Here is a 111,794-nt window from a genome sequence, read left to right on the forward strand (position 1 = left end):
CTGGTGCTGAGCCACGACGAAACCCAGGCACGCCTGCAGGTGATCGACCAGGGCGTGGGCTTGAGCCACGACAACCTGGAGCATATCTTCGACCTGTTCAGCCAGGCGGCGCCGCAAGTGGCCAGCCATGGCCGTGAGGGCCTCGGCATCGGCCTGTCACTGGTGCGCCAGCTGACCGAAGCCCATGGCGGCAGTGTCGAAGCCAGCTCGGCAGGGCTCGGCAAAGGCTGCACCTTTACCGTACGCCTGCCGTTGTGCGACCCCGGTGTGCAATTGCGCTCAGACGTTGCAGAACCGGTCAGCGAGGGACGGCTGCAAGGCACGACGATCTTGCTGGTCGACGACTCACCCGAAGTGCTGGAGGTCATGCAGACGCTGCTGGAGATGGAAAGCGCCGAGGTCGCGGCGTACAGCGATCCGTTGACGGCGCTGGAGGCTGCAGCCAATGGCGACTATGACGTCATCATTTCGGACATCGGCATGCCAGGCATGGACGGTCACGCACTGATCAAGGCCCTGCGCGGCCTTGCCCACCTGCGTCATACGCCCGCGATCGCCCTCACCGGCTACGGAGCCAGTGCCGACCAGTACAAATCACGCCAGTCGGGCTTTGATCGTCACCTGAACAAGCCAGTGGGCTATGACGAGCTGGTCGAGACCATCGAGGCGCTGAGCGGCTCGGTGCCCTGCTGAACCGTTAGCCAGTCAAACAGAACGTTCATTGCGCGCCTGCGGACAAACCCTTATGAACCAGGGAATTGCCGCAGGAGGCCGCATGAAGCCAGTCAAACACCGCGCCACCATCATTTGCCGGCATGGCAAGCAAACGCAGAAATGGCTCTGGGTGAGAAAACCCAAGGCACCGTGGACCTTGCCCGGCGGCAAGATCGAGCCGGGAGAGACGCCGGTGCAGGCGGCCGAGCGGGAATTACGCGAAGAGACTGGCTTGCAGGCCGATACCTTGACCTTGCTCATGCGCTTTGAAGCCGGTGAGCGTGTGCACTATGTGTTCGAGGCCGACTTTGCCCACGCCCCGAAACCGACAGCCGACCATGAAATCGCCGACTGTCGCTTTCAGCACCTGGACCGGATGTCGGCCCTTAACACCGAGATTAAAGCGGTGATTCGCTCTCTGCTGGCGTGCGACCGCACGGTCGCCGCGTCGGTACGCTGAGCATGCCCGGTTTCAGGCATGCACACTCCACTGGCAGACCTCGCTCGCCATCGGCATTTCGTCGATGGCGTGGATCATGCCGCTCTCCAGCGCTTCCCTGGGGCCAAGGATGCGCGGGTAGGCCATGAGGTAGCGCGGCACATCCAACACTTCGCTGCTGCCCTCCGTACGCTCGGCGACGATCTGCGCATACAGGCGCAGGTCGTAATCCAGGCTCATGGCGTACTCGGCCATGCGTGAATGATCCACCGAGCCATGCAGCGTCCAGTGAAACGGGTGGAACAGGAACTTGCTGTAGCTGCACGCCGTGCGGTGTTCGCCCGCCAGAAACAGGATATTGCCCATGGACTCGACGGTGCCGAGGTTGTGGGTGTGTACCCTGATCGGCAAGGCGCGCAGGTAGTTGTACAGGGTAAAGCCGTAGCTGCACTCGCCGCCCATGGTGGCGATGTTCAGCTGCAGCACGTCTGCACCCTGCTGCATCGCCCGCGAGCAGGTGTTGATCAGGTTGCCGCAGGTGGATGAGTTGATCGGTCCGGTAAAGTGAATGATATGTCTGGCCATGCTTGCCTCCGCTTGTGGCAGGTCATTCCTTGGGTCTCTGCCCTTCGTCGTCGCGCTCCGCCATCTGTTGGTAGTGCTTGCGCAAGGCATGCAGTTCGGCCGGGTCCATGTGTTCCAGGTCGAGCAATGCCATGTGCGCCTTCTGGGTGGTGCGCAGCAATTCGTCGATCTTGATATGGAGTTCGTCATTGTCGCGGTTCTGGGTGTTCTGGATCAGGAACACCATCAGGAAGGTGATGATGGTGGTCGAGGTATTGATCACCAGTTGCCAGGTGTCGTTGAAGTGGAATAGCGGCCCGGTGATGCCCCACACCAGAATCATCAGGAAAGCGATGCCAAACGTCAGCGGCCGACCGGTCCAGTTGGCCAGCCCCTGACAGAAACGGTCGAATTTCATACCGACGGACTCCTGTGCTGTATAGCTGCTATGCGGTGGAATCGCTCAGGCCGGCAAAGTTCAACCCAGGGCGCCCGGCTTGCCTTCGATCACCTGCGCTGAACCCTTGCCGCGCTGCCCCTGTCGCACATTCAAGTGTCATGCAAAGGAGCAGGCTATGAGGACAACAGCGTGAGCGATATCCGCATCGGTATTTCCGGATGGCGCTACGGCCCCTGGCGCAAGGACTTCTACCCCAAGGGCCTGCGCCAGGACAGCGAGCTGGCGTTTGCTTCGCGGGCCGTGAACAGCATCGAGATCAATGGCTCGTTCTACAGCCTGCAAACCCCTGAACGCTATGTGAACTGGCGTGACGAAACACCAGAGGACTTCGTTTTTTCGGTCAAGGGCCCGCGCTATATCACCCATGTGCGGCGGCTAAAGGAAGTTGAAGAGGCTATCGCCAATTTCTACGCCTCCGGCCCACTGCTGCTGGGGGACAAACTGGGGCCGTTCCTGTGGCAATTCCCGCCCAACATGAAGTTCGACGAAGCACGGTTCAGCCATTTCTTCGAGTTGCTGCCCAAGGATCGCAAGGCTGCTCGTGCCTGTGCGCAAGGCTGTGCCGAGCGTCTGAAGGATAACGGTGGCACCGCGATCAAGGGCAATGCGCGGTTGCGCCACGCCGTGGAAATCCGCCATGAGAGCTTTCTCTGCGAGGGCTTCATCAAACTGCTGCGCAAGCACCGCGTTGCCCTGGTCGTGGCGGACAGTGCGGGCAAGTGGCCCTATGTCGAAGATGTGACCGCCGATTTCGTCTATATGCGCCTGCACGGCGACGTCGAGCTCTACAGCAGTGGTTACACGGCGCGTGCCCTGAAACGCTGGAAGCAGCGCATCCAGGCCTGGGCCGCAGGGGGCCAGGTGGAAGATGCGCAGCTGGTCGTGGCCAAGGCGCCGCCAAAACGGGCGTCGCGCGATGTCTACTGCTACTTCGACAACGATCAGAAAGTGCATGCGCCCTACGATGCACGGCGCCTGCTGGAAAAGCTCAAGCTCGATTACCACCTGCTCACCGAGCCGGGCGTGGAGCCGGAGGTGCCGTTGTGAACAAGACCCTGCCCTCGCCGCGCTGCATCATCGACAAGGTCACCGCCGTGCACCGGCTGAACGTGCTGACCATCAACGTGCACAAGGGCTTCACCTTGTTCAACCGGCGCTTCATCCTCCCCGAGTTGCGCGAAGCCGTGCGCGCCACCGAGGCCGACCTGGTGTTTCTCCAGGAAGTCCATGGCAGCCATCAGCAGCACGCCATGCGCCACCCGGCATGGCCAGAGACGCCGCAGTATGAATTTCTCGCCGACAGCATGTGGCCGCAATTCGCCTACGGCCGCAACGCGGTGTACCCCGACGGTGACCATGGCAACGCCCTGCTGTCGAAATTCCCCATCATTCACCATGAGAACCTCGACGTGTCGATCCAGGGCAACGAGCAGCGCGGCCTGCTGCATTGCCGCCTGGAGGTACCGGGGCATGAGCAAGTGCACGCGATCTGTGTGCACCTGGGGCTGCGCGAAGCGCACCGGCAAAGCCAGGTGCAGCTGCTGCTGCAACTGCTGGACCGGCTGCCGGCACAAGCGCCGGTGATCATCGCCGGCGACTTCAATGACTGGCGGCTCAAGGCCGACGCGGTGCTCTCCCGGCGCCTGGTGGAGGCGTTTGGCGAACACTTCGGCAGCCCTGCCCGCAGCTTCCCGGCGCGCCTGCCGTTACTGCGCCTGGACCGCATCTACCTGCGCAATGCCATGCCGACCAAGGCTCAGGTGCTGTCCATGTATCCCTGGTCGCATCTGTCCGACCATGCACCACTGGCTGCGGAGATCAACCTGTGAACAGACCTTGGGTCGATGGCAACCGTATCGAACTGCTGATCAATGGCGAGCAGTATTACCCCCGTGTATTCGAGGCAATGGCCCAGGCACAGGAAGAGATCCTGCTGGAAACCTTCATCATCTTCGACGACAAGGTCGGCCAGCAATTGCAGGGCGTGCTGATCGATGCCGCCCGGCGCGGCGTACGGGTAGAGGTGGCGGTGGACGGCTACGGCACCGCCGACCTGCCCGACAGCTTCGTGGCAGCGCTGACCGATGCCGGTGTCAGCTTCCATGCCTTCGACCCGCAACCGAGGGTCGCCGGCATGCGCACCAACCTGTTCCGGCGCCTGCACCGCAAGATCGTGGTGATCGATGGTGAGCGGGCTTTTATCGGCGGGATCAACTACAGCGCTGACCACCTGGGCGATTTCGGCCCCATGGCCAAGCAGGACTACGCCGTGGAGGTGACCGGGCCGGTGGTGGCGCAGGTGCATGCCGCCAGCCGCAGGCTGATGGCTCCGGTGCTGGAGCCGCCCAGCGAGGTACGGCCGCAGACGGCACCGACAGGCGCGAGCAAGGCGGTGCTGGTGGAACGTGACAACCGTCTGCGCCGCACCGATATCGAAGCCCATTACCTGCAAGCCCTGCGCTCGGCGCGCCAGCGGGTGGTGGTGGCCAATGCCTATTTCTTCCCGGGCTACCGCCTGATGCGAGAGCTGCGCAACGCCGCCCGCCGCGGGGTCGAGGTCACCTTGATCCTACAGGGCCAGCCCGACATGCGCTGGGTACGCGCCTTGTCGCGCCTGCTCTACAACTACCTGCTGCGCGACGGCGTACGCATCCGCGAATACTGCCAGCGACCACTGCACGGCAAAGTGGCGCTGGTCGACAACGAGTGGGCCACGGTCGGCTCGAGCAACCTCGACCCCTTGAGCCTGTCGTTCAACCTCGAGGCCAACCTGTTCATCCGCGACCCGGCATTCAACCAGCAATTGTACGAGCACCTGCAGGCACTGGCAGACGAGCAATGCAAGCCGGTGACGCTGGAGCGCATGATCCGTGGCTACTGGTGGCGTGCACCGTTGATCTTCGTGTGTTTCCACGTTATCCGGCATTTTCCGCGGATCGCTGGCTGGTTCCCCGCCCACCGCCAGCGCCTGCGTTCGCTGCAGCCGGACGTCGAGGCCCAGGGCGATCTGCATGAGGGCAACACCTGATGGCGCAAAAAACCTGGCAAATCTGGGGCAAGCGTTTGTTTACCGTGGCGTTCCTGATCCTGATACCGGTGCTGCTGTACGTGCTTGCGCGCAACCTTGACTGGAACGAGGTGCGCCAGTCACTGCTGGCCTACAAGCCGGGCACGCTGGCCATCGGCCTGGCCCTGGCGCTGTGCAGTTACCTGATCTTCGCCAGCTACGACCTGCTGGCCCGGGCCTATACCGGCCACTCGTTGCCCGCCCGGCAGGTGCTGCCGATAGCCTTCGTGTGCTATGCCTTCAACCTCAACTTCACCACCTGGGTAGGCGGCGTGGCCCTGCGTTACCGCCTGTACAGCCGCCTTGGGCTTGATACGCCCACCATCACCCGCATCCTCACCCTGGGCCTGCTGACCAACTGGATGGGCTACATGCTGCTGGCCGGCAGCTTGTTCGCTCTGGGCCTGGTCAAGCTGCCGGCCAACTGGGCGGTCGGGGCTGGCGGCCTGCGGTTGATCGGCGTGCTGTTGTTGGCGATCGCGATCGGCTACCTGCTGGCCTGCGGCCTGGCGAAAAAGCGCACCTGGCGCTGGCGTGAGCATGAAGTCACCCTGCCCTCGCTGCGTCTTGCCCTGTGCCAGGTTGCGTTGGGCGCCAGCAACTGGGCGATGATGGCCTTGCTGATTTTCTGGCTGCTGCCTGGCGAGGCGTTCTACCCATCGATCCTCGGCATCCTGCTGATCAGCTGCGTGGCCGGGGTGGTCGCCCACATTCCCGCCGGCCTTGGAGTGCTCGAAACGGTGTTCCTTGCGCTGCTGCACGGGCAACTTGGCCAAGGCACGCTGGTGGCGGCGCTGCTGGGCTATCGGACGTTGTATTACCTGATACCGCTGGTGGCTGCCGTACTCACTTACCTGATCCTGGAAAAGCGCGCCAAGGCCATGCGCCAGCGCGACAAACCGGCCTAGACGGCCTGGGAGGTAATCATGCGCGTTCCTGCAATGATGCTGATGCTTGTCAGCCTGGCCAGCGGCGAAGTCTTCGCAGAGTCTTGCGATGTGCTGACCCGCTCATCCAGCGAGGCGGTGAAGCCCGTCGAGCAGCGTACCTGCTACAGCTTCAGCAACATGCCCGCCGAAGCCATCAACTGGTCGTGCAGCAACGAGAGCAAGGACATGCTCAGCACGGAAAAACACAAGGTGGCGCGTTGTGCCGATGGCAGTGTGGGCAGCTGCATCGCGCCGTTGACCCAGGAAACCCTGGCCAATCCCAAGGCAGCCGGGCAGGACCAGCCTTCATCGAGGCCGGCCCTGTCCAAGGATGCCAGGGTGATCACCTACTATTACGACACCCCGAGCCTTGGCCAGGCCCGGGCCGATTGCGAGCGTAACGAAGGCATCTGGCAAACCCATTGATGACCCGCCTGTCAGGGTGAGATCGGGTCGCTGGCCGGAAAGGTCTCATCCAGGGCATTGTCGACATTGCTCTCCTTCGGCTGCTCCATATCGCCGCATTTGCAATCGGCCATCCGGCAGGGTTCGCCATTGCGGTGGCCGCTGGCACAGGCTTCGCAGCAATAGGCTTTACCGCCCTGCTGCACGGCGTTGGCGTCGACAGTGCAACTGCAATGATTGCAGGCACAACGTTGCTCGTTCATGGTTTTGTCCCCTGTTCATCGTCTATGACGTCGTCTGTCCACGGCTCGCCGTCCAACGGCGCGGAGCGCGCCAGCTCCGCTTCATCGAGGCCGATGCCACCGCCGATCTCCTCGGCATCCACATGACGCAGGGTTTTGTCCGCGGGCCCGCTGCCGTCACCCGGTTCATGGGGGTCGCGGGCACCGGTTTCGTCCAGCAGCGTGTCAGGGCTCAGGTCGTCATAGGTGACATTGTCTTCGTGCAAGCTGTCGCTCAACGCTTCCCCTCCGCTCATGCCACTTTCGGCAACCCGCCTGGGGGGAAACTCCTGGTCGACTTCCTGTGCAGGCCGCTCGTCACCTACCCGGCCCACGCGATCATCGTTGCGGTCACTGAAGTCCAGCTCATGGACACTGCCCATGCGGTCTTCCGTGTCATCGATCTCTGTCGGGGTGTATGGCTTGGGGTCATCTGGTCCGGACATATCGGCTCTCCTTCTGTGGCTTACCTGCGGTCGACTGCGCCAAGCTGCGGATGATTCAGAGTTTTTTTGAACTACCGGGCGACTGGCCATCTCCCAACCTACAGACAGCGGATGATTGCGGAGCCCGCCATGGCCAAACCTCTCGAAGAATACGAGCGCAAGCGCGATTTCAACGCCACGCCCGAGCCCAGCGGCAAGGGAGGCCGAGGCAAACGCGCTCACGCACTGCAGTTCTGCATACAAAAGCATGATGCCAGCCACCTGCACTACGACTTCCGCCTGGAACTGGACGGCACGCTGAAAAGCTGGGCAATACCCAAAGGCCCTTCGCTCGATCCAAAGGTGCGGCGCCTGGCGGTGCACGTGGAGGATCACCCACTGGACTACGCCGACTTCGAGGGGCATATCCCGGAGGGGCACTACGGTGCCGGCGATGTGATCGTCTGGGACCGTGGGGTGTGGGAGCCTGAAGGCGACCCTCGGCAGGCCTATGCCAAAGGCAAGCTGCGCTTTCGCTTGCAGGGTGAAAAGCTGGCGGGCGTATGGAATCTCTTTCGCACCCACCTAGCGGGCAAGAAAGAGCAATGGATGCTGGTCAAGTCCCACGATGGCGAGGCCCGCAGCGAAGACGACTACAGCATCGTCGAGGCGCAACCGGACAGCGTCATCAGCGATCGCACCTTGCATCCGCGTGCTGCGCCGGCAAAGCCAGCCAAAAAGTCCACAGGCAGCGCGGTCAAGGCGGCACTGCCCGATCGCTTGCAACCCCAGCTGGCAACCCTGGTCGACTCGCCGCCAGCAGGTGACTGGCACTATGAAGTGAAATTCGACGGTTATCGCATACTTGCCCGTATCGACGGCGACGATGTCCGCCTGTTCACTCGCAATGGCCACGACTGGACGGCCAAGATGCCTGGGCAAGTAGCGGCCCTGCGGGCATTGGGGGTGGATCGCGCCTGGCTCGATGGCGAGATGGTGGTCAACGACGAAAATGGCAAGGCCGACTTCCAGGCCCTGCAGAACGCCTTCGATACCGAGCGTGATGAACAGATCTGCTACTACGTTTTCGACCTGCCGTATCTAGGCGATCAGGACCTGCGCAAGGTGCCCTTGCAGGAACGGCGTGAGGCCTTGCGCCGCTTGCTCGAGCACAGTGAATCGGAGCTGCTCAGGTACTCGCGGGATTTCGACCAGCCTGTCGACTCGTTGCTCGACAGTGCTTGCCGGCTGGAACTCGAAGGCCTCATCGGCAAGCGCGCCGACAGCCCCTATGTCGGCCGGCGCAGTGCCGACTGGGTCAAGCTCAAGTGCAAGCAACGCCAGGAGTTCGTGATCGTCGGCTACACCGACCCCAAGGGCAGCCGCACCGGCTTCGGCGCCTTGTTGCTGGCGCTGCATGACGACGACAGCGGCGAGCTGCGTTACGCCGGCAAGGTCGGTACAGGCTTCAGCGCCACCACCCTGGAAAGCATCCTTGCCCGGCTCAAACCGCTGGAAATCGACAAGCCTGCCCTGCCCAAGCCGCCTACAGGGGCCGAGGCGCGCAGCGTACATTGGCTGAAGCCTCAGTTGCTGGCTGAAGTTGCCTATGCCCAGATGACCCGCGACGGCGTGGTGCGCCATTCGGTGTTCCACGGGCTGCGGGACGACAAGCCAGCCACCGATATCGACCTGGAGCGCGCCATGCCTGGCAAGAGCGTAGCCAAACGCAAGCAAGCCGAGCTGCCGGACGACCTCGGTGAGCTGCGCCTGACCCACCCTGACCGCGTCATCGACCCCACGATCGGTGCCACCAAACGCCAGGTCGCCGAATACTATGCGGCGGTCAGCCAATGGATCCTGCCGCAGCTCAAAGGCCGCCCGGTCGCCCTGGTGCGCGCCCCCGATGGCCTGGGTGGCGAGCTGTTCTTCCAGAAAAACGCCGGCCAGTTGCACATCCCGAAGGTGGTCAGCTACGACAAGGCCGAGGCCGGCCAGGCGGCGATGGTCATCAACCGCCCCGACACGTTGCTCGGCGCCGTGCAGATGAACATGCTGGAACTGCATACCTGGAATGGTACCGACAAGGACTTCGACAAACCTGACCGCTTCGTGCTCGACCTGGACCCCGACCCGGCGCTGCCGTGGAAAGCCATGCTCGAGGCCACGCAACTGACGCTCACTTTGCTTGACGAGCTCGGGCTCAAGGTCTTTCTGAAAACCAGCGGTGGCAAGGGCATGCACCTGGTCGTGCCGCTGACACGCCGTGCCGGCTGGGATGACGTGAAGGATTTCAGCCACGCCATCGTCAATTACCTGGCCAAGTTGTTCCCCGACCGCTTGAGCGCCGTATCAGGGCCAAAGAACCGGGTCGGCAAGATCTTCATCGACTACCTGCGCAACGGCAAGGGTGCCACGACCGTCTGCGCCTACTCGTTGCGGGCGCGGGAGGGGCTGCCGGTTTCGGTACCGATCTGGCGAGAGGAACTGGGCCAACTCAAGGGCGCCAACCAATGGCATATCGGCAACCTGCGCGAACGCCTGGCCGAGGTGGACGACCCATGGGCCGAGATGGGCAAGACCCGTCAAACCATTACCGCAGGCATGCGCAAGAAAATGGGGCTGGCATGAGCATCATCCAGGATTTCGACCTGAACAACCTCGACCGCCTGCTACGCGACTTTTGCGAGCGACCACAACCACTTAACCTCGACACGCAGCTGCCACAACTGATCCAGGCGTTACGCGCCGATCAGCTGGACCTGTTGCCATTGCCGGGCCAGGGCAGCACCTTGCGGCGCTGGCAGACCCTGGCGCGGGTGGCGGGCTGTGACCTGGCCCTGGCCAAGTTGTATGAAGGGCATACGGACGCGATGGCGATATTGGCCGAATGCGGGGCCACCCACCTTGTCGCCGACGGCATATGGGGCGTCTGGGCAGCAGAACCGCCCGACGCCCGTGCGCAGATTGTGGCGCGTGACGGTGACAGCGTGCGGTTGGCCGGCCGCAAGGCCTGGTGTTCAGGTGCACTGCAGATCGACCGGGCGTTGATTACCGCCTGGGCCGAGGATGACCAACCGCAACTGGTTGCCATCGAACTGTCGCAACCCAGCCAGGGGCTTAACATCGAGAGTTGGCAGGCGGTGGGCATGGGCACCACGGCCAGCATTGAAGTGACCTTCGACAACTCCCCTGGCACTGCCATCGGCCGCCCCGGGCAATACCTGTCGCGTCCGGGATTCTGGCATGGCGGCGCCGGTATTGCCGCCTGTTGGTACGGTGCAGCGGAAGCCCTGGCGGATTATCTGCGCGCCTACTGTCGCAACCCGCACCCCGACGTCCATGCCCAGGCTCACCTCGGCGCGGTCGATGCCGCCTTGTATGGCGCCCGCGCCGCATTGCGCGAATGTGCGCACTGGATTGATCAGCACCCCGACGCGGATGCCAGTTTCGAGGTACGCCGCACCCGCGCCCAGGTGGAGCAGGCGGTCGACCACGTCATCAACCACGTCGGCCGGGCACTGGGTGCAAGCCCATTTTGCCGCAACAGTCATTTCGCCCGCCTCAGTGCCGACCTGCCGGTCTATCTGCGCCAGAGCCATGCCGAACGGGACCTGGCCGCGCTGGGCCAGCAGGTCGCGCAGGTGCCGGCAGGAGCGTGGCAACTATGAGTGAAGACCTGATCCAGGCCAGTAGCGGTACGCCGTGGTCTGCCTGGCAACACGCGGCCCACCTGGCCCGGGCCACCTGGATGACCCCGCAGCAGCTTTGCCCGCCTGGGCGCCGGCTGGTACTGGTCGCGCCGCACCCGGATGATGAGATCCTGATGGCAGGCGGCCTGCTTACCCACTTTCGCGGCCGTGAGGCTGATCTGCTGATCATTTCCGCAACCGATGGCGAAGGCAGCCACCCTGGCTCGGCGCAGTGGACCGAGCACCGCCTGCGCCGCCAACGGCCACTTGAGAGTCGGCAGGCCTTGGTTCAGCTTGACCTGGATCCCAACCGCCTGGAGTGGCGCAGGCTCAACCTCAAGGATGGCGGCCTGCCCCGTGAAGAAGCGTTTCTCACCAACCACCTTTCCCAGTGCCTGCGCCCCGACGACCTGTTGATGGCGACCTGGCGCGGCGATGGCCATTGTGACCACGAAGCGGTTGGCCGGGCAGCAGCCCAGGCCGCGCTGGCGCGCAATGCGCAGCTGATCGAAGTGCCGGTCTGGGCCTGGCATTGGGCGCAGCCGGATGACCCCCGCCTGCCCTGGCCGCGGGCCCACCGGGTGCAACTCACTGAAGCCAGCCTGGCACGCAAACGCAAGGCGCTCGCCGCCCATGTCAGCCAGCTGGTAGCAGACGGCCCGCAGCCTGCGGTGCTGCCTGCGCACCTGCAGGAGTGCCTGCTGCAACCTTTCGAACTGGTGTTCCTGTAAACGGAGTAGTCATGAGCCTCGATGCGCAGTATTTCGCCGATTTGTATGCCGCTACCGAAGATCCCTGGGCATTTCGCACCCGTTGGTATGAAAAGCGCAAACGCGAGCTGGTGATGGCCAGCCTGCCGCGCCAATGCTATCAACGGGTGTTCGAGCCTGCCTGCGCCAATGGCGAACTGAGTGCGCTGCTGGCTGAGCGCTGTGCCGATCTGCTGTGCCAGGACCTCGACCCCACCGCTGTGCAGCTGGCCCGTCAACGCCTGGCCGAGGTGCCCAATGCCTCGGTCGAACAAGCCAGGCTACCAGGTGACTGGCCTGGAGGGCGCTTCGACCTGATCGTGCTGAGCGAGGTCGGGTACTACCTGGACCCCACCGATTGGCTGCAGGTGATCGAGCAATCGGTCGCCAGCCTGAGCTATGACGGCGGCCTGCTGGCCTGCCACTGGAAGCATCCGATCGCCGGTTGCCCGCAGGATGGTCGGGAAGTGCACCAGTTGCTGGCCAAGCACTTGCCGCTGTTTTCGGTTTATCGCCATGAAGAGGCCGACTTCATGCTTGAGTACTGGTCATGCCAGCCCAGCGTGGTCGACCTGGACGAGACCTGCCCATGATCGGCGTGGTGATCCCCGCACATAACGAAGCGCGGCGCTTGGGGCGATGCCTGACCGCGATGGCGGCCGCCGTTGCCTTGGCCGAACAGGCTGGCCATAGGGTACGGGTGCTCGTGGTACTGGACCGCTGTGTCGATGCCAGCGCCCGGGTGACCGCCCGCTATGGTGTGGATACGCTGGAGGTCGAGGCAGGCAGTGTCGGCATGGCACGCCGCCTGGGGGCCCGCTGGATGCTCGAACGCGGCGCCAGCTGGCTGGCCTGTACCGACGCCGACAGCCAGGTGCCGGCGCACTGGCTGCTGTCGCAGTTAGCGTGTACGGCCGAAGTGGTGTGCGGCACGGTGCACATTGCCCGCTGGCAGCCCTGGCAACGTGCGGCACTGCGTAAGTTGTACCTCAGCCGCTATGAGGCTCGGGAGGGCCATCGGCACATCCATGGCGCCAACCTGGGCGTGTGTGCCCGCGCCTATGAGCGGGTTGGCGGCTTTCAGCCGCTGCCGGCACATGAAGATGTGCAGTTGGTGCGCGACCTGGAGGCTGACGGCGCACAGATCGTCTGGACAGCCAGGCACAGCGTGGCCACCAGTAGCCGCATCGACAGCCGCGCCCGGGAAGGTTTCGGGGACTATCTGGCGAGTCTGTAGCTGCCTGTCCCGACCTGTTTGACAGGCCGGGGCAGCATTCAGGAAGCCTTGCGCGGGCGCTTGGCGGGTTTCTTCTCGGAGGTTGCCTTCTTCGTTGCCTTGCCGCCCAGGCTGCGCTTGAGCAGCTCGGTGAGGTCGATGATGTCGGCCCCTTTCTCGGCGGCCCCACCCTCGCCCTTCTCGACCACGGCGATCTTGCCCTTGCTGGCCTTCTCTTCAACGAGGTCCATGATGGTCTGGCGAAAGGCGTCGTGATAGTCGTCGGGAGTCCAGGGCCCGCTCATGTCCTCCACCAGCCGCTTGGCCATGTCCAGCTCACGCTTGTCCAGCTTGCTGTCGGTCACACTCTTGTCCAGCTCCAGCGTTTCCAGCCCGCGCACCTCCTCGGGCCAGCGCAGGGTGATCATCACCAGCGCTTCGTCAAGCGGGCGCAGCAGTGCCAGGTGCTGACGCGTGTGCAGCACGACCGTGGCCAATGCGACCTTGCCGGTACTTTCCAGCGTCTCGCGCAACAGCGCATACACCTTGCCGCCACGCTTGTCCGGGCTGAGGTAGTAAGGGGTATCGAAGTGCTGGAGCGGAATCTCGCTGGCTTCGACGAACGAGAAGATGTCGATGGTCTGGGTGGCTTCCGGGCGCGCCTTGCGGATCTCATCTTCGCTGATCACCACATAACGGCCTTTTTCGTATTCCACACCCTTGACGATGTTTTCCTTGTCGATGTCCTTGCCGGTCACCTTGTTCACCCGTTTATAGCCCACCGGTTCCATGCTGCGTTTGTCGAGCCAGTCGAAATCGACTCGCTCGGTACGCACGGCAGTGTTGAGCGAAACGGGGATGTGCACCAAGCCGAAGCTGATTGCGCCTTTCCAGATAGCCCTGGCCATGAGCGCCTCCTACGGTTGGCCGGGCTGGCAGTAGCGCAGCGTGCCGCAGCGCTCGCAGCAATGGCACTGCAACCCGGAAACTTCAACCTCTGGCATGGCGCGCCAATGGCAACCACGCAGCAAACAGATAAAGCTCATCCGTCACCTCCCTGCCCACAATGCCGGGCCCTTTCATCAACTGACTGCGGGGGGCTCGGAAGGTTTATTCCAGTTGCGCCTCAGTGCGACTGGCTGAACAGCACGCGTTTCAAGGCTTCGGCCGCCAGATGAACCTGCACCGCCCAATCGCCGGCAGCATCGCTGCCCGCGTCATCGGATATGTATTTCAGGCAGAGCAGCTCGATGCCCTCATCCCGTGCGATCCGGGCCAGCACATAGGCCTCCATGTCGACCACGTCGTAGGGCGCTTCGCCATGGCCAGTTTCAAAGCTGTCACCGCTGCCGCACACACCCAATGGCACGCCAGGCTGGACCAGACCATGCTCGAGCACGACCGGCAGCTGCGACAGCGGCGTTTCATAGCGGGCGAAGCCGAGCGGTGTCACGTCCATGTCGCGCTGTACGAAGCGGTTGCAACACACCACTTCGCCCTTGCCGTAGCGTTGGCTGCCCGCCGACCCAAGGTTGACGATCAGGCGCGGGCGACGGCGCTGCAGTGACCGGGTCAGCGTGATTGCTGCGTTGACCTTGCCGATACCGGTGAACAGCACGTTGCACCCGGCGAAAGCGCTGCCCGCCTCGTCTTCCATAGCGAAAACAAACAGGATGTCGTCGAGAGGGATGTCGTGCAGCATGCGGGGCGTGGTCATGGAGTGGGTCCGGGTGGCTGGCGAAATGCGCAGCCATTGTCAGCCAAACCCGACGGATTGCAAGCCGATGATTTCAGGCAGCGCTGCTGGCCGCTGTGCATGACCCTTGCTGCAGCACCAGGTCGATCACCTGGCGCTGCGCCTGGGCAGGGTTCAAGCCGTTGTCACGGGCTTGGCGCAGGCAGGCCAACTGCCTGTCGGCACTGTTGCCATCGCGCAGGATCTGCCGGGCATGCATGAAGGCCCGTTCGGCGTCCACGGTGTCGATCGGGAACTGGCTTTCGAGCTGAGCCAGCCAGCCCTCGGCCGTGACCGGCTGTTGCTCGTCGATACCAATGAATTCGGCATGCCTGCCGTGACGCAGGGCCCGCCAGTAGTTTTCCTGAGCAACCCAACGAAGCTCCCGCACGACCGGGCCACAGGGGTGGCGATACGACAGAGTATGTTCCACAAGGTGACGGAACAACGCGGCGATGCACAACGCGTCTTCGATGTTGGGGCAGGCATCGCAAATACGCAGTTCCACGGTCGGAAAGCGTCGTGAGGGCCTGATCGCCCACCAGAAGTCGCCATCGGCAGCCATCGACCCGGTACGTTGCAACAACGCCCGATAGCGCTCGTAGGCCGCCCAGTCGGCCAGCGGCTCGGGCAGCCCCATGTGCGGCCACTCGCCGCAGATCACCCGCCGATAACTCATGTAGCCGGTCTCCTGCCCCTGCCACAGCGGTGACGACGCGCTCAATGCCAGAAACAGTGGCAACCAGCCCACCACGCGGTTGATCAATTGCATCCGGTCGCAGCCGCCGGGCACACCTACGTGGACATGCAGGCCATTGACCAGCGACCTGCGTGCGACATGGCGGTAATCGTCGAACACCTGCCGGTAATGCGCCGAGGACCTGGGCTTGTGCTTCAGCCACGGCGCATTGGGATGGCTGGCAGCGCCATACAGGCCAATGCCCTCTACGGCCAGGGTTTGCTGCAGACGTTGACGGCTCAGGGTAAAGAACTCGCGGGCCTCCCCTGTTGAGGCGAGCACAGGTGAAACCACCTCCACCTGGCTGCGAAACATCTCTTCGGCGAAGTGCTTGCCCAACACCTCGCGGCAGCGCCGGGCGACGGTCAAGGGCGGCGTCACCGGCACCCGGCCACTGGCAAGATCCACCAGCAGGTATTCTTCTTCGATACCGAACGTACAAGGCAGCGTCATGGCGTTACCCATTGCGTGTAACGGTCAGGGCGACTGCGGCAATACGCTCGACCCGCTCATAACCCGCTTCGTCCAGTTGCTCGCCGAACACGTCGGGGTCGACTTCCCGATAGCTCCACGACCATTGCGGGCCGGCCAGGCGCAAGCGCACGGCCTCAAGCAGTGCATCTCGGCCTTCGATGATGGCCACCCCGGTGTACAACAACAACGAGCCGTGGGCGCTGAGGCGTTCACACGCCTGCTCGACGATGCGCAGTGACAGTTCTGCGCCCAGTGATCCACCGCCGTGGCGATAGGTCCGTTGCCCGGCATCGAGCATGTAAGGAGGGTTCGCGACGATCAGGTCGAAGGTGCCGGTAATGCCATCGAGCAAGTCACTCGGTTCCACCGACAGATTGCTCACCCCGGCCAAGGCAGCGTTGATGGCGGTGTAGCGCAGGGCCAAGGGGTTGATGTCGACCGCGCTGACCTGGGCATGCTGCGCCGCCCGGGCAATGAGCAAGGCGCCCACACCGCTGCCGCAGCCGATGTCCACGGCATGCTGTACGCGCGTATGGCGACGCTGCAGGTGGTCATGGATGACCTGGGCGAAGCGGTAGCTGTCGGGGCCAAAGAACACCGCATCGCTGGCCTCGGTCGGGTAAGCGGAATGCACCAGCAACAACTCGTCGAGGCTGGCGAAGCGCACTTTGCTGCGCAGCAAACCCTCTGCCTCGGTGAGTAGCTGCGCTTGCTGCAGTTGCTGCAATTCATCAGCTGACAGCAAAGACGGCGCAAAGGGGCGGCTCCAGCCAAACACGTCACGCAAGGTCATCGCGCGCTCGGCACCTGCCCGCGCGTTGTTGCGCCCATGGGTGGCAGGCGTCACGCAGGTAAAGCGATAACCGTCGGCACGCAAGCGCCTGCCCAGTTGCAGCAGCGCCTCATCGGCGCGAGCTTGTTGAGGTTCCAGCATCATCAATGGGGCTCCTCCTGAGCGAGACCTGTGGCTTGCAGATAAGCCCGGGTGGCCAGCAGGCCGTCCGGGGACGCATGGCGATTGCCCAGCATGCGTTCGATCAGTGCGGGGATGTCCTGATCGGCGGGTAATGGATCTGGTGCTGCGTCCATGTCCAACTGTGGCTCCCAACTGCCGGGCTGCACACGGCGCAGCGGGGCTTGCCAGTCAGCCGCTATCCAGTCATGCCAAAGCTGCTTTTCGTAAACCGTGAATACGCCGTACATCGGGGCCGACGGCCCTTCGATCACCTTCCACCAACGGCTTTGGCTGGGGTCTTCGCCGCGCCTGATCCATCCTTGCTCGCACATGGCGTCAACAAACGCAGGCATCGCGCCCGGCTCGGCCAGCCACTGGTTGATGGTGCGCTTCTGCAAGCGGCAGCGGTCGGCATGCATGAAGCGCCCGTACAGGCTTTTTTGCTCCAGCGCAGCCATCAGCTGCGCGTGCAGGTCGAAACTGGCAATCAGGCTGGGGGTGTCGATGCCCAGCTCATTGAGGCGATAGCCTCGACGCACACGCGCATAGAATTGTGCTTCTTCACCTGCGGGGCAAAGTTGCTGCACAGCTTGTATCGACTTCTGCGCATGACCGCTGGCCGCGTTGTCGATGGTCACATGCAGCTGGAAGTAATGGCCATCGATGCCCAGTTCCGCCAGTTCATAGGTGGTGATCAGCAGGTGCAGCGGCGGCTGTTCATAACCGAGGTTGTAGCCGATCACCTCGGGCAGGAAGCGCTCACTGTGTTGCCCCAAGGCAAGCTGCAACGCACCTTGCAGATAGCGGTCATCAGGCAGCAGCAGCGGATGCGAACCGAGGCGGCTCAACAGGCGCTGATAGATCAGCACGTGATTGCAGCGCGGGTCGCCATTGCCCAGCTCTTCCAGATAGGTGTGGATCAAGCCGTGATAGCGCGGGTCCGCCCAGTGCTGCAAGGTGCCCTGCAGCCAGGCGCCGTCCACGGCCTTGGTCGGCGCCACCTGCTGCAGAAACCACATCGCCTGTGAACGATTGCTGAAATAGCGCCGCGGCGCGCCACGCTGCCGTTCGGCAAGATAGGCCGAGTAATCGCTGGCCACCTGGGCGGCATGCTGCGCACTCCACTCAGCCAACTGGCCCGGGGAGTCCGGCAGGTCGTCTGGCAATTGCTCGGCGCGTGCGAGCTGCTTTTCAAGCCAAGGGGCGGCGCTATCATCAAACCCTTCCAGCATGGTCTGGTAACGCTTAAGCAGGCAGTCCGTCGTCGGGGCTGCGGCGGCAGCGGCAAGGTTGCGGGTCATTACCGTCATGCCATGCTCCTTATGCAATCATTGGCTTTTGTCATCTCGCGGCATAGGCTCTGGATCCGGTGCAGGTTGCGGCGCGGGTTTTTCGTCATGCTGCTGCATCTGCACCGACGCCTTGCTCGAGTCGTTGTCCTTGCCAGGATGGTTGTTGTCGCGGTCGAAACAGCCGCCGAGCAGCGTGAGGCTGCCAAGCAAGACGATCAGGGGCTTCAGGTGCATAGGACCTCCCAGTGCGGTCAATCGCGGTGCCAGGTTGCCCTGGCACCGCGTTCCCTTCGTTACGAACGGCCGCCCTTGCGGCTCGACTCGCTACTGCTGCTGCGCCCGCCGCCAGAGCTCTGGCCGCCTTTGCGCCCTGCTTCGGATGCTTTTTCGCGGTCGTTGGCGAAGTTGCCTGGGTTCTTGTTGCCACCCTGGCTGCCGGTGCGGCTGTTCTCTTTACTGGCCATGGTCACTCACCTCTTGTGGCTTCGAAGGTGCACGGCGCTGCGCCGTACATAAGGTGGGAGTTCGGCCATAACGGGGGATTCGTTTTATTGCGAAGGGTTCGGACCGGTGGCGTTAAATAAGCGGCGACGGATTATTTGGCGCGCCAGCGGATTCTGCCTGGCGCTGCCGCCTTCCCAGCCAGGCGCCGGTGAACGCCCAGCCCACCGCCAGCGCAGTGCCGATCAGCATCGCCAGCTGCGGGTGATCAGCCAGCAGGTCCAGGCCACGTTTGAGCCAGCCACTCAGGGCATCGCCACCGCGATAGACCACGGTGTCGAGAAAATTCTTCGCCTTGTATTTGTCTTCGGCCGGCAACACCGTGAACAACATCTCGCGGCCCGGCCGCACCAGCGCATATTCACCTGCCCGGCGCACCACCATCACTACCACGAACACGGCAAATACCGGCGCCAGGGCCAGCCATACGAAGCCGGCAGCCATCACCAGGGGTACCGCCACCAGCAACACCCCTACCCCCAAGCGCCTGGCCAGGCGGCCGGTGAGAAACACCTGTGTGAGGACCGCCAGCGCTTGCACCACCGTGTCGATCAGGCCGAACACCTGGGTCTGGCGGGTACGATCGGTGAAGGTTTCGCTGATGATGCGAGCCTGTTCGAAGTACAAGAACGTGCTGACGCTGGCGAGCAGCGTGACGAACAAGGCGATTGCCAGCAAATAAGGCGAACGCAACACGGCCGTCGCGCCAGCAAAGGGATTGCCGCCCAACGGGCGCGATGAGGGCTGTTCATCCGCCACGGGAAACGGGTTGTGATCACGCCAGCGTTGCAATACGAGGCAGGCGAATACGCTGCCCAACAGCAACAGCGCGGCCAGAAGCACTAACCCGGCGTGCCCCAGCGGCGCCACCAGCAGGGTGCCCAGGATCGGCCCGCTCAGGCCTCCCAGGCTGGCCCCGGCGGCCAGCAGGCCGAACAAGCGCTTGCCTTGCTCTGTGGAAAACAGGTCGGTAAGCACGCTCCAGGCCAGCGAAATGCTCAGCAGGTTGAACACGGACAGCCATATATAGAACGCCCGGGCATTCCACACATCCTCTGGATTCACTGCAAACAGCACAGCGAACAGCAACAGGTTGCTGGCGAAGAAACCATAGGTCCAGGGCAGGATATGCCGGCGACGTACCTTCGAGGCCAGCCAGCCGAACAACGGCAGGCAGGCCAGGGTGGCAACGAACGTTCCGGTGAACAGCCATTGCAGGTTGTCGACACCACCCGCCACACCCATGGTTTCGCGCACCGGGCGCAGCATGAAATAGCCGGTGAACAGCAGGTAGAACAACAACAGCCCAGCGATGACTGCCGGGCCCTCGCCTGGCTGGATACTCAGCCCCTCGTCCAGGCGCTTGCGCCAGTTGCCCATGGCCTCAGGCGAACTGCTTGATCAGCGCTTGCTGCTGCGCCTGGCTGAGCAGAGGCTCATGCCCTGCCTTGAGCTGGTCAAGCTGGCGTTCAGGACGCCCGGTCGCGGGGATGACCGTGGTCACGGCCGGATGGCTGATGGCGAACTTGAGAAACAGCTGCGCCCAGCTGCCGATTCCGGCCTCGGCCGCCCATGCCGGCAAGGCCTGGTCCTTGACCCTGGCAAACAGCCGGCCGTCGTCGAAGGCACGGTTGACCAGCACGGCGACGCCCTTGTCCTGGCACATCGGCAACAGTTCGCGCGCGGCGTGCGGGGCATTCACCGAATAGTTGATCTGGATGAAGTCCAGCGGCTCGCTGCGGACGATGCGCGCCACGTCTTCGTGGCCGCTGTTCAGGTAATGGGTGATACCGACGTAACGGGTCTTGCCCTGCTGCTTGAGCACGCGTGCGTAGGGCAGTTGCTCCTTCCAGTCTCGCAGGTTGTGAATCTGCAACAGGTCGACCGTGTCGGTACGCAGGCTCTTGAGCGTGCCGGCCCATTGCGCTTGCGCTTCGGCCTGGCTGTCGGCGGCGATCTTGGTGGCGATGAAGCACTGCTTGTGCCAGCCACCCTCCTCCAGCAACTGGCCGAGAATGCGGTCGGCGCCGCCATAATTGGGCGAGGTGTCGATGACCTTGCCGCCACCGTCGAAGAACGCCTTGAGCACCGCCTTGAGCTGCTGGTACCCGGCAGAGCCGGCTTCGACTTCAAAGCTGCCAGAGGTACCAGCACCAATCACCGGCAAGGCCTCACCGGTGGACGGGACCTTGCGCGTCAGCAATCCGCCAGCGCCGGCGGCCTGCAGCCAGGGGCTGGCGGCAACCAGCGCCAAAGCCGCACTGGCGCGTAGGACATCGCGACGCTTGTACATGGCAAAGCTCCCGTCATGAGTCGGAAACTTCCAAGGCTAGCCGCTCTATCCGGCGCCAGCCGGTGATTCTGTATCTGGATGTTTTATGGTCACGCCTGCAGCAGCGCGCTCAGGTCCAGACCCGCCTTAGTCATGGGTGGGCACCAGTAGTAGCCGCCGGTCAGCGGCCGGCTGAAGCGGTACAGGCCGTCGATGATGCCGTCTTCCAGGCCGCTCATGCGCCGCAGTTGCACTTCGAAGGCATCGAAGCTACGGCCCAGGGCGACGAACGCCAGGCCTGCGCCGCGGCTGTCGGCCCAGGCGACCGAGCGGCGCACCATGAAGGCCTCTGGCGCGAAGCTTTCCTGGGCGGTGCGCTTGACGTGGGCCGACTCCGGCGCGTCATCGAGTTCTTCGTTGTCGCTCAGGCGCCGGCCGATGATGTTGTCCTGGTCGGCCTGGGGCAGTGACTTGAAATACGCCAGGTCATGCTTCCACAGCTGGAAGGCGGCGAAGCTGGAACCGGCCAGCCCCGGCTGCTCGCCGGCCAGAATGGCGGCGTCCACGGCATCCAGGTCCAACGGGTTCTCGGTGCCGTCCTGGTAACCGGTCAGGTCGTGGCCACCGTGGTGCAAAAAGCCGTCGACGCTGTCCGCCAGGTGCAGTGCCGGGGCCAGCGCCTGTTCCAGCGCCTGGGCCTGGAGCAGCAAATCCCCCCGCTCGTTGCCCCGCAGCCACAGCCACAAGGCGTGTTGGGTGCTGGGGTTCTCCACTGCGGCATCCAGCTGCGGGAAGGCGCGCAGGCCAGGTACGTCACGCCCCAAGGCTTTCACCAGCGGCGCACCGACACCGAGGATCAGGTTCTGGCCATCCACCTGTGGCAATAATGCATCCAGTACGGCAGGCAACGCCTCGGGCGACTGCAGGGCAAAGAACAGGTGGCGGGCGTGGGCCGGCACAGGGGTGGCAAGCAGACCTTGCTGGAACGGCATGACAGGCTAATCCTCGGCAAAAAGCGGAATGCTACTGCGCCGCAGCGCCTATCGCAACGCGGCATGCAGCGGCTGTGCGGCAAGGTTCACCGGCAATCCGGTAACAAACGGTTACCAAGTACTGGCGCATTGCGATTAGCCAACCCGCAAGGCCGGCCTAGACTGCCTGCATCCTTTGCCCGAGTGCCTGGCCATGACCGCCTCTCCCTTGCTGACTGCATTCCTCCCTCTGGCGCTGGGCATCATCATGCTCGGCCTGGGCCTGTCACTGACGCTGGCCGATTTCGCCCGCGTGGTGAAATACCCGAAACCGGTGGTGGTCGGCCTGTGTTGCCAGATCCTGCTGTTGCCGCTGGTGTGCTTCCTGATCGCCAACGGCTTTGGCCTGGAGCCGGCGCTGGCGGTCGGCCTGATGCTGCTGGCGGCCTCCCCGGGTGGCACCACTGCCAACTTGTTCAGCCACTTGGCCCACGGCGACGTAGCGCTGAATATCACCCTGACAGCGGTCAATTCGCTGATCGCGATCCTGACCATGCCACTGCTGGTGAACCTGTCGCTGGGGTGGTTCATGGCATCGGACCAAGCGATCCCGCTGCAATTTGCCAAGGTCATGCAGGTGTTTGCCATTGTCCTGCTGCCGGTGGCCCTGGGTATGCTGATTCGCCGTTGGGCGCCGCGCTTTGCCGCAGGCATGGAAAAACCGATGAAACTGGTGGCCGCGCTGTTCTTGGCATTCACCATCGTGCTGGCGCTGGCCAAGGACTGGCAGACCGTTGTCGCCTATGCCCCGGTGGTGGGCCTGGCGGCCCTGCTGTTCAACCTGATCAGCCTGACGCTTGGCTACTGGGTACCACGGCTGCTGAGCATACCCAAGCGTCAGGCGATTGCCATCGGCATGGAAATCGGCATCCACAACGGCACCTTGGCCATCGCCCTGGCACTGAGCCCATCGTTGCTGAACAACGCCACCATGGCCGTACCAGCCGCGCTCTACAGCCTGATCATGTTCTTTACCGCAGCCGGGTTTGGCTGGTGGGTCAGCCGCGGTCGCGTGGCACCCGCGCCTGCAACTGGCGCTTGAGCACCCTCAATGGCGGCGCATAGAAAAAACCGAACGAAACGCTGCCCGTGCGCCCCTTGACGGCATGGTGCAACTGATGGGCGCGGTGCAGCCGCTTGAGGTAGCGGTTGACCGGCCGTGGCTTGCGCGGCCAGTGGCGGTGAAAGAAGCCATCATGGGCCAGCACGTACAGCACCCCATACCCGGCCACGCCAGCGCCCACCCACTGCAACGGCGCATGGCCGGCCTTGCCCAGGGCGATCAGCGCCGTGGCAATAAGGCCCAGCGCCACCAGGTACAGGTCGTTGGTTTCCAGCATGCCCAGTTGCGGCTCGTGGTGCGAACGGTGCAGCCACCAGCCCCAGCCATGCATGATGTACTTGTGGGCCAGCGTGCCGACACCTTCCATGGCCACCAGGGTGCCGAGCAGCACGGTGAGATTGAACAGCATGTAACGGTCCGGGGTATGGCGAAAAATGGCGCTAAGGGTACCGATTACCCAGGTTTATTTCCATGCAGGCGTGACCGGCTGCAAGGCATTTGCGCATGAATCCGTTGTCATGTTTTTGCGCTTGACCCTGTGCCGGTGGCGGCGTAAGGTCCGCGACGCAATTTCGCATCCTTGAACAGGAGTCCTGCTTTGGACAGTAGCCCCAGTCGCTTGCGACAGGCCCACACGGCGAGCTAGTCCGGCAGCTTCCTGCCACTGTCTCGCCATTGGCCAGGCGGTGGAATTCTCCAGCCTTTGAAGGCTTTCCCCCTCTTCCCTTTCGTGGTCCTGCGCATTTTCTGGTTATTCAACCGTGCGGGCGTGTGCCCGTGGAAGAGGTTTGCTATGGATTGGAAAGTCTTTCTGCTGCGCGTCAGCATTGCCCTGCTGCTCGGCGCCCTGATCGGTGCCGAACGCCAACTGCGCCAACGCCTGACCGGGCTGCGTACCAACGCGCTGGTCAGCACCGGTGCCTGCCTGTTCGTGCTGATGACCCAGGCGGTGCCGGGCATGGCCCCCAACGATGCCTCGCGGGTGGCCGCCTACGTGGTATCGGGCATCGGGTTTCTCGGTGGCGGCGTCATCATGCGCGACGGTTTCAACGTGCGAGGCTTGAACACCGCCGCCACACTCTGGTGCACCGCCGCGGTCGGTGTGTTGTGCAGCCTCGGGCTGTTGCTTGAAGCAACGCTGGGCAGCCTGATGGTGCTGTGTGCCAACATCCTGCTGCGCGATATCGCCCAGCGTCTGGACCGCCAGGAGGTGCTGCCAGCCAACGAGGTCGAACAACGTTTCGAGGTGCGCATCGTCTGTCGCGCTGAAGACGAGATCCAGGTGCGTAGCCTGATGCTGCACAGCCTGGGCGACCCACAGTTGCGCCTGCAATCGCTGCACAGTGAAGACCTGGCCGACCCAGCCCGCCTGGAAGTGCGTGCCGAACTGCTCGGCAACCCGCAGGCCCCGGCACAGCTGGAGCGGCTGGTGGGCCGGGTGAGCCTGGAAAAAGGCGTAAGCTCGGTGCGCTGGCAGTTGCAGCCACAGGCGCTGGCGACGGACTAGGGTGACGCTCCTTCTTTTCCTGGCGCTCCTTGGCTTGACGGAGGAACATTGAACAATGCATATACGCCCCGCCCTGCCCGCGGACATCGCCCAGCTGATTGCAGTCGAGCAATCAGCCGCACAAGCATTCTTGCGGCTGCCCGAACTGGCCTGGTTGGCAAGTGCCCAGGGACTGGACGAACTGGCGCACAAGGCCTTCATTAACGATCATGGCAGCCTGCTGGCCGAGGATGACCAAGGGCAGGTCCTGGGCTTTGTGTGCCTGAGCCTGGAAGGTCAGGCGCTGCATGTTCACGAGCTTTCGGTACGGTTGCAGTCGCAGGGGCAAGGTATCGGCAGGCTGTTGCTCGACCAGGCATGTGCGGTGGCGCGGCATCGGGGTGCCTCGGCGCTGACCTTGACCACCTTTGCGCACGTGGCCTGGAATGGACCCTTCTATGCGAGGTACGGGTTCGAAGTGCTCGATGAGCAGCACCTCGGGGCAAGGTTGCAGGGCATTCTGGCAACAGAGCGCGCGCAGGGTTTGTCCGGACGGTGTGCAATGCGCCTGGCGCTGCACTGAGCCGTCATTCGGAACGCTCTGCCAACGCGGCTGCCACCGTATAACCATCGCGCCCCTGCCGTTTGGCCTGATACAACGCCGCGTCAGCCGCCGCCATCAGGTTTTCCGGTGTGCTGGCATCGCGTGCCGGATGGCCAACCGCAATCCCGGCACTGGCCGATACCACCCCCAAGGGGCTGCCGGCGTGGGGGATCGCGTGGCGGCGCAACAACTGCATGACCTCATCGACGACCAGCTCGGCGCCTGCTGCATCGGTGTCGGGCAGCAACATGGTGAATTCCTCCCCGCCATAGCGCACCGCCAAGTCCGCCGGGCGCTTCAACGCTTGCTGCAACAATTCGGCAAAGCGCCGCAAGCATTGGTCGCCGGCGGGGTGACCATAGCGGTCGTTGTACAGTTTGAAGTAATCCAGGTCGAGCATTACCAGCGCTACCGGGTAACCCTGGCGGTGAGCCCGCTTGAGCTCGGCCTCGAACACCGCATCCAGCCGCCGGCGATTGCCGAGCCCGGTCAGGCTGTCGGTAAGGGCCAGTGACTTGAGGGTCTGGTGCGCCTGGTGCAGCGCCCGTTCGATGGCAATACGCTCGCGCAGCTGGCCCAGCACCACCCAGCCGAACGCCACCAGGCCGATCAGCAATAGAAGCAGTACCGCAACCGACTTGATCACATCGTACCGCCAGGGCGCGATGATCGATTCCCGGGACAAGCCCGCCTCTACCACCAGCGGGTAGCTCGACAGCGCCCGGTACGCATAGAGCCGCGGGGTGCCGTCAATCACTGCCACTGCTTCGGCCAGGCCTTCGTTGGCATAGGGCAGGTAATTGCGGAACACTTCACTGTTGGCCAAGCTGCGCCCCACCACCTGCTCCACGAACGGCCGCCGAACCAGGATGGTGCCATCGCGCTTGGCCAGCACCAGCGCGCCTCGTTCATCGATCTTGAAATCACCGTAGTAGCGCACGAACCAGTCCACCTTGATGGTACCGAGCAATACCCCGGCGAAGCTGCCGTCAGGGTTATCCAACCGGCGCGAGATGGGAATGACCAGGTCGCCCGTGGTCCGGCTGCGCACAACCGAGCCGATCTGCACGCTGCGATCGGCATGCAGGCGGTGGTAAATGAAGTAGTCGCGGTCGCCATTGTTCGCCTTGGGCGGTATCGCAGCGCGATCAGTCACCACCCAGCTACCGTCCGGAGCAAACACGAACAGGCCATGCAGCTGCGGCATGATCGCCATTTGCTGGGCCAGTAACGCATGCAGCCGAGGGCGGTCCAGGTTGGCGAAACCGTCGCCTTCGATGCGCTCGGCCAGTGCAGCGGTGATCGCATCCACCTGGCGAATGGCATCCTCGGCATGCTGACTGGTCGCCCTGGCGAGGTTGGTGACCATGTTCTCGGCATTGCTGAACGCGTGACGATAGTCGCGCCAGGTACGCCAGCCCTCGACCAGCACGAATGCCAGCATCATCACGGCCATGAACGACAGCACCAGGCGGAACAACGCCAAGGCGCGCCCCTCGCCGCTGGCTGTGATCAGCCCGTCCTCGTCCTGCTTTCTGGCCGCCCCCATGGAAGTCCTTGTCCTCAAGCGTATGCCCGTTATGACTATAGTTCAGCGCCCAGGTGCCTTTCGATGGTCGACCGGCGCCGAAAAAAACGAAACCTTTGCCAGTCGCCGCTGCTCAACCGTACGCGACACTGAAGTCGCGCCAACGGTTATGAGGAGTCAGGCATGAGCAATCTGTTCATCAAACGCGCTGGGCTTTCGCTGGTACTGGGCATGGCATCGCTGCAGGCACTGGCCGCCACTTCCGACGACTTTGTCGAGGCCGCCACCGAATCCGGCATCGCCGAGGTGGTCACCGGGAACCTGGCCCTGGAAAAAAGCCAGAACGCTGAAATCAAGAAGTTTGCCCAGCAGATGGTCACCGACCACACCGCGGCTAACCAGAAGCTCGGCGACATCGCCCGCAAGCTGGACATCAGCGTGCCGGACGAAGCGGCGCTGACCGATAAAGTGAAGAAGATGATCCTCGAATGGCGCGACGAGTCGTTCGACAAGTCCTATGTCAACAACCAGGTCGACGCCCACGAAAAAGCCGTGGAGCTGTTCAAGAAGGAAGCAGCGTCTTCCGACAAGCCTGAGCTTAAAGCCTTCGCCAGCGAAACCCTGCCAAAGCTTGAACACCATCTGGAGCAGGCCAAGGCACTTCAGGCCACTCACGGCAAGTGACCGCCCGACGACACGAGGCCATACATGACTAACGATGCATTGCGAAGCGAAATCCTCACCCGCCTGCTGCACGCCCACCCGCAAGGGCTCGGCAAGGAGTTACTGGACAACTATCGCGGTGAGAAGGCCGTGGCCGGGATGCTCAAGACCCTGCAGGAGCACGGCCTGATCCAGGATGGCGCCGTGGCGGTCGACGATGACCACCAGATCAGCGTGAGCTATCCAATCAAGCTGTCGGCGGCGGGTGTCGAAGCGGCCAAGCAAGCGGAGGGTTGAGGCTCAACCGCCCCATCGCTCGCAGCGCGGCGATGGGGCGGGCCGAGTCACCGATCCTTGTGGTTTTTTTCCACGTCCCGTGGCGGTTTTGCCGGCCCTTGCGGGTCCACCTGCGGATCGTTCAGGTCTGGAGAATCCGGGTCAAACCCCAAATCGTCCTTTTTCTGTGCATGGCCTGAAGAATGCGGGCCCTGCTGATGTTGCTGTGGCTTTTCCATGTTGCGCGCTCCTGGGGAATGTCTAAGGAAGAACGCAACTGCGCCAGGAAGTTTGATTCAATTGCCGGCTTGCCGCCCCTTCTGCGCCTGAAGCGTTTCGTCGCGTTTGCGCAGTTCGTCCTGCAACTGCTGTAACTGCCTGCTCTGCTCCGAGCAGATCGCACGGTGCTCTTCAAGGCTTTGCGTTTGCATATGCAACTGCCGCCGCATTTCATCACTGGCACCCTGCGCCTGCGCAAGGATGGTCCGCAGCCCTTGGATCTGTGCATCGCGCTGCTCGAGCAGTTCGGCCTTGGTCTTGCATTCGCTAGTGGCCTGGCGATGCTCGCCGAGCATCCGTTCGTTGTCGCGGTGCAGGCGGGTCAGTTCGTCCTGTTTGGCGATCATGCCTTGTTGCAACTGACGCAACTCCAGCTGCGCATGGCGGTGCTTGTCCTCCAGCGAACGCACCTGCTCCTCCTTGTCGGCCAGGCGCAATTGCAATTCACCCACGGCTTGACTGAGGCTGGCGCTGCGCAACTGCTCAGCCTGAAGCGAATGCTGCGCGGTCACCAGGCGCTCCGATTCGGCCGCCAGCGCAGCGGCCTGGATCTGCTGTTGCTGGTGAGCGGCCGCCAATGCCTGCTGTGCCAACTGCAACTGCGCGGCAAGCTGGTCACGTTCTTCGTTGAACGCCGCTTCAGCCTGCTCGATGCGGGCGTCGCCTTCTTCCTGTAGCTGCGCGGCTAATTGCGATACCAGCCGAGTCAGCGACTCGCTGAGCGCAGCCTGCCCTTGCAGTGCCACAGGCTTGGGGCCCTCAAGCTCTTTCAAGTAGCGGTGGATGGTGGTTTTCGACCCGGTATTGCCCAGCTCGATACGTACCGCATCGATGCTGGGGTATTCCCCCCGGGCGATCAGCACCTGCCGCGCCTGCTGCACTACCGCTTTGTTGATACCGCCCCGGGCCATGTTTGCTCCTACGATTTCGTAACATGATACGTACCATGTAATTACGCGGGGATTTTCTTCCTTGCTTGGCCACATTTCAAGAGAATTCTAAGGCTTCATAATCACGGCTTATCGCATGTGAAGGATGAAAAGCCGTGCTTTCAAGCGCTGATCAATGACCCAGTACGCCAAGTGCGAAAAGCGCCCGATAAGCAGATTCGATATCCCATTAAGCATTTCCCGGAGGCGCCTGCTGCCGGGCAGGCCTTACAGTCACCTGCCGCCGAAATCCGGCGCGGTGGTTCTCCATCCGGACTACTCACCACTACAAGAACAAAAGGTGACCACACATGCTCAAGCCCGCGGTCGACGCTGCTGTCGACGTCAAAGACTGGATCGACAGCCGCCCTGTTTCGCCTTATCAGTGGCTGATCCTGTCGCTGTGTTTTCTGATCGTGCTGTTCGATGGCTTCGACGTAGCCGTCATGGGTTTCATCGCCCCTTCGTTGATGCAGGACTGGGGCCTGTCGCGTGCAGCGTTCGGCCCGGTAATGAGCGCTGGCATGATCGGCCTGGCCATCGGCGCGCTCACCGCCGGCCCTTACGCCGACCGCCTGGGGCGCAAGAAAGTGCTGCTGATCGCCGTCACCGGCTTCAGCCTGCTCAGCCTGGCCTGCGCCTTCGCCCGCAACCCTTACGAACTGGCGGTGCTACGCCTGCTGACCGGCATCGCGCTAGGTGCTGCGATGCCCAACAGCACCACCCTGCTGGCCGAGTACCTGCCTGAACGTTGCCGTTCACTGCTGATCACCGTCATGTTCACCGGCTTCAACATGGGCTCGGGGCTGGGTGGATTCCTGGCGGCCTGGCTGATCCCGCAGCAGGCACCGTGGGCGCCATCGTGGTCGGCTGGATCATGGACCGGCGCAACCCCAACCGGGTCATCGCCGTCGCCTACGCCCTGGGCGGGCTGTGCATCGTCAGCCTGGGCGCCTTGAGCCTGGAGTCGAGCCTGCTGGTGGTCGGCGTGGCTGCCGCGGGCTTCTGCATGAGTGGCGCGCAGACTGGCCTGAATGCCTTCGCCCCGGGCTACTACCCCACGGAGTTCCGCGCCACCGGTGTAAGCTGGATGCTCGGCATCGGCCGCTTCGGCGCCATCTTCGGCTCGCTGATCGGTGGCGCCGTGCTCAGCCTGGGCCTGGGCTTGCCACTGTTGTTCACCTTCCTTGGGCTGCCGGCGTTCATCGCCGCCGTGGCGATCCTGGCCAACGGCCACGCCCGGCGCCGCGCCAACCCTGCAGTAACCGCGCACTAACTGAAACAGAGGACCTTTACATGGCTCGCATCATTGGTGGCCTGGCCGTCTCCCACACCCCGACCATCGGCTTTGCCGTCGATCACGACAAACAGCAGGAAGCCGCCTGGGCGCCGATCTTCCAGAGCTTCGAGCCGATCCGTACGTGGTTGCAGGCGAACCAGCCGGACGTGTTGTTCTACATCTTCAACGACCATGTCACCTCATTCTTCTTCGACCACTACAGCGCCTTTGCCTTGGGGGTCGACGACCAGTACGGCGTGGCCGACGAAGGTGGCAACCCGCGCGATCTGCCCGCAGTCGGCGGCCATGCAGCGCTGTCGCGTCACATCGGCCAGAGCCTGATGGCCGACGAGTTCGACATGAGCTTCTTCCGCGACAAGCCGCTGGACCATGGCTTTTTCTCGCCAATGTCGGCGCTGCTGCCGTGCGACGAGGGCTGGCCAGTGCAGATCGTGCCGCTGCAGGTGGGCGTGCTGCAGTTGCCGATCCCCACGGCGCGGCGCTGCTACAAGCTGGGCCAGGCCCTGCGCCGGGCCATCGAGAGTTACCCGGAAGACCTCAAGGTGGCAATCGTCGCCACTGGCGGCGTGTCGCACCAAGTGCATGGTGAACGCTGCGGCTTCAACAACCCGGAGTGGGATGCCCGGTTCATGGAACTGCTGGTCAATGATCCGCAGCAACTGACCGAGATGACCCTGGCCGAATACGCCACCCTCGGCGGTATGGAAGGTGCGGAAGTGATCACCTGGCTGATCATGCGTGGCGCGTTGTCGGCCCAGGTCGAACGCAAGCACCAGAGCTATTACCTGCCCTCGATGACCGGCATCGCCACCCTGCTGCTGGAAAACCTCGACCAGGGCCTGCCGGCGCCGGTCAACGAGCGCCACCGCCAGCACATGCAGCATCAGCTGGCTGGCGTCGAGCGGCTGGCCGGGACTTACCCCTATACCCTTGAACGCAGTGCCCTGGGCTATCAGCTGAACAAGTTCCTGCACCGCCTGATCGAGCCGCAATGGCGTGAGCGTTTTCTGACCGAACCCGAGGCGCTGTATGAAGAGGCCGGGCTCGACGAGGCGGAGCGCGACCTGCTGCGCCGCCGCGACTGGCGCGGGCTGATCCACCATGGCGTGATCTTCTTCGTGCTGGAAAAGCTCGGCGCGGTGCTGGGTGTTTCCAACCTGGATATTTACGCCGCCATGCGCGGGCAAAGCCTTGATGACTTCATGAAAACCCGCAATCAGCAAGTGCGCTACTAAGTAGCCGGTAAAGCCAGCCGCTGACCGAAAGGGGCCACTCCGGCCCCGCAACCTACAACACAACCCACGCCCCCAGCGCTTTCAGGCTGCTGGCAGGCAGCGCTTTGCCCAACATAAAGAGAAACAACAATAATGAAATCTCGCAAGTTCTACCCCCTCCTGCCGGGTGTCGCCCTGGCGGCCAGCCTGCCCTTGTCGGCAGGCGCCGACGGCTTTCTGGATGACACCAAGGCCAACCTGACCCTGCGCAACTTCTACATGAACCGCGACTACACCGGCGATGCCAGCCAGAACAAAGCGGCGGAATGGACGCAGAGTTTCATTCTCGACCTGAAGTCCGGCTTCACCCCGGGCACCGTCGGTTTCGGCGTGGACGTGCTGGGCCTGTACAGCATCAAGCTCGATGGCGGCAAAGGCACCGCCGGCACGCAACTGTTGCCCGTGCACGACGATGGTCGCCCGGCGGATGACTTCGGGCGCACGGCGGTGGCCGGCAAGATGCGCCTTTCGAAGACCGAACTGAAGGTCGGGGAATGGTCACCGGCCCTGCCCGTCCTGCGTGCCGACGATGGCCGCTCGCTGCCGCAAACCTTCCAGGGCGCCCAGCTCACGTCCAATGAACTGGCCGGGCTGACGCTGTACGGCGGCCAGTTCCGTCAGAACAGCCCGCGCAACGACGCCAGCATGCAGGACATGAGCCTGTTCACCCGCACCGCGTTCACCTCTGACCGCTTCGACTTCGTCGGCGGCGAGTACCGCTTCAACCAGCAGAGCACCCTGCTCGGCCTGTGGCATGCCCGCCTCGAAGACATCTACCAGCAGAACTACCTGCAACTGCAGCACCAGCAAGCGCTGGGCGACTGGGTACTGGGCGCCAACCTTGGCTACTTCTGGGGCAAGGACGATGGCAGCGCCAAGGCCGGCGAGCTGGACAACCGCACCGCCTCCGGGCTGTTTTCCGCCCGGTACGGCGGCAACACCTTCTACCTCGGGCTGCAGAAGGTCATGGGCGATGACGAATGGTTCCGGGTCAACGGCGCCAGTGGCGGCACGCTGGCCAACGATGCGTTCGGCTCCAGCTATGAAAGCGCCCAGGAGCGCTCCTGGCAGTTGCGCCACGACTTCAACTTCGTGGTGCTCGGCGTTCCCGGCCTGACTTTGATGAACCGCTATATCCACGGCGACAACGTGCACAACGCCAGCACCCAGGACGGCACCGAGTGGGGGCGCGAGATCGAGCTGGCTTACGTGATCCAGTCCGGCCCGCTGAAAGCGCTCAACGTCAAATGGCGCAACTCAAACCAGCGTCGTAACTGGGGCAGCACCAACAGCTTCGATGAGAACCGGTTGATCGTCAGCTACCCGTTGAACCTGCTATAAGCCGGACTACTCGGCAATCACTTGGCGGATGCAGGCCATCAGTGCCGCTGCCGCCGGTGAATGCAGGCAGCCATTGCGGCAGGTCAGGCCGATGGCCCGCTCGGTATCGGGCAGTGCCAACGGCAAGCGCTGCAGTTCGCCACTGGCGATCTCGTGGGCCAGTTGATGCTCGGACACCGCTGCCAGCATGTCCGAGTGCAGCAACAGGCCACGAATGATCGCCAGGTCCGCGCTCTCCACCACCGGCCGTGGGCCAGCCAACCCGGCTGCGGCGAAACAGGCATCCAGCTGATAGCGGGCCGGCGAGCCCGAGCGCGGCAACACCCAGCGCGCCTCGCGCACCGCGGCCAGGCTCAGCTGGCGCTGCAACAGCGGATGGCCGCGCCTGGCGAGCAGCACGATCTGTTCGGTGATCAACGGCTCCCCGGTCAGGTCGCTGGCATAGTCACCCGGGCGCAATGCACCCAGCACGAAGTCCACGTCGCCGACACGCAACTCGGTCGCCAGCAGGTCGAACGGGCTCTCATTGGTGATCACCTGCACCAGCGGATGCGCGGCGGTAAAACGCAGGATGGCCTCCGGCAGGATGCGTGAGCGCCCGAGCGGCAGCGCCCCCACGTGCACCACACCTTGCAGGCTGCCATGCATGGCACTGAGGTCGCTGTCGATGTGGCGCAGCTCATTCAGTGCACGGCGGATCGGGAACAGGATGTCCTGGCTGGCAGACGTGGGTTGCAAGCCCCGCGGGGTGCGTTCGAACAGCGCCTGGCCGCAACCACCCTCAAGTACCTTGAGGGCCGAACTCACGGCTGGCTGGCTGAGCCCGAAATGGCTGGCAACGGTCTGCATGTGGCGGGTTTCGCAGAGCTTGACGAACACTTCCAGCCGACGTGCCTGGAACAGGTACAGCGGCTCCACCGCCGGAGCACCGACCACCTGCGGCACACTGCCCAGCTCCGCCAGCACCCGCTGCGCCCGAGGCAACACGCAGTGGCCGTAATCAGTCAGGCGCATACCGTTGGCATGGCGCTCGAACAGCGGCGCGGCCAGGCGCGACTCCAGTTCGGCGATCGCCCGGGTGACCACCGATTGCGCCCGGAACAACAGCTGCGCCGCACGCGACACGCTACCCGCCTCGGCTACGCGGACAAAGGCACGCACCTGCATCAGGTTGGGCAATTCCGGCTCGTTCATCGGCACTCCGGCTAGTCGACGCGCTATTTTGCTGACTATGCCCAGCCTGCCGCCAGCCGGCAATAAGTAAAACGTATACCTGAACCCATTGAACGCATTAGCCCGCCGTACCCGCCAGTGACATCCTGCCGTTCACCCCTCGCAGGAGCCAAACCCGATGAACGCAGCACAAAAAACCGCCCTGGTAGTCAGCGCCCATTCCGCCGATTTCGTCTGGCGGGCCGGTGGCGCCATCGCCCTCCACGCCGCACAAGGCTATGCCGTACACGTGGTCTGTTTGTCCTTCGGCGAGCGCGGCGAGTCCGCAAAGCTGTGGCGCAAGGGCGAGATGACCGAGGCCAAGGTCAAGGCCGCGCGTCGCAATGAAGCCTTGGCCGCCGCCGAGATACTCGGTGCCAGCGTCGAGTTCTTCGACATCGGCGACTACCCGATGCGCGCCGACCGCGACACCTTGCTGCGCCTGGCGGATGTCTATCGCCGGGTGCAACCTGAGTTCGTCCTCAGCCACTCGCTCAGGGACCCGTACAACTATGACCACCCGCTGGCCATGAACCTGGCCCAGGAAGCCCGCATCATCGCCCAGGCCGAAGGCTACAAACCGGGTGAGCAGATCGTCGCTGCACCGCCGGTTTACGCCTTCGAGCCGCACCAGCCGGAGCAGTGCGAATGGCGCCCGGACACCTTCCTGGACATCACCCCGGTGTGGGACAAGAAATACGCGGCCATTCAGTGCATGGCCGGCCAGGAACACCTGTGGGAGTACTACACCCGCGTCGCCCTGCAGCGCGGCGTGCAGGCCAAACGCAATGTGGGCATCACCAGCGCCCGCAACATCGTCTACGCCGAGGGCCTGCAAAGCATCTTCCCGCGGGTGACGGAGAACCTGGCATGAACGCGCTGATCGGCAAGACTGGCGTGGTCGTGCGCACCATTCCCCGGGCACCGGCCGAGGTGGTAGAAGCCCTGGGCCGCCTGGGCGTGGCAACGGTACACGAAGCCCAGGGCCGCAAAGGCCTGCTCGACTGCGGCCTGCGCCCGATCCAGCAAGGCATCGCCCTGGCCGGTACGGCCGTGACGGTGCTGGTAGCACCGGGTGACAACTGGATGTTTCATGTCGCTGTCGAACAGTGTCGCCCGGGCGACCTGCTGGTGGTGGCGCCCAGCTCGCCGTGCTGTGACGGCTACTTCGGCGACCTGCTGGCAACCTCGCTCAAGGCTCACGGCGTGCGCGCCCTGGTGATCGACGCCGGCGTGCGCGACAGCCAGACCCTTCGCGACATGGGCTTTGCCGTGTGGTCCCGGGCCATCAATGCCCAAGGCACGGTCAAGGAAGTACTGGGTTCGGTCAACCTGCCACTGCTGTGCGCCGGGCAGCTGGTCAATGCTGGTGACATCATCGTTGCCGATGATGACGGCGTGGTCGTGGTGCGCCATGGCGAAGCTACCAGCGTGCTGCACGCAGCGACCGCGCGCGCCGAACTGGAGGAGCGCAAACGCCTGCGCCTGGCTGCCGGTGAGCTGGGCCTGGACATCTACGAGATGCGCCCTCGCCTGGCCGCCAAAGGCCTGCGCTACGTCGACCAGCTTGCCGACCTGGAGCAATGACCATGAGCCAGACCCGCATCCCCTGTCTGCTCATGCGCGGCGGCACCTCGAAGGGCGCGTACTTCCTGCAGGACGACCTGCCCAGCGACGGTAGCCTGCGCGATCGCGTACTGCTGGCAGTCATGGGCTCGCCCGACAGCCGCCAGATCGACGGCATCGGCGGAGCGGACTCACTCACCAGCAAAGTGGCCATCATCCGCCCCTCGCAACGCGCAGGCGCCGATGTCGACTATCTGTTCGCCCAGGTGCTGGTGGATGAGGCACGCGTCGACTATGGCCAGAACTGCGGCAACATTCTTGCCGGGGTCGGGCCGTTCGCCATCGAACGTGGCCTGGTCAAGGTCGATGGACCGGTCACCGCCGTGCGCATCTTCATGGAGAACACCGGCCAGCTGGCGATCGCCCAGGTGCCCACGCCCCACGGGCAAGTGGAGTATGCCGGCGATACCCGCATCGACGGCGTGCCCGGGCACGCCGCGCCTCTACTGATCAATTTCGCCGACATTGCCGGCTCCAGTTGCGGGGCGCTGCTGCCGACCGGCAACAGCCGCGACCGGGTCGACGGCGTTGAGGTGACCTGCATCGACAATGGCATGCCGGTCATCCTGCTGCGCGCCGAGGACCTGGGCGTGAGCGGCCAGGAAAGCTGTGAAGCGCTGGATGGCGACGACGCGCTGAAGGCGCGCCTGGAGTCGATCCGCCTGCAGATGGGGCCACGCATGAATCTGGGCGACGTCAGCCAGCGCAACGTGCCGAAGATGTGCCTGGTGTCGGCGCCACGCCATGGCGGCACGATCAGTACACGCTCGTTCATTCCGCACCGCTGCCATGCCTCCATTGGCGTATTTGGTGCGGTCAGTGCCGCCACGGCCTGCCTGATCGAGGGCACGGTGACCCAGGGTATTGCCGTCATCGGCACGGAAGAGCACCAGCGTCTGTCGGTGGAGCACCCCAGTGGCGAGTTCAGTATCGAAGTGACACTGCAACAAGGCGCGCTGATCGGCTGCGGGCTGGTACGCACGGCCCGGCTGCTTTTCGACGGTCAGGTGTGCGTACCTCGGGGATTATGGTCGGCAGGAGTAAAAAAAGGGGCCGCAACGCGGCCCCCGTTCTGCTTCAATCGCCTCACCCCGCGAGAATGAATTCCGCCACCGTCACCGTCGTTGCCATCACCGCCCAGCAACAGGTCATTGCCGACATCGCCGTCAGCAGACCAATCACCCAATCATTGACCCATGTCGCTAGACTTCGCCTTTATCCCCTGACAAAGTACGGAAACTCTCACGGACGAGGCCCACAACCCAGCAAGGCGATTCCATGGCAATCGATTCCGTTCTGCTCCGCATCCTCCGTGCGTTCACTCCCTTCAACCAACGCCTGTTCCTGCGCCGCCTCACAAAGGAAGAGGTGAACCTCATCAACTACTTCCGCACCCTGCCCGAACGTGACCGGATCGCCGTGCGGTACATGTGCACGGCGATTCACAAAACCTCCCCCAAAACGTCCGATTGAAGCCTCAGCCCAGCCTCAGGCCACGCCATCCAGCCCCATCTGCCAGAAATCGGCCTCCAGCCGTGAAGCCTGGCCAAAGATCTGTGCCAACTCGACAAACCGCTGCTCGGTCATGCTCCGCGCCGCCAGTTCATCCAGATGCTTGCGCGCCGCCGCAGCCACTCCCTGGTAAGCCTCCCCGGCATATTCGCCAATCCATTCCCGGTACGGGTGTCCGCTCAGGTCGCCAATGCGCTCCGCCAGCGTGCGGCCAATCTCGGCGTAACCAATCACACACGGCGCCAACGCCACGTGCAGCTCAAGCAGGTCACCGGCCGCGCCGCAGTCGAGCACATAACGGGTGTAGGCCACGGTCGCCTGGTGCTCAGGCGCAGCCTGGATATCAGCCTGCGACAACCCCCACCGCGCGCACAGGCGCAGGTGCAGTTCGGTCTCGTCGAGAATCGCCGCCAGGCCCGCCTGGGCAGCACGGATATCCGCCGGCAGGCGGCTCTTGTAGGCAGCCAGCGCCCAAGCGCGGGCAAACTGGATGAGGAACAGGTAGTCCTGGATCAGGTAGGTGCGGAAGGCTTCTTCCGACAAGGTGCCCTCGCCCATCTGCCGCACGAAGTCGTGGTCGACATAGCTGTTCCACTGCCCGGCCATAGCAGCCTTCAAGCGCTCGAAAATATCCATACTCATGCCTCCTCGCGGTAGATGGCGTCGAAGAAGGCAAGCTCCAGTTCAACGGTACGTGCGTAGAAATCACTGGCCAATGCGGCCTCCTGGGGGCCTACCCGGTCCAGTTCGGCCTTGAGGAAGGCGACGAAATCGCAGAACGCCGGGTTGTCGTGCAGGGTGATCCATTCGGCGTAGACGAAGCTGGCTGGCAATGGCTTGGGTGCCTGGCGGGCCCAGTCCAGGTACAGGCCTTCGGCAACGTTCAGCACCGCCAGTGCGGCGGCGTAGGACCGGGTGGCCGCCGCCTCGCGCATGATGGCCTTGAAACCGGCGGTCGGTGCAGTGTCGGCGGGCTCGGCACGCTGCGCCGGGCTGACACCGAGGGCTTCGAACGCACGCAGGAAATAGGTGTTCTCGTCGCTGGAGATCATCCCGGCGAAGCGGCCGAAACGCAGGCGGGCCTCATAGGTGTCGGCGGTGGCAATGGCGGCGCCGAGCAAGGTCAGGAAACTGTCGAGAAAGCGGTGGTCCTGGACCAGGTAGCGGATCATGATCGGGTCGGCCACGCTGCCGTCGCAGAGTTCGGTGACGAAGCGATGGCCGACGGCCGCCGTCCAGGTCGGCTGGTTCTGGCGTTGCAGGGTTTCGCTGAAGCGTTCGGTCATGGTGTGGCCTCGCAGTGAGGCCGGCAAAAGGCAGGTCGGCAGTCCCATCCCTTCGCCGGCATTATCCGGATCAGGTTCGAAGGGTCACCGCGCTGCAGGTGCCAGCGGTTTCTCAGCCCGTTGCCGGGCTCCCCTTGGTGGCCGTCATGTATACAGCGCTGAACAAGAATTGTCACCAGTCCCATCACCGCAGTTGGGCCCCGCTCCACCCCAGTTTCGGGGACCTACACCCGATCATTGATACCTTGTTATTTAACGCACCTCAGGCATCACAAAGGTTTGTTTAACAAAGTATTACCCAAAGCTCCGTTGGCACAGCCGTTGCTCGGGCCATACAAAACCCGGCAATACGCCATTGATGGCTCTTAGCCATTTAGCCGCGAGCGAGGCACCAGGCAATGAAAATACCTGCCGTGATCCACCCCACCAGCCACGCCTTCAGATTGTCCGCCGTGACCGCACTGATGCTCAGCCTCGGGCTGATCTCAGCCATGGCCGCCTCGCTGGATGATGTCAGCCAGCCACCGCCGACAGACCCGTCGCACTACGATGACCAGCCGGCTGACCCCACGCCCGCGCTGCTGAACCTGTTCAACCTGCCGGAAGCCAACCAAGGTTCGCTGGAACTGCAGAACGGGGTGTACGGTGACCGTACCAGCAACCGGGTCGACAACGTGCTGCCGCCCGCCCTGCAGACGGCGCGCAATTACCCCACCAACGGCAAGCCGAGCCCGTTGTTCGGTGCGCAGCCTTTCACCCAGCAACTGCTGCTGTTCGAAGAATTCGGCCCGGAAAAACTCGACCCCAACCTGCCGCCGCCGACGCTGACCTTCCCGGTCCCCACACTCGGCCCGGAACCTGCGCAAGACCCCAACGTGGTCGCGCGCAGCAGCCCCAACGGCAATGCCCTGGAAGCCTTCCTAAAGCAACCGGGCCTGTACCCGTACCCAACCCAGTACGCCAACACCCTGGACCGCAACCCATGGAAAGCGCAGATCGAGATGTTCCTCAACCGTAATTCGGTCGGCTCGCCGGCAGAAGGCCGGCCACCAGGAAAAGGCTGGTCGCACCAGCGCTGGAACGAGTTCTACCCTCAGGCGGCGTTCAAGACTGCGCAGGCAGGCGCACGCATCAACCAGGGGCTGCGTGACCGCAAGCAGCTGCACAACTATGCCGTCGGCGAGTTCGCACCGGGCGGGCTGTATTACCAGACATCGGACATCCCGACCACCCTCGGCACCACCAAGGGCATCGACACCCGTTTCCACCCGAACATGCCGCTGCAGAACCACAAGTCGCTGTGGACCTTCGACGGTACCTTCCCGGCCAAACTGCTGATGGTCCGTTATGGCCAGCCGGTGCTGATGCGCCACTACAACGCGCTGCCGATCGACCCGGCGGCGAACGCAGGCTTTGGCTTGCACACCATTTCCACCCACGAGCACAACGGTCACTCGCCGGCCGAGAGCGATGGCTTCGCCAACGCCTATTTCTTCCCCGGCCAGTACTACGACTACCGCTGGCCGATCCAGCTGGCCGGTTACGACACCATCAACACCCGTGCCGAGGACCCGCGCGCCGCCTTCCCTTGCTCGCCAGGTGAAACCCTGTTCGTCAACGACGCCAACCCGGGGCTCAAGACCTGCGAGAACGGCAGCATCAAGATTCGCGGCGACTGGCACGAAACCATGAGTACCCACTGGTTCCACGACCACATGCTGGATTTCACGGCGCAGAACGTCTACAAGGGCAACGCCGTGATGATGAACTACTACAGCGCCATCGACCGCGGCAACGAAGCGCTGCAGGACGGGGTCAACCTGCGTTTCCCCAGCGGTTCGGGGATGGCCTGGGGCAATCGCGACTATGACGTCAACCTGGTGATCGCCGACAAGGCCTGGGATCAGAACGGCCAGCTGTGGTTCAACCCGTTCAACACCGACGGCTTCCTCGGCGACCAGGTGCTGGTCAACTGGCAGTACCAGCCCAAGCTCAAGGTTCGCGCCCGCAGCTATCGCTTCCGGATCCTCAATGGCTCGGTGTCGCGCTACTTCAAGTTTGCCGTGGTACGTGAAGTCGCCGGCAACAGCGGCGAGTTCAAGGGCCCTTCCGGGTCCAACGTGTCCTACGCCCGCGTGCCGTTCCACATGATCGCCAACGACGGCAACATCATGGAACACGCCGTGCCGTTCGACGGCACCATGGACCTCAACGGCGACGGCAAGACCGACGACAACAATGCCATCCTGCCGCTGCAAGGCATCGCCGAGCGCTACGACATCATCATCAACTTCGCCAAGAACGGGATCAAAGTCGGCGACAAGCTGTACATCGTCAACATCATGGAGCATGAAACCGGCAAGGGGCCGAAACAGGCCATCCCGCTGGCCGACGTGCTGTCCGAGAAGTACAAGGCCGTGATCAAGCAGACCAGCAACGGCCCTCAGTGGGAAAACGGTGACCCGGTGGTGGGCAAGGTCATGCAACTGGTCGTGCAGCCCTACAGCGGCCAGGACCTGAGCATGGATCCGACCGCCTATGAACCGGCCAAGCCGGGCAAGGCCGAAGGCCTGAAGATGATCCCGCTGGTGATCGATCGCAACGCCGTGGCCGACCAGGCCAGGATCAAGGCCGCCCGCCACCGCGAGTTCACCTTCGGTCGCTCCGATGGCACCGACACCACCCCCTGGACCATCAAGACCGACGGTGGCTTCGGCTACGGCATGGACCCGCGGCGCATCTCGGCGGCAGCGCAGCTTTCCAGCGAAGCGACCCAGGCGGGTTTCAGCGGCGACGGCACCCTGGAAGTGTGGAAGATCAAGAATGGCGGCAACGGCTGGAGCCACCCGGTGCACGTGCACTTCGAGGAAGGCGTGATCCTCAGCCGTGACGGCAAGGCGCCGCCGGAATGGGAAAAATGGGCGCGCAAGGACGTCTACCGCATCGGCCCGGACGCCGACTCCTCAGCAGAAGTGGAAATGGCCATTCACTTCCGCGAATTCGCCGGTACCTACATGGAGCACTGCCACAACACCCAGCACGAAGACAACTCGATGCTGTTGCGCTGGGACATCGAGCACCCGGGCCAGTTCCAGGTGATGCCGACCCCGCTGCCGGGTTGGGATGGCGTGCAGTACATGGCGTCGGTGGGCCTGCCAACCTTCCGCACCGCCAGCAATACCAACACCGACACCGCCAACAAGCCACCGGTGGCCAACAACGACAGCGCCGCGACCACGGCCGGCAAGCCGATCGTGATCAATGTGCTGGCCAATGACACCGACCCCGAAGGCAACCTGCCGCTGACCATCAGGGACCTCAACCAGCCGGACTCCGGCAAGGGTACGGTCAGCACCGATGGCAGCACCGTGACCTATACCCCGCCGGCCACGGTCGACACGCCGTTCACCGCCAGCTTTGCCTACACGGCGCGTGATGCCAAAGGTGCCGATTCGCTGACCCAGGCCACGGTCAGTGTCGCGGTGAGCCCTGCCGTAGCCGCGGACCAGGTCCAGGTCAGCAGCGCCGTTGTGCAGGTACGCAGCAATAACCGCTACACCTGGGACATCTCCGGCACCACCTCGGTGGCCAGCGGTAACAGCATCAGCGTGACCGCAGCCACCACCAGTGGCCCGCTGAACCTGGGCACGGCGACGCTGACGGCGGCAGGCAGCGGGGCCCGCTGGCGGTTGTCGGTGACCACTACCGGCAGCGGCCCGGCGACACCGGCGACGATCACCGTCAAGTCGGCACTGGGGCAAAGCGTGACGGCGCCAATCAGCATCAAGTGACTGTTCCATTGAAAGGGGCCGCCTTGCGGCCCCGGCTGCACCACCACTGGAGGAATGACATCATGGCCCTGTCATGGCGTGTTCTGCTTGCCCTCACCCTGTTCGCTGCCGGTACTCACTACTGGCCGATCAAGCCAGCTCAATCGGCGCCCTCGGCCGAGGCTGCCACGCCGTGGGGTGCCAGCTACTTCCCCAACACTCCGCTGGTCAACCAGGACGGCAAGCAGGTGCGCTTCTTCGACGACCTGATCAAGGACAAGGTGGTGGCGATCAACTTCATCTTCACCGGCTGTTCCGACTCATGCCCCGTGGAAACCGCGCGCTTGCGCCAGGTACAGAAGATCCTCGGAGACCGCGTGGGCAAGGACATCTTCCTCTACTCCATCAGCATCGATCCCTACAACGACACCCCCGCCACCCTCAAGCGCTACGCCGAAAAGTTCGGCATCGGCCCCGGCTGGACCCTGCTCACCGGCGAGCCTGATGATATTGAACAGCTGCGTCGGCGCCTGGGCCTGTACATCGAAGGCCTGGAGAACGGCCGCTCCAAGGACCACAACCTGAGCCTGATCATCGGCAACCAGGCCACTGGCCGCTGGATGAAGGCTTCACCATTCGAAAGCCCCTACATCCTCGCCGACCGCCTGGGCAACAGCCTGCACAACTGGAAACAGGCCAGTGCCATGACCAATGACTACGCCAGCGCACCGCAGATCCGCCCACCCAGCAGTGGCGAACAGATCTTCCGCACCCGCTGCTCTTCATGTCACACCGTGGGCAACACCGAACCCGGCCAACCCGGCATCGGCCCTGATCTGCTCGGCGTGACCCAGCAACGCGACCCAAGCTGGTTGAAACGCTGGCTGAAGGAACCGGACCAGATGCTGGCCGAGCGGGAACCGCTGGCCACCCTGCTCTATGAACAGTACAACCGCCTGGCCATGCCCAACATGCGCCTGGGCGATACCGAGATCACCGCGCTGATCGCTTACCTGCAGGAAGAAACGGCGCGCATACAGGCACCCCTGGCGGATCGGGGCATTCCTTGAACGAGCTGGAGACGCTGAGCTTTACACCCCCTGGGGCAATGGTATGAGCGTCAATCAGCGCGTCCATCAGTTGACTGTTTTCCATGAGCAGGCTGGCTGCCCGGATGCAGGCGCTATTGTGGATATGCAGACTTACCGCAGACCCCGCGCCCAGGGTTGCGCAATCAACGACCTCATCAAGCAACTGCGCGTCGTGCAAACTCAGGCGCTGGCAGTCGACGTTGGCTATTTGATGCAATCGTATCGAGACGTCGCAACCTGAAAGCGTCGTAGCATCGACGATTTCATCGACCAGTTCACCCGAACGTATTGTCGCCCTGACGCCTTTGAAACAGCCGACACGGTACATGCTCACGCTGATGTCGCTTGCACTGAGGGTTTCACTGGCGTCGATCACCTCATCCATAAGCTCGCCACACGCTATCGACAAGTAGCCGGCCTGAGCGCATGCCACGCACGCCAGGGTGAGCGAGACCGTGCTGGCGTCGATCGACTGAACATCCAGCACCTCGTCAACTAACTCGCCTTCAGTGATGACGATGCTGTGCGCATGTGCATTACCCACTGCCATGAGGTTGATCCGAACGGTGCTGTTGTCGATCTGCGTTGCATCCAGCACTTCGTCGAACAGTTCGCCATCCTCGATGCGCAGGTCGCGCACCCGCACGTTGGCCACCGCTTGCGCGTGGATCTGGATTCGGCTACCGACGATGGCCTGGCAGTCCGAAATTTCGTTGATCAGCTGACCTTTGTGCACATGCACGCTGCCCGATGCGGTTGCCGTGCTGCGAGCACTGACCTGGGCGCAGCGTCTGAGCACGATATCGAGTTCCACGTTTGCCAACGGCGGGCTGCCAGCGGGCAGGTCCACCAATGAGTCGATCAGCGACCCACCAGCAATCTCAAGGCGACTCTGGTCATGGGCCAATGAAACATTGGCACAATTCTCCATCCTGACGCGCAGCGTAGCTTGCCTGCCTATAGGCCCCTTGATCAGCGTCGAGATCAAGGCCGCCGCGCTCGGCTGGGCAGACTCTGCCAATGCCAGGTACCGTTTTACAACGACATTGGCACTGTTCGACAGGTGAATATGCACAGTGGCACGATCACCGATACTTGTTAGCAACTGGGGAATCAGGCAACAACGGCGGGTACGCCAGGTGGCGTGATCCACTTCGACATTGCCGATGCCGTGGATGAATATCTGAAGGACATCACCAGCCGCCACGGCGAGGGGATGGCTGAAGTCGTAAGGCTGGGATGGCCCTTGGTTCTTGCAGACGAACATGCCTCGGGATAAAGCCATTTTTCTTGCCCCTGGGGAGGATCCGCAGAAGTTTCGGATCCTCCGTGCAAAAAACCTGGCCGCCATCCAGCCTATGCCTCAATGCCGACGGCTTTTTCCGAAGCGTTCAGCGGTTTGTGACGCAGCGCCAGACGCGGGCAATGTCACCGGCCCGCGCCTGCAACAACTGTGCGGCGTCAGCACATGCCTGTTCCAACGTCATAGGCCCGCTGGCCAGCGCGAACGCGGCGTCGATCCCGTGGGCATAGAGTTGTTGATAGCCTTCGCCCAAGGTCCCCGCCAGCACCACCACCGGCACCCCGTGACGCTTGGCCACGCGCGCCACACCCATGGGGGTCTTGCCGCGCAGGGTCTGGGCGTCGAAGCGCCCTTCCCCGGTGATCACCAGGTCGGCACCTTGCACCAGCGCGTCCAGGCCGGCCAGTTCGGCGACCACTTCCACGCCTGGACGGAAGCGTGCGCCCATGAAGGCCTTGGCGGCAAAGCCCATTCCGCCTGCCGCGCCGCAACCTGGGAAGTCGCGCACGTCTTCACCCAGCAATTGCGCACAGTGGTCGGCGAAATGGCCAAGGGCCCGATCCAGGGCCTGCACCTGCTCCGGGCTGGCGCCCTTCTGCGGGCCGAAGATCGCCGAGGCGCCATTGACGCCACACAGCGGGTTGTCGACATCGGCTGCCACTTCAACCTGCACCTGGGCCAGGCGCGGGTCCAGGCCACTGGCATCGATCCGGGCCAGCCGCCCCAAGGCCAGCCCACCCTCATCCAGCGCTTGCCCGTCGGCATCCAGCAGGCGCAGGCCCAGGGCGCGCAGCATGCCGCTGCCGCCATCGTTGGTGGCACTGCCGCCGATGGCCAGGACGATACGTTGCGCCCCGGCCGCCAGGGCGGCGGCGATCAGCTCGCCGGTGCCCCAAGTGCTGCTGCGGCAGGCGTCGCGCTGGCCATTGGGCACCAACTGGATACCGCTGGCCTGGGCCATCTCGATCACCGCGGTGCGGCTGTCCGCCAGCCAGCCCCAGCCGGCGTTGACGTGCTGCCCCAGCGGCCCGCGCACGACCAGCCGGCGCAGTTCGCCGTGGCTGGCAGCGACGATCGCCTCCATGGTGCCTTCGCCGCCATCGGCCATCGGGCATTCGACCAGTTCGGCGGCGGGCAACGCCTCGCCCAAGCCCAGGGCGATGGCATGGGCGACGCCGGCAGCGTCGAGGCTGTCCTTGAACGAGTCGGGGGCGATCACGATTTTCATAGGGATTCTCCTGTCCTGATGACGGGCATGCTGACAGCTGTCTGGCGCGCCGGCCTCGGTCGGATGCACAAAATCCCGGCGGCGTTGTTTGGGCAAATGCCTTCGTTGGCGCTCAGTCGGCCGGCAGTAGTTGCAGCCCCAGGTACAGGCTTAGCATGCCTTCCAGGCGCAGCGGGTCTACTTCGCCCAGTTCGGCGATGCGCTCCAGGCGGTAGCGGAGGCTGTTGCGGTGGATGCCCAAGGCATCGGCACAGGACTGGCTCTGGCCATCGTGCGCGCACCAGGCGCGCAGCGTGGTCAATAATTGGCCGCTGGCATCGCGGGCGCGAATGCGCTGCAATGGCTCCAGCAGTTCATCCAGCGCATCTTCGTTGCGGTGGCGCCAGAGCAAGGCCGGCAAGCGGTAGCGGCTGAGGCTCAGCAGTTGTTCTTGCGGCAGCACCTCACGCCCATAAGCCAGCAAGTCACGCACCCGTCGATAACTCCGACGCAGCTGCTCCAGGCTCTGCGCCGCGCTGCCCAACGCCAGGCGTTCGACTTCCCAGCCGTGGCGACGCAGGCGTTCGATCAGGCGCGCTTCATCCAGCACCAGCCCTGCCGGCCGGCACCACAGCAGTGACTCGCGCGAAGGGCTGACGCACCAGCTTTCCGGATAGCGGCTCATCAACCAGGCCGACAGCGTTTCGGCAGGCGGCCCGGACTGCAGCTCGAACAGGCACGGCACCCGTGGCAACTGGGGTTTCAGGCCCAGCTGCTGCGCCTCGTCCAGCAGCCGCGGCGAATCGCCACTGCCGCCGAGCAGCAGCGCCAGCAAGTCGTCGCAACGCTGGCGCCGCCACTGCTGCTCAACCTGCAGATGGCGCTGCGCCAGGAGCATTTCGGCAGTCATGCGCACCAGCTCGCCGTAAGTGCGCAGTTGCTGCGGGTCGCCGGTCAGGCCGAGCACGCCGATCAGGCGCCCGTCGAGCATCAGCGGCAGGTTGACCCCAGGCTGCACGCCCTTGAGGCACTTGGCCGCGTCAACGTCCAGCTCGACCACCCGGCCATTGGCCAACACCAGTTGCGCACCCTCGTGGCGGGTGTTGATGCGCTCCGGTTCGCCACTGCCCAGGATCAGCCCCTGGCTGTCCATGACGTTGACGTTGCACGGCAGAATGGCCATCGCCCGATCGACGATATCCTGCGCCAGGTCATGGTCCAGTTCGAACATTCAGCGATCCTTAAACGTGTCAGCTTTTGTACGGCAGCACAGCGCCATGCACGATACGCTGTGCAAACGCACAAAGACAGGCGCGTCGCACTCCCCGAGACTCGTCAGGGCGAGCGCCGGCACAGGCGACGCGGCGACAACCATAACAACAGAGACCACGATCATGGCACACAGCCCTGCCCCTGACCAAGGCACCGACATCACCCGCAACGCGCTGTACCGGCGCATTACCTTGCGGCTGATTCCGTTCATTTTCATCTGCTACCTGTTCAACTACCTGGACCGCGTCAACGTCGGCTTCGCCAAGCTGCAGATGCTCGACGCTTTGAAGTTCAGCGAAACCGTGTACGGCCTTGGCGCCGGCATCTTCTTCATCGGCTACGTCCTTTGCGGCCTGCCGAGCAACCTGGCGCTCAACCGCTTCGGCCCACGGCGCTGGATTGCCGCGATGATGATCGCCTGGGGCAGCCTGTCGACCTGCCTGCTGTTCGTCACCACCCCGACCGAGTTCTACACCCTGCGCCTGCTGACCGGCGCCGCCGAAGCGGGCTTCTTCCCCGGCGTGGTGCTGTACCTCTCGCGCTGGTTCCCGGCTGACCGTCGTGGCCGCATCATGGCCCTGTTCATGTCGGCGATCCCGGTGTCGGGCCTGCTCGGCGGGCCGTTCTCGGGCTGGATCCTCGACCATTTCGCCGCCGGCCAGCATGGCCTGGCCGGCTGGCAGTGGATGTTCCTGATCCAGGGTGTGCCTACCGTGCTCCTCGGCGTGCTGGCCATCAAGCTGCTCAGCGACGGCTATCAGAAAGCCGCCTGGCTGAGCACCGCCGAGCGCCAGCTGATCGCCGCCGACCTTGAGGCCGACGCCGCCAGCAAGCCAACCACCCGTGGCGACAGCGTGATGGCCGTGCTGACCAACCCGCTGATCTGGACCTTCGGCTTCGTCTACTTCTGCATCCAGAGCGGCGTCTACGCGATCAACTTCTGGCTGCCGTCGATCATCAAGAACATGGGCTTCGACAACCCGCTGCTGATCGGCTGGCTGAGCGCCATTCCGTACCTGCTGGCCGGCGTGTTCATGATCCTCTGCGGGCGCTCGGCTGACCTGCGCAACGAGCGCCGCTGGCATCTTGTGGTACCGATGCTGATGGGCGCCGTCGGCCTGCTGATCGCGGTCAACTTCGCCGGCAACCCGACCCTTGCCATCCTCGGCCTGTCGATCGCCACCATGGGCGCCCTCACCGGCTTGCCGATGTTCTGGCCGATGCCGACCGCACTGCTCAGCGCCAGTGCCGCAGTGGCGGGCCTGGCGATCATCAACTCGGTGGGCCAGATGGCCGGGTTCCTCAGCCCGTATCTGGTCGGTTTCATCAAGGACCAGACCGGTTCGACCGATGCGGCACTGTATTCGCTGGCCGCGTTGATCGTGGTGGGTAGCCTGGTGGCCCTGCGGGTTACCCGGGCTGGTGCACTCAATACTGCACAGGCCAATTAAGGCATACGCCGCGGTTCGACTCGCCCGCCCCCACGGGCATCATGCAGGCCTCAAAGGCTATGCAGTACCTGTGGGAGCGGGTTCACCCGCGAAGAGGCCGGCACAATCCCCCACCGATCGTCAGCTCAACGCATCCCCCTCCCCCCTCAGGCGTCAAATGTCTCCAAAGGCCCCTTTGGAGAAGCCCCATGACCCAGCACGCCGTGGCCCGCCTCGAACAGCTCGATCCCAAACGCCCCTTGCGCGTCCAGGCAGGCAACGAAGAAATGATCCTGGTCCGCCAGGGCGATCAGGTCCATGCCTACCAGGGCAACTGCCCGCACGCAGGCGCGCCATTGGAAGAAGGCGTGGTCTGTGGCGGCCTGCTGATCTGCCCCTGGCACAAGGCGGCGTTTGCCGTCGACGAAGGTGCAGTCTGTGAACCTCCGGCCTTGACCGACCTGCGCCGCTACCGGGCGTGGGTCAAGGACGGTGAAGTGTGGGTCGATGACCAGCCGCTGCCAAAGCACGAGCCGCCGCGTCACAGCGATGCCCGCACCTTCGTGGTAATCGGTGCCGGTGCCGCCGGCTCGGCGGCCGTTGCCACACTGCTCGACCACGGCTTTGGCGGGCACCTGATCTGGCTCGACCAGGAGCGCCAACCCGCCTACGACCGTACCGCCTTGAGCAAATTCGTCATCGCCGGCGAGATGGCGCCGGACGAGGTGTCAGCCTTGATCGAGCCCGGCCAGCTGCGCAGAGGCCATCTCGATCGGCGTTTCGGCAAAGTCCGGGCTCTGGATGCGAAAAAGCGCCAGATCACCCTCGCCGACGGCCAGCACATCGATTACGACGCGGCGCTGCTGGCCACTGGCGGCAAACCAGTGCGTCCGCAGCTGCCAGGGGTCGACCTGCCCGGGATCATGACCTTGCGCTCGCGCGAGGATGCCGCACGCCTGCTCGATGCCGCCGAACCCGGGCAGCCGGTGGTCATTGTCGGAGACAGCTTCATTGGCCTGGAAGCCGCCTCGGCACTGCGAAAGTACGGCGCGCAGGTGCATGTGGTCAGCCGTCACGAAGTCCCGCTGGCCAAGCAGTTCGGTGAGCGTATCGGCCGTTGTATACGTGAGCTGCATGAACGCAAGGGCGTGGTCTTTCATGGCCCGACCGAGGTCGAACGGTTCCTTGGCGAAGACAAGGTCGAGGCCGTGCAGCTGGCCAATGGCGAAAAGCTGGTCACACCGCTGGTGCTGCTCGGCACCGGTGTGCGGCCCGCCACTGCCTTCGTGCAAGGCGTGCCGTTGGCCAAGGACCAGTCGCTGGCTGTCGATGCCGGATTGCATGCCGCCGAGGGGCTATGGGCTGCTGGCGACATCGCCACCTTCCCTCATGCGGGGCGGCCGGTGCGCATCGAGCACTGGCGGCTGGCCCAGCAGCATGGAGTGATCGCCGCAGCCAACATGTTAGGTGAACAGCGCCGCTACAACGATGTGCCGTTTTTCTGGACCTACCAGCACGGGCGCACCTACGAGGTGCTGGGGCATGCCCGGGACTGGGACCGTATCGAGTTCGTTGGGGAGCCGGAGAAAGGCGACTTCATTGCCTTGCAGTGTGTCGGGGAACAGGTCGAGGCAGTGATTGCCAAGGGCTATTCGGATGCCATGGCGACGCTGTCACAACGGATGAAGCGATCCTTGAGCCTGGAGGAGGCACTTCAGCTGATTGGCTGATTCAAGGTGCCAGCAACCTCTCAAAGCCCCTCAAGCGCTGACTCGTCGCGTCCAAGGTTGGTATGGACCCCGCCGATGCAGGCCTGTTACTGAAGAAGGGAGCTTGAAGGCTCCCCCTTCCCCAGCAGCCTGATCAATGCACGGGGGGTCGACTTCAATCTGCACATTGAAAGCGTAAAGTCGGCCTTGTTCATCAATGCCTACTTCGTAGGAAACAGCTTGGCCCTCACGAAACTGTTTGCCGGGCTCATGGGCAATTTGCAAGGCTTAAACAAGCACTTTGATGAGCAACAAGTGCACAGGGTAGAACCAATAGCCCCAACGTCGCACCGCTGGCACCGGCCAATGCTCGACCCGCAGTAGCAGGCAGCCGATGGGAATGGCCAGTGCCGCAGCGGCCATGGTGAGCAAGGTTACCGAGGCCCCGAGATGCCCGCGCAGCCAACTGTTGGTCAGGTTGCCTGCCACGGCGAGCAGGCACGGCAACAGCCAGGTCAGCCCACCCTGGCAACGCGCCAACAGCCAGCCTGCCGGTAGCAACACGCCCGGCAGGCCGTACATCAAACGTTCGCTGCACAGTGCAGCGAACAGAAGCGCAGCAAGCCCGGCCAGCCGAACCCAAAGCTGCTGATGCTGTACACCCCATGCGACCACCAGACCCAGGGCCAGCGTGGGAATGATGCTGAAGGTCTGCGAGTCAGGATCCAGCCAGCGATAGGGCGCTTCGGACAACACGGCAAAAGCGAGCATCCACCCGAGGTAGCGCAGGTTGATCTTGCCAGCGCGGGCCACGTTGACCGCCATGGCCAGGCAGAACAAGGGAAACGCGAACCGGCCGACGATGAACAGGCCTTGCGCTGCGGGCCAGATGAACCGCACATGGTCGGCGACCATGGTCACGATCGCCACCCACTTGACCAGGTCCAGCCCCGCCGAGCGCACGCCCTAGCGCCCAGGTTCGCTGGCGTGCCCGGGGTACTTGCTGGTCCAGGCTGCCAGTGGCAACGGTGGTTGCTGGTCGAGGATGCGCCGCCAGATCAGTACCAGGTCAGCACTGCTGAACATCGAGCCCGCGCCGGAGCTTCTCCAGATGCTCGGGCGGTCGACGATCCAATTGCCCTGGCTGTCGCGATGGGCCATGTTGAAGCGGAAGGTGTAATTGCCCGGGATGCCCATGCGCAGGTCAGTGACCACCAGCGCGCTACCGATCACGTCATAGCGCAGCCAGTCGTCGGTGAACCAGCGCAAGCGCTGGAGCAACGCAGAACCGCCCAACGCCTTCGCCGCGTCCAGGTTCAACGGCAAGCGTTGCATTTCCGGCGCTTCGCGGTCAAATACGCTGCTGATGCCTTCGTAATAGTGGCCATCCGGGGTCTTCGCCAGTACCCGCCAGACCAGGCTGTTGAAGGCCATCGGCACTGCGCGCACTTCGCTCACCCCGATGCCCTGTGCGTCGAGCGCGGTTTGCATTCGCTGCTCGGCTGCCATGCGCCCGGTCAGGCCGAAACCCAGGTAGGCTGTGCTGAACAGCAATGCCAGGCTCAAAAACGCTATCGCCCTGCCCTGCAGCCCCTTGAAAGCTGCATAGGCCACCGCCGCCAACAGCGGCACGGTATACACCGGGTCGATGATGAACACTGCCGCCCAGCTCAGCGGGGTGAAGTGCAACGGCCAGAACAGCTGGGTGCCGTAGACCGTGAAGGCGTCAAGGATGGGGTGGGTCACCAGTACCAGCCAGAACGCCAGGAACAGCCGGGGCAAGGTGTAGCCCTTGTCGGGCCAGCGCGTTCGGCCAAGCCGGTTGACCAGCCAGGCCAGCAGCAAGGCCAACCCGATAAGGACGAAAATCGAATGGGAGAAACCGCGGTGGTAGGTCATCTGTGACACCGGGTCGGCGTAGCGGATCACCACGTCGAGGTCCGGCACGGTGCCCAGCACGGCGCCATAGATGAGCGAGCGCCGGCCCTGGATGCGGCCGAGTACCGTGCCTTGCAGCGCAGCACCGAGCACGGCTTGGGTGATCGAGTCCAAAGGTCAGCTCCCTCAATGAACAATGGTGGAAACCTAACCCTGTAAACCCGACGCGTGCAAATGCCGGAGTGTGACAACAGGTAGCAGAAGCCTGCATGGCCCGCTTCGCGGGTGGGAGCAGGCGTACCCACAAAAAAAGCGTCGCGCTATCTCAGGCCTCCTGCAACGCCCGCGGCCGCCCGCTACGCTGTTCATCGGTATTGGCCTGGGCCTTCTGCAACTGGAAGTCGAACTTCAGCTCGGCATAACGGCCCTCGACCCCTTCATGGAACACTACCTCGCCCACCAGCCCGTCACGGGTTGCGTAGGCGAAGTCGTCCCACAGGTACTTGTCGCCGGCCAGGTTGATCTGCGTGGTCAGGTGGCGGTGCCCCGCTGCCGAGACAAAGAAATGCAAATGGGCCGGGCGCTGGCCGTGGCGGCCGAGCAGGTCCAGGCATTCCTGGGTCGGGCCCTGCGGGTCGCAGCCATAACCCGACGGCACGATGGAGCGCGCGCGATAACGGCCTTCGGCATCGGTGACGATGCGTCGGCGCAGGTTGTACTCGGACTGGCTCTGGTCGAAGAACGAATAGGTGCCACGGGTATTGGCATGCCACAGGTCAACAATGGCCCCGGCCAGCGGCTGGCCTTGCGGGTCAAGCACCCGGCCCTCGAGCAGCATGACCGTGGCCACGCCGTCTTCGCTGCCATCGTCCATGCGCACTTCACCCTGGGCAAGCGGTGCGCCGGCCACGTACAGCGGGCCTTCGATGGTGCGCGGCGTGCCGCCGGTCAAGCCGGCTGCGGCATCCTTGGCATCCTGCAGCAGGTCGATGAAGTGCTCGATGCCCAGGCCCGCCACCAGCAGCCCGGCCTCACCGCGCCCACCAAGGCGGTTGAGGTAGTCGACGGCATGCCAGAACTCGTCCTCGGTGATTTCCAGGTCTTCGATCAGGCGTGCAGTGTCATGCAGCACACGCTGGATGATGCGCTTGAGGCGCGGGCTGCCTTGGTCATTACCGAAGCCGGCGGCTTCTTCGAAGAACTGCTGGATATCGGCAGTCTGGGAAATCTTCACGGTCATGATGGTTACCTCATCTTGTTCTTGTGCAAAGGGTTGAATCAGCGGTCGTCGCTGTGGATCGACGACGGGTGGCGGCACAGGCCGTCGACCTCGATGTCCATGTACGGGAACAGCGGCAACTGCATCAGCGTGTCGTGCAACGCCTCGACGCTGGGCAGGTCGAACACGCTGTAGTTGGCGTAGTGCCCGGCGATGCGCCACAAGTGGCGCCAGGTGCCTTCATGCTGCAGGCGCTGGGCCAGTTCCTTCTCGTCGGCCTTGAGCTGCGCGGCCTTGGCCGGGTCCATGTCGACCGGCAGCTTCACGGTCATCTTCACGTGGAACAGCATGTTGTTTTCTCCTATTTCCAAAAGCTTGCACGCTCCCACAGGGGTTTTGTGTGTTCTTTCAGAGGCGGGCAAATCGTGCCAGCCGGTGTTCGTCGAGGGTCAGGCCCAGGCCCGGAGCGCGTGGCACGTGCAGCTGGAAGTCGTGGTACTGCGGCGGCTCGTTGACGATCTCTTCGGTCAGCAGCAGCGGCCCGAAAAGCTCAGTGCCCCAGGTCAGCTGGCGCAGGGTGAGAAAGGCATGGGCCGAGGCCAGGGTGCCGATCGAGCCTTCGAGCATGGTCCCGCCGTACAGGGCGATACCGGCCGCTTCAGCGATCTGCGCGGTGCGCAGCACGGCGCGTGGGCCGCCGTTCTTGGCGATCTTCAGAGCGAAGATGCTGGCCGCACCGTCGGCGGCCAGGCTGAAGGCATCCTCGACGCTTTCGATGGATTCGTCGGCCATGATCGGCGCCGGGCTGCGCTGGTTCAGGCGCACCTGGCCACTGCGGTTGATGCGCGAAATCGGCTGTTCGATCAGGTCGATGCCGTTGTCGCCGAGCAGCTGGCAGGCGCGGATGGATTGCGACTCGTCCCAGTACTGGTTGACATCGACCCGCACGCTGGCGCGCTCGCCGAGTTCGCGCTTGATCGCGACCACGTGCTTCAAGTCCTGCTCCAGCGGGTTGGCGCCGATCTTCAGCTTGAATACCCGGTGCCGGCGAATCTCCAGCATGTGCTCGGCCTCGCCGATGTCGCGGGCGGTGTCGCCGCTGGCCAAGGTCCAGGCCACTTCCAGGCTGTCGCGCACCCGGCCGCCGAGCAGCTCGCTGACCGGCAGGCCTAGGCGCTTGCCCTGGGCGTCGAGCAAGGCGCTTTCGATGCCGGACTTGGCGAAGGTGTTGCCCTTGGCCAGCTTGTCCAACTTGAGCATGGCGGCGTTGATGTTGTCCGCCGGCAGGCCGATCAGCGCAGGCGCCAGGTGCGCGTCGATGTTGGCCTTGATGCCCTCGGGGCTTTCATAGCCGTAGGCCAGGCCGCCGATCGTGGTGGCCTCGCCGATGCCTTCGACGCCGTCGCTGCAGCGCAGGCGCAGGACCACCAAGGTCTGCTGCTGCATCGTGTGCATGGCCAGTTTGTGCGGGCGGATGGTCGGCAGGTCGACGATGATTGCGTCCATCCGTTCGATGGTCGGGCTTGTCATGCAAAGCTCCAGTTCAGTGAGTGAAGAGTCGGGCCGTCGCCCTCGGGCCCAGGCATCAGCCCAGATCACCGCCCCCGACTGGCAGGGTCACGCCGGTGATGTAGGAGGCCTCGTCGGAGGCCAGGAAGAGGATCGCTCCGACCTGTTCGTCGATGCTGCCGTAGCGGTGCATCAGGCTGCTGTCGAGGGTCTGGGCGACGATCTGCTGGTACCAGGCCTTTTCCTGCTCGCTCTGCTCACAGGCGTTACGCGGCACCCGGCGCGGCGGTGCCTCGGTGCCGCCAGGCGCAGTAGCGTTGACACGAATGCCACGGCCCGCGGTTTCGAAGGCCAGGCAGGCAGTGAGTGCATTGACCCCGCCTTTGGCCGCACCGTACGGCACGCGGTTGATCCCGCGGGTGGCGATCGACGAGACGTTGACAATGGCCCCGCTGCCACGTTCGAGCATGTACGGCAGGGCCGCATGGCAGCACCACAGGGTCGGGAACAGCGAGCGACGCACTTCGGCCTCGATCTGCTCCACTTCGTAATGCTCGAAGGGCTTGGCCCAGATCGTGCCGCCGACGTTGTTGACCAGGATGTCGAGGCGCCCGAAGGTTTCCACCGCAGTGGCCATGACCCGGGCGCAATCGGCATGCAGTTCGAGGTCGGCGGTGAGGGTCAGTACGCCCTCCCCGGCCAGTTCGTGGACCAGCTCGGAACGGTCCACCGCCACCACCTGCGCGCCTTCGGCCTTGAGCTGCCAGCACACGCCGCGGCCAATGCCCTGGGCGGCGCCGGTGACCAATGCGACCTTGCCTTGGAATCTTGGGTTCATGCATTTTTCTCCAGTGTTCCACAGGGGTAACTCAGGCAGCCGCGGCAAACTTCTCGTAGTAGAAGTTCGCCGGGGTGATGCCCTGCTCGCGGAGGTACTGGCTCACCGCCTCGACCATCGGCGGCGGCCCGCACAGGTACACATCGACGTCGCCGTCATTGAGGTGCTGGGGTGCGATGTGCTGTGTCACGTAGCCCTTCTGCGGGTACTGGCTATCGGGGTTGGCGACGCAGGCGCTGAAGGTGAAGTTGGGGATGCACGCCGCCAGGTCCTGCAAGCGGTCCAGCTCGACCAGGTCGAAGTCGTTGCTGACCCCGTAGATCAGGTGCACCGGGTGCTCGCTACCCTGCTCGGCGATCTTCTCCAGCATCGCCGTGAACGGTGCCAGGCCTGTGCCACCGGCCAGCAGCAACAGCGGGCGCTGGATCGGTCGCAGGTAGAAGCTGCCCATTGGGCCAGCCAGGCTCATGCGGTCGCCGGCCTTGGCCAGGCTGGTGAGGAAGCTGCTCATCAGGCCGCCCGGCACGTTGCGGATCAGGAAGCTGACCTCGCCGTCCTTCTGCAGCGAGCTGAAGGAATAGGCGCGGCTCTGGTCGCTGCCCGGCACCTTGAGGTTGACGTATTGCCCCGGCAGGAACGCCAGGCGGCTCAGCGCCTCGCCCTTGATCGACAAGGCGATGGTGCTGGCCGACAGTTGGCGCACATTGCTGATGGCGGCCTCGAAGCTGGCCTGCTCGGTCTTGCACAGCTGCGACGACGCCGGAATGCGTACCACGCAGTCACTTTCGGCGCGCATCTGGCAGGTCAGCACGTAGCCTTCGGCGATTTCGTCCTCGCTCAAGGCGTCTTCGATGAAGTTGTCGCCCAGGTCGTAACGCCCGGACTCCGCCTTGCACTTGCAGGTACCGCAGGCGCCGTCGCGGCAGTCCAGCGGGATGTTGATGCCCTGGCGGTAGGCGGCATCGGCCACGGTTTCATGGCCGCTGGCCTCGATGAAGCGGGTGACCCCGTCTTCGAAATTAAGCGCGATCTGAAAGCCCATGTTGCACCTCGCGGGCGAACCTGGCCGCAGCGCGCCAAAAGGCACACCGGGCGGCTCGCGTTAGCTCGAATCAGATGTGGTAGATGTCGATGACCTGACGCACGTAGTCGTTTTTCAGCACCACTTTCTTGGCCTTGATCAGCGGCTGCTCGCCGCGCAGGTCGAGGGTGTAGAAACTGGTGCCGAAGTAGCTGTCGGTGGTCTTGTAGCGGAAGCTCAGGGTGTGCCAGTTGAAGCGCACCTGGCAGCTGCCTTCGCCCCGTTCGACGATCTCTATGTTGCTGATGTTGTGCGAAGTACGGGTGTCTGGCACGGTCGCACTGGAGCGCTCGGTCTTGATGCGGAACACACGGTCTTCGAGGCCGCCACGGTTGCCGTACCAGATCAGCGAGATTTCGCTCTGTGGGTCTTCGGTGAGGGTGTCGTCATCGTCCCAGGACGGCATCCAGAAGGTCGCATCGCAGGCATACAACTCCAGCCACTGGTCCCACTGGGCATCGTCCAGGTAGCGCGCTTCGCGGTAGAGGAAGTCGCGCACGGTGTCATGCAGGCTCATTGCACGGCCTCCACCGGGATCAGCCGGGTTTCCTCTTCCAGGGCTTTGATCATGGTGTCCTGCCAGTACTTGTGCTGCAGCACGAACAGGCCCTCGTCCTCGGTGCGCACGCCCGACAGCAGCGGCTTGAGTTCGATTTCCCTAGCTGCCTCATCGGCACCTTCGACCCAGTGTTGCGCGCCACGAGACATGTCGTTCCAGCCGGTGCCGCCGCCGTAGCCGGTCTGGCAGGAGCGGAACTCTTCCAGGTCGTCCGGGGTGGCCATGCCACTGACGTTGAAGAAGTCTTCGTACTGGCGGATGCGCTTGGCCCGGGCATCGGTGCTCTCGCCCTTCGGCGCGATGCAGTAGATGGTGATTTCGGTCTTGTTCACCGAAATCGGCCGGGCGATGCGGATCTGCGAACTGAACTGGTCCATCAGGTACACGTTCGGGTACAGGCACAGGTTGCGCGAGTTTTCGATCATCCAGTCGGCACGGGCCTGGCCAAAGTCGGCGGCCAGCTGGCCGCGGCGTTCGAAGGCCGGGCGGTCTTCGGGGTTGGCCCAGCGGGTCCACAGCAACAGGTGGCCGTGATCGAAGGAATAGAAACCACCGCCCTGCTTGGCCCAGGCGCCGGCGCTCATGGTCTTGATCGCGTCACCCGCTTCACGCTGCTTGCGCTGGTTCTGGGTGGCGGCGTAGTTCCAGTGCACGGAGCTGACGTGGTAGCCGTCGGCTCCGTTCTCGGCAGTGAGCTTCCAGTTGCCCTCGTAGATGTACGAGCTGGCGCCGCGCAGCACTTCCAGGCCCTGCGGGGACTGGTCGACGATCATGTCGATGATCCTGGCGGACTCGCCCAGGTGCTCGACCAGCGGCTTGACGTCAGCCTTCAGGCTGCCGAACAGGAAGCCACGGTACGACTCGAAGCGGGCCACCCTGGTCAGGTCGTGGGAGCCGTCGCAGTTGAAACTGGCAGGGTAGCCGGCGTTGCTCGGGTCCTTGACCTTGAGCAGCTTGCCGCTGTTGTTGAAGGTCCAGCCGTGGAACGGGCAGGTGTAGCTGGCCCGGTTGCCGCGCTTGTGCCGGCACAGCATGGCGCCGCGGTGGCTGCAGGCGTTGAGGAAGGCATTGAGTTCCCCGTCCTTGTTGCGCGCAATGAAGATCGGCTGGCGCCCCATGGTCAGGGTGAGGAAGTCGTTGTTCTCGGGGATCTGGCTTTCATGGGCCAGGTAGATCCAGTTGCCCTCGAAGATGTGCTTCATCTCCAGGTCGAACAGGCGCGGGTCGGTAAACATCTCGCGCTTGCAGCGATAAACGCCTGTTTCGCGATCGTCCTCGAGCATGGCATTGAGGTAGTCGAATCCCAGGGACATGGCCGGGGTCTCCATTGTTATTGTTCAGACCGGGTCAGGTTAGGGTGGGGCCTGGGTTGGCACTATCCATCGTCTGCAGAGTGCTATCCGTTTTCTGCAATTATCGACGCGATAGCATTTATCCATTGAACAGCGCGCACCGCCTGAAGTAAGCTCGGGCTCATTCGCTGGAGAGCAACATGCCAAAACACACCCGCAACCACGCCAACCACACCGGTCGCAACCTGCGCCCTGTGCTGGCCGTTGCCGGCTGCCAGGCTGCTGCCAGCTATTACTTTGGGTATTGGTTTAGCCACTAGGCGCCGATACCCAGCCGGCGCCCACCTTCGAGGGGCCGCCGAACATGAGAATACTCAAACCCCCGGTCGGCTTCCCGACCGGGGGTTTTGCTTTTAAGGCCATTGCACTTTTACCGATTCGAACCGAGGACAGATTCATGAACTACGCCACTTACTACTACGCAAGCACCTATGCCTGGCGATTTAGCCAATCCCGTTCGGGCCAGCCTGCCGCCTCCGATCGGTCCATCACCGGTGGCAATGCTGCAGACAACCAATCAACGAATAGTCGAACACCTCGATAGGGCCGACCGCGCGGGCCAGACCCGCCGTCCGCCCAGGGAACATACGCCATGCAAGCCTCGAACCTCGCTCTGCCCCTGACCCAGCCGCACGCTGCCAACACCACCGTCAGCCAGCGCCTGCCCAGCCCGCACCTGCTCAAGCAGCAGATGCCGCTGTCCAGCGAACTCGCCCAGCAAGTCCACCGCCACCGCCAGGCCATCCGCGCCATCCTCGAAGGCCACGATGAGCGCCTGCTGGTGATCGTCGGCCCGTGCTCAATCCACGACCCCCGCTCGGCGCTGGAATACGCCGACCGCCTGGCGGCCCTCAGCCGCGAAGTCGATGACAAGCTTCTGCTGGTAATGCGCGCCTACGTGGAAAAGCCACGCACCACGGTCGGCTGGAAAGGCCTGGCCTACGACCCGCATCTCGATGGCAGCGATGACATGCATGCCGGCATCGCCCTGTCCCGTGGCTTGATGCTGAGCATGATCGAACGCGGCCTGCCGATCGCCACCGAGTTGCTGCAACCGATGGCGGCCGGCTACTTCGATGACCTGCTGGGCTGGGCGGCGATTGGGGCGCGCACCACCGAATCGCAGATTCACCGGGAAATGGTCAGCGGCCTGGAGCTGCCGGTCGGGTTCAAGAACGGCACCGACGGCGGTGTCGGCATCGCTTGTGACGCCATGCGCAGCGCCGCGGCCCCGCACCGCCACTTCGGCATGGACGCGCAGGGCTACCCGGCGATCATCGAGACCTTGGGCAACCCGGACACCCACCTAGTGCTGCGCGGCGGCCACAAGGGCCCGAACTACGATTCCAACAGCATCGCCCAGGCTCGCCAGGGCTTGGCCAAGGCAGGCCTGGACGCACGCATCATGGTCGACTGCAGCCATGCCAACAGCGGCAAGGACCCTGCCCGCCAGCCCGCCGTGTTCGAGGACGTGCTGGCCCAGCGCCTGGCCGGTGACCGCTCGATTGTCGGCGTGATGCTCGAAGGCCACCTGTTCGACGGCTGCCAGGCACTGGGCAAGGGCGCACTCAAATACGGCGTGTCGATCACCGATGGCTGCCTGGGCTGGAGCGCGACCGAAACCCTGCTGCGCGAGGCCGCAGCCCGTATGTGAAGCAGCTACAGCAAGCCTGGCGAGACATGACCTGAGCAAGTGCGCTAGGCTTGCCGTTTTGACCCCTCCAAGGAGCAGTAACCATGGCACGCGCCACCGCCCGCCACATCCTCGTTGCCACCGAAGACAAGTGCAACGAACTGAAAGCCCAGATCGAAGCCGGTGCCGACTTCGCTGAAATCGCCAAGGCCAACTCCACCTGCCCGTCCAGCCGCCAGGGCGGTGACCTGGGTTCGTTCGGCCCAGGCCAGATGGTCAAGGAATTCGACACCGTGGTGTTCAGCGCCCCGGTCAACACCGTACAAGGTCCGGTCAAGACCCAGTTCGGCTACCACCTGCTGGAAGTGACCAGCCGCCAGGACTGATCTGCTGATCATCGTGTCCCTTGTGGGAGCGGGTTTACCCGCGAAGAGGCCCGAGCCGGCAATTTGGTTGCCTGGGCTGGCCTCTTCGCGGGTAAACCCGCTCCCACAGGTCCTTCTAGGGATCTGGATTCTGTGTATGGGCTGGATGGTGCAGGCCGCGCCCACCCACGCCCTGACCGTCTACGGCGAAGCACCCCGCTACAGCGAAAACTTCCGCCATTTCGACTACGTCAACCCCGACGCCACCAAGGGTGGCCTGATGCGCCGCTCGGCCACCGATATCGGCCAGTTCGACCATATCCTGCCCTACATCGACAAAGGCATCGGCGTCAGCGAGGTCGATGGCTGGCTGTATGCGCCCCTGGCGCAACGCTCGTTCGACGAGCCCTACACCGTCTACGGCCTGATCGCCCGGCGCATGGAACGTGGCCCGGATGACGCCTGGCTGCGCTTCGAGATCGACCCCAAGGCGACCTTCGCCGACGGCAAGCCGGTGCGCGCCGAAGATGTGCGCTTCAGCTTCGACAAGCTGATGGCCGAAGGCAGCCTCAAGTACCGCACCCAGTTCGCCGAAGTCGCCGGGGTCACGATCGAAGGCCCGCGGCAGTTGCGCTTCGACTTCAAACAGCCCCACGGCCGCACGCTGGCCCTGGACCTGGCCAGCCTGCCGGTACTGCCCGAGCACTACTGGGCCAGCCGCGACTTCACCAACGGCGCCGGCTTCGACAAGCCGGTCGGTAGCGGCCCATACCGTATCGGGCACATCGACAACGGCCGCAGCATCACCTTCGAGCGCGACCCCAACTGGTGGGCCAAGGACCTGCCGGTCAACCGTGGGCGCTACAACTTCGAACGCATCCGCATCGAGTATTTCGGCGATACCGAAGTGGCGCGCCAGGTGCTCAAGGGTGGCGGCTACGACTACAACCGCGAGTTTTCCGCCACCGCCTACACCTTGGGTTACAACAGCGCACAACTGGACGATGGCCGCCTGCAGCGCGCCCACCTCGGCCCGGCCAAGCCGCAAGTGGCCCAGGGCTTCGTGTTCAACCTGGACAAGCCTCAATTCAAGGACCGCCGTGTGCGCCAGGCACTGGCCTTGCTCTGGGACTTCGAATGGAGCAACCGGCAGATGATGCGTAACCTGTACATCCGCCAGCAGAGCGTGTTTTCCAATACCCCGCTGGCCGCTCGCGCACTGCCGGATGCGGGCGAGCTCAAACTGCTCGAACCGCTGCGCGGGCGGGTGCCGGACGAAGTCTTCACGCAGGTTTTCACGGCGCCAGTGACCGACGGCTCCGGCATCATTCGCCCACAGCAGTTGCAGGCGCTGGCCTTGTTGCAACAGGCCGGCTGGCGCCCCGACGGTGATCACCTGGTCAACGCCCAGGGTGAGCCGCTGGCATTTACCTTCCTCAACGGCCAGTCCGGCATCGAGCGCCTGCTGCTGCCGTGGAAGCGCAACCTGGCACAGATCGGCATCACCCTGAACATCCGCAACGTCGATTCGGCGCAGTACGTGAACCGGTTAATGGCCCGCGACTACGACATGATCGTCACCGGCTATGCGGTGACCCTGTCGCCGGGCGCCGAGCTGTACAACTATTTTGGCTCGGCCGCCGCCAACGACCCAGGCTCGAACAACCTGATGGTGCTCAAGGACCCGGCGGTCGACCAGCTGATCGACGGCCTGGTGCGCGCCGACAGCCAGGCCGACATGCTGCACCACGCCCATGCCCTGGACCGGGTGCTGCAATGGAACTACTACTGGATCACCAATTATTACCCGCCCGGCAGCTCGACCGTGTGGTGGAACCGCTTCGGCCTGCCGAACGTCCAGCCCGCCTATGACGAAGGCCTGGACAGCTGGTGGGAAATCAGCCCGACGGCGCTGACCAACGCGCAGATGGCCGAACGGCAGAAGGCCCAGCCATGACCAGCTACATCCTGCGGCGCCTGCTGCTGATCATCCCGACCTTGCTGGCGATCCTGCTGGTCAACTTCGCCATCGTCCAGGCCGCGCCCGGCGGCCCTGTAGAGCAGGCGGTGGCGCGCCTGCAAGGGCTGGGCGGCGGTGCGCCCGGCGCCCGGGCAGAAGTGGTACACAGCGAATCCCGGGCCACTCGCGGCCTGGACCCAAAGCTGATCGAGGAGATCAAGCGCCAGTACGGCTTCGACAAGACGGCTGCGCAGCGCCTGTGGCTGATGCTCGGCCAGTACGCCCGGCTGGACTTCGGCCAGAGCTTCTTCCGCGGCGCCAAGGTCACCGACCTGATCCTCGACAAGCTACCCGTGACCCTGTCCCTGGGCTTTTGGGCCACACTGATCACCTACCTGGTGTCGATCCCGCTGGGCATCCGCAAGGCGGTGCGCCACGGCAGCCGCTTCGATGCCTGGAGCAGCGCACTGATCGTGGTCGGCTATGCCCTGCCCTCGTTCCTGTTCGCGCTGCTGTTGATCGTGCTGTTCGCCGGCGGCACTTCGCTGAACTGGTTCCCGGTCCGTGGCCTGGTATCGGATGATTTCGACCAGCTCAGCCTGCTGGGCAAGGTCGCCGACTACCTCTGGCACCTGGTGCTGCCGGTCGGCGCGCTGGTGATCGGCGGTTTTGCCACCCTCACCCTGCTGACCAAGAACGCCTTCCTCGATGAAATCTCCCGCCAGTACGTGGTCACTGCCCGCGCCAAGGGCCTGAGCGAACGCCGCGTGCTGTATGGGCACGTACTGCGCAACGCGATGCTGCTGGTGCTGGCCGGCCTGCCCCAGGCGCTGATCACGGTGTTCTTCGCAGGCTCTCTGCTGATCGAGGTGATCTTCTCCCTCGATGGCCTCGGCCGCATGAGTTACGAAGCGGCCGTGTCACGCGACTACCCGGTGGTGTTCGGTACGCTGTTCATCTTCACCCTGGCCGGCCTGCTGTTCCGCCTGATCGGTGACCTGGCCTTCACCGTGCTCGACCCGCGCATCGACTTCGACACGAGGGCGCACTGATGCTGTCGCCGGTTTCACGTCGTCGCCTGCAGCGTTTTCGCCGCAACCGCCTGGGCTGGGTGTCGCTGTGGGTGTTTGCCGGCCTGCTGGTGCTGAGCCTGTGCGCGGAGCTCGTGGCCAACGACAAGCCGCTGCTGCTGAGCTACAAAGGCGACTGGTACACCCCGGCACTCAAGCGCTACAGCGAGCAGCAGTTTGGCGGGCAGTTGCCATTCCAGCCGGACTACCGCAGTGCCTACGTGCGCCAGCTGATCGAGGGCCAGGGCGGCTGGATGCTGTTCGCGCCCATCCCGTTCAGCGCCGACACCCCCAACTACGACCTGCTGGTCCCCACCCCCAGCCCGCCGAGCGCGAGCAACTGGCTGGGGACCGACGATCAGGGCCGCGACGTATTGGCGCGGGTGCTGTATGGCACGCGAACCTCGCTGCTGTTCGCCTTTGCCCTGACCGTGATCAGCGTCCTCATCGGGGTCGCTGCCGGCGCACTGCAAGGTTATTACGGTGGCTGGGTGGACCTGTTCGGGCAGCGCTTGCTGGAGGTGTGGTCGGGGCTGCCGGTGCTGTACCTGCTGATCATTCTCAGTGGCTTTGTCGAGCCGGATTTCTGGTGGTTGCTGGCCATCATGGCGCTGTTTTCATGGCTGGCCCTGGTCGATGTGGTGCGCGCCGAGTTTCTGCGCGGGCGCAACCTTGAATACGTGAAAGCGGCGCGTGCCCTGGGGCTGCCAGACACTCTGGTGATGCTGCGCCATGTACTGCCCAATGCGATGAACGCGACGTTCACCTATGTACCCTTCATGCTCACCGGGGCGATCACCACACTGACAGCACTGGACTTCCTCGGCTTTGGCATGCCCGCCGGCAGCGCTTCGTTGGGTGAGCTTGTAACCCAGGGCAAACAGCACCTGGAGGCGCCGTGGCTGGGCTTTACCGCGTTCTTTGCCTTGGCGGTGATCTTGTCGCTTTTGGTATTTATCGGGGATGCCTTGCGCGAGGCGTTCGATCCCAGAGGATAGGTTTTCAGGACCGGCCTCTTCGCGGGCAATGTAAGTACAGGACTCAGCAAGATGCACGATAGCGACAGCCTCAAGGACTACCCCCAGGTACGGCAACTGGCGATTCGCTCGCTGTTCGAGATCATCGAGCAGTCCAGCGAAGGCACGGTGATCGTCGACCGCGACGCCCGCATCGTCTGGATGAACGAGCGCTACGCCCGGCGCTTCGGTCTGGCCGACGCGGCCAGCGCGATCGGCCAGCCGTGCGAGGCGGTCATACCGGGCAGCCTGATGCGCCAGGTGGTGAGCGATGGCCGGCCGATCCTGCTGGACATGCTCGATACACCCAACGAGCCGCTGGTGGTGATGCGCCTGCCGATCCACGATGCCCAGGGCGCCCTGATCGGCGCCATCGGCTTTGCCCTGTTCGAGGAGCTGCGCAGCCTGTCACCCTTGCTCAAGCGCTTTGCGAGCATGCAGCAGGAGCTGGCCAGCACCCGCTCGCAATTGCGTGCACGCCAGGCCAGGTACAGCTTTGCACAGTTCGTCGGCAGCAGCCCGGCCAGCCTCGAAGCCAAGCGCCGGGCGCGGCGCGGTGCCGGCAGCGATTCGCCGGTGCTGTTGCTGGGCGAGACCGGCACCGGCAAAGAGTTGCTGGCCCATGCCATCCATGCGGCTTCGGCACGGGCGCACAAAGCCTTCGTCAGTATCAACAGTGCGGCAATCCCCGAAACCCTGCTCGAGGCCGAGTTCTTCGGCACCGCGCCCGGCGCCTTTACCGGTGCCGATCGCAAGGGCCGCAGCGGCAAGCTGCAACTGGCCGAAGGCGGCACGCTGTTCCTCGACGAAATTGGTGACATGCCCCTGGCACTGCAGAGCAAGTTGCTGCGCGTTTTGCAGGAAAAGGAATACGAACCGGTCGGCTCGAACCAGATGCTGCGCAGCGACGTGCGCATTATCGCCGCTACCTCCATCGACCTGCAGGCGGCCATGGCCCGCGGGGCGTTTCGTGCCGATCTCTACTACCGGCTGAACGTGCTGCCGATCGAAGTGCCGCCGCTGCGCGAGCGGGTCGAAGACTTGCCGGCGCTATGCGAAGCGATCCTGGCCGAGCTGGGTAGCCAGTACGAACTGGAGCCGGAAGCGCAGGCATTGCTGGCGCGCCACGCGTGGCCAGGGAACATTCGCGAGTTGCGCAACGTGCTCGAGCGGGCGACGTTGCTAGCTGACCAGCCGCGGCTTGGCGTAACCGACCTGACTGCGGCGCTTGGGACATTGAGCCCGGTGGCGGGCCAGGAAAAAACCATGAGCTATCGTGAGGCGTGTGAACAGTTCGAACGACGGCTGATTGCCGGGGCTTTGGCCGAGCATGCGGGGAATGTGCCGAAGGCTGCAAAGGCTCTGGGGCTGGGGCGCTCGACCTTGTACAAGAAGATGGTTGTATTTGGTCTCTGATTGGAGACTTCTGTTTCCAACTTGAGAATGCCGCGAGGGCTTCGCCCTCGATCGCGGCGCAAGGCCGCTCCTACAGGGGCTCGCGGTCGCCTGTAGGAGCGGCCTTGTGTCGCGATGGGCCGCAAAGCGGCCCCGGCAATCTCAAAATAGAGACACGACCAACAGCCAAACAAAATTAATCCTTAAATTTCAACACGTTAAAAACCTGGCACGATTCCCGCTATCTCCCGGTCACCCATAACAACAAGACTCACCCAGGAGATCCATCCCGATGACCGTGCTCATCGCCCTCGCCGCCTTGGCCCTGCTGATGCTGGCCGCCTACCGCGGCTACAGCGTGATCCTCTTCGCACCCATTGCCGCCCTCGGCGCCGTCCTGCTCACCGACCCTGCCGCCGTGGCCCCTGCGTTCACCGGGGTGTTCATGGAGAAGATGGTCGGCTTCATCAAGCTGTACTTCCCGGTGTTCCTGCTCGGCGCCGTGTTCGGCAAGCTCATCGAACTGTCCGGCTTCTCACGCTCGATCGTCGCCGCAGCCATCCGCCTGCTCGGTACCCGCCAGGCGATGCTGGTGATCGTACTGGTCTGTGCCCTGCTCACCTACGGCGGCGTGTCGCTGTTCGTGGTGGTGTTTGCGGTATACCCGTTCGCCGCCGAAATGTTTCGCCAGAGCGACATCCCCAAGCGCCTGATTCCGGCCACCATCGCCCTGGGCGCGTTCTCGTTCACCATGGATGCCCTGCCCGGCACCCCGCAAATCCAGAACATCATCCCCAGCACCTTCTTCAACACCACTGCCTGGGCCGCGCCATGGCTGGGGCTGATCGGTACGCTGTTCGTGTTCTGCAGCGGCATGCTGTACCTGCAGCGCCAGCGCAACAAGGCCCAGCATGCGGGGGAAGGCTATGGCAACAACCTGCGCAACGAACCGGAGACAGCAGCCGACCTGGCCCTGCCCAACCCCTGGCTGGCGCTGTCACCGCTGGTGCTGGTAGGCGTGATGAACCTGCTCTTCACCCACTGGATCCCGCAGTGGTACGGCCCCAGTCACACACTGCAATTGCCGGGCATGAGCGCGCCGGTCAACAGCGACGTGGCCAAGCTCACGGCGATCTGGGCGGTGCAGGCGGCGCTGCTGGTGGGCATCCTGATGGTGCTGGCGTGTGCCTTCGGGGTGATCCGCGAACGCCTGGCCGAAGGCACCAAGAGTGCCGTCGGTGGCGCCCTGCTGGCCGCCATGAACACCGCGTCCGAATATGGCTTTGGCGCAGTCATCGCTTCGCTGCCGGGCTTTCTGGTACTGGCCGATGCCTTGCGTGGCATCCCCAACCCGCTGGTCAACGAAGCAATCACCGTGACCCTGTTGGCTGGCATCACCGGCTCCGCCTCGGGTGGCATGAGCATCGCCCTGGCGGCCATGAGCGACAGCTTCATCGCAGCGGCCCATGCCGCCAACATTCCCCTCGAGGTGCTGCACCGGGTGGCCGCGATGGCCAGTGGCGGCATGGACACCTTGCCGCACAACGGCGCGGTCATCACCTTGCTGGCGGTAACCGGGCTGACCCACCGCGAAGCCTACAAGGACATATTCGGTATTACCCTGATCAAGACCCTGGCCGTGTTCGTGGTCATTGCCACCTTCTACGCCACCGGCATCGTCTAAGGAGTTTCTGCATGACTTTGAAAGGCAAGACGGCACTCGTCACCGGCTCCACCAGCGGTATCGGCCTGGGCATAGCCCAGGTGCTGGCCCGCGCAGGCGCGAACATTGTACTCAACGGTTTCGGCGACCCGTCGCCGGCCTTGGCAGCGATTGCCAGCCACGGCGTCAAGGTAGCCCACCACCCCGCGGACCTCTCCGATGTGGCGCAAATCGAGGCGCTGTTCGCGATGGCCGAGCGCGAGTTCGGCGGCGTCGACATCCTGGTCAGCAACGCTGGCATCCAGCACGTGGCGCCGGTTGAGCAGTTCCCGCTGGAAAGCTGGGACAAGATCATCGCCCTCAACCTCTCGGCGGTGTTCCATGGCACCCGCCTGGCCCTGCCTGGCATGCGCGCGCGCAACTGGGGCCGGATCATCAATATTGCCTCGGTGCACGGGCTGGTCGGCTCCACCGGCAAGGCAGCCTATGTGGCAGCCAAGCACGGCGTGGTCGGGTTGACCAAGGTGGTGGGCCTGGAAACCGCTACCAGCAACGTCACCTGCAACGCCATCTGTCCAGGCTGGGTGCTCACCCCGCTGGTGCAGAAGCAGATCGACGATCGTGCCGCCAATGGCGTCGATCCGCAGCAAGCACAGCACGATCTGCTGGCCGAGAAGCAGCCTTCACTGGCCTTCGTCACTCCCGAACACCTCGGCGAGCTGGTACTCTTCCTGTGCAGCGAGGCCGGTAGCCAGGTTCGCGGTGCCGCCTGGAACGTCGATGGTGGCTGGTTGGCCCAGTGACGGGCGGCCTGGGCCTGGCAACGGTCTTGCACTCGTTCATCTGCAAGGAGGCCCTATGCGCCCAACCCCAATGACCGCGATCTTTGCCCTGACCCTGGCCGCCGCTGCTCCGGCGATGGCGGCCAGCCTCAAGGACATCGCGCCCTATCCCGAGGCGGAAAAAGGCTTCACCCGGCAGGTCATTCACCTGCCGGCGCAAACCGATGAATCGGCTCACAAGCTGGAAATTCTGGCCGGCAAGACGCTGGAGGTGGACTGCAACCGCCAGCGCCTGGCCGGCAGCCTGGAAGAGCACACCCTCGAAGGCTGGGGCTACAGTTACTACCGACTGGACAAGGTCGGTGGCCCGGCCAGCACGCTGATGGCCTGCCCGGATGGCAAGAAGACCCAGGCCTTCGTGCCGGTGGTCGGTGAAGGCTTCATGTTGCGCTACAACAGCAAGCTGCCTGTGGTGGTGTACGTGCCCAAAGGTGTCGAAGTGCGTTATCGCGTGTGGTCGGCATCTGAAGAGGTGCAAACGGCTAACGTCGAGTAACACGTAAGCCATTAAGCTTTGTGTCAGGCCCTTCGCGGGCAAGCCCGCGAAGAGGCCCTGAAAGCCAATGCAGTCATCAGGAGGTTCGGCATGAACGATGTGCTCTGGCGCCCCTCCACGGCGCAGATCGAAGCCAGCCGGATGGATGCCTTCCGCCGCCGGGTGAACCTGCGTTACAACCTGCAGCTCAATGACTATGCGGCCCTGCACCGCTGGAGCATCGAGCAGCGTCCGGCCTTCTGGCAAACCCTGGCTGACTATTTCCAGGTGGCCTGGCACACCCCGCCCAGTCAGGTCCTCAGCGAAGGCGCACACATGCCTGACGCCCGCTGGTTCAGCGGGGCCACCCTGAATTTCGCCGAACACCTGCTGCGCCGGCGTGACGACCGGCCTGCGGTGGTTTCCGTGCGCGAAGACGGCCAGCGTGTGGCCTTCACCCATGCGCAACTGGCCGCCGAAGTCGCGGGCCTGCAACAAGCCTTCAAGGCAGCCGGCATCGGCCCCGGTGACCGCATCGCTGCAATCATGCCCAACAGCTGGCAAACCCTGGTGGCGATGCTCGCCTGTACCAGCCTGGGTGCGGTCTGGTCAACATCTTCGCCGGAGTTCGGCCTGCATGGCATCATCGACCGCTTCGGCCAGATCGAACCGAAACTGCTGCTGGTGTGCGCCGGTTACCAATACGCCGGCAAGTCGGTCGACCAGGTCGACAAGATCAACCAGGTCTGCGCCCGGTTGCCAGGGCTGCAGCAGTTGATCGTGGTGCCCTATACCCGCCCCCACACCCAAGCTGCCGAATTCACCGCCGCCAAGGTCAGCCTGTGGGACGACTTCTACCGACCTGGCGGCGAACCTGCATTTGCTTCGCTACCGTTCGACCACCCGCTGTACATCCTCTATTCCAGCGGCACCACAGGCGTGCCCAAATGCATCGTCCATCGCGCTGGCGGCGTGCTGTTGCAGCACCTCAAGGAACACGGCCTGCACAATGACCTGAAGGCCGACGACGTGCTGTTCTACTACACCACCTGTGGCTGGATGATGTGGAACTGGCTGGCCAGCGGCCTGGCCGTCGGCGCCACCCTGGTGTTGTACGACGGCTCGCCGTTCCACCCAGGCCCAGAGCGTCTGCTCGACCTGATCGACGCTGAACGCATCCAGGCCTTCGGTACCAGTGCCAAGTACCTGGCTGCGCTTGAACAGGAAGGCCTGGAACCGGCCCGCAGCCATCGCCTGGACAGCCTGCGGCTGATCCTGTCCACCGGTTCGCCCTTGTCGCCACACAGCTATGACTACGTGTACGGCAAGATCAAGGCCGACCTGTGCCTGGCTTCGATGTCCGGTGGCACCGATATCGTTTCGTGCTTCGTGCTCGGCAACCCGACCCTGCCGGTGCGCCGTGGCGAAATGGCCTGCAAGGGCCTGGGCATGGCCGTAGAGGTATGGAACGAACAGGGCCAACCGGTGCTCGATGAAAAAGGCGATCTGGTCTGCACCCGCAATTTCCCGTCGATGCCCCTGGGTTTCTGGAACGACACGGACGGCAGCCGCTACCATGCTGCCTATTTCAGCCAGTTCCCCGGGGTCTGGGCGCAGGGCGACTACGCCGAGCAGCGCAGCAGCGGCGGCCTGCTGATCCATGGCCGCTCCGACGCCGTGCTCAACCCCGGCGGTGTGCGCATCGGCACGGCGGAGATCTACCGCCAGGTGGAAAAGGTCGAAGAGGTGCTGGAAAGCGTGGCCATCGGCCAGGACTGGCACGGCGATGTGCGTGTGGTGCTGTTCGTGCGCCTGCGCGATGGCCTGCAACTGGACGAGGCCCTGCGCCAGCGCATTCGCCAGGTGATCCGCCAGTACACCACGCCGCGCCATGTGCCAGCCGTGATCGCCCAGGTCAGTGACATCCCGCGCACCATCAGCGGCAAGCTGGTGGAGCTGGCCATTCGCAACGTGGTGCACGGGCAGCCGGTGAAAAACACCGACGCCCTGGCCAACCCGCAGGCGCTGGAGCAGTTTCGCGACCGCACGGAGCTGCGCGATCAGGCATAATGGCGCCCTTTTTTGCCCCGAAGCACAGGTGTACCCATGAAAGCTCAAGCCCGCCACATCCTGGTCAAGACCGCTGACGAAGCTGAAAAGCTCAAGCAGCGCATCGCCAACGGCGAGGCCTTCGACGTGCTGGCGAAGAAGTTCTCCACCTGCCCGTCGGGCAAACGCGGTGGAGACCTGGGCGAAGTGCGCCCGGGCCAGCTGGTCGGCGCGATCGACCAGGTGATCTTCAAAAAGCCACTGCGCGTGGTGCACGGGCCGATCAAGAGCAAGTTCGGCTACCACCTGGTGCAGACCTTCTACCGCGACTGATAGCCACGGGCCACCTGGCATTTTTGCCAGTTGTCCCGTATTCGCGCATTGCATACAAATCAGGCAGGGCCGAAGCGGCAGCCGAATGCCGTTTCAGGTAGTGGTCCCTTGATGGACACGGAGACCTGCCTATGCGTTGCCCTCGCCAGCTGCTGCCTGCTGCCTTTCCCCTCCTTACCCTGCCACTGATCGTTAATGCTGATGCTTTGGTGGTTTCGCCTGGCGACAACTTAGGTGCCGTCGTGCAGACCCAGGACATCGATGATTTCAAGATGACCGGGGGTAGCGTGCAGTCGCTGAACCAAGGTCAAGGTTATGACACCTTCACAATGACCGGGGGTCGCATCATTGGTGCCTTCGAAGATGGTGACAAAGCCGACTTCGAGGGTGGCCGGATTGGACGTGTGGACCTCAAACTTGCCGACAACATTTTCGTAATGACCCAGGACCTCAAAACCCCGGAAGGTAACGTTGTCGAAACCGTGATTGATGGCAACCTGGTCAGCGGTTTCGGCAACGACACCATCACCCTCAATGGCGGCACCATTGGCGGAAACATCAGTACCAGTGGCGGCGTGGACATCATCACCATCAACGGCGGCACCTTGAAAGGCAACGTGCTGGCCAGCGCCGGCAATGACATCCTGAACTGGTCGGGGGGCACCATCGGCGGGCGGGTCGACATGGGCGTCGGTGACGATCAGGTCACCATCAGCAATCTCAAACCACAAACCCTGACCATCAACATCGATGGTGGCGCCGGCAACGACAGCCTTGAATTCAACAATAGCGAGATTGATGGCGGCGCCCACTACTTGAACTTCGAAACGATCGACCTGAAAGACAGCCGCATGACGCTGAACGATACGCTGACACTCGGTGACGCAGACAGCGGCGGCGGTACCCTGACCATCGACGCCAAGAGTTCGCTCACGCCTCGCCAGGGCACGGTTGCACCGTTCACTGCTGGGCAGCTTGCCAGTGTCCGTAATGCCGGCACGATCGATCTGAGCACGGGCAATGACGCCCTGGGCCGGCTGACCATCAACGGCAACTACCAGGGTGATAACGGCCTGCTGCGCGTAAACAGTGTATTGGCGGGTGATGGCGCAGCCTCCGACCGACTGGTGGTCAGCCAGGGCGCGATCACTGGCACGACTCGCCTGGAGGTCAATAATCTGGGTGGTGCAGGTGCCGCCACGGAACAGAACGGTATTCAGGTCGTCGAAGCCCGTGACGGCGCCACCAGCAGCGCCACGGCCTTTGTCCAGACCCAGCGCCTGTCGGTCGGCGCCTACGATTACCGGCTGTTCAAAGGGGGCGTGACGCCTGGCAGCGCGAATAGCTGGTTCTTGCGTTCGACGGTGGCCGCCGCCCCCACTCCACCAGCGCCAGGCGAGCCAACGCCACCCCCACTGCCACCTCCGCCCGTGGCTGCGCCAGCCCCCGGCCAGCCCGATCTGCCAGCCCCTGTTGCCGGCGCAAGCATTCCGCTCTACCGGCCTGAAGTTGCGGTTTACGCTGCGGCACCACGGGGTGCTGCGATCATTGCTCGCCAGGCCCTGGGCACGTTCCATAAGCGCCAGGGTGATCAGCGATTGCTGGGCAACCAGGGCGACCTGTCGGCCAGCTGGGGCCAGGCCTATGGCAGCGCCCTGCGCCAGCAATGGAGTGGCACCGTGAGCCCGAGCCTGGACGGTAACCTGTATGGCTTCAAGGTGGGCCAGGACGTGTATGCCAAGCTCAGCGATGACGGCTATCGCCAGCATCTGGGCTTTTATGTCAGCCACAGTCGGCTGGACGCCGACGTCAAAGGCTTCGCGTTGGCCGTGAAGGACCGCAGCGTTGGTGACTTGAAGCTGGACGGCGACAGCGTCGGCGGCTACTGGACACTGATTGGCCCGCAAGGCGGGTACCTCGACAGCGTGCTGCAGTACACCAGACTCGATGGCCGCGCCCGCTCCGACCGGGGCGACAAGCTGAATATCGACGGCCATGCCTGGACCGCATCGCTGGAGTCCGGTTACCCGTTCAGCCTGTCCGAACGCTGGACCGTGGAGCCACAAGCGCAGCTGATTGCCCAGAAAGTCTCGCTGGACAGCGCCAACGACGGCATCTCGCACGTCAGCCATGATGCCCAGGTCGAACTGACCGGCCGGCTCGGCGTGCGCCTGGAAGGTACCTACAGCGCCAGCGGCGCACGCCTGCTGCAACCCTACGCTCAGGTCAACCTGTGGCACGGCGACGGCGGTCGCGACACTTTGACCTTCGATGGCGTGGACAAGGTCAAGACCGACTACCGCTACACCTCGCTGCAGCTGGAAACCGGCCTGGTCGCCCAGGTCAGTGAGGCGCTGAGTCTGCACGGCGGCGTGCAGTACTCCAGCAACCTCGACAGCCGTCAGCAGGAAGCCAGCGGCGTCAACCTGGGCGTGCGCTGGCAGTTCTAGCGCCGCGTCGCCAGCAGGCCGAGGCCGGCGCAACCGAGCAGCGAGGCGCTGACCCGGTTGAACAGCCGGCGCGGCCCGGGTTGGCTGAACCAGCGCTGCATGTAGGCGCCCAGGCCCGAGTAGATGGCGATCGCCGCCCACTCCAGCAGCAGGAACAGCACGCCGAGCCAGAGGAACTGCTCGCTCACTGGGGTGGCGCTGCCGACCGAGACGAACTGCGGCAGGAAGGCGGTGAAGATGAGGATGGCCTTCGGGTTGCCCGCCGCCACCCAGAACTCCTGGCGCGCCAGGCGCCAGGTGCCACGCGGGTGATCGCTGGCCACCACGGCCTCGCCGACCGGGGCGCGCCACAGCTGCCAGGCGATGTAGAAAAGGTACGCCGCGCCCACCACCTTGATGGCCAGGAACAGGTACTCGCTGGTATGCAGCACCACCGCCAGGCCCATGGCGGCCAGGGCGATCATGCCGCTGAAGGCCACAATCCGCCCGCCACCGGCCACGCAGGCGGTGCGCAGGCCGTAGCGGCTGGCGTTGTGCAACGACAACAGGTTGTTCGGCCCCGGCGCCATGTTCAGGGCAAAGCAGGCAGGGATGAATAGCAGCAGGCTCGACAGGTCCATTTTGTTCTCCAGGCAATCCGCCGTTACTGTCGATGCCGGGCAGCGCCGGGTCAAGGTACAGTCAGCGGCAAAAATTGTACGGCCAGGCGCCCGCCGCTGCTAAGCTGCCCACCTGATCGAGGACCCTGTCATGCCCACTGCCCGCTACCAGCTTTGGCACGACCCGGCACTGCCCTGGGTGGAAAGCCGCCGCGCCTGCCACAGCCGCGCCTGCTACAAGGCGCACAGTCACCCGACCTTCTCCATCGGCGCTGTGGATGCTGGCAGCAGTTGCTTCACGGGCGCTGGCAACGGCCAGGAGCGCCTGGAACCGGGCACCCTGGTGCTGGTACCGGCGCAGCGGGTACATGCCTGCAACCCCTCGCCAAGCCAAGCCTGGAGCTACCAGATGCTGCATGTCGATGCCGCCTGGCTGGCGCAATGGCGGCTGGAGTCAGGGCTTGCCGCAGCCAGGCCCGGTGCCCCGGCGCGGATCAGCCGGGAACCGACGCTGTACCGTGAATTCTGCGCGCTGAACGACCTGCTGTTCTCGGCGGCGGGCGTCGGCGAGAAGGAAGCGGCGCTGCTGACGTTCCTCGGCGATCACGACTTTTCGGCGCATCCCGCATCGCTCGCGGCCCCGGCCCCGGTGCTGGGGATGCCGACCTTGCGTGGGCTGATCGAACACATCGAAGCGCAAGACCTGACGCAACTGAGCCTCGAACGCCTGGCCAGGCAAGCGGGCCTTGGCCGCTATCAGCTGATCCGCGCATTTCGCGCCGCGACCGGGCTGACACCCCATGCCTACCTGCTCAACGCACGGATCAACCAAGGCCGACGGCTGCTACGTGACGGGTTGGCGTTGGCCGAGGTTGCCTACCAGCTGGGGTTTGCCGACCAGAGCCATTTCCAGCGGGTGTTCAAGGCCCATGTCGGGCTGACGCCGGGGCAGTACCGGCGCGCGCAATAATCTTCAATACCTGCGCCTGGGCAGCCTCCAGACTGCGGCTTTTCTACCGAGACAGCCCACCATGGAGCAGTTCCTGATCGTCGCCCTCGCCCACTTCCTCGCCCTGCTTTCACCCGGCCCGGACTTTTCCCTGGTCGCCCGCACCTCGGTAGCGGCCGGCTGGCGCGTGGCCAGCGGCGCCTGCCTGGGCATCGCCTTGGCCAATGGCTTGTTCATTGCCATGGCCTTTGCCGGCCTGGCCATCCTGCGCGAAGGCAGCGCGCTGTTCCTTACCCTGCAACTGGCCGGTGCCGGCTACCTGTTTTACATCGGCCTGCTGTTCCTGCGCCATGCCGGTAAAAGCGAGCTCACGGCCGTTGCCGGGCCGGGTGCGACCAAGGGATGGTGGCGTGGCCTTGGCATGGGCTTTTTGTCAGGGGCGCTGAACCCTAAGAACGCGCTGTTCTACACCAGCCTCGCCGGCATGGTTGCCAGCAGCAGCGCGGGCTGGAAATGGCTCTACAGCGTCTGGATGTTCAGCATCGTGCTGCTGTGGGACCTGCTGGTGGCTGCGGCCATCGGCAATCAACGCCTGCTGCGGCGCTTCGCCCGTGCCCTGCCGTGGCTGGAACGGGCCTCCGGGATCATGCTGATGGGGTTGGCGGTGGCGCTGTTGATTCATCTGCTGCCGGGCTGACCAGGCGCAGGCTGGTCATGTCCATCAGGCTGAAATGGCCACTGGCCCAGCCACCGGTGTCCAGGTGCCAGACGTTGCCCAGCTGCTTGGCCCGCAACACCGGCGTATGCCCCACCAGCAAGGCGCGTACCCCTGCGACGATCTCGGTGTTGCCTTCCTTCAGGCGCTGGCGCGACCACTGGCATACCTCGCGAACGCCAGCGTCGTCATCGAACAGCAGGCTGTCGCGCAATGCGCTCCAGTCGTTGAACGGGCTGTCGGCGTGCAGCAGGCCGATCAGGCCGGCGTCGGTCTGCACTTCCAGAGCAATCGGCAGCTGCAGGAACTGTTCGACGAAGATCGCCTGCTTCTCCTCGGGCATATCGATGAACCAGCCACCACCGGCGGCACGGTACATCTCCAGATCCAGGCGCCCGCCCTGCAGGCAGGTGATCGCCAGCGATTCGTGATTCCCCTGCACGGCGTGGAACCAGGGCTGAGCCAGCCACCACAGGCACTCTTCGCTGTGCGGCCCGCGGTCAACCAGGTCACCGACGCTGAACAGCCGGTCCACTGCCGGGTCGAAACCCGCCGCATCCAGGCACTGATCAAGCCGACGGAAATGCCCGTGGATATCGCCCACGGCCAGGTCACGCCCCTTGCTGTTGGCGGCTACCCGCCGAAACCGGCTCATTACAATGTTCCTCTGCTGGCGCGCTGCGGTCGGCGTAAAATGGAGCGACACGCAGCCCGCCCCGGAGGTGCATCATGCGTAACGCTCTTGTGTGTGCCGTGCTCATGGCGCTGTCATTCAACAGCATGGCACAAGGCACCCCGCCTGCGCAGGTCGAGGTGCGTTTCGACCACCCGGAAAAATTCCGCGACGCCAGCCTCGATGGCCCTGGCTATGAACGCGGCGCCGACCCTTATGTGATGAAGACCCTGACCGAGTACCTGCAGAAACTCGGCCAGCGCTACCTGCAGCCCGACCAGCAGCTGGTGATCGACATTCGCGACATCGACCTGGCCGGCCGTTACGAGCCGTGGCACAGCCAGGCCTACGATGTGCGCTTCATGCGCGACATCACCTGGCCGACCATCGACCTGAGCTACACCCTGCACCAGCCCGGCAACCCCGACCACCAGGCCCAGGAGCGGGTCAGCGACAAAATGTACCTGAGCCGCCCGGGCCGCGCCTCTCACAGCAGCGACCGCCTGTACGCGGAAAAAGCCATGCTCGACGAATGGTTCCGCCAACGGTTTGGCCCGCATTCGTCGTCCTGAGGCAACCCTTCGCTGGTACAGGCGAGTGTGACGGGAGTATGCTCGGCGCTTCGACCTGTACCAGGGAAGGGATGCACCATGAAACTCTGTGCCGTACAACTGGCGTCGCGCAAAGGCGACCTGGCCGGCAACCTCGCCCGCCATCTGCGCTGCATCGAGCAAGCCGCGGCACTGGGCGCGGAACTGGTGGTGTTCCCGGAACTGTCGTTGACCGGTTACGAACCGACCTTGGCGCGCCAGGTGGCGTTGCCGGTCACCTCTGCCCGGCTTGAACCCTTGCAGGCGCTTTGTGATCAGCTGGCAATCAGCGTTGCCGTGGGGTTGCCACTGCCGACCGCCGAAGGTATTCGCATCGGCATGCCCATCCTGCGCCCGGGCCTGCCGCCGCTGGCGTATGCCAAGCAGCGCTTGCACGAGGATGAGCAGCCGTTCTTCACCCCTGGCGATCAGCCACTGGTGTTCGAATCGGGGCCGCTGCAGATCGCTCCCGCCATCTGCTATGAATCGATGTTCATCGAACATGCCGCGCAGGCCCATGGGCTGGGTGCCGAGCTGTATCTGGTCAGCGTGGCCAAGACTGCCAAAGGCATGCGCGAAGGCAACGAGCATTACCCGGAGGTGGCACGTACCTTGGGCATTCCGGTGTTGCTGGCCAACTGCGTCGGGCCGGCCGACAACTTCATCGGTGCGGGCGGCTCGGCAGCCTGGGACAGCCAGGGCAACCTGCTGGCGGCGCTGGATGACAAGGCTGAAGGCCTGATCCTGCTGGATACCGCCAGCAACCACGCGCTTGGTGTACCTCTCGGCATGAATTGACCACCTGCCCGCGAAGAGGCCACCAGCACCCGTACATGACCGAGCTAATACCCGGTCATCTCCAGATACCCCCGCCCTTGTGCACTGCCACTCAACCGCACAGGCCCCTCCCAATAGGGGAACCGCGTGCCCATCCAGGCTTTGGTCTGCACGGCCTCGACTTGAACGTCGAGTTCTACCGAAGGCACCTGCACCCGCCAGCGGGTCGGCACGCGCTTGCCGTTGTCCTGCTCGGTCCAGGCCAGCGGCGTCAGCTCGACCTCAGCCCCCTGCAGCGCCCTTGCCTGCCCGTCAGGGCCAACCCAGGTGCCGGCCCGGTACGGCTGCCCCTGGTCTTCACGCACCTGAAACAGCATCAGCTTGGCGCCACTGCCCAAGTGCAGCGAAAACCAGTCCCAGCCACTTTGCCCGGCCGCCAGCGGCTGGCTGCTCCACTCCCGGTCAAGCCACGCCTGCCCGGTTACGGGAATGCGCTTCCCGTTCCGCTCGACCTCGCCAGTGACCTGGTAGAACGGCTGGCTGTAGTAATACGAGGCCTGGCCCTTGCCGGACTTCTCGCTGTAACCGCGGTCACCGTGCAGCACCAGCGGCTTGTCGCTGGCCAGGGTCAGGTCATAGCCAAATCCCTGGCCGCTGGCACGCATCTGCAAGCGGCGGATACTGTCATCGCCTTGCAACGACCAGTCGTTGATCCACGCCCGGAACGGTCCGGTTTCGACGCCGGCTTGGCCAATGCCACCGCGTGCCAGCGTTTCGCTGCGCTGGTGGCCGCTCGGGTCGGTCAGCGCGGCGTGGCCCATCCACAGGTTGGGGTTGTTCCAGCCAGGGGTCTCGGCACCGGGGCGCAGGGCCGAGCGGAACAGCGTCCACTGCACGCCCCAGTCACGGCCCTGGGCATCGCGCAGGTTGGCGGTGACGTACCACCACTCGATGCGATAGCCATCGTGGGCGCCGTGGTCACGGGGGAAGACCAGCACGGTGTCCCGCGTAACCTGCTTGAACGCTGCCGCCTCGGCACCAAGCCCTGCATAACTCCTGGCCGGCGGCGCAGGCGCGTCACACCCGGCCAGCAGCAGGCAGGCCAGCAACAGCAAGGTTTCAACCCTCATCGACGAACCGCCGCAACAGCTCGCCCGGCTGGCGCCGCGCCAGTTGCCACAAAGGCCAGGCGCTGGCCAGCAGGCTGGTCAGCACACCGAGCGCCGCCAGTTGCGCGAGTTGGCTGGCAAACACGTGCCAGGGCAGCCGCCAGCCGAAGGCCTGCACATTCACCACCGCCACCAGGCACCACGCCAGCAACAGCCCGAGGGGGATGGCCAGCAGTACGGTAAAACCACTGAGCATCAGCGTCTGGCCCAGGCTCAGCCAGGCCAGCCAGTGGCGCGGCACGCCCAGCGCCCACAGCGGTGCCAGCTGACCCAGGCGCTGCTGGCCCAGGGTCAGCTGGCTGATGAACAGGGCCACGCCAGCGACGCCGAGGGTAAGGCTGTTCAGCGCTGCGGTCACGGCGAAGGTACGGCTGAAAATCTGCGTCGACCACGTTTTCAGGCTGGCCTGTTCGACCAGTTGCGCTTCGTCCAGGCCGAAGCGCTGCTGCACGGTATCCCTGACTTTCGCAACCTGCCCGGGCCGAATCAGCAGGCTCAGGCCGCTCAGGCTCGCTGTCGCTGCGTGCTGGCGCAGCCAGTCGGCATTGACCAGCACATGCCCTTTCGGGTTGCCATAGTCGGCATGAATGCCCACCACCTGCATCCGTTGCGGCGGCTCGCCCGGCAGCTCGAGTTCATCGCCGATGCCTACGCCAAGGCGCCGCGCCAATTGTTCGCTGAGCATGGCGCCCTGCCCGCTGGCCAGCCGTTCCCAAGCCGTCGGCGCCTGCTCGAGCAATGGCCAGTGGTGCCGGTAGAACGGATGGTCGATCACGCCTTGCACCTGCACCGGCCAATGTTGCAGGCGCCATTCGACTCGCCAGCTTGGCAGTACGGCATTGACGTCGGGGTCCTGTTGCAACTGCTGGTCGATCTGCAGCGCCTGAGCGCCATCGCGTGGCGTCACATACAAATCCGCGGCCAGGCGCTGGTCGAGCCAGCCGACGAAGGTACGGCGGAAGCCTTCGGTCATGCCGCCCACGCCGACGCTGGCGGCCAGTGCCAGAAGCAGAGCCATCAGCGCCAGGCTCAGCGCCGGCAACTGCTGGCGGCTGTCGGCAACGAACCACTGCGCCAACGGCCGCCGGGCATGCCGCGCCAGGCCAGCGAGCAACAGGGCCAGCACGCCCGGTAAGAGGAACGCGGCCGCCAGCAACAGCGCGGCAAGCAGGCCGAAGGCACTGGGCAGGCTGTTACCGTACAGCACGCAGCCCAGGGCAACGACCGCCAGCACCGCGGCGGCCATGGCCTGGCGCCTCAACCAGGGCACTTGTGCCAAGCGCCAGGCCTGAGGTTGGGCCAACGCCAGCAACGGCAACCGTGCTGCACGCAGCAGGCTGTCGATACCGGCCAGCAAGGCACCGAGCAGGCTGACGCCAATGCCGATCAGCCACCAGTGCAGCGGCAGGTGCAGCTGCCCGGACACCTGGGCGCCATACAGGCCGCGCAGGCTGGAGGCAAAATCGGGCAGCAACAGCGCGGCCAGCAGGTAACCCGCCGCAACACCGGCCAGGCCGCCGGCCACGGCGAACACACCAAGCTCGAAGGCCAGGGCCGCCAGCAACACCTTCAGGCTGACACCGCACGCGCGCAACGTGCGCATCAGGCCCCGTCGTTGCTCCAGCGCCAGGCCGATGGCCGCATGGGCGATGAACAGCCCGACCACGAATGCCAGCAGGCCGAGGGCCGTCAGGTTCAGGTGAAAGCTCGCGGTCAGGCGCTGCAGGTCAGTGTCATCCTCAGCTGGCTGTACCTTCAAACGCTCGACGAGTGCCGGCGGCAACGGCTGATCGGTGCCGCTGACCAGCCGTGACACTTGCCCCGGCGCCTCGAGCAAGGTCTGCGCCACGCCGATATCGACCAGCATCACGCCGGGCGCCACGTGTTGATTGAGGGACAGCGGCGGCAATGGTTGGCCATCGGCCGTGCGCTGCCGGCCGGCCAACAAGCGCAAGGTATCCGCACCGACCCAGGCTTGCCCAGGTGCGCCGATGAAGGCCTGCACGTCGAAGCTTGCCGGGTCGGCGCCGGCGACAGCCATGCCCGGCAGCAGGCTCAGGGGCTCGATGCCGATCAGCCTGACGGCAACCGCTGGCTCGCCGGCCAGGCGCAAGCGCCCCTCCAGTACCGGTGTCACCTGCCAGCCTTGCCTGCGCAATTGCACGTAAAGCGCCTGGTCGAAACGCTGGCCATCGCGGGCCACGATCTGCAAATGCGTTGCCCCGCTCAGCACCGCGCTGGCTTGGGCATAGTCGCTGCGCGCCTGCGCATTGAGGGCCTGCACTCCGGTCCACAGCGCCGTCGCCAGCCACAGACCGGTGAAAATGCTGAAGCACTGCAAACGGTGCCGCCACCAATGGCTGCCCAGCGCCTGCAGGGCGATCAACAGGTTGTTCATGAGCCTTGCACCCGCCCCTGATGGAGCACGCAACGGCGCTGCAAGCAGGCGGCCAGGCGCGGGCTGTGGGTGACCATCAGCACACTGCTGCCAGCCTCGCCGACCAGTTGCAGCAGCAAGGCCAGCACCTCGTCGCTGCTAGCTTCGTCGAGGCTGCCGGTGGGTTCGTCGGCGAGCAACAGTGCCGGCCGGCTGGCCAGTGCCCGGCCGATGGCGACCCGTTGCTGCTGGCCGCCGGACAACTGCTCAGGGTAGCGATCCAGCAAGGCCATCAAACCGAGGCGTTCGGCCAGGTAGGCCAGCCATTGCGGGTCGTGGCGGTTGGCCAGGCGCGCCTGAAAGGCCAGGTTGGCGGCCACGTCGAGACTGCTGATCAGGTTGTACTGCTGGAACACCAGGCCGATGCCCTCGCGCCGCCAACGGGCCAGGGCCGCTTCGCCGTGACCGTGCAGGGGGTTGCCATCGATCAGGATGCGCCCGCTGTCGGCACGGTCGAGGCCGGCGACCAGGTGCAGTAAAGTGCTTTTGCCGCTGCCGGATTCGCCCATCAAAGCCAGGCTGCTGCCGCGTGCCAGGGTGAGATCGACGCCGCGCAGGACCTGGAGCGGGCCTTGGGCAGTGGGGAACGACTTGTGCAGGTTGTCGATGACCAGCATGGGGCGATGGCCTTTTGGTGAGGTAAGTGCAAGTGTATGTCTTGAATTCTATGGCGCCTGGGAGATCGAGCGCCGCCCGCGCGGCGCATCGCGGATAAATCCGCTCCTACATTTGTTGCAACGTGCCGAACCTGTAACGCCATGGTCGCCTGCCCTGGTGCATGCCTTGAGCCTTGCAAACCGGCTGACAACCATGGCCTCACAGGCATGGCCACGTTGCAATAAATGTAGGAGCGGATTTATCCGCGATGCGCCGCGCGGGCGGCGCTCGATCTCGAAACCACCAAAAATCTACCGCCAAGCACCTCTAACCCACCAACGCATGCTGCACTTCCCCAACAGTCGCCGCCAAACTATTCAAATGCAGGCTCAACACCTGTTCCACCGGTGCCTGGTCCAGCGGCCAGTGCAAGGCAATGCTCCCGGCCAGTTGCCCCTGCACCCGCACCGGCAAGGCAATCGCCCGGATCAGGAACGGCAAGCGCACCGGATACTCCCAATACCCCTCGGTACGCTGCCCGAACCCCTTGTGCGCATCCCCTTCCAGCCCGCGCATCAGCTCTTCGCCACCGACCCGCTCACGCCGGGCCAGGCGCTGCACTTCATCCACCGCCAGCTCCTTCAGGCACGCCCGGCCCATCGCCGAATGAAACAGGCTGGCATGCTGGCCGACGATCTGGCAGTTGTTCGGATAACGCTTGCGCAATACCTGTGGAATGGCGCTTTCCATCACCTCCAGCCGCTCGCCGTCGAAGCACGACAGGTCGACCACCAGCCCGGTGCGCTCGCTCAGCTCCAGCAGCAACGGCGCAGCGCTTTCCACCAGCTGGCGCTTGAAGCGCTGCTGGCGGTCGCCGAACAGCCGGCGGGCACACAGGCGGTAGCGCCGGTCGCTGAGCCCGCGGTAAACCCAGCCCTGCTCCTGCAAGGTGGCGAGCATGCGCGAGGCCGTGGCCTTGGGCAGGCCGGTGAGGTAATGCAGCTCTTCAAGGCCCAGGGCCTGATGCTCGCCAAGCAGCTCGACGATGGCCAGCGCGCGCTCCACCGAGCGTACGCCGCCGCTGTCTGTCGCTGTGCCCATGTATCCGACCTCCCTGTCTGTGCGTGGATGGTCATCATGCCCAGCAAGATGCGGGCCGGGCCAGCCCCTTCAGCGTGCCAACAGGCCAGGTGGCGGGCGCCGTTCCACCCAGCGGGTCAGCTGTTCATGGGCGTAGGCCAGTTGCAGCACGGCATGGTCGGCCTGGGCCGGGCCTATGATCTGCAGGCCAGTGGGCAGCCCCGCCGCATTGAAACCGACCGGCACGCTCATGCTCGGCAGGCCGGCCAGGGTTGGCCCGATCACCACTTCCATCCAGCGATGATAGGTATCCATGGTCCGCCCACCGACCTCCTTCGGCCAGGCCTCGGCTGCGTCGAAAGGGAACACCTGGGCCGAAGGCAACAGCAGGAAATCGTAACGCTCGAACAGTTTTTGCAGGGCCTGGTACCACGCGCTGCGGTCCAGCGACGCTTGATAGACAGCGGCGGCGCTGAGCTGCAGGCCACCCTCCACTTCCCATTGCGCCTCGGGCTTGAGCAGCACCCGCTTGCCTGGGTCGGCATAGGCCGCTGCCAGGTTGCCGTGCACCAGGAAGTGGCGGTGAGTCAGCCAGCATTGCCACAACCGGGCCTGATCGAACGCCGGCTGGCAGGCCTCGACTTCGCAGCCAAGCTCGGCGAAATCGGCCAAGGCCGCTTCGCACAGGCCCAGCACACCGTCTTCCATCGGCAGATAGCCGTCGTAGTTGCCCAGCCAGCCGATCCGTGCGCCTTTGAACTCTCGCTGCAGCCCGGCCGCAAAATCCCGCCTACCGCAGTTGAGCGACAAGGGCACCCGCGGATCATGCCCGGCCTGCACCGTCAGCAAGCGGGCGACATCGGTGACGCTGCGCCCCATCGGCCCCTCGGTGGCCAGTTGCTGCATGAACAGCTCCGGCGTCGGACCATACGGCACCCGCCCCAGCGACGGGCGCAAACCGAACACGTTGTTGAACGCCGCCGGGTTGCGCAGCGACCCCATCATGTCGCTGCCATCGGCCACCGGCAGCAGGCGCATGGCCAGTGCCGCCGCCGCGCCACCGCTGCTGCCACCCGCCACGCGGCTGTGGTCGTAGGCATTGGTGGTGGTGCCAAACAGCGTGTTGTAGCTCTGCGAGCCCAGGCCGAACTCCGGTACGTTGCTCTTGCCGACGATGATCGCCCCACTGGCTCGCACCCGCGCCACGCTGATGGCGTCGTGTGCCGGCACCTGCCCGGCGAACAGCGGCGAGCCCAGGGTGGTGCGCAGCCCGGCGGTGGCGGCCAGGTCCTTGATCGCCTGGGGCATGCCGTGCATCCAGCCGCGCGACTGGCCACGCGCCAGTTCGCGGTCGCAGGTATCGGCCTCGGCGAGCAGGTCTTCACCAGCGCGCAGCGATACCAGCGCATTGACCTGCGGGTTGCAGCGCTCGATATGGCCCAGATAAGCCTGCATCACCTCGCGGCACGCCACCTGGCGGGCATGGATGGCCCGGGACAAGGCCTCGGCGTCGAGGGCGACGATCGGGTCGATAGCTAACGCGTTCACGGTTTCACTCCCAGGTTGTAGGCGACGGCCTTGCCGGCGCGCGGTGCTTCTTTCAGGCAATAGGTACCCAGCAGGGTCAGCAGACAGGCGAACAGCACGTAGAACGAAGGCGCCACCGGGGTACCGAGCACCTTGCTCAGCCAGGTGACGATCAGCGGAGCGAAGCCGCCGAACACCATCACCGCCACGTTGTAGGCCACCGACACACCCGTGGAGCGTACCGCGACCGGGAACTGCTCGGCCAAAGCGGTCGGCGCCGGGCCAAAGAAGCCGCCAATGGCGCTGCACAACAGCAGCTGCATCACCAGCAGCCGCTCGATCGACGGCACCGCCGCCACCCACACATACAGCGGGTAGACCATGACGAAGAACGCCAGGGTAAAGGCCATCAGCACCGGCCGTCGGCCGAGCCGGTCCGACAGTGCGCCGGCCAGCGGAATCACCACGGTCATCAGGCCGACGGCCAGCATCTGCACCAGCAGCACCTGGTCCAGCGGCAGGCCAAGGTTCTTGTGGGCGAAGGTCGGCATGTTCACCAGCACCACGTAGAACGACACCGTCGCGCCACTGGCCAGGCCCATCGACACCAGCAGGCTGCGGCGCTGCTCACGCAGCACCTGCCACAGGCTCGGCGCCTGGCCCCTGGCCTGTTTGCGCGCTTCCAGGAACTCTTCAGGTTCTGCCATATGCTTGCGAATCCACAGCCCCACCGGGCCGATCAGCAAGCCGAGCACGAAGGGGACCCGCCAGCCCCAGCTGTCCAGCGCCTCGGGCGAGCACAGGTGGGTGACCAGCGCGACCATCGCCGCGCCGGAGAACACCGCCAGGCACTGCCCCACCAATTGCCAAGAGCCATACAGGCCCTTGCGGTTGGCCGGGGCGCTCTCCACCAGAAACGCCGTGGCGCTGGCGTATTCGCCACCGGTGGCAAAGCCTTGCAGCATGCGCGCTACCACGATCAGCAACGGCGCACCCATGCCGATGGCCAGGTAGTTCGGTGCGAACGCGATCATCGCGATCGACACCGTCATCAGGCGGATGATCAGCTGCATCGCCGCCTTGCGCCCCTTGCGGTCGGCATACACGCCCAGCAACACCCCACCCACAGGGCGCATGAAAAAGCCCACGCCGAAGGTGGCCAATGCCATCAGCAGGGAGCTGTATTCATCGTCCGAGGGGAAGAACTGGCGGGCGATGATGCTCGCCAGAAAGCCGTAGACGATAAAGTCATACCACTCCAGCGCATTACCGATGACCGCCGCCACCACTTGCCGGGTACGCGACGCGCCTGTATTGGAAATCTGCATGCGGAACACTCCATTCATGTTCAAGTGATCGCCCAGGCGCAGCCGCGCCCGGGTTCCAGCGGCAGTCGTCAATACAGCGAAGTCAGGCCGGCTTGAGCCAGCTCTCGGCCAGCGCGCCCCAGTAGGCGGCGCCGGTCAGCAGGATGTCGTCGTTGAAGTCATAGGCCGGGTTGTGCACCATCGGCCGCTGCACGCCATTGCCGATGAACAGGTAGGCGCCGGGGCAGCGTTGCAGCATCCAGGCAAAGTCCTCGCTGCCCATCAGCTTGCGGGTGTTGCCATCGACCTTGTCGGCGCCCAGCAGCGCTTCACCGACCTGCCGGGCAAAGGCGTTTTCCGCGGCATGGTTGACCAGCACCGGGTACGCCGGCCGGTGTTCGATGCTGGCCTTGCAGCCAAAGCTCTCGGCCTGGCTGACGATGATCGCCCGCACCCGTTCCAGGGTCTGCGCCCGCACCTGGGCATCCAGCGCCCGCAGGCTCAGGCGCAGCAGCGCCTGTTGCGGAATCACGTTGGCCGCCTCGCCCGCCTGCAGCGCACCGACCGTGACCACCGCCGCCTCCTGGGCATCGATGTTGCGCGCCACCACCGTCTGCAGCGCCATCACCACACTGGCCGCCGCCACCAGCGGGTCGACCGTCAGGTGCGGCATCGAACCATGCCCGCCGACGCCCTCGACAGTGACGGTCAGCAGGTCCTGCGAGGCCATCATCGGCCCCTCTCGAAAGCCCAGGTGCCCAGCCGGCAGCCCCGGCATGTTGTGCATGCCGAACAGTGCGTCACAAGGGAAGCGCTCCAGCAGCCCATCGGCGAGCATCGCCTCGGCCCCGCCCTGGCCCTCCTCGGCCGGCTGGAAGATCAACGTCAGCGTGCCATCGAACTGCCGTGTAGCAGCAAGGTAACGCGCCGCCCCCAGCAGCATGGTGGTGTGGCCGTCGTGGCCGCAGGCGTGCATGCAACCTTGGTGGCGGCTGCTGTAGGCGGCACCGGTTGCCTCAACGATCGGCAAGGCGTCCATGTCGGCGCGCAGGCCCAGCTTGCGTGGGCTGCTGCCGTTGCGCAGCACACCGACCACACCGGTCTTGCCGATGCCGGTGTGCACCTCGTAGCCCCACTGCTGCAGCAGCGTGGCGACCAGGGCCGAGGTGCGGCTTTCTTCGAAACCGAGTTCAGGGTGGGCGTGGATATCGTGGCGGATGGCGTGCAGGTCGCTGGCCACGTCGTTGAGCCAGGCCAGGATGTGCTGGTGTTGCTGCATGGGGAATCTCCTCGCGCGGGTGGGGCCCGTTTTTGTTGTTCGCTTTGAGATCACGACAGGAAAGGCAGGTCGTGCTTGGCGACAGATAAGCGCGAGTGGCGAGGGAGCACAAACGAATGTGGTTCCACGCAGTGGAACAGGTCGGGCGGACAGTGCGAGATTCTGCCCCCGCGCTTGCGAATGGCAGTCGTGCTTCAAAGGCATGGCTTGGTATGCAAAGGCTGATGCGAACCGTGTGGGAGCGGGTTTACCCGCGAAGAGGCCGGCACAACCAGCACAAATACTGCTACCTTGAGCGCTCTTCACTGCCAAGGACCGCCTCATGCCGCATACCCCCACCGGCTTCATCCGCGTCCGTGGCGCCCGCGAGCACAACCTCAAGAACATCGACGTCGACATCCCCCGCGACGCCCTGGTGGTGTTCACCGGGGTGTCTGGCTCGGGCAAGTCCTCGCTGGCCTTCTCCACCCTCTACGCCGAAGCCCAGCGTCGCTACTTCGAGTCGGTCGCGCCCTATGCCCGGCGCCTGATCGACCAGGTCGGCGTGCCCGACGTCGATGCCATCGAAGGCCTGCCCCCGGCCGTGGCCCTGCAGCAGCAACGCGGCACGCCCAGCGCGCGCTCGTCGGTGGGCAGCGTCACCACGCTTTCCAGCTCGATCCGCATGCTCTACTCCCGCGCCGGCAGCTACCCGGCCGGGCAGCCGATGCTGTACGCCGAGGACTTTTCGCCCAATACCCCGCAAGGCGCCTGCCCGGAGTGCCATGGGCTGGGGCGGGTCTATGAGGTGACCGAGGCGAGCATGGTCCCCGACCCGTCGCTGACCATCCGCGAGCGCGCCGTGGCAGCGTGGCCGATGGCCTGGCAGGGGCAGAACCTGCGCGACATCCTGGTGACCCTGGGCTATGACGTCGACATCCCCTGGCGTGACCTGCCGCAGGAGCAGCGCGACTGGATTCTCTACACCGAAGAAACGCCCACCGTGCCGGTGTACGCAGGCCTGACGCCAGCGCAGACCCGCGCCGCGCTCAAGCGCAAGCTCGAACCGAGCTACCAGGGTACCTTCAGTGGTGCCCGGCGCTACGTGCTGCATACCTTCATGCACTCGCAGAGCGCACAGATGCGCAAGCGCGTGTCGCAGTACATGCGCCCCAGCCCGTGCCCGCTGTGCCAGGGCAAGCGGCTCAAGGCTGCGGCGCTGGACGTGACCTTCGCCGGCCGCGACATCGGCGAGCTGTCGCGGCTGCCGTTGCAGGCACTGGCCGAGGTGTTCCGCCAGGTTGCAGCGCCGGGCTACCTGGAGCAGCACGACGACAACCTGACCCTGGAAAAGCGCCTGGCCGCGCAACGCATCGCCAACGAACTGCTGGAGCGCATCGACACCCTGATCGACCTGGGCCTGGGCTACCTGGCACTGGAGCGCAGCACGCCGACGCTGTCGTTCGGCGAGTTGCAACGTTTGCGCCTGGCCACCCAGCTCAACTCGCAGCTGTTTGGCGTGATCTACGTCCTCGACGAGCCTTCCGCCGGCCTGCACCCGGCCGACAGCGAAGCGCTGTTCGAGGCCTTGCAGCGGCTCAAGCAGGCGGGCAACTCAGTGTATGTAGTGGAGCATGACCTGGACACCATGCGCCGCGCCGACTGGCTGGTGGACGTCGGCCCTGCGGCCGGCGAGCATGGCGGGCAGATTCTCTACAGTGGCCCGCCAGCCGGCCTGGCACGGGTCGAAGCCTCGCGCACTGCCGCCTACCTGTTCACCGAGCAGCAGCGTCATGCGCGTACGCCACGCCAGCCACACGACTGGCTGGTGCTGGAAGGCATCACCCGCAACAACCTCGACAACCTCAGCGCCCGCTTTCCACTGGGCTGCTTCACCTCGGTCACCGGTATTTCCGGTTCGGGCAAGTCGAGCCTGGTCAGCCAGGCCCTGCTGGAGCTGGTCGGTGCCCACCTCGGTCATGCCGGGCAGAAGGCCGAGGCTGACGAGCAAAGCCTTGAAGACGAGCCCGAGCAGTACAGCGCCGGGCGTGTCACTGCCGGCCTCGACAGCATCAAACGGCTGGTACAGGTGGACCAGAAGCCGATCGGCCGTACGCCACGCTCCAACCTGGCGACCTACACCGGGCTGTTCGACCATGTGCGCAAGCTGTTCGCCGCCACCGAACAGGCCAAGGCCCGCGGTTTCGATGCCGGGCGCTTCTCGTTCAACGTGGCCAAGGGCCGTTGCGAAAACTGCGAGGGCGAGGGCTTCGTCAGCGTCGAACTGCTGTTCATGCCCAGCGTCTACGCGCCCTGCCCGGTCTGCCACGGCGCTCGATACAACCCCGAGACGCTGGCCGTGAGCTGGCAAGGCATGAATATCGCCCACGTGCTGCAACTGACGGTCGAGCAGGCGCTTGAGGTGTTCGCCGAGCAGCCGGCGGCGCAGCGTTGCCTGGAGGTACTGCAGGATATCGGCCTGGGCTACCTGCGCCTGGGGCAGCCAGCTACCGAGCTCTCCGGTGGCGAGGCGCAGCGGATCAAGCTGGCCACCGAGCTGCAGCGCGTGGCCCGTGGGGCGACCTTGTATGTGCTCGACGAACCCACCAACGGCTTGCATCCGCAGGATATCGACCGCTTGCTGGTGCAGCTCAACCGGTTGGTCGAGGCCGGGCACAGCGTGGTGGTGGTCGAGCACGACATGCGTGTTGTGGCGCAAAGTGACTGGGTGATCGACATCGGGCCAGGGGCTGGGGATGCGGGCGGTCGGGTGGTGGTCAGTGGTACCCCGCAGGTGGTGGCTGGGTGTCGGGACAGCCGTACTGCCGAGTTTCTTGCCCGGGCCTTGTAGCGCCTGTGCCGGCCTCTTCGCGGCTGAAGCCGCTCCTACAAAGGATGCAAAGCTCCTGTAGGAGCGGCTTCAGCCGCGAAGAGGCCGGCACAGGAGAAAAATTCCTTCCTATACTCCCCTTGGCATCCTTGCGTGCCGACTGCCCAAAAATCGCGATACCTCACATAACAACAATCGAGGTGGCAAATGGTCTGGCAGCAAATCTACGACCCGTTCGCAAGCCCCGTGCTCTCCACGCTGATGGCCGCCGTACCGGTGGTGGTGATGCTGGCGGCATTGGCCTTCTTCCACATCAAAGCGCACATCGCCGCCCTGTTAGCCCTGGGCTCGGCGCTACTGATCTCGATCTTCGCTTTCGGCATGCCGGCCAGCATGGCAGGCTCAGCGGCGTTGTACGGCGCGGCCAACGGCCTGCTGCCGATCGGCTGGATCGTGCTCAACATCATCTTCCTGCACCGGCTGACCACCGAGAACGGCTCGTTCAAGGTGCTGCAGGATTCGCTGGCGCGTATCACCGACGACCGCCGCCTGCAACTGCTGCTGATCGCCTTCTGCTTCGGTGCCTTCTTCGAGGGAGCGGCCGGCTTCGGCACGCCGGTGGCGGTGACCGGGGCGATCCTCATCGGCCTGGGTTTCTCGCCGCTGGCCGCGTCCGGGCTGGCGTTGATCGCCAACACTGCGCCGGTGGCGTTCGGCGCACTGGGCACGCCGATCATCACCCTGGCCAAGGTCACCGGGCTGGATGAAATGGAACTGTCGGCCATGGTCGGTCGGCAACTGCCGTTCTTCTCGGTGATCGTGCCATTCTGGCTGATCTGGGCCTTTGCCGGCTGGCGCAAGATGCTCGAAGTGTGGCCGGCGATCCTGGTGGCCGGGGTGACGTTCGCGGTGCCGCAGTACCTGGTGTCGAACTTCCACGGGCCGATGCTGGTGGACGTGATCGCCGCGCTGATCTCCATGGCCTGCCTCACCGGCTTCCTGCGGGTGTGGAAGCCGGCCAGCGTGCATACCTCGGCGGCGCTCACCGGGCGGGTCGACAACTCCAGGGTCGAAGACGACGGCAAAGCCGCTGCCGCGACGACCTTTACCCAGAGCGACTCGCGCAGCGTGTTCAAGGCCTGGTTGCCCTGGATCATCCTGACCGTTTTTGTGTTCGCCTGGGGCACGGCGGGCTTCAAGAACCTGTTCGACACCCGCCCGGCGCTCGACCCGGCCAGCGGCGCGGCGATGCTCGACCCGCAGGGCAAGCCGCTGCGCGAAGCCAACCCGGTGTTCGCCCCGGTATTCACCTTCGACTCGATCCACCAGCAGATCGAGAAAGTACCACCCGTGGTGCCCGCACCGAAGAAAGAAGACGCCCAGTACAAGTTCACCTGGTTCACCGCCACCGGCAGCGGCATCTTCCTCGCGGCCATCCTCGGCGGGCTGTTGATGGGGTATTCGCCGCTGGAGCTGGGGCGGCAATACCTGCGCACGCTATGGGTGGTGCGCTATTCGCTGATCACCATCGTCGCCATGCTGGCGCTGGGCTTCCTCACGCGCTACTCGGGGCTGGACGCGACCATGGGCCTGGCGTTTGCCGCCACAGGCATCTTCTACCCGATGTTCGGCACCCTGCTCGGTTGGCTCGGCGTGGCGCTCACCGGCTCGGACACGGCCTCCAATGTGCTGTTCGGCGGCCTGCAGCGGGTGACGGCGGAGCAGTTGGGGCTGAGCCCGGTGCTGATGGCGGCCGCCAACAGCTCCGGCGGGGTGATGGGCAAGATGGTCGACGCGCAGTCGATCGTCGTGGCCTCCACCGCGACCCGCTGGTACGGGCATGAGGGCGAGATCCTGCGTTATGTGTTCTTCCACTCGATCGTGCTGGCGGTGCTGGTGGGCTGCCTGGTGACCCTGCAAGCGTATGTGGCGCCGTTCACGGCCATGGTGGTGGGCCATTAAGAGTCAGTGTTGAGTTTGTCAGCGCCTGTGAGATCGAGCGCCGCGCGGGCGGCGCTCGATCTCACAGGCGCAACAAACCTCAAGACAAACACCTGTTCCCACCGTACAGTCAGCGCCATGGACAAATACACCCCACGCCAGTGGCTCCCGCACGAGAAGCCCAGCCTCCCCGGCTCCCCTTCAACGCCCCTGCACACGCCGGCCAAGCGCCTGGCCTATGGCGTGGTCGGCCTGCTGGTGGCCATTACCGGTGGCCTGGGTAACGCCCTGGTCACCGCCAACCTGGTATTCCTGCAAGGCGCGCTGGGCGCGACCAGCGCCGAGATGGCCTGGTTGCCGGCGGCCTATGTGATGACCAACGTGTCGATCAACCTGCTGCTGGTCAAGTTTCGCCAGCAGTTCGGCCTGCGCGCCTTTACCGAGGTGTTCCTGGTGCTTTACGCCCTGGTCACCTTCGCCCACTTGTTCGTCAACGACCTCAACTCGGCCATCGCCGTGCGCGCCGCCCATGGCATGGTCGGCGCTGCGCTCAGTTCGCTGGGCCTTTACTACATGATCCAGGCCTTCCCTGAGCGCTGGCGCCTCAAGGCCATGGTGCTGGGCCTGGGCGCCTCGCAATTGGCCCTGCCGCTGGCGCGGATCTTCTCCGAAGACCTGCTGCAGATCGCCGAATGGCGCGGCTTGTACCTGTTCGAACTGGGCCTGGCACTGGCCGCGCTGGGCTGCGTGTTGCTGCTCAAGCTGCCACCCGGCGACCGCTTCAAGACGTTCGAGCCACTGGACTTTCTCACCTTTACCTTGATGGCCAGCGGCGTCGCCCTGCTGTGCGCCGCGCTGTCGCTCGGGCGTATCGACTGGTGGCTGGAAGCGCCCTGGATCGGCGTCGCCCTGGCCGCTTCGATCGCCTTGATCTTCACTGGCCTGGCGATCGAGCACAACCGCCAGAACCCGTTGCTGATGACCCGCTGGCTGGGCAGTGGCGCGATCATCCGCCTGGGCCTGTGCGTCATCCTGATCCGCATGGTCACCTCGGAGCAATCCACCGGCGCCGTGGGCTTTCTGCAGTTGCTGAACATGGGCAGCGAACAGATGCGCTCGCTGTACTGGATCATGCTGCTCGGCGCGGTGGCGGGCCTGGCCACCAGCGCATTGACCATCGACCCCAGGCACCTGGTGATCCCGCTGTTCATCTCGTTGCTGGCGATGGCCACCGGGGCGTTCATGGACAGCAGCTCGAGCAACCTCACGCGCCCGGCACAGATGTACGTCAGCCAGTTCCTGCTGGCCTTCGGCAGCACCTTCTTCCTCGGCCCGTCCATGGCCCTGGGCATCAGCCACGTGCGCGCCAACCCGCGCAACCTGGTGAGTTTCTCGGTGCTGTTCGGCATCTGCAACAACCTCGGTGGCCTGATCGGCGCAGCGCTGCTGGGCACCTTCCAGACCTGGCGCGAGAAGTTCCATTCCAGCCACCTGATGGACCGCCTCAGCTACCTCGAACCGCTGGTCAATGCCCGCGTGCAAAGTGGCGGCGCCGGTTACGCCGGGGTCCTTGCCGACCCGGCATTGCGCAGCGAGGCCGGCATGCGCGTGCTGGCCAGCGCCGCCACCCGCGAGGCCAACGTGATGGCCTACAACGACGTGTTCGTACTGATCGGCAGCATCGCCGTGCTGACCATGATCTGGATTACCCTTCGCTGCTCCTGGCTCTGGTATGTCGCCCGCCAGGCTGCTTCATCCGACTCCACCTGCGGTACTGCCAACCGATGACCGAACAAACCCGCACCACGACCACCACCGCCATCGCCGAAACCCCGGAAGGCAGCACGCCACCCAGCGAACCGACCAGCCCGGTGCGCACACGGCGGGTGCGCATCCTGTCCTCGATCAGCTTCGCCTGTGTGGCCCTGGCGGGCATCTTGCTGGTGCTCTACGCCTGGAACCTGCCGCCCTTCAGCAGCACCATCGAAAGCACCGAAAACGCCCTGGTTCGCGGCCAGGTGACGATCATCGGCCCACAGCTCAGCGGCTATGTCGTCGACGTGCCGGTGCATGACTTCCAGTTCGTCAAGGCCGGCGACCTGCTGGTGCAGCTGGACGACCGCATCTACAAACAGCGCCTGGCCCAGGCCATCGCCCAACTGCAACAGCAGCAGGCGGCGCTGGCCAACAACCTGCAGCAGCGCAACAGCGCCGAAGCCACCATCGCCCAGCGCCAGGCGGCGATCGGCGATGCCGCGGCCCAGGCGACCAAAGCCAAGGCTGACCTCGGCCGCAACCAGGCCCTGGTCAGCGATGGTTCAGTGTCGCGCAGCGCGCTGGACCTGGCCCGCGCCAGCGAGGCTGCCGCCGTCGCCAGCCTGGCCCAGGCCAAGGCCGCACTGGAAATCGCCCGTCAGGACCGCGAAACGGTGATCGTCAACCGCGCCTCGCTGGAGGCCTCGGTGGAAAACGCCAAGGCCGCCGTCGAACTGGCCCGCATCGACCTCGACAACACCCGCGTCACCGCCCCGCGTGACGGCCAGCTGGGGCAGATCGGCACGCGCCTGGGGGCCTACGTCAACTCGGGCGCGCAGCTGATGGCGCTGGTACCCGATACCCTGTGGGTGATCGCCAACATGAAGGAAACCCAGATGGCCGACGTGCGTATCGGCCAGCCGGTGACCTTCACTGTCGATGCCTTGAACCACCTCAAGCTGTACGGCCATGTGCAACAGATCTCGCCGGCCACCGGCTCGGAGTTCGCCTTGCTGCAGGCCGACAATGCCACGGGCAACTTCGTCAAGATCGCCCAGCGCATCCCCGTGCGTATCACCGTCGACCCCGACCAACCTGATGCTGCGCGCTTGCGCCCGGGGATGTCGGTGGTGGTCAGCATCGATACCCGGGAGCCGCCAGGGCATCATTGAGCGCCGCTTTGTGAACCCTGTCCAGATGCCGTACTGCCATGATTGCGCCGCTCTAGCCCGTGGGTTCTAATGCCGCCCACAGGTTAACTTGCCTTCCAAGGACGCTTGATCATGTACAGGACGATCGCACCGCTGGCGCTGCTGGCCACCCTGGCCGGCTGCTCGGACACCCACAACGCCAACGAGGCCAATTTCCGCAAGGCGGCCCAGGCTTACCTCGACACGCAGTATCCCCATTGCTTCGTGGTCACTGACTTCCCCACCAAGACCCAGGACTTCGACGTCACCGGCACCAACAAGGCGCTGCATGCGCTGGCCGCGGTCGGTATCGTCAGCGAGAAGGAAATCGCCCGCGTCGAAGTGCCGGAGCGCCTGTGGCAGCCGGCCCGCACCGATATCTACTACGCCTACGACCTCACCGATGAAGGCCGCAAGTACTACAAGGCGGGTGCCCAGAAGATGCTCAACGGCCAGAGCCGCGGCGGGCTGTGCTTCGGCAAGGCCGAGGTCACGGCGATCGAGCAGTTCAGCGAGCCGGGCCAGATGAGCGGGCACACCGTTTCCGATGTCACCTATGCCTACAAGGTCACCGGGTTGCCAGACTGGGCGGCCAATGACCAGGTCAGGGCCAACATCCGTGATCTGGGTAATGCGCTGGCGACCCATGAAACGCCGGCGCGGGAAAAGCGCGTGATGGTGCTGACCAACAACGGCTGGGTGCACGAACGGCTGTTCGAGCAATAGCCCTGCGGCGTCTCGTCGCAGGCCCTGGCCCCTTGGGCAAATCGGTCGCAAGCCGTAGAATCGCGCTTCCTTTTCGCCCGTCGCCTTGAACGGTGGCAACCGGCAGCAACGACAGAGTCCAGGCCTGAACACATGACGCCCATGTGAACTAGGCTCAACCGACCCCGCCTGGCCCGGCTCCTTGAGGGCCCAGCGGTTGAGTCTTGCCCAGGTCGCATCCAGCCCAGGCACACCCGTGCACCTTCCTCTGCCCTCGACGGGTCGGTCTGGCGTGCGCGCTCGAAAAGGCGTTTTCCGACCGCCACTCCAACTTGAGGTACGTATGTCTCCGCGTTTGCTGGCCATGGCGCTGGCGCCCCTGCTCGGGCTGTTCATCATTGCCCTGGGCAACGGCTTCATGTCTTCCCTTACCACCCTGCGCCTGGACGCCGCCGGCGAATCGGCAACGACCATCGGTATCGTCTCGTCGACCTATTTCATCGGCCTGACCCTCGGCGCCATCTTCAACGACCGGCTGATCCTGCGCATCGGCCATATCCGCGCCTACACCAGCTTCGCCTCGCTGATCGCCGCGACCATTCTGCTGCAGGGGCTGTTCTATGACGCCACCTGGTGGTCGGTGCTGCGCCTGATCAATGGCTGGGCAGCCGTCGGCGTATTCCTGGTGATCGAAAGCTGGCTGCTGCTGGCCGGTGACGCGAAGATCCGCGGGCGCCTGCTGGCGCTGTACATGATCGCCTTCTATGGCGCCGGCGTGATCGCCCAGGCCGGCCTCGGCGAGATCACCCACCTGGGCGACAGTGCCCCGTTCATGCTGGCCGGCATGCTCGCCGCGTTGTCGGTCCTGCCGATCGTGATCCTGCCACGGGTGTCGCCGCTGCTGGACCAGGTCGAGCCGCTCAAGCCTCGCCAGCTGCTGGGCGTGGCCCCGTCGGGGCTGGTCGGCTGCTTCGGCTCCGGTGTGGTGATTGCCGGCATCTACGCGCTGCTGCCGCTGTACCTGCAGCGCATCGGCCTGGATGTCGGTGAAGTCGGCAACATGATGGCCTGGGTGATCCTCGGCGCCATGCTGCTGCAATACCCGGTGGGGCGCTGGTCGGACCGCAAAGACCGCCAGGATGTGCTGATCGCCCTGGCTGCGCTGTGCATGGTGTTGTCGCTGGTCACCGTATTCCTGCCTTCGGATTCGGCCCTGCTGCCGGCCGTCATGTTCCTGCTCGGCGGCGGCGTGTTCGCGCTGTACCCGGTGGCCGTCAGCCATGCTGCCGACCGCGCCCCGTCCGATGCCCTGGTGCCGATGATCCAGGGCCTGCTGCTGATCAACTCGCTGGGCTCGGCCATGGCGCCGCTGGCCATCTCGCCGGCGATGACCGAATTCGGCGAAGTGGGGCTGTTCTGGGCCTTTGCCGTAGTCAACCTGGGGATGGTGTGCTTCTTCCTCTGGCGTCGCGGCAAGCGCCCGGCAGCAGAGCACCCGGCACCGTTCACGGCGTCGACCACGTTCTCGCCGACCGGCGCGGAACTGCGGGTGACCGAGGACCTGATGCATGCAGCGCAGGAGCATCCGCCGCTGGAACCGGTAACGCCCCCTGCGCCGAGTGCGCAGCCAGAAGCCAAGTAATGCAAGGGCCGCAATCGCGGCCCTTTTTTTTCGACCGCCCGTCGCCCGTCGGGCACCCCGCCCGCCTCGACGAGCCAAACGAATGACAGATCATCCCTCCAGGAGACGTGCCATGATCCGCATTCACTCGCTGTTGCTCGCCCTTGCCTTGGGTACCGCCGCTGCCACCAGTTACGCCGCCACGGACACGACCCATACCGACAGCCATCCGCAAACCGATCAGCGTGGCGGCAAGACTGCCGGTGAAGGCAGCAGCGTCAACAGCCCGGGCAGCGGCCGCGCCAATGACAGCAGCGACACCGGCAGCAACTCGGACGCCGCCGATGGCGCAGCCGGTGGCTCCAATAGCACCGGTGAAGCCACAGGCTCAGGCGCCGGGAGCACCGGGGGCAACGCCGAAGACCAGGACAGCCGCTGACCCTCAACTGGTCTACACTGCGGCGCATGGCCCTGCCGAGGAATCGCCATGAACCTCACACCCTGGCTGCTCGCCGCCTTGCTGCCCTGCGCTGCCCTGGCTGCCGGTGGCGACTCTGCCGCGCTGTCGATCAGCTCGTCGTCCTTCACCGATGGCGGTGTCATGGGCCTGCAGCAGGTCGGCCCGGACCCCGCCTGCGGCGCCGGTGAGGGGCGCACACCGCAGCTGAGCTGGAAGAACCTGCCTTTTGGCACGCAATCACTGGCCCTGGTGATGTTCGACCCGGACGGTGGCAAGGGCATCGGCGTGGTGCACTGGCTCGCCTATGACATCGACCCGGCGCTCAATGGCCTGGAGGAAGGCGCCGGCTGGAAGACCAGCGAGGCGCTGATCGTCGGGCGCAACTCGCACGGCACCATGACCTATCGTGGCCCTTGCCCACCGGCCGGGGACAAGCCGCACCACTATGCACTGACCCTGATCGCCACCGACCTGCCGCTGGGCACCTTGCCGCAGGAACTGGATCGCGGTGGCTTGATGGAGTTGCTCAAAGACCATGCGCTCGGCGCGCAGAGCCTGGTCGGCCGTTACGGTCACTGATTCATCGCCAGAACTGGGGGTCGTCGACAATGCGCTCATGGCTCGCGAACAACCCCGGCAGCTGTTCCTTGAGGTAGTCGATCCAGGTCCGCACCTTGGCATCCAGGTAATGCCGCGACGGGTAAATCGCATACAGCGCATTCTCACGTAAGCGGTACGGCGCCAGTAACCGCCGCAAGCGCCCCTGCTCGATGGCCTGGCTGGCGGTATAGAACGGCAACAGGCCAATACCCATGCCCAGTTCGCTGGCCACCAGCATGGCGTCGGCGACATTGGTCAGGAAGCTGTCGCGCGGGGCGATCACGCACTGGTCAAGGCCTTGCGGGAATATCCAGTCACCTTCATGCATCGGGTAAGCCATGCGCAGGCAGCGGTGCTCGTGCAGGTCTTGCGGCCGCTCGGGCACGCCATGGGTTTCAAGGTAACTGGGCGCCGCACAGGGGATGCTGAAGATCGTGCCCAGCGGCACGGCAATCAGCTGCGAATCGGGCAAGGCCTCGTCTACGGTAATCACCACGTCATGCCCCTCGGCCAGCGGGTCGGGGTTGCGCTGGGACAGTGTCAGCTCGATGGCCACCTCCGGGCACAGCTTGTTGTAGCCAGCCACCAGCGGCATCAGTAACAGGCCCAGGCCATGCGGACAGTGCAGACGCAGGCAGCCTCGTGGCGTGAGGTGGGCGCCGCGTGCCTCGTCCACGGCCTCGTCGGTCAGTGCCATGATCTGCCGCGCCCGCTCCAGAAAGCGCTCGCCCGCCTCGCTCATCCGCAAACGCCGCGTGGTGCGATGCAACAGGCGGGTCTGCAACTGGTTCTCAAGCTCCGCGACGATCCGCGACACCTGTGCTGCGGAAATGTCGAGGGCATTGGCGGCAGCGGCGAAACTGCCGCACTCCACCACCCGGGTAAAGGTACGCATTGCGTGCAGCATGTCCATGGCGCCGGGCTCCTTGAGCACTCTCATTCGTACGTTACAGGTAGCAATCTATCACGACTTAGCCCATTTATTGAGGATCACCATTGAATACATCATTGGTAAAACATTGAAAAAGGAGCCTGCCATGAAACCTTCGATTGCTTTTGTCGCCCTGTCTGCCGCCCTTGCTTCATTCGGCGCTTTCGCCGACGCCTCGGCCAGCCAGCCCGTCGCCAGCCACTATGAATACGGCATGCCGCTGGATGTGGCCAAAGTTATCTCGATCACCCCGCCCAGCAACGCCGCCGACTGCCAGGTCGGTACCGCGCACATGGTTTATGTCGACCATCAGGGCCAGAAACGCGAAATCGACTACCGCGAAATGGGCAACTGCTCGCAGCAGTGAGTCAGTTCAGTACCTCGTTGATCCAGCCAATCTGCCGGGCGAAGTCACGCAGCTTTTCCTGCGGGATGGCACCGCGGGCACGCTCGAAGTTGGCCAGGCTCTGCTGCTTCTGACGCAGCATGCGCTGCCACTTGGTCAGGAATGCCGGGCTTTTCTCACGCATCAGCAGCGGCCCGAAATACAGCTCTTCGGCACGGTAGGCCACCGCATCGGCGGGTTCGGCCACGATGATCTCGTAGTCGAAACGGTTTTCCCGCAGCAGTTCTTCGCTGACGATCCGGTAGCCGTTGCGCATCAGCCAGCTGCGCAGTTCGCACTCATCGCCATTGGGCTGCAGGATCAGCCGCTCGTGGCCGTTCAGGCGCGCCTTGCCACGCTCGAGAATCTCGCACATGGTCTTGCCTCCCATGCCGCACAGGCTGATGGCGGTGATGCGGTCGCTGGCCTCGATGGCCTCCAGGCCGTCGGCCAGGCGCACGGTGACGGTTGCCGTCAGGCCGTTGCGCCGCACATTGCGCTGGGCCGAGGCATAGGGCGTCTGCGCCACCTCACCGGCCACCCCGGCTTCGATCACCCCACGCAGCGCCAGTGCCACCGGCAGGTAGCCGTGGTCCGAGCCGATATCGGCCAGCCGTGCGCCCTGCGGCACATGCGCCGCCACACGCTCCAGGCGCATCGATAATGTCTGTTCGTTCAACGCCAACCCCTTGCTCGACAATCGGCGGCGATTCTGACCGCCGGGGCGCGGTATTTCAATGCATAAGCGCCCACCGGCTCGACCCTTGCGACCGGCTCGCGTAGGCTTGCCGCTTTCCTTCCGTTGCAAGGCGAACCCCCATGGCAGATCTTATCTACACACCGGATTCCGACGCCGAGTCCATTTCCTCCGACGTCGCTGAGTACAACGGTATCCTGGTTACCACGCAGATTCCGGCCGACCTCGATGCCGACATCACCGGCCAGAGCGAAAGCACCCTGCAGGCCCTGAAAGACGCCCTGGAAAAGGCCGGCAGCGGCATGGACCGGGTCATGCACCTGACCATCTACCTGACCGACATGGCCGACCGTGCTGCCTTCAACGAGGTGTACCAGCGCTTCTTCAGCAAGCCGTGGCCCGTGCGTGCTGCGGTTGGCGTAGCTGCACTGGCCTACCCGGAAATGCGCGTCGAAGTGACCGCCATGGCCGCCAAACGCTGATTGCCGTTTTACCGGCTCCGCCGCCAGGCGGAGCCTTCTTCCAGAAAGCAGGACGCTGCATGCAATTCCCCCCTTTTCGCCGCAAGGCCCTGATCGCCCTGCTGCCCGGCCTGTGCCCACTGGCCCAGGCCGAACCGGTCACCTCCTTCAATCTGCTGGAACCGGTGGTGGTCACCGGCACCTACGCCCCCAACCCGAGCTTCGACCTGCCCTACTCCATCGATACCGTCGAGCGCCAGCAGATCGCCGATGGCCAGCTGGGCGTCAACCTGTCGGAAGCACTCAACCGCGTACCTGGCCTGGTGGTGCAGAACCGCCAGAACTACGCCCAGGACCTGCAGGTATCCTCGCGTGGCTATGGCGCCCGCTCGGCCTTTGGCATTCGTGGCATCAAGCTGCTCAGCGACGGCATCCCGGCCAGCACCCCGGATGGCCAGGGCCAGGCCGCATCGCTGAATCTGGATGTGGCTGACCGTATCGAAGTGCTGCGCGGCCCGGCGTCCGCCATTTATGGCAGCAATGCCGGCGGCGTGATCCAGATGTTCTCCCGCGATGGTTCGGGGCCACCCAAGGTGGGCGCCGATACCACCTTCGGCAGTGATGGCTTCAACAAGAACCACCTCTACAGCGAAGGCGGCAGCGAACAGGCCGGTTTCCTGGTCGATGCCTCGCGCATGGACACCGACGGCTACCGCGACCACAGCGCCGCGCGCCGCGACCAGACCTTCGCCAAGGTGCACGTCAAGCCCGATGAAGACAGCCGCCTGGCGCTGATCTTCAGCACCCTGGAGCAGAACGGTACCGAAGACCCTCTCGGCCAGACCTGGGATGCCTACAAGCACGACCCGCGCTCGGTGGCGGCGCGCGCCGAGGAATACGACACGCGCAAGAGCATCCACCACCAGCAGGTGGGCATGAACTATGAGCGCTACTTCGGCGAGGCGACCTTGCAGTTCAACCTGTATGGCGGCAAGCGCAGCGTGATTCAGTACCTGTCGATCCCCAAGGGCACACCGGCGAACAACCGCGGCGGCGGCGTGGTCGACTTCGACCGCGAGTTCCATGGCGGCACCCTGCGCTGGATCCAGCCGGTCAGCGCCGCCCCCGGCAACCTGACCCTGACCTTCGGCGCCGACTACGACCGCAGCCGCGACGACCGCCGTGGCTACCAGAACTTCAGCGGCGACACCCTGGGTGTGAAAGGCGACCTGCGCCGTGACGAAAAAGACACCGCCACCAGCCTCGACCCTTATGTGCAGGCCCACTGGGAACTGGACCGCTGGACCGTGGATGCCGGCTTGCGCCACAGCAGCATGGAGATGGAGGTGGACGACCACTTCCTGGCCAACGGCGATGCCAGCGGTTCGAAGAAGTACCAGCGCACCACGCCGACGCTGTCGGTGATGTACGCCTTCACCCCCGACCTGCATGGCTACATCAGCGCCGGCAAGGCCTTCGAGACGCCGACCCAGGCCGAGATGGCCTACGCACCCGGTGCCCTGGAAGGTTTCAACTTCGGCCTCGAACCGGCCACCAGTACCCAGTACGAGGTGGGGCTGAAGATGCGCCCGGACGAACGCACGCGGATCAACGCAGCCGTCTTCGAGATCCGTACCGAGGACGAGATCGTGGTCGCGGCATCGACCGATGGCCGCACCAGCTACCGCAATGCCGGCAAGACTCTGCGTCGCGGCTTCGAGCTGAGCGTGCAGCGTGAACTGAACCCACAGTGGCAGGCCAACCTGGCCTACACCCTGCTCGATACCACCTATGACGAGGCCTTCACCCAGGGCACCACAACCATCGACAAGGGCAACCAGCTGCCCGGCGTGCCGCGCAGCAGCCTGTTCGGCGAGCTGGTGTGGAAGCCGCGTAATGGCATCAGCATGGGGCTCGAGGGGCAGTACCGCAGCAAGGTGTACGTCGAGGACACCAACGACCAGCACGCAGCACCAGGTTATGCGGTGTTCAACTGGCGTACGCAGTTCCAGCAGCAGGTCGGGCCGTGGACCTTCCACCAACTGGTACGCCTGGACAACTTGCTCGACCGGCAATATGTGGGGTCGGTGATTGTCGGCGATGGCAATGGCCGGTATTACGAGGCGGCGCCGGGCAGGTCCTGGTATGCCGGGGCTGGGCTCGAATACCAGTTCTGAGCCTTTGGGGCTGCTTTGCAGCCCTTTCGCGGGCTTGCCCGCGAAAGGGCCGGCACTGGCTGCACACCTCTCGGCACTCAAAGATGCCACCAGCCCAATTCACCGCTACAATGCCGCCCTAACCGTGACAGCCCGAACCTATAACGACATGTCCCTTCCAAAGAATCACCTGGAACTGCTCAGCCCTGCCCGTGACGTGGCCATTGCCCGCGAGGCGATCCTGCACGGCGCTGATGCCATCTATATCGGCGGCCCGAGCTTCGGCGCGCGCCACAACGCCTGCAACGAGGTCAGCGACATCGCCGAACTGGTCGAGTTCGCCCACCGCTACCATGCACGCGTGTTCACCACCATCAACACCATCCTCCACGACAACGAGCTGGAACCTGCACGCAAGCTGATCCACCAGCTCTACGACGCTGGCGTCGACGCGCTGATCGTGCAGGACCTGGGGGTGATGGAGCTGGATATCCCGCCCATCGAGCTGCATGCCAGCACCCAGACCGACATCCGCACCCTGGAACGGGCCAAGTTCCTCGACCAGGCCGGTTTCTCCCAGCTGGTACTGGCCCGCGAGCTGAACCTGCAGCAGATCCGCGCCATCGCCAGCGAGACCGACGCGGCCATCGAGTTCTTCATCCACGGTGCGCTGTGCGTGGCTTTCTCCGGCCAGTGCAACATCTCCCACGCCCAGACCGGGCGCAGCGCCAACCGGGGTGACTGCTCACAGGCCTGCCGCCTGCCGTACACCCTGAAAGACGACCAGGGCCGCGTGGTGGCCTTCGAGAAGCACCTGCTGTCGATGAAGGACAACAACCAGACCGCCAATCTGGCCGACCTGGTCGATGCCGGCGTGCGCTCGTTCAAGATCGAAGGCCGCTACAAGGACATGGGCTATGTGAAGAACATCACCGCCCACTACCGCAAGCAACTCGACGCCATCCTCGAAGGCCGCCCGGAACTGGCCCGCGCCTCCAGCGGCCGTACCGAGCACTTCTTCCTGCCCGACCCGGACAAGACCTTCCACCGTGGCAGCACCGACTACTTCGTCACCGACCGCAAGGTCGACATCGGTGCCTTCGACTCGCCAACCTTCACCGGCCTTGCGGTCGGCGTGGTAGAGAAAGTCGGCAAGCGTGACCTGCAGGTGGTCACCGACGTGCCGCTGACCAATGGCGACGGCCTCAACGTGCTGGTCAAGCGCGAGGTGGTGGGCTTCCGTGCCAACATCGCCGAGCCACGTGGCGAGTTCGAGGAAGACGGCCAGAAGCGCTACCGCTATCGCGTCGAGCCTAACGAGATGCCGGAAGGCCTGCACAAACTGCGGCCGAACCACCCGCTGTCGCGTAACCTCGACCACAACTGGCAGCAGGCCCTGCTACGCACCTCGGCCGAGCGCCGGGTTGGCGTGGAGTGGCATGCGGTGCTGCGCGAGCAGCGCCTGATGCTGACCGTCAGCAGTGAAGAAGGCGTCAGCGTGCAAGTGGCGCTGGATGGCCCGTTTGGCGCTGCCAACAAGCCGCAGCAGGCCCTGGACCAGCTGCACGACCTGCTCGGCCAGCTGGGCACCACGATGTACCACGCCAACCGCATCGAGCTGGATGCACCGCAGGCGTTCTTCATCCCCAACTCGCAGCTCAAGGCCCTGCGCCGTGGAGCCATCGAGGCGCTGACCGAGGCCCGGGTGAAGGCGCACCCACGTGGCGGGCGCAAGGCCGAGACCACGCCGCCACCGGTGTACCCGGAGTCGCACCTGTCGTTCCTGGCCAACGTCTACAACCAGAAGGCCCGCGACTTCTACCACCGCCATGGCGTGCAGCTGATCGACGCGGCGTACGAAGCCCATGAGGAACACGGCGAAGTGCCGGTGATGATCACCAAGCACTGCCTGCGCTTCTCGTTCAACCTGTGCCCCAAGCAGGCCAAGGGCGTCACCGGCGTGCGTACCAAGGTGGCGCCGATGCAACTGATCCAGGGCGATGAAGTGCTGACCCTGAAGTTCGACTGCAAGCCGTGCGAGATGCATGTGATCGGCAAGATGAAGAACCACATCATCGACCTGCCGACCCCGGGCAGCGCGGTGGCTCAGGTGGTGGGGCACATCAGCCCGGAAGACCTGCTCAAGACCATCCCGCGCGGGATGCATTGATGGCTAGGGGCTGCTTTGCAGCCCCGACAATCTCAACCCTTACAACAACCCCAGCCCGCGCGCAGTGCGATCCACCGCAATCCGGGTCTTCTCCACCAGCTCATCCAGCTCGCTGTGGTTGGCCACCAGGGCTGGCGCCATGATCATTCGCCCCAACGTCGAACGAATGATCACCCCCTCCTCGAAGCCATAGGTCCGGCACTGCCAAGCCAGGTCGTTTTCATTGGCATAACGCTTGCGGCTGCCCTTGTCTTCGGCAAATTGCAGCGCCGCCACCAGGCCGGCGCCTTGCACCTGGCCAATCAACGGGTGGTTGGCGAACACCTCGCGCAGGATCCGCTGCAGATAGGGCCCGGTGTCTTCCTTGACCTGGCGCACGATGCCTTCGTCGCGCAGCGCCTTGAGGTTGGCAATGGCCACTGCCGCCGCCACCGGGTGGCCGGAGTAGGTCAGGCCATGGGCGAACACGCCGCCACGCTCGACCAGGGCTTCGGCAATGCGCTTGCTCAGCACCAGCCCCCCCATTGGCACATAACCCGACGTCAGGCCCTTGGCGATCGACAGGGTATCCGGCTCGAAGCCAAAGTATTCGTGGGCAAACCACTCGCCGGTACGGCCAAAGCCACCGATCACTTCGTCGGCACACAGCAGCACGTCGTACTGCCGGCAGATACGTTGGATTTCCGGCCAGTAGCTTTCCGGCGGGAAGATCATGCCACCCGCGCCCTGGAACGGCTCGGCGATGAACCCGGCGACGTTCTCGGCACCCAGTTCGAGGATCTTCTCTTCCAGCTGCAGGGCGCAGCGGCGGCCGAATTCGGCCGGGGTCAGGTCACCGCCAGCGGCGTACCAGTACGGTTCATCGATATGCGCCACGTCCGGGATCATCCCGCCCATTTCGTGCATGAACTTCATGCCGCCCAGCGCGGTGGCCGCCAGGGTCGAGCCGTGGTAACCGTTCCAGCGGCCGATCATGATCTTCTTGCCTGGCTGGCCGACCACCTGCCAGTAGCGGCGCACGGTGCGGATCAGGACTTCGTTGGCTTCGGAGCCGGAGTTGGTGTAGATGGCGTGGCTGTAGTGGCCCGGCAGCAGGCTGAACAGCAGTTCGGACAGCTCGATCACCGCCGGGTGGGTGGTGTGGAAGAACATGTTGTAGTAGGCCAGCTGGTCCATCTGCGCGGCGGCAGCGGCGGTCAGGTCCTTGCGGCCATACCCGAGCTGGGTGCACCAAAGGCCTGACATGCCGTCCAGGTAGCGCTTGCCGTCGCTGTCCCACAGGTGCAGGCGCTCGCCACCGACCATCACCCGCGGGCCCTCGGCGTTCAGCGCCTTCTGGTCGAGGAATGCGTGGATGTGGTGGGCGGCGTCGCCGGCCTGGTAGTCACGGGTATCGCGCTGGGCTTGCAGCGTGGCTTGGAACGGTGCGTTCATTGTTGTTCTCCGGGGTAAAACGCGGCGTGCAGTTGGCCCTGCCAGACCGCTGACAGTAAAAAACGGGTGGGGTGAAACGGCGCTTCAGCGCCTTCGCAGGTAGCTTTCCAGCGGGTCCTTGCTCAGGCCTTCCTGGGCCTGGGCGAGCGAGTCGATGAACAGCGAAAACAGCTCGGACTGCTTGGCGATATCGAGCTTGGTGTAGAGGTTCTTGCGGTGGGTCTTGACCGTGTCCTCGCTGATCCCCAGGCGCTCGGCCAGGGACCGGGTCGAGTGGCCGCGCAGCAGGTACTGGGCGATGCGGCACTCGCGTTCGGTGAGCAGCGAAGAGCCGAAGTTGTTCAGCGCGGCGCTGATCTGCCGGCCCAAAGCGCTCTCGAAACGCCCACCCAGGGCGTCGACATCAAGGTGGCTCCACTGCCGCCGCACCGTTGCCACCACCCACGGCGCCACGCACTTGAGGTCACTGACCTGCTGACGGCCCAGGCGGCGGGTGCTGGCCAGGGCCACGGCGATGGTCAGGTGCTCGTCGAGGGGGACGATGAAGTTGAGTTCGTCTTCCAGGTGGGCGTGCTGGTAGAACGCCAGGTAGTACTCGCTTCGCTTGAAGTGGTCAGGGGCGACGTCACTGAGGCGGTAGCAACCGGGGCCGATGCCGTCCATGCAGGCCCGGTAGAACGGGCATAGCAGGTAGTAGCCTTCGAGGTACTTGTGGATATTGCCTTCCGGTAGCCACGGTCCCTCCTCGTCCTTTTCGAACAATGCCGAGGGCAGGCCCTTGCGCGGATAGAGGAACACGGTAATGGCCTGGCACGGGGCAATCAGCCTGAGCGCAGCGAACAGCGCCTCGACGAAGCCCGGCGAGCCCTGGGCGTCGACGACACGGGCCATCTGCGCGTACCAGTCGGGCGATTTCAGCCGGTCTTTGCTCATTGTCGTGGTCCCATGCCGGGGTTGTTGTGGTTGGGATTCTTGCATGGGGCCGTGGTGCAGGCCATCACCCTTCGGGGTGAGGTTGGCAGGTGTTCGCCGACAGCCTTGCAGCGCCTATCAGATCGAGCGCCGCCCGCGCGGCGCATCGCGGATAAATCCGCTCCTACATTCGTTGCAACGTGGCCATGCCTGTGAGGCCATGGTTGTCAGCCGGTTTGCAAGGCTCAAGTCATGCGCCAGGCTGGCAACCATGGCGTAACAGGTTCGGCACGTTGCAACAAATGTAGGAGCGGATTTATCCGCGATGCGCCGCGCGGGCGGCGCTCGATCTGACAGGCGCTGCACGGCTATCGGCGAACCCCTACGCACCCTTCCCCAACCCACAAAGGAACCACCAACACGCGCTGCTGCCTGATGCTGTACCAATCTTCAACTTAGCTATACAAGACCAACATCGTTGTACAATTGCTGCCCCTCAACATGGAGCCGGCATGAAGAAAAACCCACTGAGCCAACGCAAGGACGATCACCTGGATATCGTCCTGGCCGCCGGCAACAACACCCTTGGCGCAGACCCCGGCTGGTCGTCAGTGCGCTTCGAACATTGCGCATTGCCGGAAATGGCCCTGGATGACGTCGACCTGGGCACTGAGCTGTTCGGCTGTGCACTGGGCGCCCCGCTGTTGATCAGTTCCATGACCGGCGGTGCCGAACGTGCCCGTTTCATCAATCACCATCTCGCCGAAGCCGCCCAGGCACTGGGCATCGCCATGGGCGTTGGCTCGCAGCGCGTCAGCCTGCGCAGTGGCCAGGACCAAGGCCTGACCGGCGAGCTGCGCCACCTGGCACCCGATGTGCCGCTACTGGCCAACCTCGGCGCTGCCCAGCTGCGTGAGGCCGACGGCCTGGACCTGGCACGCCGCGCCGTCGACACCTTGCAGGCCAATGCCCTGATCATTCACCTGAACCCCCTTCAGGAAGCCGTACAGCCAGAAGGCGACCGAGACTGGCGCGGTGTGCTGCAACACATCGAAACCTTGACCCGCCAGTTGCCAACGCCGGTGATCGTCAAGGAAGTCGGTGCCGGCATTTCTCCCCAGGTGGCGCGCCAGCTCTGCGATGCGGGCGTTGCCATGGTCGACGTGGCCGGTGCCGGCGGTACCAGCTGGGCAGCCGTGGAGGCCGAACGCGCCGGCAATGCCGCTGAGCGCGAGGTCGCCCTGGCGTTCGCCGACTGGGGCATCCCGACCGCGCACTGCCTGCTGGCGGTGCGCCGCGCCGTGCCGGAAATCGGCCTGATCGCCTCTGGCGGCGTGGCCAACGGCGTCGATGCCGCCAAGGCCATACGCCTCGGTGCCGACCTGGTAGGCCAGGCTGCCAATGTCCTCAGTGCCGCCGTGATCTCGACCCAGGCCGTGGTGGAACATTTCGAGGTTGTTCTGCGCCAGTTGCGCATCGCCTGCTTCTGTACCGGCTCGCGCAACCTTGCGCAACTGCGCCGGGCACGCTTGCTGCCTGGCAACCTGACGCCGCCATGAGGCGTGCGGCTGTGGCATGATCAGCGCCTCCCTTCATCCTGGCGCGCGTGCATGCTGATCGACGAAGAACTGACCCTGAAAAAGCTCGAGACCTTCCTCGCCTTCATGCGCAGTGGCAACCTCGGCCGCGCCGCCGCCGAGCTGTCCACCAGTGCGGTCAGCGTGCACCGCGCCATCCACTCCCTGGAAAGCGCGTTGCGCTGCCCGCTGTTCAAGCACGAAGGTCGCCAGCTGATCCCGCTGGAAAGCGCCTATGTGCTGGAGAAGAAAGCCCGCCAACTGATCCAGGACGCCGAACAGATGGTCCGCCAGACCCGCGAAGCCGCCGGTTTCTATGCCGAGCGCTTCCGCCTTGGCGCGCTGTACTCGCTGACCGTCAAGACCGTTCCGAAGCTGGTGATGGGCCTGAAGCTGCGGCGCAGCGAACTGAACATCGACCTGACCCTGGGCTCGAACGTCGACTTGCTGCAACGCCTGAAGAACCACGAGCTGGAAGCCATTCTGGTATCACTGGACGAAAGCGCGGCGGACCCGGCCTGCGAACAGCTGCCGCTGTTCTCCGACGATATCTTCCTCGCCGTGCCCACCGATTCACCGTTCGCCGAGCAACAGGAAGTGGACCTGGCGGACCTGGCCGACTCCACCTTCATCACCCTGACCCAGGGTTTCGCCACCCACCGTGATGGCGCCCGGGTGTTCCAGCAGGCAGGGTTCGAGCCAAAGGTCGCGATGCAGGTGAACGACATTTTCACCCTGCTGAGCATGGTCAGTTCGGGCGTGGGGTTTGCCCTGCTGCCAGGGCGCATCGCAGCGGTTTACGAGAACCGCGTGAAGCTGATTGCGCTGCAGGCGCGGTATCGCTTGCAGCAGCATATAGGGGTGGTGTTTTTGAAGGCTCGGGAGCGGGAGCCGAATCTGCTGGCCTTGTTGGCAGAATGCCGGATGTACAGCCGAGACAATTGAGTCGGGCCATTCGCGGCTAAAGCCGCTCCTACAGGGATAGCCTCCGCATCGAGGGCCGCGCGGTACCTGTGGGAGCGGCTTTAGCCGCGAAGAGGCCGGTCCTAGCCAACCAATCCCCTGACACAGAAGTACAGCACTGAAGGCCCCAACAGGCATCCCAGCCCGGTGTGGAAGGTCGCGGTCAACGCACCGTAGGGCACCAGCCGCCGATCAGTCGCCGCCAGCCCAGCCGTCACACCCGACACAGTCCCGGCCAACCCACCAAACACCATCGCCGAGCGCGGATTGTCCAACGCCAGCAACCGGGCCGAAACCGGCGTGAACACCATCACCAGGATCGCCTTGATCAACCCGGTGGCAATCGACAGCGCAACCACATCCGAACTCGCCCCCAGCGCCGCCCCGGTCACCGGCCCGACGATATAGGTCACCGCCCCGGCGCCGATGGTGGTCATGCTCACCGCATCCCGGTAGCCAAAGGCATAGGCCACCACGCAACCGACGATGAATGGCAGCACCGTACCCAGCAGCAGCGACACCGCACCAATCAACCCGGCCTTGCGCGCCTCGGTGGCCTGCACCTCGAAGGCCGTGGCAACGATGGCGAAGTCGCGCAGCATGGCCCCGCCCATCAGGCCGATGCCGGAGAACAGCGCCATGTCGGCCAGGCCTTTCTGGCCGCCGGTCACGGTACCGCCCACCCAGGCCAGCACCAGGCCAATGACGATGGCGATTGCCGAGCCATGCACCCGGCCAAACGTCAGGTACTTCGACAGCAGCACCGACAACCACATGATCCCGCCAACCACCGCAAAGGCGGTGACCAGGCCGTTATGCTCCAGGGCATTGTCAATGATTGGCCACATGATCAGTGCCCTCCTGCAGGGGCGGCCTGCGCATTGGCAACCTCCGGCGCATCAGGCGCCGGCAGCGGTTCGCCGCGATGGCTGCGGCTGATCACGGCAATGGTCAGCCCGCACACAAGCACCGCTCCGATCGCCGCCAGCAGCGCCACCGGCCCGCCGTGCAAGGCGGTCACCACGTTCTGCTGGGCGGCCATGGCCACCACCACCGGGATGTACATGGCGCCCCAGAAGCCGACACCGAACTCGCACTCCTTGCTCATGCCGCCATTGCGGTGCATGTACAGCCGTGCGCAGATCAGCAGGATCATGGCGATGCCGACCCCGCCCACATTGGATTTGACGCCCAGCAGCACGCCCAGGAAGTCGCCGACGATAACGCCAGCCAGCGTGCATACCGCCAGCAGAGCCACACCATAGATGATCATTGTTGTTGTCCTCAGCTTGAGTCGAAGTTGCTTGTTGTTGTTCTTCGAGTTGCAGCGCCGTCATCGGTTGTCGGCCACCTCCTGGCGCAACAGCGCGTCGACGGTATCCCAACGGGTGGCGTCGAGGGCAACCACCCTGCCCTGTTCGAACACCGGGCGGGCCAGGCCGCTGAGCACGCTGCCCGGCGGTATTTCCACCTGCAGGCGCACGCCGCGCTCATAGGCGTTGCGCAACGTAGCACGCCAGTCGACCAGCCGGGCCATGTT

Annotated in this window: 106 protein-coding genes, 2 pseudogenes and 1 riboswitch (2 of these 109 cut by a window edge); of the genes and pseudogenes, 58 read left to right on the forward strand and 50 right to left on the reverse strand. The window is 64.4% G+C overall.

Annotated features, from left to right (window positions below):
• Together ACQKPS_RS03195 and ACQKPS_RS03200 are read left to right on the forward strand one after the other, a co-directional pair.
• Positions 1 to 693, forward strand: the 3' portion of a protein-coding gene (locus ACQKPS_RS03195; RefSeq protein WP_427602675.1) for a CheR family methyltransferase. Its footprint begins 3,072 nt before the window's first position; 693 of the gene's 3,765 nt are visible here — the last part of the coding sequence; the start codon falls outside the window, past its left edge; its stop codon occupies positions 691 to 693.
• A gap of 82 nt (positions 694 to 775) precedes the next feature.
• Positions 776 to 1,174 (forward strand): NUDIX hydrolase, encoded by a 399-nt coding sequence (locus tag ACQKPS_RS03200; RefSeq protein WP_254485450.1) that lies wholly within the window; start codon positions 776 to 778, stop codon positions 1,172 to 1,174.
• A gap of 12 nt (positions 1,175 to 1,186) precedes the next feature.
• On the opposite strand, the gene ACQKPS_RS03205 is transcribed toward ACQKPS_RS03200, so the two are convergent.
• Both ACQKPS_RS03205 and ACQKPS_RS03210 read right to left on the reverse strand, forming a co-directional pair.
• On the reverse strand, positions 1,187 to 1,738 hold the full coding sequence (locus tag ACQKPS_RS03205; RefSeq protein WP_427602677.1) for an ATP-dependent Clp protease proteolytic subunit: 552 nt from the start codon (positions 1,736 to 1,738) through the stop codon (positions 1,187 to 1,189).
• A 22-nt stretch (positions 1,739 to 1,760) separates the two neighbouring features.
• Positions 1,761 to 2,135 (reverse strand): low affinity iron permease family protein, encoded by a 375-nt coding sequence (locus tag ACQKPS_RS03210; protein WP_427602679.1) that lies wholly within the window; start codon positions 2,133 to 2,135, stop codon positions 1,761 to 1,763.
• 171 nt (positions 2,136 to 2,306) lie between these two features.
• On the opposite strand from ACQKPS_RS03210, the gene ACQKPS_RS03215 reads away from it, so the two are divergent.
• The 5 genes from ACQKPS_RS03215 to ACQKPS_RS03235 are packed head-to-tail and all read left to right on the forward strand — an operon-like array spanning position 2,307 to position 6,599.
• The gene (locus tag ACQKPS_RS03215) at positions 2,307 to 3,224 is read left to right on the forward strand and encodes a DUF72 domain-containing protein (RefSeq protein WP_254485447.1); all 918 of its coding nucleotides are present in this window, start codon (positions 2,307 to 2,309) and stop codon (positions 3,222 to 3,224) included.
• Positions 3,221 to 4,006 carry an endonuclease/exonuclease/phosphatase family protein gene (locus ACQKPS_RS03220; RefSeq protein WP_427602681.1) on the forward strand — a complete coding sequence of 262 codons (786 nt, stop codon included), beginning with the start codon at positions 3,221 to 3,223 and terminating at the stop codon, positions 4,004 to 4,006. Before ACQKPS_RS03215 ends, ACQKPS_RS03220 begins: the two co-directional genes overlap by 4 nt.
• Positions 4,003 to 5,205, forward strand: coding sequence for a cardiolipin synthase ClsB (gene clsB / locus ACQKPS_RS03225; protein WP_427602683.1), 1,203 nt, complete (start codon positions 4,003 to 4,005; stop codon positions 5,203 to 5,205). The genes ACQKPS_RS03220 and clsB overlap by 4 nt, the downstream gene beginning before the upstream one ends.
• Positions 5,205 to 6,152, forward strand: a complete 948-nt coding sequence (locus ACQKPS_RS03230; protein WP_427602685.1) for a lysylphosphatidylglycerol synthase domain-containing protein — start codon at positions 5,205 to 5,207, stop codon at positions 6,150 to 6,152. Before clsB ends, ACQKPS_RS03230 begins: the two co-directional genes overlap by 1 nt.
• An 18-nt stretch (positions 6,153 to 6,170) precedes the next feature.
• Positions 6,171 to 6,599, forward strand: coding sequence for a hypothetical protein (locus tag ACQKPS_RS03235; protein WP_427602687.1), 429 nt, complete (start codon positions 6,171 to 6,173; stop codon positions 6,597 to 6,599).
• 11 nt (positions 6,600 to 6,610) lie between these two features.
• On the opposite strand, the gene ACQKPS_RS03240 is transcribed toward ACQKPS_RS03235, so the two are convergent.
• Together ACQKPS_RS03240 and ACQKPS_RS03245 are read right to left on the reverse strand one after the other, a co-directional pair.
• Positions 6,611 to 6,841, reverse strand: coding sequence for a metallothionein (locus tag ACQKPS_RS03240; RefSeq protein WP_176506252.1), 231 nt, complete (start codon positions 6,839 to 6,841; stop codon positions 6,611 to 6,613).
• Complete coding sequence (locus ACQKPS_RS03245) at positions 6,838 to 7,305, reverse strand: phosphotransferase system, HPr-related protein (RefSeq protein ID WP_254485441.1); 468 nt, start codon at positions 7,303 to 7,305, stop codon at positions 6,838 to 6,840. The genes ACQKPS_RS03240 and ACQKPS_RS03245 overlap by 4 nt, the downstream gene beginning before the upstream one ends.
• A gap of 129 nt (positions 7,306 to 7,434) precedes the next feature.
• Between ACQKPS_RS03245 and ligD the strand changes: the two genes are divergently transcribed.
• From ligD to ACQKPS_RS03270, 5 genes are read left to right on the forward strand one after another with little or no spacing between them, the layout of a single operon-like run.
• Complete coding sequence (gene ligD, locus ACQKPS_RS03250) at positions 7,435 to 9,915, forward strand: DNA ligase D (RefSeq protein ID WP_427602690.1); 2,481 nt, start codon at positions 7,435 to 7,437, stop codon at positions 9,913 to 9,915.
• Positions 9,912 to 10,955 carry an acyl-CoA dehydrogenase family protein gene (locus ACQKPS_RS03255; RefSeq protein ID WP_254485439.1) on the forward strand — a complete coding sequence of 348 codons (1,044 nt, stop codon included), beginning with the start codon at positions 9,912 to 9,914 and terminating at the stop codon, positions 10,953 to 10,955. The genes ligD and ACQKPS_RS03255 overlap by 4 nt, the downstream gene beginning before the upstream one ends.
• On the forward strand, positions 10,952 to 11,707 hold the full coding sequence (locus tag ACQKPS_RS03260) for a PIG-L deacetylase family protein (RefSeq protein ID WP_254485438.1): 756 nt from the start codon (positions 10,952 to 10,954) through the stop codon (positions 11,705 to 11,707). The genes ACQKPS_RS03255 and ACQKPS_RS03260 overlap by 4 nt, the downstream gene beginning before the upstream one ends.
• An 11-nt stretch (positions 11,708 to 11,718) precedes the next feature.
• On the forward strand, positions 11,719 to 12,318 hold the full coding sequence (locus tag ACQKPS_RS03265) for a class I SAM-dependent methyltransferase (RefSeq protein ID WP_176506257.1): 600 nt from the start codon (positions 11,719 to 11,721) through the stop codon (positions 12,316 to 12,318).
• Positions 12,315 to 12,962 carry a glycosyltransferase gene (locus ACQKPS_RS03270; protein WP_254485437.1) on the forward strand — a complete coding sequence of 216 codons (648 nt, stop codon included), beginning with the start codon at positions 12,315 to 12,317 and terminating at the stop codon, positions 12,960 to 12,962. Before ACQKPS_RS03265 ends, ACQKPS_RS03270 begins: the two co-directional genes overlap by 4 nt.
• A 38-nt stretch (positions 12,963 to 13,000) precedes the next feature.
• On the opposite strand, the gene ACQKPS_RS03275 is transcribed toward ACQKPS_RS03270, so the two are convergent.
• The 11 genes and pseudogenes from ACQKPS_RS03275 to ACQKPS_RS03325 all read right to left on the reverse strand — a co-directional run bounded on the left by ACQKPS_RS03275 (position 13,001) and on the right by ACQKPS_RS03325 (position 21,901).
• A complete protein-coding gene (locus ACQKPS_RS03275; protein ID WP_254485436.1) occupies positions 13,001 to 13,849 on the reverse strand; it encodes a Ku protein in 849 nt (282 codons plus the stop codon).
• 9 nt (positions 13,850 to 13,858) lie between these two features.
• On the reverse strand, positions 13,859 to 13,987 hold the full coding sequence (locus ACQKPS_RS03280; RefSeq protein WP_283724159.1) for a PSPA7_2676 family Cys-rich small protein: 129 nt from the start codon (positions 13,985 to 13,987) through the stop codon (positions 13,859 to 13,861).
• Positions 13,988 to 14,067: 80 nt separating this feature from the next.
• Positions 14,068 to 14,658, reverse strand: a complete 591-nt coding sequence (locus ACQKPS_RS03285) for a nucleosidase (protein WP_427602693.1) — start codon at positions 14,656 to 14,658, stop codon at positions 14,068 to 14,070.
• 73 nt (positions 14,659 to 14,731) lie between these two features.
• Positions 14,732 to 15,868 (reverse strand): carboxylate-amine ligase, encoded by a 1,137-nt coding sequence (locus ACQKPS_RS03290; RefSeq protein WP_254485434.1) that lies wholly within the window; start codon positions 15,866 to 15,868, stop codon positions 14,732 to 14,734.
• A 4-nt stretch (positions 15,869 to 15,872) separates the two neighbouring features.
• Positions 15,873 to 16,826, reverse strand: coding sequence for a methyltransferase (locus tag ACQKPS_RS03295; RefSeq protein WP_254485433.1), 954 nt, complete (start codon positions 16,824 to 16,826; stop codon positions 15,873 to 15,875).
• Positions 16,826 to 18,154: an iron-containing redox enzyme family protein gene (locus ACQKPS_RS03300; protein ID WP_254485432.1), complete on the reverse strand. Its 1,329-nt coding sequence runs from the start codon at positions 18,152 to 18,154 to the stop codon at positions 16,826 to 16,828. The genes ACQKPS_RS03295 and ACQKPS_RS03300 overlap by 1 nt, the downstream gene beginning before the upstream one ends.
• Positions 18,155 to 18,172: 18 nt before the next feature.
• Entirely contained in the window at positions 18,173 to 18,370 is a 198-nt protein-coding gene (locus ACQKPS_RS03305; protein ID WP_054884517.1) for a hypothetical protein, read from the reverse strand.
• Positions 18,371 to 18,429: 59 nt separating this feature from the next.
• Positions 18,430 to 18,555: pseudogene (locus ACQKPS_RS03310) on the reverse strand (KGG domain-containing protein); the annotation flags it as partial.
• 157 nt (positions 18,556 to 18,712) lie between these two features.
• Complete coding sequence (locus ACQKPS_RS03315; protein WP_254485431.1) at positions 18,713 to 20,017, reverse strand: NTP/NDP exchange transporter; 1,305 nt, start codon at positions 20,015 to 20,017, stop codon at positions 18,713 to 18,715.
• Between the two features lie 4 nt (positions 20,018 to 20,021).
• Entirely contained in the window at positions 20,022 to 20,930 is a 909-nt protein-coding gene (locus ACQKPS_RS03320) for an aldo/keto reductase (protein WP_254485430.1), read from the reverse strand.
• A gap of 89 nt (positions 20,931 to 21,019) precedes the next feature.
• Positions 21,020 to 21,901, reverse strand: a complete 882-nt coding sequence (locus tag ACQKPS_RS03325) for a Dyp-type peroxidase (protein ID WP_427602697.1) — start codon at positions 21,899 to 21,901, stop codon at positions 21,020 to 21,022.
• A 193-nt stretch (positions 21,902 to 22,094) separates the two neighbouring features.
• On the opposite strand from ACQKPS_RS03325, the gene ACQKPS_RS03330 reads away from it, so the two are divergent.
• Positions 22,095 to 22,982 (forward strand): bile acid:sodium symporter family protein, encoded by an 888-nt coding sequence (locus ACQKPS_RS03330; RefSeq protein WP_254485428.1) that lies wholly within the window; start codon positions 22,095 to 22,097, stop codon positions 22,980 to 22,982.
• Here the strand turns inward: ACQKPS_RS03330 and ACQKPS_RS03335 are convergent.
• Positions 22,939 to 23,412, reverse strand: a complete 474-nt coding sequence (locus tag ACQKPS_RS03335; protein ID WP_254485427.1) for a sterol desaturase family protein — start codon at positions 23,410 to 23,412, stop codon at positions 22,939 to 22,941. The genes ACQKPS_RS03330 and ACQKPS_RS03335 overlap by 44 nt on opposite strands.
• Before the next feature lie 384 nt (positions 23,413 to 23,796).
• Between ACQKPS_RS03335 and ACQKPS_RS03340 the strand changes: the two genes are divergently transcribed.
• Positions 23,797 to 24,510, forward strand: coding sequence for an MgtC/SapB family protein (locus tag ACQKPS_RS03340; protein WP_313201038.1), 714 nt, complete (start codon positions 23,797 to 23,799; stop codon positions 24,508 to 24,510).
• Between the two features lie 55 nt (positions 24,511 to 24,565).
• Complete coding sequence (locus ACQKPS_RS03345) at positions 24,566 to 25,072, forward strand: GNAT family N-acetyltransferase (protein ID WP_427602700.1); 507 nt, start codon at positions 24,566 to 24,568, stop codon at positions 25,070 to 25,072.
• Positions 25,073 to 25,076: 4 nt separating this feature from the next.
• On the opposite strand, the gene ACQKPS_RS03350 is transcribed toward ACQKPS_RS03345, so the two are convergent.
• Positions 25,077 to 26,642: a sensor domain-containing diguanylate cyclase gene (locus ACQKPS_RS03350; protein ID WP_427602702.1), complete on the reverse strand. Its 1,566-nt coding sequence runs from the start codon at positions 26,640 to 26,642 to the stop codon at positions 25,077 to 25,079.
• Between the two features lie 162 nt (positions 26,643 to 26,804).
• On the opposite strand from ACQKPS_RS03350, the gene ACQKPS_RS03355 reads away from it, so the two are divergent.
• Positions 26,805 to 27,305 carry a DUF4142 domain-containing protein gene (locus ACQKPS_RS03355; protein ID WP_176506274.1) on the forward strand — a complete coding sequence of 167 codons (501 nt, stop codon included), beginning with the start codon at positions 26,805 to 26,807 and terminating at the stop codon, positions 27,303 to 27,305.
• 24 nt (positions 27,306 to 27,329) lie between these two features.
• A complete protein-coding gene (locus ACQKPS_RS03360; RefSeq protein ID WP_254485424.1) occupies positions 27,330 to 27,581 on the forward strand; it encodes a hypothetical protein in 252 nt (83 codons plus the stop codon).
• Between the two features lie 47 nt (positions 27,582 to 27,628).
• Here ACQKPS_RS03360 and ACQKPS_RS03365 read toward each other — a convergent pair whose 3' ends face one another.
• Both ACQKPS_RS03365 and ACQKPS_RS03370 read right to left on the reverse strand, forming a co-directional pair.
• The gene (locus tag ACQKPS_RS03365; RefSeq protein WP_254485423.1) at positions 27,629 to 27,799 is read right to left on the reverse strand and encodes a DUF6021 family protein; all 171 of its coding nucleotides are present in this window, start codon (positions 27,797 to 27,799) and stop codon (positions 27,629 to 27,631) included.
• 57 nt (positions 27,800 to 27,856) lie between these two features.
• Positions 27,857 to 28,750, reverse strand: coding sequence for a DNA-binding protein (locus ACQKPS_RS03370; RefSeq protein ID WP_283724148.1), 894 nt, complete (start codon positions 28,748 to 28,750; stop codon positions 27,857 to 27,859).
• A 329-nt stretch (positions 28,751 to 29,079) separates the two neighbouring features.
• On the opposite strand from ACQKPS_RS03370, the pseudogene ACQKPS_RS03375 reads away from it, so the two are divergent.
• The 3 genes and pseudogenes from ACQKPS_RS03375 (at position 29,080) to ACQKPS_RS03385 (ending at position 32,683) form a co-directional block, all read left to right on the forward strand.
• A pseudogene (locus tag ACQKPS_RS03375) lies at positions 29,080 to 30,044 on the forward strand (MFS transporter).
• A gap of 20 nt (positions 30,045 to 30,064) precedes the next feature.
• Positions 30,065 to 31,303: a gallate dioxygenase gene (locus ACQKPS_RS03380; protein WP_427602705.1), complete on the forward strand. Its 1,239-nt coding sequence runs from the start codon at positions 30,065 to 30,067 to the stop codon at positions 31,301 to 31,303.
• Positions 31,304 to 31,435: 132 nt separating this feature from the next.
• A complete protein-coding gene (locus ACQKPS_RS03385) occupies positions 31,436 to 32,683 on the forward strand; it encodes an OprD family porin (protein WP_254485419.1) in 1,248 nt (415 codons plus the stop codon).
• Positions 32,684 to 32,689: 6 nt separating this feature from the next.
• Here ACQKPS_RS03385 and ACQKPS_RS03390 read toward each other — a convergent pair whose 3' ends face one another.
• On the reverse strand, positions 32,690 to 33,877 hold the full coding sequence (locus ACQKPS_RS03390; RefSeq protein WP_427602707.1) for a LysR family transcriptional regulator: 1,188 nt from the start codon (positions 33,875 to 33,877) through the stop codon (positions 32,690 to 32,692).
• Positions 33,878 to 34,034: 157 nt separating this feature from the next.
• Between ACQKPS_RS03390 and galB the strand changes: the two genes are divergently transcribed.
• The 4 genes from galB to ACQKPS_RS03410 all read left to right on the forward strand — a co-directional run bounded on the left by galB (position 34,035) and on the right by ACQKPS_RS03410 (position 36,994).
• Entirely contained in the window at positions 34,035 to 34,769 is a 735-nt protein-coding gene (galB, locus tag ACQKPS_RS03395) for a 4-oxalmesaconate hydratase (protein WP_254485417.1), read from the forward strand.
• Complete coding sequence (locus tag ACQKPS_RS03400; RefSeq protein WP_283724143.1) at positions 34,766 to 35,482, forward strand: 4-carboxy-4-hydroxy-2-oxoadipate aldolase/oxaloacetate decarboxylase; 717 nt, start codon at positions 34,766 to 34,768, stop codon at positions 35,480 to 35,482. Before galB ends, ACQKPS_RS03400 begins: the two co-directional genes overlap by 4 nt.
• A gap of 2 nt (positions 35,483 to 35,484) precedes the next feature.
• Positions 35,485 to 36,624 carry a 4-oxalomesaconate tautomerase gene (locus tag ACQKPS_RS03405; RefSeq protein ID WP_254485415.1) on the forward strand — a complete coding sequence of 380 codons (1,140 nt, stop codon included), beginning with the start codon at positions 35,485 to 35,487 and terminating at the stop codon, positions 36,622 to 36,624.
• A 175-nt stretch (positions 36,625 to 36,799) separates the two neighbouring features.
• Positions 36,800 to 36,994 carry a hypothetical protein gene (locus ACQKPS_RS03410; RefSeq protein ID WP_254485414.1) on the forward strand — a complete coding sequence of 65 codons (195 nt, stop codon included), beginning with the start codon at positions 36,800 to 36,802 and terminating at the stop codon, positions 36,992 to 36,994.
• A 15-nt stretch (positions 36,995 to 37,009) separates the two neighbouring features.
• Here ACQKPS_RS03410 and tenA read toward each other — a convergent pair whose 3' ends face one another.
• Positions 37,010 to 37,675, reverse strand: coding sequence for a thiaminase II (gene tenA / locus ACQKPS_RS03415; protein ID WP_254485413.1), 666 nt, complete (start codon positions 37,673 to 37,675; stop codon positions 37,010 to 37,012).
• Positions 37,672 to 38,319: a TenA family protein gene (locus ACQKPS_RS03420; protein ID WP_254485412.1), complete on the reverse strand. Its 648-nt coding sequence runs from the start codon at positions 38,317 to 38,319 to the stop codon at positions 37,672 to 37,674. Before ACQKPS_RS03420 ends, tenA begins: the two co-directional genes overlap by 4 nt.
• Positions 38,320 to 38,349: 30 nt before the next feature.
• Positions 38,350 to 38,464, reverse strand: a riboswitch (TPP riboswitch).
• 253 nt (positions 38,465 to 38,717) lie between these two features.
• Here ACQKPS_RS03420 and ACQKPS_RS03425 point away from each other — a divergent pair.
• The gene (locus tag ACQKPS_RS03425; RefSeq protein ID WP_427602710.1) at positions 38,718 to 42,110 is read left to right on the forward strand and encodes an Ig-like domain-containing protein; all 3,393 of its coding nucleotides are present in this window, start codon (positions 38,718 to 38,720) and stop codon (positions 42,108 to 42,110) included.
• Between the two features lie 62 nt (positions 42,111 to 42,172).
• Positions 42,173 to 43,159, forward strand: coding sequence for an SCO family protein (locus ACQKPS_RS03430; protein ID WP_427602712.1), 987 nt, complete (start codon positions 42,173 to 42,175; stop codon positions 43,157 to 43,159).
• Here ACQKPS_RS03430 and ACQKPS_RS03435 read toward each other — a convergent pair.
• The 3 genes from ACQKPS_RS03435 to ACQKPS_RS03445 all read right to left on the reverse strand — a co-directional run bounded on the left by ACQKPS_RS03435 (position 43,083) and on the right by ACQKPS_RS03445 (position 46,921).
• On the reverse strand, positions 43,083 to 44,465 hold the full coding sequence (locus ACQKPS_RS03435) for a hypothetical protein (RefSeq protein ID WP_427602714.1): 1,383 nt from the start codon (positions 44,463 to 44,465) through the stop codon (positions 43,083 to 43,085). The two genes, ACQKPS_RS03430 and ACQKPS_RS03435, sit on opposite strands and share 77 nt — an antisense overlap.
• Before the next feature lie 106 nt (positions 44,466 to 44,571).
• Positions 44,572 to 45,711 carry a glycerate kinase gene (locus tag ACQKPS_RS03440; RefSeq protein ID WP_427602715.1) on the reverse strand — a complete coding sequence of 380 codons (1,140 nt, stop codon included), beginning with the start codon at positions 45,709 to 45,711 and terminating at the stop codon, positions 44,572 to 44,574.
• Between the two features lie 112 nt (positions 45,712 to 45,823).
• Positions 45,824 to 46,921, reverse strand: a complete 1,098-nt coding sequence (locus ACQKPS_RS03445; protein ID WP_427602717.1) for a sugar diacid recognition domain-containing protein — start codon at positions 46,919 to 46,921, stop codon at positions 45,824 to 45,826.
• A gap of 163 nt (positions 46,922 to 47,084) precedes the next feature.
• On the opposite strand from ACQKPS_RS03445, the gene ACQKPS_RS03450 reads away from it, so the two are divergent.
• Together ACQKPS_RS03450 and ACQKPS_RS03455 are read left to right on the forward strand one after the other, a co-directional pair.
• On the forward strand, positions 47,085 to 48,413 hold the full coding sequence (locus ACQKPS_RS03450) for an MFS transporter (protein ID WP_427602719.1): 1,329 nt from the start codon (positions 47,085 to 47,087) through the stop codon (positions 48,411 to 48,413).
• Positions 48,414 to 48,601: 188 nt separating this feature from the next.
• Positions 48,602 to 50,122 carry an FAD-dependent oxidoreductase gene (locus ACQKPS_RS03455; protein WP_427602721.1) on the forward strand — a complete coding sequence of 507 codons (1,521 nt, stop codon included), beginning with the start codon at positions 48,602 to 48,604 and terminating at the stop codon, positions 50,120 to 50,122.
• Between the two features lie 267 nt (positions 50,123 to 50,389).
• Here the strand turns inward: ACQKPS_RS03455 and ACQKPS_RS03460 are convergent, their stop codons facing one another.
• The 9 genes from ACQKPS_RS03460 to benA form a co-directional block, all read right to left on the reverse strand.
• Positions 50,390 to 51,064 (reverse strand): TraX family protein, encoded by a 675-nt coding sequence (locus ACQKPS_RS03460; protein ID WP_254485404.1) that lies wholly within the window; start codon positions 51,062 to 51,064, stop codon positions 50,390 to 50,392.
• 3 nt (positions 51,065 to 51,067) lie between these two features.
• Positions 51,068 to 52,153, reverse strand: a complete 1,086-nt coding sequence (locus ACQKPS_RS03465; protein ID WP_427602723.1) for a metal-dependent hydrolase — start codon at positions 52,151 to 52,153, stop codon at positions 51,068 to 51,070.
• A 151-nt stretch (positions 52,154 to 52,304) separates the two neighbouring features.
• Positions 52,305 to 53,219 carry a catechol 1,2-dioxygenase gene (catA, locus tag ACQKPS_RS03470; RefSeq protein ID WP_427602725.1) on the reverse strand — a complete coding sequence of 305 codons (915 nt, stop codon included), beginning with the start codon at positions 53,217 to 53,219 and terminating at the stop codon, positions 52,305 to 52,307.
• A gap of 38 nt (positions 53,220 to 53,257) precedes the next feature.
• Positions 53,258 to 53,548, reverse strand: a complete 291-nt coding sequence (catC, locus tag ACQKPS_RS03475) for a muconolactone Delta-isomerase (protein WP_254485401.1) — start codon at positions 53,546 to 53,548, stop codon at positions 53,258 to 53,260.
• A gap of 58 nt (positions 53,549 to 53,606) precedes the next feature.
• On the reverse strand, positions 53,607 to 54,728 hold the full coding sequence (locus tag ACQKPS_RS03480; RefSeq protein ID WP_427602727.1) for a muconate cycloisomerase family protein: 1,122 nt from the start codon (positions 54,726 to 54,728) through the stop codon (positions 53,607 to 53,609).
• A gap of 55 nt (positions 54,729 to 54,783) precedes the next feature.
• Entirely contained in the window at positions 54,784 to 55,545 is a 762-nt protein-coding gene (locus tag ACQKPS_RS03485) for a 1,6-dihydroxycyclohexa-2,4-diene-1-carboxylate dehydrogenase (RefSeq protein ID WP_427602729.1), read from the reverse strand.
• Positions 55,546 to 55,576: 31 nt separating this feature from the next.
• A complete protein-coding gene (gene benC / locus ACQKPS_RS03490) occupies positions 55,577 to 56,587 on the reverse strand; it encodes a benzoate 1,2-dioxygenase electron transfer component BenC (protein ID WP_427602731.1) in 1,011 nt (336 codons plus the stop codon).
• A gap of 70 nt (positions 56,588 to 56,657) precedes the next feature.
• The gene (gene benB / locus ACQKPS_RS03495) at positions 56,658 to 57,143 is read right to left on the reverse strand and encodes a benzoate 1,2-dioxygenase small subunit (RefSeq protein WP_254485397.1); all 486 of its coding nucleotides are present in this window, start codon (positions 57,141 to 57,143) and stop codon (positions 56,658 to 56,660) included.
• Positions 57,140 to 58,498: a benzoate 1,2-dioxygenase large subunit gene (benA, locus tag ACQKPS_RS03500; RefSeq protein ID WP_427602733.1), complete on the reverse strand. Its 1,359-nt coding sequence runs from the start codon at positions 58,496 to 58,498 to the stop codon at positions 57,140 to 57,142. Before benA ends, benB begins: the two co-directional genes overlap by 4 nt.
• 631 nt (positions 58,499 to 59,129) lie before the next feature.
• On the opposite strand from benA, the gene ACQKPS_RS03505 reads away from it, so the two are divergent.
• The 12 genes from ACQKPS_RS03505 (at position 59,130) to ACQKPS_RS03560 (ending at position 73,788) form a co-directional block, all read left to right on the forward strand.
• On the forward strand, positions 59,130 to 60,191 hold the full coding sequence (locus tag ACQKPS_RS03505) for a 3-deoxy-7-phosphoheptulonate synthase (RefSeq protein ID WP_254485395.1): 1,062 nt from the start codon (positions 59,130 to 59,132) through the stop codon (positions 60,189 to 60,191).
• Between the two features lie 83 nt (positions 60,192 to 60,274).
• Positions 60,275 to 60,556: a peptidylprolyl isomerase gene (locus ACQKPS_RS03510; RefSeq protein ID WP_054884552.1), complete on the forward strand. Its 282-nt coding sequence runs from the start codon at positions 60,275 to 60,277 to the stop codon at positions 60,554 to 60,556.
• A gap of 7 nt (positions 60,557 to 60,563) precedes the next feature.
• Positions 60,564 to 62,492, forward strand: coding sequence for an extracellular solute-binding protein (locus tag ACQKPS_RS03515; protein WP_427602891.1), 1,929 nt, complete (start codon positions 60,564 to 60,566; stop codon positions 62,490 to 62,492).
• Positions 62,489 to 63,547, forward strand: coding sequence for a microcin C ABC transporter permease YejB (locus ACQKPS_RS03520; protein ID WP_283724619.1), 1,059 nt, complete (start codon positions 62,489 to 62,491; stop codon positions 63,545 to 63,547). Before ACQKPS_RS03515 ends, ACQKPS_RS03520 begins: the two co-directional genes overlap by 4 nt.
• On the forward strand, positions 63,547 to 64,563 hold the full coding sequence (locus ACQKPS_RS03525; protein WP_427602737.1) for an ABC transporter permease: 1,017 nt from the start codon (positions 63,547 to 63,549) through the stop codon (positions 64,561 to 64,563). Before ACQKPS_RS03520 ends, ACQKPS_RS03525 begins: the two co-directional genes overlap by 1 nt.
• A 51-nt stretch (positions 64,564 to 64,614) precedes the next feature.
• Positions 64,615 to 65,997 carry a sigma-54 interaction domain-containing protein gene (locus ACQKPS_RS03530; RefSeq protein WP_427602738.1) on the forward strand — a complete coding sequence of 461 codons (1,383 nt, stop codon included), beginning with the start codon at positions 64,615 to 64,617 and terminating at the stop codon, positions 65,995 to 65,997.
• A gap of 271 nt (positions 65,998 to 66,268) precedes the next feature.
• A complete protein-coding gene (locus ACQKPS_RS03535) occupies positions 66,269 to 67,660 on the forward strand; it encodes a GntP family permease (RefSeq protein WP_427602740.1) in 1,392 nt (463 codons plus the stop codon).
• A gap of 11 nt (positions 67,661 to 67,671) precedes the next feature.
• The gene (hbdH, locus tag ACQKPS_RS03540) at positions 67,672 to 68,442 is read left to right on the forward strand and encodes a 3-hydroxybutyrate dehydrogenase (RefSeq protein ID WP_427602742.1); all 771 of its coding nucleotides are present in this window, start codon (positions 67,672 to 67,674) and stop codon (positions 68,440 to 68,442) included.
• A gap of 55 nt (positions 68,443 to 68,497) precedes the next feature.
• Positions 68,498 to 68,977 carry a serine protease inhibitor ecotin gene (gene eco, locus ACQKPS_RS03545; RefSeq protein ID WP_254485388.1) on the forward strand — a complete coding sequence of 160 codons (480 nt, stop codon included), beginning with the start codon at positions 68,498 to 68,500 and terminating at the stop codon, positions 68,975 to 68,977.
• A gap of 90 nt (positions 68,978 to 69,067) precedes the next feature.
• Positions 69,068 to 71,026, forward strand: coding sequence for an acetoacetate--CoA ligase (locus tag ACQKPS_RS03550; protein ID WP_254485387.1), 1,959 nt, complete (start codon positions 69,068 to 69,070; stop codon positions 71,024 to 71,026).
• A 36-nt stretch (positions 71,027 to 71,062) separates the two neighbouring features.
• Positions 71,063 to 71,338 carry a peptidylprolyl isomerase gene (locus ACQKPS_RS03555; protein WP_008095636.1) on the forward strand — a complete coding sequence of 92 codons (276 nt, stop codon included), beginning with the start codon at positions 71,063 to 71,065 and terminating at the stop codon, positions 71,336 to 71,338.
• A gap of 131 nt (positions 71,339 to 71,469) precedes the next feature.
• On the forward strand, positions 71,470 to 73,788 hold the full coding sequence (locus ACQKPS_RS03560; RefSeq protein WP_427602745.1) for an autotransporter outer membrane beta-barrel domain-containing protein: 2,319 nt from the start codon (positions 71,470 to 71,472) through the stop codon (positions 73,786 to 73,788).
• On the opposite strand, the gene ACQKPS_RS03565 is transcribed toward ACQKPS_RS03560, so the two are convergent.
• Complete coding sequence (locus ACQKPS_RS03565) at positions 73,785 to 74,408, reverse strand: LysE family translocator (protein ID WP_254485385.1); 624 nt, start codon at positions 74,406 to 74,408, stop codon at positions 73,785 to 73,787. The two genes, ACQKPS_RS03560 and ACQKPS_RS03565, sit on opposite strands and share 4 nt — an antisense overlap.
• A gap of 130 nt (positions 74,409 to 74,538) precedes the next feature.
• On the opposite strand from ACQKPS_RS03565, the gene ACQKPS_RS03570 reads away from it, so the two are divergent.
• Entirely contained in the window at positions 74,539 to 75,357 is an 819-nt protein-coding gene (locus ACQKPS_RS03570) for a helix-turn-helix domain-containing protein (RefSeq protein ID WP_427602747.1), read from the forward strand.
• A gap of 61 nt (positions 75,358 to 75,418) precedes the next feature.
• On the forward strand, positions 75,419 to 76,033 hold the full coding sequence (locus tag ACQKPS_RS03575; protein WP_427602749.1) for a LysE family translocator: 615 nt from the start codon (positions 75,419 to 75,421) through the stop codon (positions 76,031 to 76,033).
• On the opposite strand, the gene ACQKPS_RS03580 is transcribed toward ACQKPS_RS03575, so the two are convergent.
• Positions 75,981 to 76,706 (reverse strand): metallophosphoesterase, encoded by a 726-nt coding sequence (locus ACQKPS_RS03580; RefSeq protein WP_427602751.1) that lies wholly within the window; start codon positions 76,704 to 76,706, stop codon positions 75,981 to 75,983. The genes ACQKPS_RS03575 and ACQKPS_RS03580 overlap by 53 nt on opposite strands.
• A 74-nt stretch (positions 76,707 to 76,780) precedes the next feature.
• Between ACQKPS_RS03580 and ACQKPS_RS03585 the strand changes: the two genes are divergently transcribed.
• Entirely contained in the window at positions 76,781 to 77,296 is a 516-nt protein-coding gene (locus tag ACQKPS_RS03585; RefSeq protein WP_283725342.1) for a DUF3016 domain-containing protein, read from the forward strand.
• A 78-nt stretch (positions 77,297 to 77,374) separates the two neighbouring features.
• Positions 77,375 to 78,112, forward strand: a complete 738-nt coding sequence (locus ACQKPS_RS03590; protein ID WP_254485380.1) for a carbon-nitrogen hydrolase family protein — start codon at positions 77,375 to 77,377, stop codon at positions 78,110 to 78,112.
• Between the two features lie 44 nt (positions 78,113 to 78,156).
• Here ACQKPS_RS03590 and ACQKPS_RS03595 read toward each other — a convergent pair whose 3' ends face one another.
• From ACQKPS_RS03595 to ACQKPS_RS03625, 7 genes are all read right to left on the reverse strand, one after another.
• Positions 78,157 to 79,221 (reverse strand): lipocalin-like domain-containing protein, encoded by a 1,065-nt coding sequence (locus ACQKPS_RS03595; protein ID WP_427602754.1) that lies wholly within the window; start codon positions 79,219 to 79,221, stop codon positions 78,157 to 78,159.
• Positions 79,211 to 81,658: an ABC transporter permease gene (locus tag ACQKPS_RS03600; protein WP_427602755.1), complete on the reverse strand. Its 2,448-nt coding sequence runs from the start codon at positions 81,656 to 81,658 to the stop codon at positions 79,211 to 79,213. Before ACQKPS_RS03600 ends, ACQKPS_RS03595 begins: the two co-directional genes overlap by 11 nt.
• A complete protein-coding gene (locus ACQKPS_RS03605; RefSeq protein WP_427602757.1) occupies positions 81,655 to 82,314 on the reverse strand; it encodes an ABC transporter ATP-binding protein in 660 nt (219 codons plus the stop codon). Before ACQKPS_RS03605 ends, ACQKPS_RS03600 begins: the two co-directional genes overlap by 4 nt.
• A 307-nt stretch (positions 82,315 to 82,621) precedes the next feature.
• Positions 82,622 to 83,395: an IclR family transcriptional regulator gene (locus ACQKPS_RS03610; RefSeq protein WP_254485377.1), complete on the reverse strand. Its 774-nt coding sequence runs from the start codon at positions 83,393 to 83,395 to the stop codon at positions 82,622 to 82,624.
• A 69-nt stretch (positions 83,396 to 83,464) separates the two neighbouring features.
• Positions 83,465 to 84,922, reverse strand: coding sequence for an amidase (locus ACQKPS_RS03615; protein WP_427602760.1), 1,458 nt, complete (start codon positions 84,920 to 84,922; stop codon positions 83,465 to 83,467).
• On the reverse strand, positions 84,919 to 86,229 hold the full coding sequence (locus ACQKPS_RS03620; RefSeq protein ID WP_427602762.1) for a citrate-proton symporter: 1,311 nt from the start codon (positions 86,227 to 86,229) through the stop codon (positions 84,919 to 84,921). The genes ACQKPS_RS03615 and ACQKPS_RS03620 overlap by 4 nt, the downstream gene beginning before the upstream one ends.
• A gap of 82 nt (positions 86,230 to 86,311) precedes the next feature.
• Positions 86,312 to 87,487 (reverse strand): M20 aminoacylase family protein, encoded by a 1,176-nt coding sequence (locus ACQKPS_RS03625; RefSeq protein ID WP_254485374.1) that lies wholly within the window; start codon positions 87,485 to 87,487, stop codon positions 86,312 to 86,314.
• Between the two features lie 322 nt (positions 87,488 to 87,809).
• On the opposite strand from ACQKPS_RS03625, the gene uvrA reads away from it, so the two are divergent.
• The 8 genes from uvrA (at position 87,810) to ACQKPS_RS03665 (ending at position 98,547) form a co-directional block, all read left to right on the forward strand.
• Positions 87,810 to 90,317 carry an excinuclease ABC subunit UvrA gene (gene uvrA / locus ACQKPS_RS03630; protein WP_427602764.1) on the forward strand — a complete coding sequence of 836 codons (2,508 nt, stop codon included), beginning with the start codon at positions 87,810 to 87,812 and terminating at the stop codon, positions 90,315 to 90,317.
• Between the two features lie 186 nt (positions 90,318 to 90,503).
• Positions 90,504 to 92,258 carry an L-lactate permease gene (locus ACQKPS_RS03635; protein WP_427602766.1) on the forward strand — a complete coding sequence of 585 codons (1,755 nt, stop codon included), beginning with the start codon at positions 90,504 to 90,506 and terminating at the stop codon, positions 92,256 to 92,258.
• A 117-nt stretch (positions 92,259 to 92,375) separates the two neighbouring features.
• A complete protein-coding gene (locus ACQKPS_RS03640; RefSeq protein ID WP_427602767.1) occupies positions 92,376 to 94,025 on the forward strand; it encodes an MFS transporter in 1,650 nt (549 codons plus the stop codon).
• Positions 94,022 to 95,164 carry an HlyD family secretion protein gene (locus ACQKPS_RS03645; protein WP_254485370.1) on the forward strand — a complete coding sequence of 381 codons (1,143 nt, stop codon included), beginning with the start codon at positions 94,022 to 94,024 and terminating at the stop codon, positions 95,162 to 95,164. Before ACQKPS_RS03640 ends, ACQKPS_RS03645 begins: the two co-directional genes overlap by 4 nt.
• A 111-nt stretch (positions 95,165 to 95,275) precedes the next feature.
• The gene (locus tag ACQKPS_RS03650; RefSeq protein ID WP_283724596.1) at positions 95,276 to 95,908 is read left to right on the forward strand and encodes a hypothetical protein; all 633 of its coding nucleotides are present in this window, start codon (positions 95,276 to 95,278) and stop codon (positions 95,906 to 95,908) included.
• A 322-nt stretch (positions 95,909 to 96,230) separates the two neighbouring features.
• Positions 96,231 to 97,529 (forward strand): MFS transporter, encoded by a 1,299-nt coding sequence (locus ACQKPS_RS03655; protein WP_176507266.1) that lies wholly within the window; start codon positions 96,231 to 96,233, stop codon positions 97,527 to 97,529.
• A gap of 112 nt (positions 97,530 to 97,641) precedes the next feature.
• A complete protein-coding gene (locus ACQKPS_RS03660) occupies positions 97,642 to 97,947 on the forward strand; it encodes a hypothetical protein (RefSeq protein WP_176507267.1) in 306 nt (101 codons plus the stop codon).
• 48 nt (positions 97,948 to 97,995) lie between these two features.
• Positions 97,996 to 98,547, forward strand: coding sequence for a YbhB/YbcL family Raf kinase inhibitor-like protein (locus ACQKPS_RS03665; protein WP_427602770.1), 552 nt, complete (start codon positions 97,996 to 97,998; stop codon positions 98,545 to 98,547).
• Position 98,548: 1 nt separating this feature from the next.
• On the opposite strand, the gene ACQKPS_RS03670 is transcribed toward ACQKPS_RS03665, so the two are convergent.
• On the reverse strand, positions 98,549 to 99,481 hold the full coding sequence (locus ACQKPS_RS03670) for a LysR family transcriptional regulator (RefSeq protein ID WP_254485367.1): 933 nt from the start codon (positions 99,479 to 99,481) through the stop codon (positions 98,549 to 98,551).
• A 124-nt stretch (positions 99,482 to 99,605) separates the two neighbouring features.
• On the opposite strand from ACQKPS_RS03670, the gene ACQKPS_RS03675 reads away from it, so the two are divergent.
• Positions 99,606 to 99,866: a DUF2790 domain-containing protein gene (locus ACQKPS_RS03675; RefSeq protein ID WP_427602772.1), complete on the forward strand. Its 261-nt coding sequence runs from the start codon at positions 99,606 to 99,608 to the stop codon at positions 99,864 to 99,866.
• 1 nt (position 99,867) lies between these two features.
• Here the strand turns inward: ACQKPS_RS03675 and ACQKPS_RS03680 are convergent, their stop codons facing one another.
• Complete coding sequence (locus ACQKPS_RS03680) at positions 99,868 to 100,563, reverse strand: tRNA (adenine(22)-N(1))-methyltransferase (RefSeq protein WP_427602774.1); 696 nt, start codon at positions 100,561 to 100,563, stop codon at positions 99,868 to 99,870.
• Positions 100,564 to 100,703: 140 nt separating this feature from the next.
• On the opposite strand from ACQKPS_RS03680, the gene ACQKPS_RS03685 reads away from it, so the two are divergent.
• The 3 genes from ACQKPS_RS03685 to ACQKPS_RS03695 all read left to right on the forward strand — a co-directional run bounded on the left by ACQKPS_RS03685 (position 100,704) and on the right by ACQKPS_RS03695 (position 105,368).
• Positions 100,704 to 101,063, forward strand: coding sequence for a RidA family protein (locus tag ACQKPS_RS03685; RefSeq protein ID WP_176507272.1), 360 nt, complete (start codon positions 100,704 to 100,706; stop codon positions 101,061 to 101,063).
• Between the two features lie 59 nt (positions 101,064 to 101,122).
• A complete protein-coding gene (locus ACQKPS_RS03690) occupies positions 101,123 to 103,219 on the forward strand; it encodes a TonB-dependent receptor family protein (protein ID WP_427602776.1) in 2,097 nt (698 codons plus the stop codon).
• Between the two features lie 148 nt (positions 103,220 to 103,367).
• A complete protein-coding gene (locus tag ACQKPS_RS03695; RefSeq protein WP_427602778.1) occupies positions 103,368 to 105,368 on the forward strand; it encodes a peptidase U32 family protein in 2,001 nt (666 codons plus the stop codon).
• A 39-nt stretch (positions 105,369 to 105,407) separates the two neighbouring features.
• On the opposite strand, the gene ACQKPS_RS03700 is transcribed toward ACQKPS_RS03695, so the two are convergent.
• Complete coding sequence (locus ACQKPS_RS03700) at positions 105,408 to 106,802, reverse strand: aspartate aminotransferase family protein (RefSeq protein WP_283724590.1); 1,395 nt, start codon at positions 106,800 to 106,802, stop codon at positions 105,408 to 105,410.
• 84 nt (positions 106,803 to 106,886) lie between these two features.
• On the reverse strand, positions 106,887 to 107,735 hold the full coding sequence (locus tag ACQKPS_RS03705) for a helix-turn-helix transcriptional regulator (protein WP_254485360.1): 849 nt from the start codon (positions 107,733 to 107,735) through the stop codon (positions 106,887 to 106,889).
• Positions 107,736 to 108,226: 491 nt separating this feature from the next.
• On the opposite strand from ACQKPS_RS03705, the gene fni reads away from it, so the two are divergent.
• Entirely contained in the window at positions 108,227 to 109,273 is a 1,047-nt protein-coding gene (fni, locus tag ACQKPS_RS03710; protein ID WP_427602781.1) for a type 2 isopentenyl-diphosphate Delta-isomerase, read from the forward strand.
• Between the two features lie 51 nt (positions 109,274 to 109,324).
• Positions 109,325 to 110,236 (forward strand): LysR family transcriptional regulator, encoded by a 912-nt coding sequence (locus ACQKPS_RS03715; protein WP_254485358.1) that lies wholly within the window; start codon positions 109,325 to 109,327, stop codon positions 110,234 to 110,236.
• Between the two features lie 101 nt (positions 110,237 to 110,337).
• Here the strand turns inward: ACQKPS_RS03715 and madM are convergent, their stop codons facing one another.
• The 3 genes in view from madM to mdcH are tightly spaced (at most 60 nt apart) and all read right to left on the reverse strand, a layout consistent with a single transcriptional unit that may run on beyond the window.
• Positions 110,338 to 111,102, reverse strand: a complete 765-nt coding sequence (madM, locus tag ACQKPS_RS03720; RefSeq protein WP_427602783.1) for a malonate transporter subunit MadM — start codon at positions 111,100 to 111,102, stop codon at positions 110,338 to 110,340.
• A gap of 2 nt (positions 111,103 to 111,104) precedes the next feature.
• Positions 111,105 to 111,527: a malonate transporter subunit MadL gene (madL, locus tag ACQKPS_RS03725; protein ID WP_427602785.1), complete on the reverse strand. Its 423-nt coding sequence runs from the start codon at positions 111,525 to 111,527 to the stop codon at positions 111,105 to 111,107.
• Positions 111,528 to 111,587: 60 nt separating this feature from the next.
• A protein-coding gene (mdcH, locus tag ACQKPS_RS03730; protein ID WP_427602787.1) for a malonate decarboxylase subunit epsilon crosses the window boundary here: on the reverse strand, positions 111,588 to 111,794 show its 3' end. The gene runs 714 nt beyond the window's last position; only the last 207 of its 921 coding nucleotides appear in the window; its start codon lies off the right edge, out of view — the gene reads right to left on this strand; it ends in the stop codon at positions 111,588 to 111,590.

It is taken from the genome of Pseudomonas sp. NPDC086566, assembly GCF_050280885.1.
Lineage (GTDB): Bacteria > Pseudomonadota > Gammaproteobacteria > Pseudomonadales > Pseudomonadaceae > Aquipseudomonas > Aquipseudomonas vlassakiae.

Bases quoted from the DNA above. Each gene is read 5' to 3' on its own strand.
- ACQKPS_RS03200 (WP_254485450.1), top strand. From the start codon at position 776: ATGAAGCCAGTCAAACACCGCGCCACCATCATTTGCCGGCATGGCAAG.
- ACQKPS_RS03205 (WP_427602677.1), bottom strand. From the start codon at position 1,738: ATGGCCAGACATATCATTCACTTTACCGGACCGATCAACTCATCCACC.
- ACQKPS_RS03210 (WP_427602679.1), bottom strand. From the start codon at position 2,135: ATGAAATTCGACCGTTTCTGTCAGGGGCTGGCCAACTGGACCGGTCGG.
- ACQKPS_RS03230 (WP_427602685.1), top strand. From the start codon at position 5,205: ATGGCGCAAAAAACCTGGCAAATCTGGGGCAAGCGTTTGTTTACCGTG.
- ACQKPS_RS03235 (WP_427602687.1), top strand. From the start codon at position 6,171: ATGCGCGTTCCTGCAATGATGCTGATGCTTGTCAGCCTGGCCAGCGGC.
- ACQKPS_RS03240 (WP_176506252.1), bottom strand. From the start codon at position 6,841: ATGAACGAGCAACGTTGTGCCTGCAATCATTGCAGTTGCACTGTCGAC.
- ACQKPS_RS03245 (WP_254485441.1), bottom strand. From the start codon at position 7,305: ATGTCCGGACCAGATGACCCCAAGCCATACACCCCGACAGAGATCGAT.
- ligD (WP_427602690.1), top strand. From the start codon at position 7,435: ATGGCCAAACCTCTCGAAGAATACGAGCGCAAGCGCGATTTCAACGCC.
- ACQKPS_RS03255 (WP_254485439.1), top strand. From the start codon at position 9,912: ATGAGCATCATCCAGGATTTCGACCTGAACAACCTCGACCGCCTGCTA.
- ACQKPS_RS03260 (WP_254485438.1), top strand. From the start codon at position 10,952: ATGAGTGAAGACCTGATCCAGGCCAGTAGCGGTACGCCGTGGTCTGCC.
- ACQKPS_RS03265 (WP_176506257.1), top strand. From the start codon at position 11,719: ATGAGCCTCGATGCGCAGTATTTCGCCGATTTGTATGCCGCTACCGAA.
- ACQKPS_RS03270 (WP_254485437.1), top strand. From the start codon at position 12,315: ATGATCGGCGTGGTGATCCCCGCACATAACGAAGCGCGGCGCTTGGGG.
- ACQKPS_RS03275 (WP_254485436.1), bottom strand. From the start codon at position 13,849: ATGGCCAGGGCTATCTGGAAAGGCGCAATCAGCTTCGGCTTGGTGCAC.
- ACQKPS_RS03280 (WP_283724159.1), bottom strand. From the start codon at position 13,987: ATGAGCTTTATCTGTTTGCTGCGTGGTTGCCATTGGCGCGCCATGCCA.
- ACQKPS_RS03285 (WP_427602693.1), bottom strand. From the start codon at position 14,658: ATGACCACGCCCCGCATGCTGCACGACATCCCTCTCGACGACATCCTG.
- ACQKPS_RS03290 (WP_254485434.1), bottom strand. From the start codon at position 15,868: ATGACGCTGCCTTGTACGTTCGGTATCGAAGAAGAATACCTGCTGGTG.
- ACQKPS_RS03295 (WP_254485433.1), bottom strand. From the start codon at position 16,826: ATGATGCTGGAACCTCAACAAGCTCGCGCCGATGAGGCGCTGCTGCAA.
- ACQKPS_RS03300 (WP_254485432.1), bottom strand. From the start codon at position 18,154: ATGACGGTAATGACCCGCAACCTTGCCGCTGCCGCCGCAGCCCCGACG.
- ACQKPS_RS03305 (WP_054884517.1), bottom strand. From the start codon at position 18,370: ATGCACCTGAAGCCCCTGATCGTCTTGCTTGGCAGCCTCACGCTGCTC.
- ACQKPS_RS03315 (WP_254485431.1), bottom strand. From the start codon at position 20,017: ATGGGCAACTGGCGCAAGCGCCTGGACGAGGGGCTGAGTATCCAGCCA.
- ACQKPS_RS03320 (WP_254485430.1), bottom strand. From the start codon at position 20,930: ATGTACAAGCGTCGCGATGTCCTACGCGCCAGTGCGGCTTTGGCGCTG.
- ACQKPS_RS03325 (WP_427602697.1), bottom strand. From the start codon at position 21,901: ATGCCGTTCCAGCAAGGTCTGCTTGCCACCCCTGTGCCGGCCCACGCC.
- ACQKPS_RS03330 (WP_254485428.1), top strand. From the start codon at position 22,095: ATGACCGCCTCTCCCTTGCTGACTGCATTCCTCCCTCTGGCGCTGGGC.
- ACQKPS_RS03335 (WP_254485427.1), bottom strand. From the start codon at position 23,412: ATGCTGTTCAATCTCACCGTGCTGCTCGGCACCCTGGTGGCCATGGAA.
- ACQKPS_RS03340 (WP_313201038.1), top strand. From the start codon at position 23,797: ATGGATTGGAAAGTCTTTCTGCTGCGCGTCAGCATTGCCCTGCTGCTC.
- ACQKPS_RS03345 (WP_427602700.1), top strand. From the start codon at position 24,566: ATGCATATACGCCCCGCCCTGCCCGCGGACATCGCCCAGCTGATTGCA.
- ACQKPS_RS03350 (WP_427602702.1), bottom strand. From the start codon at position 26,642: ATGGGGGCGGCCAGAAAGCAGGACGAGGACGGGCTGATCACAGCCAGC.
- ACQKPS_RS03355 (WP_176506274.1), top strand. From the start codon at position 26,805: ATGAGCAATCTGTTCATCAAACGCGCTGGGCTTTCGCTGGTACTGGGC.
- ACQKPS_RS03360 (WP_254485424.1), top strand. From the start codon at position 27,330: ATGACTAACGATGCATTGCGAAGCGAAATCCTCACCCGCCTGCTGCAC.
- ACQKPS_RS03365 (WP_254485423.1), bottom strand. From the start codon at position 27,799: ATGGAAAAGCCACAGCAACATCAGCAGGGCCCGCATTCTTCAGGCCAT.
- ACQKPS_RS03370 (WP_283724148.1), bottom strand. From the start codon at position 28,750: ATGGCCCGGGGCGGTATCAACAAAGCGGTAGTGCAGCAGGCGCGGCAG.
- ACQKPS_RS03380 (WP_427602705.1), top strand. From the start codon at position 30,065: ATGGCTCGCATCATTGGTGGCCTGGCCGTCTCCCACACCCCGACCATC.
- ACQKPS_RS03385 (WP_254485419.1), top strand. From the start codon at position 31,436: ATGAAATCTCGCAAGTTCTACCCCCTCCTGCCGGGTGTCGCCCTGGCG.
- ACQKPS_RS03390 (WP_427602707.1), bottom strand. From the start codon at position 33,877: ATGAACGAGCCGGAATTGCCCAACCTGATGCAGGTGCGTGCCTTTGTC.
- galB (WP_254485417.1), top strand. From the start codon at position 34,035: ATGAACGCAGCACAAAAAACCGCCCTGGTAGTCAGCGCCCATTCCGCC.
- ACQKPS_RS03400 (WP_283724143.1), top strand. From the start codon at position 34,766: ATGAACGCGCTGATCGGCAAGACTGGCGTGGTCGTGCGCACCATTCCC.
- ACQKPS_RS03405 (WP_254485415.1), top strand. From the start codon at position 35,485: ATGAGCCAGACCCGCATCCCCTGTCTGCTCATGCGCGGCGGCACCTCG.
- ACQKPS_RS03410 (WP_254485414.1), top strand. From the start codon at position 36,800: ATGGCAATCGATTCCGTTCTGCTCCGCATCCTCCGTGCGTTCACTCCC.
- tenA (WP_254485413.1), bottom strand. From the start codon at position 37,675: ATGAGTATGGATATTTTCGAGCGCTTGAAGGCTGCTATGGCCGGGCAG.
- ACQKPS_RS03420 (WP_254485412.1), bottom strand. From the start codon at position 38,319: ATGACCGAACGCTTCAGCGAAACCCTGCAACGCCAGAACCAGCCGACC.
- ACQKPS_RS03425 (WP_427602710.1), top strand. From the start codon at position 38,718: ATGAAAATACCTGCCGTGATCCACCCCACCAGCCACGCCTTCAGATTG.
- ACQKPS_RS03430 (WP_427602712.1), top strand. From the start codon at position 42,173: ATGGCCCTGTCATGGCGTGTTCTGCTTGCCCTCACCCTGTTCGCTGCC.
- ACQKPS_RS03435 (WP_427602714.1), bottom strand. From the start codon at position 44,465: ATGGCTTTATCCCGAGGCATGTTCGTCTGCAAGAACCAAGGGCCATCC.
- ACQKPS_RS03440 (WP_427602715.1), bottom strand. From the start codon at position 45,711: ATGAAAATCGTGATCGCCCCCGACTCGTTCAAGGACAGCCTCGACGCT.
- ACQKPS_RS03445 (WP_427602717.1), bottom strand. From the start codon at position 46,921: ATGTTCGAACTGGACCATGACCTGGCGCAGGATATCGTCGATCGGGCG.
- ACQKPS_RS03450 (WP_427602719.1), top strand. From the start codon at position 47,085: ATGGCACACAGCCCTGCCCCTGACCAAGGCACCGACATCACCCGCAAC.
- ACQKPS_RS03455 (WP_427602721.1), top strand. From the start codon at position 48,602: ATGACCCAGCACGCCGTGGCCCGCCTCGAACAGCTCGATCCCAAACGC.
- catA (WP_427602725.1), bottom strand. From the start codon at position 53,219: ATGACCGTGAAGATTTCCCAGACTGCCGATATCCAGCAGTTCTTCGAA.
- catC (WP_254485401.1), bottom strand. From the start codon at position 53,548: ATGCTGTTCCACGTGAAGATGACCGTGAAGCTGCCGGTCGACATGGAC.
- ACQKPS_RS03480 (WP_427602727.1), bottom strand. From the start codon at position 54,728: ATGACAAGCCCGACCATCGAACGGATGGACGCAATCATCGTCGACCTG.
- ACQKPS_RS03485 (WP_427602729.1), bottom strand. From the start codon at position 55,545: ATGAACCCAAGATTCCAAGGCAAGGTCGCATTGGTCACCGGCGCCGCC.
- benC (WP_427602731.1), bottom strand. From the start codon at position 56,587: ATGGGCTTTCAGATCGCGCTTAATTTCGAAGACGGGGTCACCCGCTTC.
- benB (WP_254485397.1), bottom strand. From the start codon at position 57,143: ATGAGCCTGCATGACACCGTGCGCGACTTCCTCTACCGCGAAGCGCGC.
- benA (WP_427602733.1), bottom strand. From the start codon at position 58,498: ATGTCCCTGGGATTCGACTACCTCAATGCCATGCTCGAGGACGATCGC.
- ACQKPS_RS03505 (WP_254485395.1), top strand. From the start codon at position 59,130: ATGCAAGCCTCGAACCTCGCTCTGCCCCTGACCCAGCCGCACGCTGCC.
- ACQKPS_RS03510 (WP_054884552.1), top strand. From the start codon at position 60,275: ATGGCACGCGCCACCGCCCGCCACATCCTCGTTGCCACCGAAGACAAG.
- ACQKPS_RS03520 (WP_283724619.1), top strand. From the start codon at position 62,489: ATGACCAGCTACATCCTGCGGCGCCTGCTGCTGATCATCCCGACCTTG.
- ACQKPS_RS03525 (WP_427602737.1), top strand. From the start codon at position 63,547: ATGCTGTCGCCGGTTTCACGTCGTCGCCTGCAGCGTTTTCGCCGCAAC.
- ACQKPS_RS03530 (WP_427602738.1), top strand. From the start codon at position 64,615: ATGCACGATAGCGACAGCCTCAAGGACTACCCCCAGGTACGGCAACTG.
- ACQKPS_RS03535 (WP_427602740.1), top strand. From the start codon at position 66,269: ATGACCGTGCTCATCGCCCTCGCCGCCTTGGCCCTGCTGATGCTGGCC.
- hbdH (WP_427602742.1), top strand. From the start codon at position 67,672: ATGACTTTGAAAGGCAAGACGGCACTCGTCACCGGCTCCACCAGCGGT.
- eco (WP_254485388.1), top strand. From the start codon at position 68,498: ATGCGCCCAACCCCAATGACCGCGATCTTTGCCCTGACCCTGGCCGCC.
- ACQKPS_RS03550 (WP_254485387.1), top strand. From the start codon at position 69,068: ATGAACGATGTGCTCTGGCGCCCCTCCACGGCGCAGATCGAAGCCAGC.
- ACQKPS_RS03555 (WP_008095636.1), top strand. From the start codon at position 71,063: ATGAAAGCTCAAGCCCGCCACATCCTGGTCAAGACCGCTGACGAAGCT.
- ACQKPS_RS03560 (WP_427602745.1), top strand. From the start codon at position 71,470: ATGCGTTGCCCTCGCCAGCTGCTGCCTGCTGCCTTTCCCCTCCTTACC.
- ACQKPS_RS03565 (WP_254485385.1), bottom strand. From the start codon at position 74,408: ATGGACCTGTCGAGCCTGCTGCTATTCATCCCTGCCTGCTTTGCCCTG.
- ACQKPS_RS03570 (WP_427602747.1), top strand. From the start codon at position 74,539: ATGCCCACTGCCCGCTACCAGCTTTGGCACGACCCGGCACTGCCCTGG.
- ACQKPS_RS03575 (WP_427602749.1), top strand. From the start codon at position 75,419: ATGGAGCAGTTCCTGATCGTCGCCCTCGCCCACTTCCTCGCCCTGCTT.
- ACQKPS_RS03580 (WP_427602751.1), bottom strand. From the start codon at position 76,706: ATGAGCCGGTTTCGGCGGGTAGCCGCCAACAGCAAGGGGCGTGACCTG.
- ACQKPS_RS03585 (WP_283725342.1), top strand. From the start codon at position 76,781: ATGCGTAACGCTCTTGTGTGTGCCGTGCTCATGGCGCTGTCATTCAAC.
- ACQKPS_RS03590 (WP_254485380.1), top strand. From the start codon at position 77,375: ATGAAACTCTGTGCCGTACAACTGGCGTCGCGCAAAGGCGACCTGGCC.
- ACQKPS_RS03595 (WP_427602754.1), bottom strand. From the start codon at position 79,221: ATGAGGGTTGAAACCTTGCTGTTGCTGGCCTGCCTGCTGCTGGCCGGG.
- ACQKPS_RS03600 (WP_427602755.1), bottom strand. From the start codon at position 81,658: ATGAACAACCTGTTGATCGCCCTGCAGGCGCTGGGCAGCCATTGGTGG.
- ACQKPS_RS03605 (WP_427602757.1), bottom strand. From the start codon at position 82,314: ATGCTGGTCATCGACAACCTGCACAAGTCGTTCCCCACTGCCCAAGGC.
- ACQKPS_RS03610 (WP_254485377.1), bottom strand. From the start codon at position 83,395: ATGGGCACAGCGACAGACAGCGGCGGCGTACGCTCGGTGGAGCGCGCG.
- ACQKPS_RS03620 (WP_427602762.1), bottom strand. From the start codon at position 86,229: ATGCAGATTTCCAATACAGGCGCGTCGCGTACCCGGCAAGTGGTGGCG.
- ACQKPS_RS03625 (WP_254485374.1), bottom strand. From the start codon at position 87,487: ATGCAGCAACACCAGCACATCCTGGCCTGGCTCAACGACGTGGCCAGC.
- uvrA (WP_427602764.1), top strand. From the start codon at position 87,810: ATGCCGCATACCCCCACCGGCTTCATCCGCGTCCGTGGCGCCCGCGAG.
- ACQKPS_RS03635 (WP_427602766.1), top strand. From the start codon at position 90,504: ATGGTCTGGCAGCAAATCTACGACCCGTTCGCAAGCCCCGTGCTCTCC.
- ACQKPS_RS03640 (WP_427602767.1), top strand. From the start codon at position 92,376: ATGGACAAATACACCCCACGCCAGTGGCTCCCGCACGAGAAGCCCAGC.
- ACQKPS_RS03645 (WP_254485370.1), top strand. From the start codon at position 94,022: ATGACCGAACAAACCCGCACCACGACCACCACCGCCATCGCCGAAACC.
- ACQKPS_RS03650 (WP_283724596.1), top strand. From the start codon at position 95,276: ATGTACAGGACGATCGCACCGCTGGCGCTGCTGGCCACCCTGGCCGGC.
- ACQKPS_RS03655 (WP_176507266.1), top strand. From the start codon at position 96,231: ATGTCTCCGCGTTTGCTGGCCATGGCGCTGGCGCCCCTGCTCGGGCTG.
- ACQKPS_RS03660 (WP_176507267.1), top strand. From the start codon at position 97,642: ATGATCCGCATTCACTCGCTGTTGCTCGCCCTTGCCTTGGGTACCGCC.
- ACQKPS_RS03665 (WP_427602770.1), top strand. From the start codon at position 97,996: ATGAACCTCACACCCTGGCTGCTCGCCGCCTTGCTGCCCTGCGCTGCC.
- ACQKPS_RS03670 (WP_254485367.1), bottom strand. From the start codon at position 99,481: ATGGACATGCTGCACGCAATGCGTACCTTTACCCGGGTGGTGGAGTGC.
- ACQKPS_RS03675 (WP_427602772.1), top strand. From the start codon at position 99,606: ATGAAACCTTCGATTGCTTTTGTCGCCCTGTCTGCCGCCCTTGCTTCA.
- ACQKPS_RS03685 (WP_176507272.1), top strand. From the start codon at position 100,704: ATGGCAGATCTTATCTACACACCGGATTCCGACGCCGAGTCCATTTCC.
- ACQKPS_RS03690 (WP_427602776.1), top strand. From the start codon at position 101,123: ATGCAATTCCCCCCTTTTCGCCGCAAGGCCCTGATCGCCCTGCTGCCC.
- ACQKPS_RS03695 (WP_427602778.1), top strand. From the start codon at position 103,368: ATGTCCCTTCCAAAGAATCACCTGGAACTGCTCAGCCCTGCCCGTGAC.
- ACQKPS_RS03700 (WP_283724590.1), bottom strand. From the start codon at position 106,802: ATGAACGCACCGTTCCAAGCCACGCTGCAAGCCCAGCGCGATACCCGT.
- ACQKPS_RS03705 (WP_254485360.1), bottom strand. From the start codon at position 107,735: ATGAGCAAAGACCGGCTGAAATCGCCCGACTGGTACGCGCAGATGGCC.
- fni (WP_427602781.1), top strand. From the start codon at position 108,227: ATGAAGAAAAACCCACTGAGCCAACGCAAGGACGATCACCTGGATATC.
- ACQKPS_RS03715 (WP_254485358.1), top strand. From the start codon at position 109,325: ATGCTGATCGACGAAGAACTGACCCTGAAAAAGCTCGAGACCTTCCTC.
- madM (WP_427602783.1), bottom strand. From the start codon at position 111,102: ATGTGGCCAATCATTGACAATGCCCTGGAGCATAACGGCCTGGTCACC.
- madL (WP_427602785.1), bottom strand. From the start codon at position 111,527: ATGATCATCTATGGTGTGGCTCTGCTGGCGGTATGCACGCTGGCTGGC.